This is a genomic window from Pseudomonas putida S13.1.2 (genome assembly GCF_000498395.2).
In the GTDB taxonomy this organism is placed as follows: domain Bacteria; phylum Pseudomonadota; class Gammaproteobacteria; order Pseudomonadales; family Pseudomonadaceae; genus Aquipseudomonas; species Aquipseudomonas putida_Q.
In genome coordinates, this window is record NZ_CP010979.1 from 5,920,001 (window position 1) to 6,032,119 (window position 112,119).

At 63.4% G+C, this 112,119-nt stretch carries 107 protein-coding genes, 2 rRNA genes and 1 pseudogene (2 of these 110 only partly in view); 59 read left to right on the forward strand and 51 right to left on the reverse strand.

What is annotated here, in order from left to right; translation table 11 throughout:
- The 8 genes from N805_RS26130 to N805_RS26165 all read left to right on the forward strand — a co-directional run.
- A 23S ribosomal RNA gene (locus N805_RS26130) occupies positions 1-1,791 on the forward strand (it extends 1,102 nt beyond the left edge of the window).
- Between the two features lie 134 nt (positions 1,792-1,925).
- Positions 1,926-2,041 (forward strand): 5S ribosomal RNA (gene rrf / locus N805_RS26135).
- A gap of 198 nt (positions 2,042-2,239) precedes the next feature.
- On the forward strand, positions 2,240-5,722 hold the full coding sequence (recC, locus tag N805_RS26140) for an exodeoxyribonuclease V subunit gamma (RefSeq protein ID WP_019473219.1): 3,483 nt from the start codon (positions 2,240-2,242) through the stop codon (positions 5,720-5,722).
- Positions 5,719-9,393, forward strand: a complete 3,675-nt coding sequence (gene recB / locus N805_RS26145; RefSeq protein WP_019473218.1) for an exodeoxyribonuclease V subunit beta — start codon at positions 5,719-5,721, stop codon at positions 9,391-9,393. Before recC ends, recB begins: the two co-directional genes overlap by 4 nt.
- A complete protein-coding gene (recD, locus tag N805_RS26150) occupies positions 9,390-11,465 on the forward strand; it encodes an exodeoxyribonuclease V subunit alpha (protein WP_019473217.1) in 2,076 nt (691 codons plus the stop codon). The genes recB and recD overlap by 4 nt, the downstream gene beginning before the upstream one ends.
- A gap of 234 nt (positions 11,466-11,699) precedes the next feature.
- A complete protein-coding gene (locus N805_RS26155; protein WP_019473216.1) occupies positions 11,700-12,266 on the forward strand; it encodes a YfiR family protein in 567 nt (188 codons plus the stop codon).
- A complete protein-coding gene (locus tag N805_RS26160) occupies positions 12,263-13,534 on the forward strand; it encodes a diguanylate cyclase domain-containing protein (protein ID WP_019473215.1) in 1,272 nt (423 codons plus the stop codon). Before N805_RS26155 ends, N805_RS26160 begins: the two co-directional genes overlap by 4 nt.
- Positions 13,535-13,538: 4 nt before the next feature.
- Positions 13,539-14,030, forward strand: a complete 492-nt coding sequence (locus N805_RS26165) for an OmpA family protein (protein WP_019473214.1) — start codon at positions 13,539-13,541, stop codon at positions 14,028-14,030.
- Between the two features lie 142 nt (positions 14,031-14,172).
- Here N805_RS26165 and N805_RS26170 read toward each other — a convergent pair whose 3' ends face one another.
- Positions 14,173-15,123 (reverse strand): LysR family transcriptional regulator, encoded by a 951-nt coding sequence (locus N805_RS26170; RefSeq protein ID WP_019473213.1) that lies wholly within the window; start codon positions 15,121-15,123, stop codon positions 14,173-14,175.
- 132 nt (positions 15,124-15,255) lie between these two features.
- Between N805_RS26170 and N805_RS26175 the strand changes: the two genes are divergently transcribed.
- On the forward strand, positions 15,256-16,782 hold the full coding sequence (locus tag N805_RS26175) for a CoA-acylating methylmalonate-semialdehyde dehydrogenase (RefSeq protein WP_019473212.1): 1,527 nt from the start codon (positions 15,256-15,258) through the stop codon (positions 16,780-16,782).
- 9 nt (positions 16,783-16,791) lie between these two features.
- A complete protein-coding gene (mmsB, locus tag N805_RS26180) occupies positions 16,792-17,679 on the forward strand; it encodes a 3-hydroxyisobutyrate dehydrogenase (protein WP_019473211.1) in 888 nt (295 codons plus the stop codon).
- A gap of 209 nt (positions 17,680-17,888) precedes the next feature.
- Here mmsB and N805_RS26185 read toward each other — a convergent pair whose 3' ends face one another.
- Complete coding sequence (locus N805_RS26185; RefSeq protein WP_003258412.1) at positions 17,889-18,233, reverse strand: cupin domain-containing protein; 345 nt, start codon at positions 18,231-18,233, stop codon at positions 17,889-17,891.
- Positions 18,234-18,585: 352 nt separating this feature from the next.
- Here N805_RS26185 and N805_RS26190 point away from each other — a divergent pair, with 352 nt between their 5' ends.
- Both N805_RS26190 and N805_RS26195 read left to right on the forward strand, forming a co-directional pair.
- Positions 18,586-18,813, forward strand: coding sequence for a type II toxin-antitoxin system HicA family toxin (locus tag N805_RS26190; RefSeq protein WP_019473103.1), 228 nt, complete (start codon positions 18,586-18,588; stop codon positions 18,811-18,813).
- Complete coding sequence (locus N805_RS26195; protein WP_016497905.1) at positions 18,810-19,217, forward strand: type II toxin-antitoxin system HicB family antitoxin; 408 nt, start codon at positions 18,810-18,812, stop codon at positions 19,215-19,217. Before N805_RS26190 ends, N805_RS26195 begins: the two co-directional genes overlap by 4 nt.
- A gap of 19 nt (positions 19,218-19,236) precedes the next feature.
- On the opposite strand, the gene N805_RS26200 is transcribed toward N805_RS26195, so the two are convergent.
- From N805_RS26200 to N805_RS26230, 7 genes are all read right to left on the reverse strand, one after another.
- Positions 19,237-20,169 (reverse strand): phosphatidate cytidylyltransferase, encoded by a 933-nt coding sequence (locus N805_RS26200; RefSeq protein WP_016489124.1) that lies wholly within the window; start codon positions 20,167-20,169, stop codon positions 19,237-19,239.
- A gap of 1 nt (position 20,170) precedes the next feature.
- Entirely contained in the window at positions 20,171-20,794 is a 624-nt protein-coding gene (locus tag N805_RS26205; RefSeq protein WP_019473102.1) for a lysophospholipid acyltransferase family protein, read from the reverse strand.
- Between the two features lie 10 nt (positions 20,795-20,804).
- On the reverse strand, positions 20,805-21,236 hold the full coding sequence (locus N805_RS26210; protein WP_019473101.1) for a hypothetical protein: 432 nt from the start codon (positions 21,234-21,236) through the stop codon (positions 20,805-20,807).
- Complete coding sequence (locus tag N805_RS26215; protein WP_019473100.1) at positions 21,233-22,681, reverse strand: phosphatase PAP2/dual specificity phosphatase family protein; 1,449 nt, start codon at positions 22,679-22,681, stop codon at positions 21,233-21,235. The genes N805_RS26210 and N805_RS26215 overlap by 4 nt, the downstream gene beginning before the upstream one ends.
- Positions 22,682-24,436, reverse strand: a complete 1,755-nt coding sequence (locus N805_RS26220) for a bifunctional alpha/beta hydrolase/class I SAM-dependent methyltransferase (RefSeq protein ID WP_019473099.1) — start codon at positions 24,434-24,436, stop codon at positions 22,682-22,684. It abuts the gene before it with no gap.
- A gap of 32 nt (positions 24,437-24,468) precedes the next feature.
- Positions 24,469-25,074: a CDP-alcohol phosphatidyltransferase family protein gene (locus tag N805_RS26225; protein ID WP_019473098.1), complete on the reverse strand. Its 606-nt coding sequence runs from the start codon at positions 25,072-25,074 to the stop codon at positions 24,469-24,471.
- Between the two features lie 160 nt (positions 25,075-25,234).
- Positions 25,235-26,119, reverse strand: coding sequence for a LysR family transcriptional regulator (locus N805_RS26230; RefSeq protein ID WP_019473097.1), 885 nt, complete (start codon positions 26,117-26,119; stop codon positions 25,235-25,237).
- A gap of 77 nt (positions 26,120-26,196) precedes the next feature.
- Here N805_RS26230 and N805_RS26235 point away from each other — a divergent pair, with 77 nt between their 5' ends.
- Positions 26,197-26,961 carry a sulfite exporter TauE/SafE family protein gene (locus N805_RS26235; RefSeq protein WP_019473096.1) on the forward strand — a complete coding sequence of 255 codons (765 nt, stop codon included), beginning with the start codon at positions 26,197-26,199 and terminating at the stop codon, positions 26,959-26,961.
- Here the strand turns inward: N805_RS26235 and N805_RS26240 are convergent.
- Entirely contained in the window at positions 26,951-27,265 is a 315-nt protein-coding gene (locus N805_RS26240) for a putative quinol monooxygenase (RefSeq protein ID WP_019473095.1), read from the reverse strand. The genes N805_RS26235 and N805_RS26240 overlap by 11 nt on opposite strands.
- A gap of 162 nt (positions 27,266-27,427) precedes the next feature.
- Between N805_RS26240 and N805_RS26245 the strand changes: the two genes are divergently transcribed.
- From N805_RS26245 to ggt, 3 genes are all read left to right on the forward strand, one after another.
- Positions 27,428-28,018: an NAD(P)H-dependent oxidoreductase gene (locus tag N805_RS26245; protein ID WP_019473094.1), complete on the forward strand. Its 591-nt coding sequence runs from the start codon at positions 27,428-27,430 to the stop codon at positions 28,016-28,018.
- A 184-nt stretch (positions 28,019-28,202) separates the two neighbouring features.
- Positions 28,203-29,099, forward strand: a complete 897-nt coding sequence (locus tag N805_RS26250; protein WP_019473093.1) for a LysR family transcriptional regulator — start codon at positions 28,203-28,205, stop codon at positions 29,097-29,099.
- Between the two features lie 117 nt (positions 29,100-29,216).
- Positions 29,217-30,884 carry a gamma-glutamyltransferase gene (gene ggt / locus N805_RS26255; protein WP_019473092.1) on the forward strand — a complete coding sequence of 556 codons (1,668 nt, stop codon included), beginning with the start codon at positions 29,217-29,219 and terminating at the stop codon, positions 30,882-30,884.
- 134 nt (positions 30,885-31,018) lie between these two features.
- On the opposite strand, the gene N805_RS31365 is transcribed toward ggt, so the two are convergent.
- The 3 genes and pseudogenes from N805_RS31365 to N805_RS26265 form a co-directional block, all read right to left on the reverse strand.
- A complete protein-coding gene (locus N805_RS31365) occupies positions 31,019-31,882 on the reverse strand; it encodes a methyl-accepting chemotaxis protein (RefSeq protein ID WP_371113239.1) in 864 nt (287 codons plus the stop codon).
- Between the two features lie 39 nt (positions 31,883-31,921).
- Positions 31,922-32,938, reverse strand: a pseudogene (locus N805_RS31370) (methyl-accepting chemotaxis protein); the annotation flags it as partial.
- A 173-nt stretch (positions 32,939-33,111) separates the two neighbouring features.
- Complete coding sequence (locus N805_RS26265; RefSeq protein WP_019473090.1) at positions 33,112-34,005, reverse strand: neutral zinc metallopeptidase; 894 nt, start codon at positions 34,003-34,005, stop codon at positions 33,112-33,114.
- A gap of 200 nt (positions 34,006-34,205) precedes the next feature.
- Between N805_RS26265 and pcaH the strand changes: the two genes are divergently transcribed.
- Both pcaH and pcaG read left to right on the forward strand, forming a co-directional pair.
- The gene (gene pcaH, locus N805_RS26270; protein ID WP_016489110.1) at positions 34,206-34,925 is read left to right on the forward strand and encodes a protocatechuate 3,4-dioxygenase subunit beta; all 720 of its coding nucleotides are present in this window, start codon (positions 34,206-34,208) and stop codon (positions 34,923-34,925) included.
- Positions 34,926-34,935: 10 nt separating this feature from the next.
- Positions 34,936-35,541: a protocatechuate 3,4-dioxygenase subunit alpha gene (gene pcaG, locus N805_RS26275; RefSeq protein WP_003251601.1), complete on the forward strand. Its 606-nt coding sequence runs from the start codon at positions 34,936-34,938 to the stop codon at positions 35,539-35,541.
- A gap of 34 nt (positions 35,542-35,575) precedes the next feature.
- On the opposite strand, the gene N805_RS26280 is transcribed toward pcaG, so the two are convergent.
- The 5 genes from N805_RS26280 to N805_RS26300 form a co-directional block, all read right to left on the reverse strand.
- A complete protein-coding gene (locus tag N805_RS26280) occupies positions 35,576-36,010 on the reverse strand; it encodes a cupin domain-containing protein (protein ID WP_019473089.1) in 435 nt (144 codons plus the stop codon).
- Positions 36,011-36,113: 103 nt separating this feature from the next.
- Complete coding sequence (locus N805_RS26285; protein WP_019473088.1) at positions 36,114-37,019, reverse strand: LysR family transcriptional regulator; 906 nt, start codon at positions 37,017-37,019, stop codon at positions 36,114-36,116.
- A 56-nt stretch (positions 37,020-37,075) separates the two neighbouring features.
- Positions 37,076-38,161 carry a tRNA (uridine(54)-C5)-methyltransferase TrmA gene (trmA, locus tag N805_RS26290; RefSeq protein ID WP_019473087.1) on the reverse strand — a complete coding sequence of 362 codons (1,086 nt, stop codon included), beginning with the start codon at positions 38,159-38,161 and terminating at the stop codon, positions 37,076-37,078.
- Positions 38,158-39,453, reverse strand: coding sequence for an NCS2 family permease (locus N805_RS26295; RefSeq protein WP_016497921.1), 1,296 nt, complete (start codon positions 39,451-39,453; stop codon positions 38,158-38,160). The genes trmA and N805_RS26295 overlap by 4 nt, the downstream gene beginning before the upstream one ends.
- A gap of 222 nt (positions 39,454-39,675) precedes the next feature.
- Positions 39,676-40,896, reverse strand: coding sequence for an MFS transporter (locus N805_RS26300; protein ID WP_019473086.1), 1,221 nt, complete (start codon positions 40,894-40,896; stop codon positions 39,676-39,678).
- 344 nt (positions 40,897-41,240) lie between these two features.
- Between N805_RS26300 and N805_RS26305 the strand changes: the two genes are divergently transcribed.
- From N805_RS26305 to N805_RS26315, 3 genes are read left to right on the forward strand one after another with little or no spacing between them, the layout of a single operon-like run.
- Positions 41,241-42,677, forward strand: a complete 1,437-nt coding sequence (locus N805_RS26305) for a cytochrome ubiquinol oxidase subunit I (RefSeq protein ID WP_019473085.1) — start codon at positions 41,241-41,243, stop codon at positions 42,675-42,677.
- Between the two features lie 3 nt (positions 42,678-42,680).
- Positions 42,681-43,688, forward strand: coding sequence for a cytochrome d ubiquinol oxidase subunit II (gene cydB / locus N805_RS26310; protein WP_019473084.1), 1,008 nt, complete (start codon positions 42,681-42,683; stop codon positions 43,686-43,688).
- Positions 43,689-43,697: 9 nt separating this feature from the next.
- Entirely contained in the window at positions 43,698-43,853 is a 156-nt protein-coding gene (locus N805_RS26315; protein ID WP_016489104.1) for a DUF2474 domain-containing protein, read from the forward strand.
- 114 nt (positions 43,854-43,967) lie between these two features.
- Here the strand turns inward: N805_RS26315 and N805_RS26320 are convergent, their stop codons facing one another.
- Both N805_RS26320 and N805_RS26325 read right to left on the reverse strand, forming a co-directional pair.
- Positions 43,968-45,092 (reverse strand): methyltransferase, encoded by a 1,125-nt coding sequence (locus N805_RS26320; protein ID WP_019472665.1) that lies wholly within the window; start codon positions 45,090-45,092, stop codon positions 43,968-43,970.
- 96 nt (positions 45,093-45,188) lie between these two features.
- The gene (locus tag N805_RS26325; protein ID WP_019472666.1) at positions 45,189-45,896 is read right to left on the reverse strand and encodes an autoinducer binding domain-containing protein; all 708 of its coding nucleotides are present in this window, start codon (positions 45,894-45,896) and stop codon (positions 45,189-45,191) included.
- Positions 45,897-46,107: 211 nt separating this feature from the next.
- On the opposite strand from N805_RS26325, the gene N805_RS26330 reads away from it, so the two are divergent.
- Complete coding sequence (locus N805_RS26330; protein WP_026034600.1) at positions 46,108-46,884, forward strand: ferredoxin--NADP reductase; 777 nt, start codon at positions 46,108-46,110, stop codon at positions 46,882-46,884.
- Between the two features lie 117 nt (positions 46,885-47,001).
- Here the strand turns inward: N805_RS26330 and mscL are convergent, their stop codons facing one another.
- A complete protein-coding gene (gene mscL, locus N805_RS26335) occupies positions 47,002-47,421 on the reverse strand; it encodes a large-conductance mechanosensitive channel protein MscL (protein ID WP_019472668.1) in 420 nt (139 codons plus the stop codon).
- 176 nt (positions 47,422-47,597) lie between these two features.
- Here mscL and radA point away from each other — a divergent pair, with 176 nt between their 5' ends.
- A complete protein-coding gene (gene radA / locus N805_RS26340) occupies positions 47,598-48,968 on the forward strand; it encodes a DNA repair protein RadA (protein WP_019472669.1) in 1,371 nt (456 codons plus the stop codon).
- A gap of 175 nt (positions 48,969-49,143) precedes the next feature.
- Here radA and N805_RS26345 read toward each other — a convergent pair whose 3' ends face one another.
- The gene (locus tag N805_RS26345; RefSeq protein WP_019472670.1) at positions 49,144-50,661 is read right to left on the reverse strand and encodes a nucleobase:cation symporter-2 family protein; all 1,518 of its coding nucleotides are present in this window, start codon (positions 50,659-50,661) and stop codon (positions 49,144-49,146) included.
- Between the two features lie 263 nt (positions 50,662-50,924).
- Positions 50,925-51,290, reverse strand: coding sequence for a PilZ domain-containing protein (locus N805_RS26350; protein ID WP_019472671.1), 366 nt, complete (start codon positions 51,288-51,290; stop codon positions 50,925-50,927).
- Positions 51,291-51,467: 177 nt separating this feature from the next.
- Here N805_RS26350 and N805_RS26355 point away from each other — a divergent pair, with 177 nt between their 5' ends.
- From N805_RS26355 to yjiA, 3 genes are all read left to right on the forward strand, one after another.
- Positions 51,468-53,534, forward strand: coding sequence for a carbon starvation CstA family protein (locus N805_RS26355; RefSeq protein WP_019472672.1), 2,067 nt, complete (start codon positions 51,468-51,470; stop codon positions 53,532-53,534).
- A 17-nt stretch (positions 53,535-53,551) separates the two neighbouring features.
- Positions 53,552-53,749: a YbdD/YjiX family protein gene (locus N805_RS26360; protein WP_003251633.1), complete on the forward strand. Its 198-nt coding sequence runs from the start codon at positions 53,552-53,554 to the stop codon at positions 53,747-53,749.
- Between the two features lie 145 nt (positions 53,750-53,894).
- Complete coding sequence (gene yjiA, locus N805_RS26365; protein ID WP_026034601.1) at positions 53,895-54,872, forward strand: GTPase; 978 nt, start codon at positions 53,895-53,897, stop codon at positions 54,870-54,872.
- Here the strand turns inward: yjiA and N805_RS26370 are convergent.
- On the reverse strand, positions 54,832-56,319 hold the full coding sequence (locus N805_RS26370; RefSeq protein ID WP_019472674.1) for a methylenetetrahydrofolate reductase C-terminal domain-containing protein: 1,488 nt from the start codon (positions 56,317-56,319) through the stop codon (positions 54,832-54,834). The two genes, yjiA and N805_RS26370, sit on opposite strands and share 41 nt — an antisense overlap.
- 208 nt (positions 56,320-56,527) lie before the next feature.
- Here N805_RS26370 and N805_RS26375 point away from each other — a divergent pair, with 208 nt between their 5' ends.
- Positions 56,528-57,328, forward strand: coding sequence for a 5-methyltetrahydropteroyltriglutamate--homocysteine methyltransferase (locus N805_RS26375; RefSeq protein WP_019472675.1), 801 nt, complete (start codon positions 56,528-56,530; stop codon positions 57,326-57,328).
- A 222-nt stretch (positions 57,329-57,550) separates the two neighbouring features.
- A complete protein-coding gene (locus tag N805_RS26380) occupies positions 57,551-58,270 on the forward strand; it encodes an SDR family NAD(P)-dependent oxidoreductase (RefSeq protein ID WP_019472676.1) in 720 nt (239 codons plus the stop codon).
- Between the two features lie 192 nt (positions 58,271-58,462).
- Here the strand turns inward: N805_RS26380 and N805_RS26385 are convergent, their stop codons facing one another.
- Entirely contained in the window at positions 58,463-59,641 is a 1,179-nt protein-coding gene (locus N805_RS26385; RefSeq protein ID WP_019472677.1) for an acetyl-CoA C-acetyltransferase, read from the reverse strand.
- A 175-nt stretch (positions 59,642-59,816) separates the two neighbouring features.
- Between N805_RS26385 and N805_RS26390 the strand changes: the two genes are divergently transcribed.
- Positions 59,817-60,083, forward strand: a complete 267-nt coding sequence (locus tag N805_RS26390; RefSeq protein WP_019472678.1) for a PepSY domain-containing protein — start codon at positions 59,817-59,819, stop codon at positions 60,081-60,083.
- Positions 60,080-60,613: a cytochrome b/b6 domain-containing protein gene (locus N805_RS26395; protein ID WP_019472679.1), complete on the forward strand. Its 534-nt coding sequence runs from the start codon at positions 60,080-60,082 to the stop codon at positions 60,611-60,613. Before N805_RS26390 ends, N805_RS26395 begins: the two co-directional genes overlap by 4 nt.
- A gap of 120 nt (positions 60,614-60,733) precedes the next feature.
- On the opposite strand, the gene N805_RS26400 is transcribed toward N805_RS26395, so the two are convergent.
- The 4 genes from N805_RS26400 to N805_RS26415 are packed head-to-tail and all read right to left on the reverse strand — an operon-like array spanning position 60,734 to position 64,868.
- Positions 60,734-61,843: an agmatine deiminase family protein gene (locus tag N805_RS26400; RefSeq protein WP_019472680.1), complete on the reverse strand. Its 1,110-nt coding sequence runs from the start codon at positions 61,841-61,843 to the stop codon at positions 60,734-60,736.
- A gap of 3 nt (positions 61,844-61,846) precedes the next feature.
- Positions 61,847-62,932: an extracellular solute-binding protein gene (locus N805_RS26405; protein WP_033692613.1), complete on the reverse strand. Its 1,086-nt coding sequence runs from the start codon at positions 62,930-62,932 to the stop codon at positions 61,847-61,849.
- Positions 62,933-62,934: 2 nt separating this feature from the next.
- Positions 62,935-63,831, reverse strand: coding sequence for an N-carbamoylputrescine amidase (gene aguB / locus N805_RS26410; RefSeq protein WP_019472682.1), 897 nt, complete (start codon positions 63,829-63,831; stop codon positions 62,935-62,937).
- Positions 63,828-64,868, reverse strand: a complete 1,041-nt coding sequence (locus N805_RS26415) for an agmatine deiminase family protein (protein WP_019472683.1) — start codon at positions 64,866-64,868, stop codon at positions 63,828-63,830. Before N805_RS26415 ends, aguB begins: the two co-directional genes overlap by 4 nt.
- A 135-nt stretch (positions 64,869-65,003) precedes the next feature.
- On the opposite strand from N805_RS26415, the gene N805_RS26420 reads away from it, so the two are divergent.
- The 3 genes from N805_RS26420 (at position 65,004) to N805_RS26430 (ending at position 68,384) form a co-directional block, all read left to right on the forward strand.
- On the forward strand, positions 65,004-65,858 hold the full coding sequence (locus N805_RS26420; RefSeq protein ID WP_019472684.1) for a LysR substrate-binding domain-containing protein: 855 nt from the start codon (positions 65,004-65,006) through the stop codon (positions 65,856-65,858).
- Positions 65,859-66,108: 250 nt separating this feature from the next.
- Positions 66,109-67,320 carry an enoyl-ACP reductase FabV gene (fabV, locus tag N805_RS26425; protein WP_019472685.1) on the forward strand — a complete coding sequence of 404 codons (1,212 nt, stop codon included), beginning with the start codon at positions 66,109-66,111 and terminating at the stop codon, positions 67,318-67,320.
- 161 nt (positions 67,321-67,481) lie between these two features.
- A complete protein-coding gene (locus N805_RS26430) occupies positions 67,482-68,384 on the forward strand; it encodes an alpha/beta fold hydrolase (RefSeq protein WP_019472686.1) in 903 nt (300 codons plus the stop codon).
- A 129-nt stretch (positions 68,385-68,513) separates the two neighbouring features.
- On the opposite strand, the gene N805_RS26435 is transcribed toward N805_RS26430, so the two are convergent.
- The 4 genes from N805_RS26435 to N805_RS26450 all read right to left on the reverse strand — a co-directional run bounded on the left by N805_RS26435 (position 68,514) and on the right by N805_RS26450 (position 70,484).
- Positions 68,514-68,855 (reverse strand): HopJ type III effector protein, encoded by a 342-nt coding sequence (locus N805_RS26435; protein ID WP_019472687.1) that lies wholly within the window; start codon positions 68,853-68,855, stop codon positions 68,514-68,516.
- Positions 68,848-69,144 (reverse strand): DUF1244 domain-containing protein, encoded by a 297-nt coding sequence (locus tag N805_RS26440; RefSeq protein WP_003260708.1) that lies wholly within the window; start codon positions 69,142-69,144, stop codon positions 68,848-68,850. The genes N805_RS26435 and N805_RS26440 overlap by 8 nt, the downstream gene beginning before the upstream one ends.
- Before the next feature lie 9 nt (positions 69,145-69,153).
- Positions 69,154-69,846, reverse strand: coding sequence for a dihydromonapterin reductase (folM, locus tag N805_RS26445; RefSeq protein WP_033692618.1), 693 nt, complete (start codon positions 69,844-69,846; stop codon positions 69,154-69,156).
- A 77-nt stretch (positions 69,847-69,923) separates the two neighbouring features.
- Positions 69,924-70,484: an antibiotic biosynthesis monooxygenase gene (locus N805_RS26450; protein ID WP_019472689.1), complete on the reverse strand. Its 561-nt coding sequence runs from the start codon at positions 70,482-70,484 to the stop codon at positions 69,924-69,926.
- A gap of 218 nt (positions 70,485-70,702) precedes the next feature.
- On the opposite strand from N805_RS26450, the gene N805_RS26455 reads away from it, so the two are divergent.
- Positions 70,703-71,638: a MerR family transcriptional regulator gene (locus N805_RS26455; protein ID WP_019472690.1), complete on the forward strand. Its 936-nt coding sequence runs from the start codon at positions 70,703-70,705 to the stop codon at positions 71,636-71,638.
- Here N805_RS26455 and N805_RS26460 read toward each other — a convergent pair.
- Positions 71,623-72,240: a PilZ domain-containing protein gene (locus tag N805_RS26460; RefSeq protein ID WP_019472691.1), complete on the reverse strand. Its 618-nt coding sequence runs from the start codon at positions 72,238-72,240 to the stop codon at positions 71,623-71,625. The genes N805_RS26455 and N805_RS26460 overlap by 16 nt on opposite strands.
- Positions 72,241-72,478: 238 nt before the next feature.
- On the opposite strand from N805_RS26460, the gene N805_RS26465 reads away from it, so the two are divergent.
- The gene (locus N805_RS26465) at positions 72,479-72,934 is read left to right on the forward strand and encodes a flavodoxin (RefSeq protein ID WP_019472692.1); all 456 of its coding nucleotides are present in this window, start codon (positions 72,479-72,481) and stop codon (positions 72,932-72,934) included.
- A gap of 131 nt (positions 72,935-73,065) precedes the next feature.
- Here the strand turns inward: N805_RS26465 and N805_RS26470 are convergent, their stop codons facing one another.
- Positions 73,066-73,959 (reverse strand): LysR family transcriptional regulator, encoded by an 894-nt coding sequence (locus tag N805_RS26470; RefSeq protein WP_019471692.1) that lies wholly within the window; start codon positions 73,957-73,959, stop codon positions 73,066-73,068.
- A gap of 98 nt (positions 73,960-74,057) precedes the next feature.
- Here N805_RS26470 and N805_RS26475 point away from each other — a divergent pair, with 98 nt between their 5' ends.
- From N805_RS26475 to N805_RS26490, 4 genes are all read left to right on the forward strand, one after another.
- Positions 74,058-74,444, forward strand: coding sequence for a CidA/LrgA family protein (locus N805_RS26475; protein WP_019471691.1), 387 nt, complete (start codon positions 74,058-74,060; stop codon positions 74,442-74,444).
- On the forward strand, positions 74,434-75,120 hold the full coding sequence (locus N805_RS26480; RefSeq protein WP_016497950.1) for an LrgB family protein: 687 nt from the start codon (positions 74,434-74,436) through the stop codon (positions 75,118-75,120). The genes N805_RS26475 and N805_RS26480 overlap by 11 nt, the downstream gene beginning before the upstream one ends.
- Before the next feature lie 176 nt (positions 75,121-75,296).
- Positions 75,297-76,202 carry an alpha/beta fold hydrolase gene (locus N805_RS26485; protein ID WP_019473969.1) on the forward strand — a complete coding sequence of 302 codons (906 nt, stop codon included), beginning with the start codon at positions 75,297-75,299 and terminating at the stop codon, positions 76,200-76,202.
- Positions 76,203-76,316: 114 nt separating this feature from the next.
- Positions 76,317-77,231, forward strand: coding sequence for an SDR family oxidoreductase (locus N805_RS26490; protein WP_019473970.1), 915 nt, complete (start codon positions 76,317-76,319; stop codon positions 77,229-77,231).
- A gap of 347 nt (positions 77,232-77,578) precedes the next feature.
- Here the strand turns inward: N805_RS26490 and N805_RS26495 are convergent, their stop codons facing one another.
- On the reverse strand, positions 77,579-78,361 hold the full coding sequence (locus tag N805_RS26495) for an IclR family transcriptional regulator (RefSeq protein WP_019474017.1): 783 nt from the start codon (positions 78,359-78,361) through the stop codon (positions 77,579-77,581).
- 174 nt (positions 78,362-78,535) lie between these two features.
- Between N805_RS26495 and hmgA the strand changes: the two genes are divergently transcribed.
- From hmgA to maiA, 3 genes are read left to right on the forward strand one after another with little or no spacing between them, the layout of a single operon-like run.
- Positions 78,536-79,837: a homogentisate 1,2-dioxygenase gene (gene hmgA, locus N805_RS26500; protein ID WP_028614120.1), complete on the forward strand. Its 1,302-nt coding sequence runs from the start codon at positions 78,536-78,538 to the stop codon at positions 79,835-79,837.
- Between the two features lie 3 nt (positions 79,838-79,840).
- The gene (gene fahA, locus N805_RS26505) at positions 79,841-81,133 is read left to right on the forward strand and encodes a fumarylacetoacetase (protein WP_019473932.1); all 1,293 of its coding nucleotides are present in this window, start codon (positions 79,841-79,843) and stop codon (positions 81,131-81,133) included.
- 12 nt (positions 81,134-81,145) lie between these two features.
- Positions 81,146-81,778: a maleylacetoacetate isomerase gene (maiA, locus tag N805_RS26510; RefSeq protein ID WP_019473933.1), complete on the forward strand. Its 633-nt coding sequence runs from the start codon at positions 81,146-81,148 to the stop codon at positions 81,776-81,778.
- Here maiA and N805_RS26515 read toward each other — a convergent pair.
- Positions 81,772-82,578, reverse strand: coding sequence for a SirB1 family protein (locus tag N805_RS26515; RefSeq protein ID WP_019473934.1), 807 nt, complete (start codon positions 82,576-82,578; stop codon positions 81,772-81,774). The two genes, maiA and N805_RS26515, sit on opposite strands and share 7 nt — an antisense overlap.
- 124 nt (positions 82,579-82,702) lie before the next feature.
- Between N805_RS26515 and N805_RS26520 the strand changes: the two genes are divergently transcribed.
- The gene (locus tag N805_RS26520) at positions 82,703-83,722 is read left to right on the forward strand and encodes a Leu/Phe/Val dehydrogenase (protein WP_019473935.1); all 1,020 of its coding nucleotides are present in this window, start codon (positions 82,703-82,705) and stop codon (positions 83,720-83,722) included.
- Positions 83,723-83,846: 124 nt separating this feature from the next.
- Here the strand turns inward: N805_RS26520 and N805_RS26525 are convergent, their stop codons facing one another.
- The 3 genes from N805_RS26525 to N805_RS30635 form a co-directional block, all read right to left on the reverse strand.
- A complete protein-coding gene (locus tag N805_RS26525) occupies positions 83,847-84,110 on the reverse strand; it encodes a YebG family protein (RefSeq protein ID WP_019473936.1) in 264 nt (87 codons plus the stop codon).
- Positions 84,111-84,308: 198 nt separating this feature from the next.
- Complete coding sequence (locus tag N805_RS26530) at positions 84,309-84,572, reverse strand: DUF3077 domain-containing protein (RefSeq protein WP_019473937.1); 264 nt, start codon at positions 84,570-84,572, stop codon at positions 84,309-84,311.
- Positions 84,569-84,805, reverse strand: a complete 237-nt coding sequence (locus N805_RS30635; RefSeq protein WP_155412711.1) for a hypothetical protein — start codon at positions 84,803-84,805, stop codon at positions 84,569-84,571. Before N805_RS30635 ends, N805_RS26530 begins: the two co-directional genes overlap by 4 nt.
- Positions 84,806-85,146: 341 nt before the next feature.
- Here N805_RS30635 and N805_RS26535 point away from each other — a divergent pair, with 341 nt between their 5' ends.
- Positions 85,147-85,617, forward strand: a complete 471-nt coding sequence (locus N805_RS26535; protein ID WP_019473939.1) for a phosphate-starvation-inducible protein PsiE — start codon at positions 85,147-85,149, stop codon at positions 85,615-85,617.
- 3 nt (positions 85,618-85,620) lie between these two features.
- On the opposite strand, the gene N805_RS26540 is transcribed toward N805_RS26535, so the two are convergent.
- The 5 genes from N805_RS26540 to N805_RS26560 form a co-directional block, all read right to left on the reverse strand.
- Entirely contained in the window at positions 85,621-85,911 is a 291-nt protein-coding gene (locus tag N805_RS26540) for a DUF3509 domain-containing protein (protein ID WP_019473940.1), read from the reverse strand.
- 121 nt (positions 85,912-86,032) lie between these two features.
- A complete protein-coding gene (locus N805_RS26545) occupies positions 86,033-86,380 on the reverse strand; it encodes an HPF/RaiA family ribosome-associated protein (protein WP_019473941.1) in 348 nt (115 codons plus the stop codon).
- Between the two features lie 272 nt (positions 86,381-86,652).
- The gene (fecA, locus tag N805_RS26550; protein ID WP_019473942.1) at positions 86,653-88,977 is read right to left on the reverse strand and encodes a TonB-dependent Fe(3+) dicitrate receptor FecA; all 2,325 of its coding nucleotides are present in this window, start codon (positions 88,975-88,977) and stop codon (positions 86,653-86,655) included.
- A 192-nt stretch (positions 88,978-89,169) separates the two neighbouring features.
- Positions 89,170-90,096, reverse strand: coding sequence for a FecR domain-containing protein (locus tag N805_RS26555; protein WP_019473943.1), 927 nt, complete (start codon positions 90,094-90,096; stop codon positions 89,170-89,172).
- Positions 90,093-90,638 carry a sigma-70 family RNA polymerase sigma factor gene (locus N805_RS26560; RefSeq protein ID WP_230685693.1) on the reverse strand — a complete coding sequence of 182 codons (546 nt, stop codon included), beginning with the start codon at positions 90,636-90,638 and terminating at the stop codon, positions 90,093-90,095. The genes N805_RS26555 and N805_RS26560 overlap by 4 nt, the downstream gene beginning before the upstream one ends.
- 213 nt (positions 90,639-90,851) lie before the next feature.
- Here N805_RS26560 and N805_RS26565 point away from each other — a divergent pair, with 213 nt between their 5' ends.
- The 6 genes from N805_RS26565 (at position 90,852) to N805_RS26590 (ending at position 97,219) form a co-directional block, all read left to right on the forward strand.
- The gene (locus N805_RS26565) at positions 90,852-91,157 is read left to right on the forward strand and encodes a DUF3649 domain-containing protein (RefSeq protein ID WP_019473289.1); all 306 of its coding nucleotides are present in this window, start codon (positions 90,852-90,854) and stop codon (positions 91,155-91,157) included.
- Positions 91,154-92,728 (forward strand): PepSY-associated TM helix domain-containing protein, encoded by a 1,575-nt coding sequence (locus N805_RS26570; protein ID WP_019473288.1) that lies wholly within the window; start codon positions 91,154-91,156, stop codon positions 92,726-92,728. Before N805_RS26565 ends, N805_RS26570 begins: the two co-directional genes overlap by 4 nt.
- Positions 92,728-93,054 (forward strand): DUF3325 domain-containing protein, encoded by a 327-nt coding sequence (locus N805_RS26575; RefSeq protein WP_019473287.1) that lies wholly within the window; start codon positions 92,728-92,730, stop codon positions 93,052-93,054. Before N805_RS26570 ends, N805_RS26575 begins: the two co-directional genes overlap by 1 nt.
- A 4-nt stretch (positions 93,055-93,058) precedes the next feature.
- Entirely contained in the window at positions 93,059-93,634 is a 576-nt protein-coding gene (locus N805_RS26580; protein WP_019473286.1) for an RNA polymerase sigma factor, read from the forward strand.
- On the forward strand, positions 93,631-94,611 hold the full coding sequence (locus N805_RS26585) for a FecR family protein (protein WP_019473285.1): 981 nt from the start codon (positions 93,631-93,633) through the stop codon (positions 94,609-94,611). The genes N805_RS26580 and N805_RS26585 overlap by 4 nt, the downstream gene beginning before the upstream one ends.
- Positions 94,612-94,828: 217 nt before the next feature.
- On the forward strand, positions 94,829-97,219 hold the full coding sequence (locus N805_RS26590; protein ID WP_019473284.1) for a TonB-dependent siderophore receptor: 2,391 nt from the start codon (positions 94,829-94,831) through the stop codon (positions 97,217-97,219).
- A 99-nt stretch (positions 97,220-97,318) separates the two neighbouring features.
- On the opposite strand, the gene N805_RS26595 is transcribed toward N805_RS26590, so the two are convergent.
- The gene (locus tag N805_RS26595; protein WP_019473283.1) at positions 97,319-98,194 is read right to left on the reverse strand and encodes a helix-turn-helix domain-containing protein; all 876 of its coding nucleotides are present in this window, start codon (positions 98,192-98,194) and stop codon (positions 97,319-97,321) included.
- Positions 98,195-98,467: 273 nt separating this feature from the next.
- Here N805_RS26595 and N805_RS26600 point away from each other — a divergent pair, with 273 nt between their 5' ends.
- Complete coding sequence (locus N805_RS26600; RefSeq protein WP_019473282.1) at positions 98,468-99,370, forward strand: DMT family transporter; 903 nt, start codon at positions 98,468-98,470, stop codon at positions 99,368-99,370.
- Positions 99,371-99,503: 133 nt separating this feature from the next.
- Here the strand turns inward: N805_RS26600 and N805_RS26605 are convergent, their stop codons facing one another.
- Together N805_RS26605 and N805_RS26610 are read right to left on the reverse strand one after the other, a co-directional pair.
- Positions 99,504-100,478: a 2-hydroxyacid dehydrogenase gene (locus tag N805_RS26605; RefSeq protein WP_019473281.1), complete on the reverse strand. Its 975-nt coding sequence runs from the start codon at positions 100,476-100,478 to the stop codon at positions 99,504-99,506.
- A 78-nt stretch (positions 100,479-100,556) separates the two neighbouring features.
- Positions 100,557-101,504: a LysR family transcriptional regulator gene (locus tag N805_RS26610; protein WP_019473280.1), complete on the reverse strand. Its 948-nt coding sequence runs from the start codon at positions 101,502-101,504 to the stop codon at positions 100,557-100,559.
- 192 nt (positions 101,505-101,696) lie between these two features.
- Between N805_RS26610 and N805_RS26615 the strand changes: the two genes are divergently transcribed.
- The 4 genes from N805_RS26615 to N805_RS26630 are packed head-to-tail and all read left to right on the forward strand — an operon-like array spanning position 101,697 to position 106,461.
- Positions 101,697-103,226 carry an efflux transporter outer membrane subunit gene (locus tag N805_RS26615; protein ID WP_019473279.1) on the forward strand — a complete coding sequence of 510 codons (1,530 nt, stop codon included), beginning with the start codon at positions 101,697-101,699 and terminating at the stop codon, positions 103,224-103,226.
- Positions 103,223-105,400: an FUSC family protein gene (locus N805_RS26620; protein WP_019473278.1), complete on the forward strand. Its 2,178-nt coding sequence runs from the start codon at positions 103,223-103,225 to the stop codon at positions 105,398-105,400. Before N805_RS26615 ends, N805_RS26620 begins: the two co-directional genes overlap by 4 nt.
- Positions 105,390-105,590 carry a DUF1656 domain-containing protein gene (locus tag N805_RS26625; RefSeq protein ID WP_009685040.1) on the forward strand — a complete coding sequence of 67 codons (201 nt, stop codon included), beginning with the start codon at positions 105,390-105,392 and terminating at the stop codon, positions 105,588-105,590. Before N805_RS26620 ends, N805_RS26625 begins: the two co-directional genes overlap by 11 nt.
- 10 nt (positions 105,591-105,600) lie before the next feature.
- On the forward strand, positions 105,601-106,461 hold the full coding sequence (locus tag N805_RS26630) for an HlyD family secretion protein (protein WP_019473277.1): 861 nt from the start codon (positions 105,601-105,603) through the stop codon (positions 106,459-106,461).
- A 72-nt stretch (positions 106,462-106,533) separates the two neighbouring features.
- Here the strand turns inward: N805_RS26630 and N805_RS26635 are convergent, their stop codons facing one another.
- The 3 genes from N805_RS26635 to N805_RS26645 form a co-directional block, all read right to left on the reverse strand.
- On the reverse strand, positions 106,534-107,001 hold the full coding sequence (locus tag N805_RS26635) for a type II toxin-antitoxin system YhaV family toxin (protein WP_019473276.1): 468 nt from the start codon (positions 106,999-107,001) through the stop codon (positions 106,534-106,536).
- Positions 106,998-107,324: a type II toxin-antitoxin system PrlF family antitoxin gene (locus tag N805_RS26640; protein ID WP_014859917.1), complete on the reverse strand. Its 327-nt coding sequence runs from the start codon at positions 107,322-107,324 to the stop codon at positions 106,998-107,000. Before N805_RS26640 ends, N805_RS26635 begins: the two co-directional genes overlap by 4 nt.
- A 92-nt stretch (positions 107,325-107,416) precedes the next feature.
- Positions 107,417-107,863, reverse strand: a complete 447-nt coding sequence (locus N805_RS26645) for a universal stress protein (protein WP_019473275.1) — start codon at positions 107,861-107,863, stop codon at positions 107,417-107,419.
- A gap of 270 nt (positions 107,864-108,133) precedes the next feature.
- Here N805_RS26645 and N805_RS26650 point away from each other — a divergent pair, with 270 nt between their 5' ends.
- The 4 genes from N805_RS26650 to N805_RS26665 all read left to right on the forward strand — a co-directional run.
- Complete coding sequence (locus tag N805_RS26650; protein WP_016497993.1) at positions 108,134-109,039, forward strand: LysR family transcriptional regulator; 906 nt, start codon at positions 108,134-108,136, stop codon at positions 109,037-109,039.
- Positions 109,040-109,155: 116 nt separating this feature from the next.
- A complete protein-coding gene (locus N805_RS26655; protein ID WP_019473274.1) occupies positions 109,156-110,697 on the forward strand; it encodes an MFS transporter in 1,542 nt (513 codons plus the stop codon).
- Between the two features lie 28 nt (positions 110,698-110,725).
- On the forward strand, positions 110,726-111,787 hold the full coding sequence (locus N805_RS26660) for an HlyD family secretion protein (RefSeq protein ID WP_019473273.1): 1,062 nt from the start codon (positions 110,726-110,728) through the stop codon (positions 111,785-111,787).
- Positions 111,784-112,119, forward strand: partial view of an efflux transporter outer membrane subunit gene (locus tag N805_RS26665; RefSeq protein ID WP_019473272.1) — the 5' portion only. 1,116 nt of this gene lie beyond the right edge of the window; 336 of the gene's 1,452 nt are visible here — the first part of the coding sequence; its start codon is at positions 111,784-111,786; the stop codon falls past the right edge of the window. Before N805_RS26660 ends, N805_RS26665 begins: the two co-directional genes overlap by 4 nt.

The following is a 112,119-nucleotide window of genomic DNA, read 5'->3' on the forward strand; positions in this document are numbered from 1 at the left end:
GTCGGCCTGCGCGGAAGATGTAACGGGGCTCAAACCATGCACCGAAGCTACGGGTATCACCTTTTGGTGATGCGGTAGAGGAGCGTTCTGTAAGCCTGTGAAGGTGAGTTGAGAAGCTTGCTGGAGGTATCAGAAGTGCGAATGCTGACATGAGTAACGACAATGCGAGTGAAAAACTCGCACGCCGAAAGACCAAGGTTTCCTGCGCAACGTTAATCGACGCAGGGTTAGTCGGTCCCTAAGGCGAGGCTGAAAAGCGTAGTCGATGGAAAACAGGTTAATATTCCTGTACTTCCAGTTATTGCGATGGAGGGACGGAGAAGGTTAGGCCAGCCTGGCGTTGGTTGTCCAGGTTTAAGGTGGTAGGCTGGAATCTTAGGCAAATCCGGGATTTCAAGGCCGAGAGCTGATGACGAGTTGCCTTTAGGCGACGAAGTGGTTGATACCATGCTTCCAAGAAAAGCTCCTAAGCTTCAGATAACTGGGAACCGTACCCCAAACCGACACAGGTGGTTAGGTAGAGAATACCAAGGCGCTTGAGAGAACTCGGGTGAAGGAACTAGGCAAAATGGCACCGTAACTTCGGGAGAAGGTGCGCCGGCGAGGGTCAAGGACTTGCTCCGTAAGCCCATGCCGGTCGAAGATACCAGGCCGCTGCGACTGTTTATTAAAAACACAGCACTCTGCAAACACGAAAGTGGACGTATAGGGTGTGACGCCTGCCCGGTGCCGGAAGGTTAATTGATGGGGTTAGCGCAAGCGAAGCTCTTGATCGAAGCCCCGGTAAACGGCGGCCGTAACTATAACGGTCCTAAGGTAGCGAAATTCCTTGTCGGGTAAGTTCCGACCTGCACGAATGGCGTAACGATGGCGGCGCTGTCTCCACCCGAGACTCAGTGAAATTGAAATCGCTGTGAAGATGCAGTGTATCCGCGGCTAGACGGAAAGACCCCGTGAACCTTTACTATAGCTTTGCACTGGACTTTGAATTTGCTTGTGTAGGATAGGTGGGAGGCTTTGAAGTGGGGACGCCAGTTCTCATGGAGCCATCCTTGAAATACCACCCTGGCAACTTTGAGGTTCTAACTCAGGTCCGTTATCCGGATCGAGGACAGTGTATGGTGGGTAGTTTGACTGGGGCGGTCTCCTCCCAAAGAGTAACGGAGGAGTACGAAGGTGCGCTCAGACCGGTCGGAAATCGGTCGTAGAGTATAAAGGCAAAAGCGCGCTTGACTGCGAGACACACACGTCGAGCAGGTACGAAAGTAGGTCTTAGTGATCCGGTGGTTCTGTATGGAAGGGCCATCGCTCAACGGATAAAAGGTACTCCGGGGATAACAGGCTGATACCGCCCAAGAGTTCATATCGACGGCGGTGTTTGGCACCTCGATGTCGGCTCATCACATCCTGGGGCTGAAGCCGGTCCCAAGGGTATGGCTGTTCGCCATTTAAAGTGGTACGCGAGCTGGGTTTAGAACGTCGTGAGACAGTTCGGTCCCTATCTGCCGTGGACGTTTGAGATTTGAGAGGGGCTGCTCCTAGTACGAGAGGACCGGAGTGGACGAACCTCTGGTGTTCCGGTTGTCACGCCAGTGGCATTGCCGGGTAGCTATGTTCGGAAGAGATAACCGCTGAAAGCATCTAAGCGGGAAACTTGCCTCAAGATGAGATCTCACTGGGATCTTGAATCCCCTAAAGGGCCGTCGAAGACTACGACGTTGATAGGTTGGGTGTGTAAGCGCTGTGAGGCGTTGAGCTAACCAATACTAATTGCCCGTGAGGCTTGACCATATAACACCCAAGCAATTTGCTGACGCAGATTGCGGTGGTGAAGATGACACGAACCGAAAGTTCGCAACAAACCACAAATATCGCATATCCGGATTCGCTGGGCTGTCCATCTGGACATTCTGGCTACAGAATTTCTTGACGACCATAGAGCATTGGAACCACCTGATCCCATCCCGAACTCAGCAGTGAAACGATGCATCGCCGATGGTAGTGTGGGGTTTCCCCATGTGAGAGTAGGTCATCGTCAAGATTCATTTCGCAAAACCCCTATCTGCGCATGCAGGTAGGGGTTTTGTCTTTGCGGCGCAAATATCCCCAGCCCTGCCTGAACCCCTGTAGGAGCAGGGTGCAATGCCAGCCAAGGGCGCTCAAAGGGTGGCATTCGGCCCTTTCATGTTCGCGTGATATCTTCCCCCCTCAGCCATCAGCGCCTGCCAGAGACCCTCCGATGCCCAACATCACCCACCTCCACCCCGGCTTCATGATCGTCCATGGCAACCGCCTCGACGACTTGCGCAGCCTGGTGGTGAGCTGGATGCGTCGCTACCCCTTGGCGCCGCTGGAAAACGAAATTGCCCTGGTGCAAAGCAATGGCATCGCCCAATGGCTCAAGTTGGCGCTGGCTGAAGACCCGCAGGAAGATGACCAGGGCGGCTGCGGCATCGCCGCCGCAATCGATGTGCAACTGCCTGGCAGCTTCATGTGGCAGTTGTACCGAAGCGTGTTGGGCCGCGACGAAATTCCCGAGGTTTCGCTGCTGGACAAAGCTCCGCTGACCTGGCGCCTGATGCGCCTGTTACCAGCTCTGGTCGAGCGCCCGCATTTCGAGCCGCTGCGGCGCTTTCTCACCGACGACAGTGACCTACGCAAGCGCTACCAGCTCGCCGAGCGCCTGGCCGACCTGTTCGACCAGTACCAGGTCTACCGCGCCGATTGGCTCAAGGACTGGGCTGCCGGCGAGCACATCGTCAGCACCGCCCGCGGTGAGCGCAAAGCGCTGCCCCCAGGCAACCGCTGGCAAGCCGAACTGTGGCGTGCATTGCTGGAGGATGTCGGCCAAGAGGGGATGGCACAGAGCCGCGCCGGGGTGCACCAACGCTTTGTCGAGCGTATCAACAGCTTGCAGCAGGCACCCGCAGGGCTCCCACCGCGGGTGATCGTGTTCGGCATCTCTTCGCTGCCAGCTCAGGCCCTGGAAGCATTGGCGGGCCTGGCGCGCTTCAGTCAGGTGCTGCTGTGTGTGCACAACCCCTGTCGCCACCACTGGGCCGATATCGTTGCCGACAAGGACCTGCTGCGCCATCAGTACAAGCGCCAGCAGCGCAAGCAGGGCATGCCCCTGCAACTGGACGACCAGTCGCTGCATCAACATGCCCACCCGTTGCTGGCGGCCTGGGGCAAACAAGGCCGCGACTATATCAACCTGCTCGACAGCTATGACGACCCGGGCAGCTACCAGGGGGTGTTCAGCGATGGCCGCATCGACCTCTTCAGTGACGGTTCGCCCACAACGCTGCTCAACCAACTGCAGGACGACATTCTCGAACTGCGCCCACTCGCCGAAACCCGCGAGCTGTGGCCGGCAGTCGACACGGCGAAAGACCGCTCGGTTCGGTTCCACATTGCCCACAGCCCGCAACGCGAAGTGGAGATCCTGCATGACCAGCTGCTGGCCCGCTTCAGCGCCGACCCGACGTTGCGCCCACGTGACGTGATCGTCATGCTGCCGGCCGTCGACACCTACGCCCCGCATGTCCGCGCAGTGTTCGGCCAGTTGCAACGCAATGACCCGCGCTACATTCCGTTCACCCTCACCGACCAGGGCCAGCGCGGTCGCGAGCCTTTACTGATCGCCCTCGAACACCTGCTCAAGTTGCCGGACAGCCGCTTCGCAGTCAGCGAAGTACTCGACCTGCTGGACGTACCGGCCGTCCGCGCCCGCTTTGGCATCCGCGAAAACGACCTGCCCACGCTGCACCGCTGGATCGAGGGTGCGGGCATCCGGTGGGGCATCAACGCCGAGCAGCGGGCCAGCCTGGGCTTGCCTGCCGGGCTTGAACAGAACAGTTGGCGCTTCGGCCTGCGGCGCATGCTGCTGGGCTATGCCGTGGGTGTGGGCGAGGCCTGTGACGGCATTGAACCCTACGATGAAATCGGTGGGCTGGACGCGGCACTGATCGGCCCGCTGGTAGCACTGCTCGATGCGCTCGAAGTTGCCTGCCAGGCCTTGGCCGAGCCTGCGACAGTCAGCCAGTGGGGTGAGCGCCTGCATGCCTTGCTGCAGGTGTTTTTCCTCGCCGAGGGCGAGCGGGACGAGCTCCTGCTGATGCAACTGCAGGAGCTGCGCGATGGCTGGCTTGAAGTGTGCGAGGCGGTCGGCCTGCAAGACCCGTTACCGCTGACCGTAGTGCGTGAAGCCTGGCTGTCGGGCCTCGACCAGGGCAAGCTGTCGCAACGCTTCCTCGCCGGCTCGGTGAACTTTTGTACCCTCATGCCCATGCGCGCCATCCCGTTCCGGGTGGTCTGCCTGCTGGGCATGAACGATGGTGACTACCCGCGCGCCCAGCAACCGCTGGACTTCGACCTGATGGCCAGCGACTACCGCCCCGGTGACCGCTCACGGCGCGAAGACGATCGTTACCTGCTGCTGGAAGCGCTACTGTCGGCGCGTGACCAGCTGTATGTCAGCTGGGTCGGGCGCAGCATTCGCGACAACAGCGAGCGACCTGCCTCGGTGCTGATCGGCCAATTGCGTGATCACATCGCAGCTGGCTGGCACTTGGCCGGCGCGCAGGAGGGGCCGGCAGCGCAGCCGGGCGAGCAACTGCTGCACGCACTGACCCAGGAGCATCCCCTGCAGCCTTTCAGCGCTCGTTACTTCCAGAAGGGCAGCCCGTTGTTCAGCTTTGCCCACGAATGGCAGCTGCTACACCAAAAGGGCGAGGAGGATGAGCAGGGTGACACCGGCCTGCCGCCTTACCTTGACGATGAAGCCCTGAGCCTGACCCAGCTCAACGACTTCTTGCGCCACCCGGTGCGGCATTTCTTCAGCCAGCGCTTGAAGGTGTACTTCGAGGCGCTGGAAACGCCTACCCCGGACGAAGAACCTTTTGTCCTGGATACCCTGCAACGCTACGGCGCCAGTGAAAGCCTGCTCGGCGCTGCGCTGGCCGAGCCGGGCAACGCCGAACAGGCGTTGCGGGCCCAGGCCCGGCGCCTTCAGGCTTGCGGTTTGCTGCCGCTGGCCGGTTTCGGCGAGCTGCTGCAAAGCGAGTTGATCGAACCGCTCCCCGACCTGCTGCAACGTCACCAGCAGTTGCTGCAACGCTGGCCGCAGCCGGTCGAAGGCGCTTTGCCGGTGCATTTCGAGCACGGCCCGCACCGTCTCGAAGGCTGGCTGGGACGGGTCTTCCAGGCGGATGACCAGAGCCTGCTGAGTATCACCACCGTACCTAACACAATCAGCGCAGGGCGCAACAACCTCAAGTGGCACCGTTTGATCGCCCCCTGGGTTACCCACCTGGCGGCCTGTGCGGCAGGCTACCCCTATAACAGTGCACTGGTAGCCAGCGACCTGACCCTGTTGCTTGCGCCGCTGCCGCAAGAGCAGGCTGCGCAACTGTTGGGCGACTTGCTGGTGGCCCGTCAGGCGGCGATGAATGCGCCGTTGCCCGTCGCGGCCAAAACCGCGTTTGCCTGGCTGGCCCAGGACGATGCTGATAAAGCCCTGGCCGCAGCGGCCCGCGCCTACGAAGGCGATGAACGCACCCGTTTTGGCGAGCGAAGTGAAAGCGTTGCCCTGGCCCGCCAGTTCCGCGACTTTGCCGCGCTTAGCGCCGACGAAACCTTCGAAGGCTGGTGCGAAACCTTGTACCGCCCATTGTTCACCGCCCCGTGGCAGACCCTGGGCAACCCGGAGAAAGGCGCATGACCCAGGACCGTCCCCTGGCACTGAGTTTCCCCCTGCACGGCAGCCAGCTGATCGAGGCCAGCGCCGGCACGGGCAAGACCTTTACCATTTCGGCGCTGTACCTGCGGCTGATCCTCGGTCACGGTGGTGAGCAGGGCTTCGAACGCGAACTGCTGCCACCGCAGATCCTCGTGGTCACCTTCACTGATGCTGCCACCAAAGAGCTGCGCGAACGCATCCGCGCCCGCCTGGCAGAGGCTGCACGGTTCTTCCGTGGCGAACTGGAAGGCGCCGATCCGCTGTTGCATCAGCTGCGTGACGATTACCCGCAAGAGGCTTGGCCGCGTTGTGCAGGCCGCCTGGAAATCGCCGTGCAGTGGATGGACGAGGCTGCGGTATCGACCATCCACGGCTGGTGCCAGCGCATGCTGCGCGAGCACGCCTTCGACAGCGGCAGCCTGTTCACCCAGACCCTGGAAACCGACCATAGCGAGTTGCTGGGCCAGGTCATGCGCGATTACTGGCGGCGCTTCTGCTATGGCATGCAAGGTGACGCACTGGCCTGGGTACGTGGCAACTGGGGCAGCCCTGACGCTTTGCTGCCACGCATTCGCCCACTGTTCGGCCGCGTACGCGCCCAGCAGGACGGGCCGGAGCCAGCCGCACTGATCCAGGCATCGCTGCAGCAACGTGGCGAACAGTTGGCCCGGCTGAAGGCACCGTGGGCGCAATGGGCGGAGGAACTGCGGCAGATCTGCCGCGATGCGCTGGCCGCCAAGCAGGTCGATGGCCGCAAGATGCAAGCCCGTTACTTCGAGCCCTGGTTCGACAAGCTCTGCGCCTGGGCCGGGGATGAGCAACTGGTGGAGCTCGACCTGGGCACGGGCTTTACCCGCCTGACCCCGGCCGGCATGGCCGAGGCCTGGAAGGGGGAGCCTCCCGAGCACCCGGGCCTGAACGCCATGCAGAGCTTGCAGCAACAATTGCAGGCCTTGGACAGCCCGGATGCCCCGCTGCTCGAGCATGCGGCCTATTGGGTATCCGCGCGTTTCGAAGTGGAGAAGCGCCGGCGTGCCGAAATGGGCTTCGACGACATGCTCGTGCGCTTGCAGCACGCGCTTGCCAGTGAGGCCGGCGAGCGCCTGGCCAGCCTGATCCGCGAGCAGTTTCCGGTAGCGCTGATCGACGAATTCCAGGACACCGACCCGGTTCAGTACGGTATTTTCGAGCGTATCTACCAGATCAGCGAAAACCGCGCAGAAACCGGCCTTTTCATGATCGGCGACCCCAAGCAGGCGATCTATGCCTTCCGGGGCGCCGACATCTACACCTACCTTGCCGCACGGCGCGCCACCAGCGGCCGCCTGCACAGCCTGGATACCAACTACCGGTCCAGCAAGGCCATGGTCGCGGCCGTCAACCAGGTGTTCCTGCAGGCCGAGGCGCGTGAAGCGGGGCGGGGCGCATTCCTGTTCCGCGAGGCCGATGACAACCCGCTGCCATTCATCGAGGTCCGCGCCAAGGGGCGTAGCGAACAGTTGCTGATTGACGGGGAACCCAGTGCAGCCCTGCAGTGCTGGCAGCTGGAGAGCGAGGAGCCAGTCTCCAGCAGTGTCTATCGCCAGCAGCTGGCAGCCAGTTGCGCCAGCCATATCGTTGCCCTGCTCAATGGCGGTCAGCAGGGCACGGCGGGGTTCCAGAACGCCGAAGGCGAATTGCGCCCCTGCCTGCCCTCCGACATCGCCATCCTGGTGCGTGATGGCCATGAAGCGCAGATGGTCCGCGCCGAGCTGGCCGCACGCGATGTGCGCAGTGTGTATTTGTCCGACAAGGACTCGGTGTTCGCCGCCCAAGAGGCCCACGACCTGCTGGCCTGGCTCAAGGCCTGCGCTGAGCCAGACTCGGAGCGCCTGCTCAAGGCCGCACTGGCCAGCCTTACACTGGGCCTGTCGCTGACCGCGCTGGACCGCTTGAACCAGGACGAACGGGTCTGGGAAGGTTGGGTCATGCGTTTTCGTCATTATCGCGATACCTGGCAACGCCAAGGCGTGCTGCCCATGCTGCGGCACCTGCTGCATGACTTCCAGCTGCCGCGCACGCTGGTGCGCCGCAGTGATGGCGAACGTGTACTGACCAACCTGCTGCACCTGGCCGAGCTGCTACAGCAGGCCGCGGGTGAGCTGGACGGTGAACAGGCGTTGATCCGTCACCTCGCCGAACAACTGGCCAGTTCCGGGCAGGCCGGTGAAGAGCAGATCCTGCGTCTGGAGAGCGACGAACAGTTGGTCAAAGTGGTGACCATCCACAAGTCCAAGGGCCTGGAGTATCCCCTGGTCTACCTGCCGTTCATCTGCACCAGCAAACCGGTGGATGGCAGCCGCCTGCCGCTGGCCTGGCATGACAGCGAAGGTAACGCTCACCTCACCCTCACTCCGGACCAGCAACAGATCGAGCGCGCCGACGACGAGCGCCTGGCCGAAGACCTGCGCCTGCTCTACGTAGCCCTCACCCGCGCCCAGCATGCTTGCTGGCTCGGTGTTGCCGACCTCAAGCGCGGCAACCAGAAGAGTTCGCAGCTGCACCGCTCAGCCTTTGGCTACCTGCTGGGTGGCGGCCTTGCCTTGGCGGGCTCGGAGCAGCTTGCAGGCTGGTTGCAGGCGTTGGCGTCAACCTGCCCGCACATCACTTGCCCGGGCCTGCCGCAGGCGGATGAACGCGTGTATCGCATGCCCCACGCCGAACGTGAGCTTTTGCCCGCACGCAAACCGCGCCGCGCGGCAGCCGAGCATTGGTGGATCGCCTCGTACAGCGCCCTGCGCATCGGCGATCAGACGCTCGTTGCCGACAGCTCACAGGCCCAGCAACTGCTGGATGATGAAGTGGCCGATGCCCAGCTGCTGCGCGAGGTCCCGGCCGACAGCGGCGATATCCACCGCTTTCCGCGGGGGCCGAACCCTGGCACTTTCCTGCATGGTTTGCTGGAGTGGGCGGGGCGCGAGGGCTTCAGCCAGGTCAGCGACAACCCTCAGCTGATCGAGCGTACCGTGGGCCAGCGCTGCAACCGCCGTGACTGGGCCGGCTGGATTCCCACCCTCAGCCAGTGGATGCAACGCCTGCTGGGCGAGGCGCTGCCATTGCCGGGCAGCGACCAGGGCGTGACGCTGGGGCAGTTGCGTCATTACCAGATCGAAATGGAGTTCTGGTTCGCCAGCCACCGGGTCGACGCCGAGCAACTCGATCGCCTTGTCGCACGCCACACCCACCCCGGCCTGGCGCGCCCGGCGGCGCAGCCGACCGTGCTCAACGGCATGTTCAAAGGCTTCATCGACCTGGCGTTCGAGCTGGACGGGCGTTACTACGTCACCGACTACAAGTCCAACTGGTTGGGCGTGGATATCCAGGCCTACGACGCCATGGCCATGGAAAAGGCCATTCTGGAGCACCGCTACGATCTGCAGTACGTGTTGTACCTTCTGGCGCTGCACCGCCAGTTGCGCGCTCGCCTGCCGGACTACGACTACGACCGCCATGTTGGCGGTGCCTTGTTCATCTTCCTGCGGGGTGCCAGCAGCAGCGGCCAAGGCGTGTACCACACCAAGCCACCGCGTGAGCTGATCGAACGCCTTGATGCGCTGTTCCGTGGCGAGCATGCGCCGGCACAGCAGGACCTGTTTGCCGGAGCCGTGCCATGAGCCGAAACCTAGTCGACCTGTTGCCCACCCCGTTGCACGCCGAGCACCTGCTGGCGCTGGCGCCACAGCATGACAGCGGCGACCTGCTGCAACTGCTCGATCGCTGGGTAGAGCGGGGCTGGCTGCGTGCCCTGGACCGCGCCTTCGTCTCGTTCCTCGAAGAGCGCGCCCCCGGTAGCGACCCCTTGCTATTGCTGGCGGCGGCGCTGGCCAGCCACCAATTGGGCCACGGGCATGTCTGCCTGGACCTGCAACAAACCCTGGCCGAGCCCGATTTCGCATTGTCGCTGCCGCCGGAAGGCGACGCCCTGATCGGGCCCTTGCTGCTGCCGTCGCAGTTGCTGGCCAACCTCGACTTGCAGGCCTGGCGCGACCGCATCGCCGCCAGCCCACTGGTGGCCGCAGGCGATACCCCAGGCCAACAAGCGAGGCCACTGGTGCTCAGCGCAGAGCGCCTGTACCTGCGCCGTTACTGGAGCTACGAGCGGCGTATCGACCATACCTTGCGCCAGCGCCTGACCCAGGCCGAAGCGCCGCTGGCCGACCTGTCAGGCCGCCTGGCGCAATTGTTCGAGGGCGGTGCGCCAGCGGGCCAGGTGGACTGGCAGAAGCTCGCCTGTGCGCTGGCTACCCGTGCCGGTTTCAGCATCATCACCGGTGGCCCCGGCACGGGTAAAACCACTACCGTGGTGCGCCTGCTGGCCTTGCTGCAGGGGCCGGCAGTGGAGCAGGGCAGGCCGCTGCGCATCCGCTTGGCCGCGCCGACCGGCAAGGCTGCTGCGCGCCTGACCGAATCGATTGGCCAGCAAGTCGAGCGCTTGCAGGTCAGCGCCGAAGTACGCGGGCAAATTCCTACCGAAGTCAGCACCGTGCACCGTCTGCTCGGCAGCCGGCCCGGCTCGCGGCACTTCCGCCATCATGCGGGCAACCCGCTGCCGCTGGATGTGCTGGTGGTCGACGAAGCGTCGATGATCGACCTGGAAATGATGGCCAACCTGCTCGACGCCCTGCCACCCCGCGCGCGCCTGGTGCTGCTGGGCGACAAGGACCAGCTGGCCTCGGTCGAGGCCGGTGCGGTACTGGGTGACCTGTGCCGGGATGCCGAGGAGGGTTATTACTCGCCGGCGACCTCAGCGTGGCTGGAACAGATCAGTGGCGAGTCGCTGGCCGCCAGCGGCCTCAAGGCCGGTGATGAGCAGCGCAACCCGCTGGCCCAGCAATTGGTGATGCTGCGCTTCTCACGGCGCTTCGGGGAAGGCAGCGGCATTGGTCAGCTGGCGCGGCTGGTCAACCGCCAGGACTCCCATGCAGCGCGTAACCTGCTGGCCGCGCCGCCGGCCGACGTGCACAGCCTTGCCCTCAAGCACGAGCAGGACCGGGCTTTCGACCGCCTGCTGCTCGACGGCCTTAACCGCGGTGCCGAAGGCCCGCAGGGCTACCGCAGCTACCTGCGCACCCTTGGCCGCTACCGGCCTGCACTCGACACCGCATTTGACGACCCCGCCTGGGAGCAATGGGCGGGCAGGGTGCTGCACAGCTTCGAGGACTTCCAGTTGCTGTGTGCGGTACGCCGTGGCGCCTGGGGTGTCGAAGGCCTCAACGAACGGGTGGCGCGGGTACTGCACAATGCCGGGCTGATCGACAGCCAGCAGCCCTGGTACGAAGGCCGCCCGGTGTTGGTAACCCGCAATGACTACGGCTTGGGCCTGATGAACGGTGATATCGGCATCGCTTTGCGCCTGCCGGATGAGCACGGTGAGCCGCTGCTGCGCGTAGCCTTCCCGCGTAACGACGGCAGTGGTGGTGTGCGTTTCGTTCTGCCGAGCCGGCTCAATGAAGTGGAAACGGTATTTGCCATGACCGTACACAAGTCCCAGGGCTCGGAGTTCAGCCACACGGCCCTGGTGCTGCCGGATGCGCTCAACCCGGTGCTGACCAAGGAACTGGTGTACACCGGCATCACCCGGGCCAAGCATTGCTTCAGCCTGGTCGAGCCACGTCAGGGTATTTTCGAAGAAGCGGTGGCGCGCAAGGTGCGGCGTATTTCCGGGTTGATGCTGGAACAGGTCTAGCCTTGGGGAATCGCGGTTTCACCAAAAACTCGATAATGCATGCGGATCTTGTGGGAGCGGGTTTACCCGCGAACACCGGCGTAGCCGGTGCCATCCACCGCGTCGTCTGCTTCGCGGGTGAACCCGCTCCCACAGGGACCGCATGCGCCTCTGAAATCAGCGTCTCTCATACAACGATGCGGCCATGTGCTATCGTTGCGCCGATATCGGAAGGGACTTTAAGAGATTTCCCACATGAAGGTGGCCGCAAGGCGAGTGACAAGCTGTGCGCTTTCGCTATTGCTGGCCGTCCTGTTCCTTTGCGCAGGCCCTGCCCAGGCAGACCCCGGCACAACCGCCGCCCAGGCGCAGCAACGTGCCAAGGCCGTCACCCAAGTGGTACTCGGCATCTTCAGTTACGCCCGCTGGCCCGTCGAACCTTCACCCTTGCGCTTGTGCCTGGTCGGCCCGACCGAATACGCCGATGACCTGATCAAAGGCCATGTGCAGGAGTCCGGCCGCCCGCTGCAGGTGCGGCGCCTGCTGGCAGAAGACACTCAGGTTGCCCAGGCCTGCGATGCCATTTACATCGGCAAACTTGACCAAGGCCAGCGTGATCGGCTGTTCGAGCGTGTCAGCGGCCATCCGGTACTGAGCATCAGCGAAGCGAACGACCCGTGCACGGTTGGCAGCCTGTTCTGCCTGCGGGTCAGCGACCAGCAGGTGGCCTTTGACGTCAACCTCGACTCGGTGGCGCGTTCCGGGGTACGCATCCACCCCAGTGTGCTGCAATTATCGCGGCGCCGGGCGGTGCAGCCATGAAGCCGACCCGCAAGCATGGTGTGCGCCCGACCCTGCGCTCGGTGCTTGGCCGTGGCCACCTCAGCGTTGCCTTGCTCGCCGTGGGCCTGGCCGGTATTTCACTCACCCTGTTGGGCGTGCTCGCCCTGCGCGTCTACGCCAACCACAACCTGCACCTGATCGCCCGTTCGATCAACTACACCGTGGAAGCGGCAGTGGTATTCGACGACAGTGCCGCAGCCAATGAATCGCTGGCACTGATCGCCAGTAAAGAGGAAGTGGCCGAGGCCAAGGTCTTCAACGGCGAAGGCGAGCTGCTGGCGCACTGGCAACGCGCCGATACTGGCATGCTCGCCAAGCTTGAAGTGCAGGTTGCCACTGCCTTGCTGGATGAGCCGATCAACCTGCCGATCCTGCACCAGCAACAGCAGGTCGGGCACATCGAGCTGGTCGGCCAGGGCCGTAGCCTGTTGCTGTTTTTGCTCAGCGGCCTGGCTGGCATCCTGTTCTGCACGATTCTCAGCGCCTTGGCGGCCCAGTATCTGTCACGGCGCCTGCTCAACGACATCACCCGCCCGCTACGTGGCCTGGCCAGTGTCGCCCACGCCGCTCGCCGCGAGCGCAGTTTCGACCGCCGTGTGCCGGAGGCGCCGATTGCCGAACTCAACGAACTGGGCAACGACTTCAACGCCCTGCTCGACGAACTCGAGGTATGGCACAGCCACCTGCAGAACGAAAACCAGACCCTGGCCCACCAGGCCAGCCACGACAGCCTGACCGGCCTGCCCAACCGCGCTTTCTTCGAAGGGCGCCTGAACCGCAGCGTGCGTAACGCTGCGCGGCAGCAGGACCACCTGGCGCTGCTGTTCCTCGACAGCGACCACTTCAAGCAGATCAACGACACCCTCGGCCATGCCGTGGGTGACGAAGTACTGATCAGCGTGGCCGACCGTGTGCGTGCCCAACTGCGCGAGCACGACCTGGTGGCACGCCTGGGCGGTGATGAGTTCGCGGTACTGCTCACACCTTTGCAGTCGCGCGAGGACGCCGAGCTCATCGCCGAGAAGATTGTTGCCAGCATGAAGCTGCCCGTGCAGCTGGACAGTGGCCGCAGTATCGCCACCTCACTGAGTGTCGGTATTGCCTATTACCCGGATGACGGCACTGACCCCGCCAGTCTTCTGAATGCCGCCGATGCGGCGATGTACCAGGCCAAGCGCAAACGCCGAGGCCATTGGCAAGTGGCGCAGACGGAACGGTCCGCCAATGAAATCAAGAACAGGAGTTGAACCCGTGATACACGCTATACGTTTTCCCCTTTGGGCCTTGTTGCTCGCCGTGCTGGCGCTGACCGGTTGCCAGAGCGCACCCCCAAAGGGCCTGACCCCCGAACAGATTGCCGTACTCAAGCGCGAAGGCTTTACCCCAACCGATGAAGGCTGGGCCTACGACTTGTCTGGCAAAGTGCTGTTCGGCAGCGACCTGGATGGCCTTAACGGCCCGAGCCAGGCGATTGTCGAGCGCATTGGCAAGGCGCTGCTTGGCGTTGGCATCCAGGGTGTACGGGTGGACGGGCATGCCGATTCGTCGGGCAAGGCGGCGTACAACCAGCAGCTGTCCGAACGCCGTGCGCAGAGCGTGACCAGGGCGCTGGTAGGGGTTGGCATGCAGGCGCAGAATATCCAGAGCCGTGGCCTGGGTAGCAGCCAGCCGGTGGCGGACAACCGCACCAGTGCCGGGCGTACCGAGAACCGTCGGGTGTCGATAGTGGTGGCGTCCTACTGACCGCTGTCCTCTGAGCTATCACATTTCTCTGTAGGAGCAGCCTTGTGCTGCCAAGAGGCCAGACCAGGCACAGCAGTTGTATTGCCATGACTGGCCCCTTCGCAGCACAAGGCTGCTCCTACAAAGGAGCTATGCAGCCCCATTATTCCTGGGCAAAGCGCATCTCGCGGGTTTCCCCCATCAACAACGGCGCATTCGCCTCGGTCACCCCACGGATGTAATCCCACAACAGGGTAATCCGCTTCAACTTGCGCAAATCCTCCCGGCAATACATCCAGAATTGCCGCGTCACCTCGATCTCCTCCGGCAGCACCGTCACCAGTCGCGGGTCTTGCGCCGCAAGGAAACACGGCAGTATCGCCAACCCACGCCCCTGCAGTGCGGCCGTGTACTGGGCAATGACGCTGGTACTGCGCAAGTGCGCGCTGGCGCCGGGAATCAGGTTGGCCAGGTACAAAAGCTCCGAACTGAACGCCAGGTCGTCCACGTAACTGATGAACGGGTGCCTGGCCAGGTCGGCCACCTGGCGGATCGGGGTGTGGCTGTCCAGGTAATCCTGGGTTGCGTACAGCCGCAAGCGGTAATCGCACAGCTTGCAGCACACATAAGGCCCATGCTCCGGCCGCTCCAATGCAATGACGATGTCCGCCTCGCGCTTGGACAGGCTGATGAAGTGCGGCAGCGGAAGGATATCCACAGAAATCGCCGGGTAGGCATCGACGAAGTGGCTTAGTTGCGGGGTCACGAAAAAGCTGCCGAAGCCCTCGGTGCAGCCCATGCGTACATGCCCCGACAACGCTACGCCCGACCCGGACACCTGCTCGCACGCCATGTGCAGCGTGCTTTCGATCGACTCGGCATAGCCGAGCAAGCGTTGGCCCTCGGCGGTGAGGACAAAGCCGTTGGTCCGCGATTTTTCGAACAGCAACGTGCCCAGCGCCCCTTCCAGCGAGCTGATGCGCCGCGACACCGTGGTGTAGTCCACGCTCAGGCGTTTGGCGGCGCTGCTGGCTTTGCGGGTGCGCGCCACTTCGAGGAAAAACTTCAGGTCGTCCCAGTTGAGCGCGCTCAGGGATGTGAGGTCTTTTTGCATGATGATCCGGTTTTTTTGTGCGTTCTTGTTGGATGTTTGCACATCTATACTCGAAACAAGCCTCAGGACGCCACCTCGCGTTTGCTTGGCGCTGGCGATCTCGTCCCGACAATAATTCCAAGGAGAACGCAGATGAACGCACCGCAGTCCCCTAACAGCACCAGGATCGAGCAGGTGAAGCTGCTGATCGACGGCCAGTGGGTCGAATCGAAAACTACCGAATGGCGCGACATCGTCAACCCGGCCACCCAAGAGGTGCTGGCGCGCGTGCCGTTCGCCACTGTCGAGGAAGTCGACGCTGCTGTGGCCGCTGCCCACCGCGCCTTCCAGACCTGGCGAAATACCCCGATCGGCGCGCGCATGCGCATCATGCTCAAGCTGCAGGCGCTGATCCGCGAACACACCAAACGCATTGCCCAGGTGCTCAGCGCCGAGCAGGGCAAAACCCTGGCCGATGCTGAAGGCGATATCTTCCGCGGCCTGGAAGTGGTCGAGCACGCCGCGTCCATTGGCACCCTGCAAATGGGCGAGTTCGCCGAGAACGTCGCGGGCGGTGTCGATACCTACACCCTGCGCCAGCCAATCGGCGTATGCGCCGGTATCACCCCGTTCAACTTCCCGGCAATGATCCCGCTGTGGATGTTCCCCATGGCCATCGTCTGCGGCAACACCTTCGTGCTCAAACCGTCCGAGCAGGATCCGCTGTCGACCATGCTGCTGGTCGAGCTGGCGCTGGAAGCCGGCGTACCGGCGGGCGTGCTCAACGTAGTGCACGGTGGCAAGCAAGTGGTGGACGCCATCTGCACGCACCAGGACATCAAGGCCATTTCCTTCGTCGGCTCTACTGAAGTCGGGACCCACGTGTACAACCTTGGCAGCCAGCACGGCAAGCGCGTGCAGTCGATGATGGGCGCCAAGAACCACGCGGTGGTGCTGCCCGATGCCAACCGCACGCAAACCGTCAACGCCCTGGTCGGCGCCGCCTTCGGCGCGGCGGGCCAGCGCTGCATGGCCACCTCGGTGGCGGTGCTGGTGGGCAAGGCCCGTGAGTGGCTGCCCGACATCAAGGACGCGGCGAGCAAGCTCAAGGTCAATGCCGGCTGCGAACCGGGCACCGACGTGGGCCCGGTGGTTTCCAAGCGCGCCAAGGAGCGTGTGCTGGGCCTGATCGAAAGCGGCATCAAGGAAGGCGCCAAGCTGGAACTCGACGGCCGCGAGGTCACTGTGCCGGGTTACGAGCAAGGCAACTTCGTTGGCCCAACCCTGTTCTCGGGCGTGAAGACCGACATGCAGGTGTATACCCAGGAAATCTTCGGCCCGGTGCTGGTAACCCTGGAGGTCGATACCCTCGATGAGGCCATCGCGCTGGTCAACGCCAACCCGTTCGGTAATGGCACCGGCCTGTTCACCCAGAGCGGCGCCGCGGCGCGCAAGTTCCAGAGCGAAATCGATATCGGCCAGGTCGGCATCAACATCCCGATCCCTGTACCGGTCCCGTTCTTCAGCTTCACCGGCTCCCGTGGCTCCAAGCTCGGCGACCTCGGCCCGTACGGCAAGCAAGTGGTGCAGTTCTACACTCAGACCAAGACCGTCACCGCCCGCTGGTTCGATGACGACAGCGTCAATGACGGTGTGAACACCACCATCAGCCTGCGCTAAGGAGAAGTCATGCGTATTGCATTCATCGGCTTGGGCAACATGGGCGCGCCCATGGCCCGCAACCTGATCAAGGCCGGGCACCAACTGAACCTGTTCGACCTCAACAAGGCCGTGCTGGCCGAGCTGGCAGAACTGGGTGGGCAGATCAGCCCGTCGCCCAAGGACGCGGCGGCCAACAGCGAGCTGGTGATCACCATGCTGCCGGCTGCGGCCCATGTGCGCAGCGTGTACCTGAACGAAGATGGCGTGCTGGCCGGTATTCGTGCCGGTACGCCTACCGTGGACTGCAGCACCATCGACCCACAGACCGCCCGCGATGTGTCCAGGGCGGCAGCGGCCAAGGGCGTGGACATGGGCGACGCGCCGGTGTCCGGTGGCACCGGCGGCGCGGCGGCGGGCACCCTGACCTTCATGGTCGGTGCCAGCGCCGAGCTGTTCGCCACGCTCAAGCCGGTACTGGAGCAGATGGGCCGCAACATCGTGCACTGCGGTGAGGTCGGCACCGGGCAGATCGCCAAAATCTGCAACAACCTGCTGTTGGGCATCTCGATGATCGGTGTGTCCGAGGCCATGGCCCTGGGCAACGCGCTGGGTATCGATACCAAGGTGCTGGCCGGCATCATCAACAGTTCGACCGGGCGTTGCTGGAGTTCGGATACCTACAACCCGTGGCCGGGCATTATCGAAACGGCGCCGGCATCCCGTGGCTATACCGGCGGCTTTGGCGCCGAACTGATGCTCAAGGATTTGGGGCTGGCCACCGAAGCGGCACGCCAGGCGCACCAACCTGTGATCCTCGGCGCCGTGGCCCAGCAGCTGTATCAGGCCATGAGCCTGCGTGGCGAGGGAGGCAAAGACTTCTCGGCCATCGTCGAGGGTTATCGCAAGAAAGATTGACGCAAGAGGTGGGCTTCATCGCGGGCCAGGCGGCCTTCCCTCTGTAACTGCGCACCAGAGGGAAGGGCACCTGCCCCGCGATTTTTTTTGCCTGTTCCGGCCCTATCGCCGGCAAGCCGGGCTCCCACAGGTACAGCGCTGGATTGGAGGCCAGTGCTGTACCTGTGGGAGCCCGGCTTGCCGGCGATAGGGCCGGTGAAGTTTACAAATCAGGCGAAGACGAAATACTTGCGCACGGTCTCGACCACTTCCCAGGTGCCTTTCATCCCGGGCTCGATCACGAACACGTCACCGGCTTTCAGGTGCTTCGGCTCTTCGCCTTCCGGCGTGATGATGCAGTAGCCATCGAGGAAGTGGCAGAACTCCCACTTCTCGTAGTTGACCTCGAACTTGCCCGGGGTGCAGATCCAGGTGCCCATGATCTTGCTGCCGTCGGCCGACAGGTAGGCATTGAGGTTGACGGTGTGCGGATCGCCGCCGATGCGCTTCCACTTGGTGGCGTCCACGACCGGCGTCGGGCAGGTTTCGCGCAGCACGGTGATGAAATCGGACATGGGACAACTCCTGGTGACTGGCTGAATGACGGGTCACCATAGGGCCATCGGCCGAGCCGCAGTTGCCTGGGCTCGACGTCCAGCTGTCTGGTCGCGCTATGCCAGACGTTTTAGCTCGACAGTGATGTGCGCAAGCCCAACGTGCACACTGTCGGCGCTTGCGGCGGCATGAGTCGGCAACGATTCCAAGGACATTGGTGGCAGGGTGATACTTCCTTCATGTCACTCCGCATGTCCCTACAGATTCATCCAGACTGTCCGCTAGTCTGAAGACGTATGCATAGTGTGTACTGCGCTTTGTTCTGGTTAATTCGGTGTGTATGATACACATCGACTGCCGAAGGAAGTGTGCATGCGCAGTCGTGAAGTCATCCAGCTAATCGAAGCTGACGGGTGGTATGAGGTCGAGGTGAAAGGCAGTCATCACCAATTTCGGCACCCCACAAAAAAGGGGCGAGTAACTGTTCCTCATCCCAAGACCGAGCTGCCCAAAGGCACGGTACGCAGCATTCTGAAACAGGCCGGTCTGATTCAAACCGGTAGCGTTGCCAGCACGAGCGTCAACGGAGGTAATCAATGAAGATTCCGGTTGTATTACACAAAGACACCGGCTCGGATTACGGCGTGACCGTTCCCGATGTGCCCGGTTGCTTCTCCGCCGGCGCTACAGTCGCACAGGCGCTGGAGAACGTTCAGGAGGCGCTGGCGCTTCATTTCGAAGGGTTGGTAGCAGATAACGAGCCGTTGCCGCAGGCACAGGAAGTCGATGTCCATGTGGCGAACCCCGACTATGAAGGCGGGGTGTGGGCCGTAGTGGATTTTGACGTCACCCCCTATCTGGGCAAAGCGGTTCGCTTCAATGCAACGCTGCCGGAAAACCTGCTTCAGCGGATAGACGAAAAAGTGAAGCGTGATCACCGTTATGCATCCCGCTCCGGTTTTCTGGCTTCGGCTGCGTTGCGAGAACTGGCGCTTTCACACTGATCGCGGACGCGTGCATTCGTTACGCCCACCAGTACCGCACAAAGTGGAAGAACACCGGCGCGGCAAAGCACACCGAGTCCATGCGGTCGAGCATGCCGCCGTGGCCTTCGATCATGTGCCCCCAGTCTTTCACCCCACGGTCGCGCTTGATCGCCGACATCACCAGCCCGCCGAAGAAGCCCATGGCGTTGACCGCCAACGCCATCAGCGCGGCCTGCCAGAAGGTGAACGGGGTGATCCAGCACAACAGGGCGCCGATCAGCGTGGCCAGTGCCACGCCGCCGGCCAACCCTTCCACGGTCTTGGACGGTGACAGGTTGGGGGCCACCTTGTGCTTGCCAAACAACTTGCCGCACACGTATTGCAGCACGTCGCTGATCTGCACCACCAGGATCAGCCAGGCGATCAGCAGCAGGTTGCGCCCCTCGTAGCCGGGGATGTCCAGGGTCATCAAGGCGGGTACCGACGACACGCAGTACACCGCGATCATCAGCCCCCACTGCACCTTTGACGCACGTTCGAGAAAGCGCGTGGTATCGCCGCCGAAGCTGGCCAAAATCGGCAGCAGCAGGAACAGGTACACCGGGATGAAGATGCTGAACAGGCCGTACCAGTCCATGGCAATCAGCACGTACTGCACCGGCAGTGCCACATAAAACGCTGCCACCAGCGCCGGGTAGTCGCTGCGGCGGGTCGGGGTGAGGGTCATGAACTCGCGCAGGGCGTAGAACGACACGCCATAGAACAGCACGATCACGCCGTATTTACCAAACAGGAAGGCGATGCCGATCACCAGCACCATCACCCACCAGGCGTTGATGCGGGCGTTGAGGTTGTCGATCACCGCGTGTGGCGCCGGGCCGGCGCGCCACTTGAGCAGGCGGCCGGTCACGCTGGCGAGCAGCAGCAGGGCGCCGATGCCGGCGAACAGGGAAAGGGTGTTGTCGTCCATGTCAGGCATCCTTCGGGGCCAGGTTCAGCAGGGCCTGGCTGGCCCGCTCGAGAAAGGCCTGCTTGCTTTCATCAGCGTGCAGGTGCAGGGGTTCGCCAAAGCTCAGTGTGCACAGCAACGGCAGGGGCAGGGCGCGGCCTTTGGGCATCACCCGGTTGAGGTTGGCGATCCATACCGGTACCAGCTCGACATCGGGGTTGGCCGCGGCCAGGTGGTACAACCCGCTCCTGAACGGCATCAATGGCTCGTCGCCCAGGTTACGCGTGCCTTCCGGGAAGAAGATCAGCGAGTCGCCTTGGGCCACGGCCTCAAGGATCGGCTGTAGCGGGCTGCCTTGGCCTTCGCTGCGTTGGCGGTCGATCAATACGCCGTTGAACACCTTGCGAATGAGAAAATCGCGCATGCCCGGCTTGGCCCAGTAGTCCGCGCCGGCCACCGGGCGGGTGCGTTTGCGCAAGGGTTGCGGCAGTGAAGCCCACAGCAGCACGAAGTCACCGTGGCTGCTGTGGTTGGCGAAGTACAAGCGCTGTACCGGCAGCGGCGTGCACCCCAGCCACAGCGCGCGGGCGCCCGTGATCAGGCGGGCGGCGGAGGTGATGAGGTAGGCGGTCAGATTGGCGAGCATGGATCGGTGGTCATCCCTTCAAAGGCAGTGTCAGCAGGGTAGCCAAGGCCAGCGACAGCTGCAGGCCCAGGCACACTGCCTGGCGGCGCAACAGGTTCAACGCGGCTTGGCTGCGTTCAGGCCAGGCGCGGGCGTCCGTGGCCTGCGGTTTCAGTTTCAGCTCGAACAGGGCGCGGTCCAGGGCCTGAGTGTCTGCTGCCAGGTGGTTGCTGCTGGCGAGGTGGGTGAACAGTTCGGCATCTATGGCCACGCGGATGGCCCAGTACTTGTGCATCACGCCAAGCACCAGCAGCACCCCGCACAGCAAGCTGGCCAGCGGCTGAAGTGGCGCACCCAGCAATGGCGCAAGGCCGTACGCCAGGCCCAGCAGGGTGAGCCCGTCGGACAAGCGTTCCAGCTGTTTGCCGCGGCCCAGCAGGCTAGCCACCACACGCAGGTTCATGGCTGTGCTCCAAGCTGTTGCAGGGCCCGCCGGTGTGCCGGGTGCAGGACGATGCCGGGGCGGGCTTTGCGGATCAGTGCTTCGGCCTGCTGGGCGTTGCTGCAGCGGCCGGAGAGCAGCAGCCAGGCGGCCACGGCGCTGGCGCTGCGCGAATAGCCCAGCGCGCAGCAGACCAGTACGGGGCCTTGGGCGCGCAGGCGCTCGATGGCCTCGGCGGCCTGCTGTAGCAGGACAACGTCCGGCGCTATCAGATCCAGGGTAGGGAAACACTGATACTCAAAGGCTGGCGCGGCCGTTGTAGGAGCGGCCTTGTGCCGCGAAAGGGGCGCGAAGGGGCCCCGGTTTTGCAGCTTCGCGGCAGACAATGCCGGGGCTGCTACGCAGCCCTTTCGCGACACAAGGCTGCTCCTACAAAGGTTGGCGCTGCCTTGAGCTTTGCACGGCAGCTCGGCGCACAAATCGACAAGCGCAGCGAACTGCGTGCTGCGCCCAGGGATCCTCCCCAGGTGCACGCCATCGCACACTTCATCGGCCTGTGGGTGGTGCCGGGTCCATAGCCGCGAATTGGCCCACGCGCCGACCAGATACGGTGCCAGCAGCCAGCTGGCCGCATTCGACAAGCGCCCATCGGCGCCTTTCTGAAACCCGCCTGCACCCAACACACCATAGTTCAGCGCAACCAGCGCCAGCGACACGGCCGGCCAGGCCAGCCACAACCAGGCACCGCCCGACACAACGGCAGGCACAGCGCACAAAATAGCGCCGACGGCATAGTAAAACGCCACCCGCCAGCGCTTGGCATCCTGTGCAAGGCGCGCCTGTTGCCAGGGCAGTCGCCCCTGATACGGCCACAGCCAGACGCAGGCAAACCCCGCCAATGCCCCCGTGGGTACATCGATGAAATGATGCTGCCAGGTGGTCAGCACCGACACCCCGATCAACGCCATCCAGCCATGCATCAGCCATCGCCAGGGCTGGCGCTGCACATGCCGGGCAAACATCGTCCAGATGATCACCAGCAGCGCAATGTGCAGCGATGGCGCCTGGTTGAACGGTTTGTCGAAGCCCATCAGCACATCGAACAGCCAGCCGAACAGCCCACCCAGCTCCGGCCGTTCGAAGGTGAACCGTAGCGGCCACAGCAGGAAGCAAGTGACGCTGATCACCTGTGCGCTGAGCAGTGCCAGCGCGTGCCGGTCCATTTCCTGGCGCGTGCGCGGCAGCAGGAAGGACAGCCCGTAGAGCAAGTCGATCGACCAGTACGGGATGATCGTCCAGGGCCACAGCGGCATGCCGCGCTCCCAGCCGAACACCAGGCTGCCGACATCACTGCGCCCGGCCGTATGGTTGTTCGCCAGCCCGTAGCTGAGGAAGAACAACGGCCCCAGCAGCAGAAGCCAGAACACGCCCCGGCGGACCAGCCCTGGCTCGCGTGGTGGGTTCATTCAGCGCACCCGCTGTGCCAGGCTGACGCTGAAAATACCCCATTCATCGATGCGCTGGGCCAGCTTGCGGAAGCCGGCTGCCTCTACCAACTGGTCCATTTCGGCCTGGCTGCGGCGTCGCATCACCCAGGCCTCGCCACCCCTGTGGCTGGTAAGGGCGCGGGCGATCATCTCCAGTTGCGGGTGCCACGGCTGGCCGGTGTAGACCAGATAACCGCCATCTTCCACGGCATCGGCCAGGCCGGCCAGTGAGTTGCCCACCAGTTGGTTGCTGGGAAACAGTTCGTAGAGCCCCGAGACCACCGCCAGGGTCGGCGGCTGCTCCAGCGTGGCCAGGCTCTGGCGGTCGAAGGCATCCCCTTGGACGAAGCGGGCGATGTCGGCCAGGCCCTTCTCAGTGATCAGCGCGCTGCCTTGCTGCACGTTCAGCTCGCTGTAGTCGCGCAGCAGGATCGAGTCCGGCAACTGCTCAAGGTCTTGCAGGGCTTCGAGGATGTAGCGGCCATGGCCGGCGGCGATATCGACAATGTGCACAGGCCGCTGTTGTTCGCGCAGTCGGGCGATGGCCAAGCGCAGCAGTTCCTCGACGTGCAGCTTGCGCTGGCGAATGCCACGCCAGCCGATGGCGTCGAGGTAGTTCTGGTCGACCAGGCGGCCCAGCTTGCCCTTGCCGGTGGGTTGGTTGCGGTACACGTAGTCGAGGGTGCTGCCCGAATCGAAGCCGGTGTCGAAGCCCAGTTTCACACCCGCAGACAGCCCCTTGCCCAGGCTTAGCCCCGCGCGGGTGGCGCGCCAGTAAAGGTCACGCGGCGAGTGGCGTGGCAACGGTGCAGCCAGGCTTTCGGCTTCGGCGCAACTGGCGCCGGTCTTGTCGGCATCGAGCAGTGACGGCAGGGCGGCGGGGCTGGCGAAGCAGTGTTCCACAAACCGCTCGATGCGCTTCAGGGCATGGGCCCGGTCACGCTCGCCAAGGGTGTCGTGGAAGAAGCCCGGCAGGATGTGCATTTCCTTGCGCGTGCTGCCAAGGCGTTCGAAAAAGCGTTCCTGCGGCTGGCGCTCGACCACGAAGTCGGCCCCGGATACCAGCAACTGGGTCGGGACCTGAATGGCCTGGGCATCCGCCACCACGCGGTCAGCGGCTTCGTACAGGCCCAGCAGCATGGTCACCGAAATCGGCCGGCTGATCAGCGGGTCGGCCACGTACGACATGACACGCTCGGGGTCGTGTGTGAGCAGGCGTGGCTTGACGTAGCTGTTGACGAAGAAGTTGCCGCGCAAGGCCTTGAGCAGCTTCAGGCCAGGGCGGGCGAATGGCACGTACAGCTTGACCTTGAACGCGGGCGAGGCCAGCACCAGGCAGCGCACCTTGGGCGCGTAGTCGTGGGCCCAGGTGGCAATCAGCACAGCGCCGACGCTTTGCGCCAGCACCACCAGGTCGTGCTCGACGATGCCGTGATGAGCCTGGATATGTTCGATGAAGGTTTGCACGTCGCGCACGCTGGTGGCGAACCCCGGGCTGTCGCCACGTGCGCCTGGCGACTGGCCATGGCCGCGGGCGTCCCAGGCGAAGAAGTCGTAACCCGGCATGTCCAGCTCATCAGCCAGGTGGGCCATGCGCCCGCCGTGTTCATGGCCGCGGTGGAACATCACCACGGCTCGGCGGGGCTGGTGCTCGTTACGGGTGGCAGGCCAATGACGGTAGTGCAACTCGACACCGTCATGGGTAGAGAAGTGCAGCGCTTGCGCTTGGCGCATGTTCAACATCCTTATTTGCGGCGACTTTGGGCTCAGCGGGTTTCGGCCAGCCCCTGGCGAACCCGGTTGTAGAGGGTATAGAGCGACAGCGCGAGGATGACCAGCAGCAAACCATTGATCCAGCTGCCGTTCAGCAGGCCAAAGGCGACGCCGGTACCCAGCACGCCGAAGGCAAAGGCCCGGTCGCTTTTGCCCATGGGGCCGTCATAACGCCGCGAGGCACCGGCCAGCGGGCCCATGACACCGGCGTATTCACTAAAGGTGGCGCACAGCACCACCAGCACCACCAACGTCGGTGAAACCCCGGCCAGCAGGGCGAAGGGCAGGTACAGGGCCGCGTCGGCGATCACGTCGCAGAGTTCGTTGAGGTAGGCGCCCAAGGTAGATTGCTGGCCGAACTCCCTGGCCAGCATGCCGTCGACGGCATTCAGCGCCATGCGCAGCAGCATCCACACCGGGATCAGGATGAACAGCCAGGTAATGTGGGGCAGGGTAGCCAGCAGCAGGCCCAGCAGGATCGATACCACGGCGGCGGCGACGGTGACCTGGTTGGCGGTGACACCGCGGTCGTATAGGCGCTGGACTGCTGGCCGCAACAGGGCCTGGAAGCGGGGTTTGAGCTGGTAGATCGATGCCACCGGAAAATCCTTTTTTCGTGGTGCGGTAGGGCGTTATTGTGTAACAGCATCCTTCGCGGGTAAACCCGTTCCCACATGTTTTGCGTCAACTTGGAAATACCGGTTCTTCTGTGGAAGCGGGTTTACCCGCGAATGCGCCGTGACAGGCGCTGACGTAACCTCAGGCTTCCATCAACCGTTCAAGCAGTGCTGCGGCATAGCCCGGCAACGCTGCAAAATCCCGCGCGCACACCAGCAACTTGCGATTGGCCCACGCCTCCTCCAACGCCACCCAGTGCAACGGCAGCACGCCCTGCCAGCGCTTCACTGCTGCCAGCGGCACCACCCCGACGCCGGCCCCGCCTGCAACCATGCGGATCACCCCATCGAAACCCTCGGCCCGCACCCGCACTTGCATACGGCGCCCCTCACGCAGCGCCTGTTCTTCCAGGTACAACGCCAACGCGCTACCGGCCCCCAGCCCGACATAGCCATGCACCAGGCTGTCGATGAAGCGGGGCGCCACCTCACTGGCCAGCGGGTGGCCCAAGGGTGTCACCAGTACCAGCGGGTCATCGCGAAAAGGGCGGGTCTGCAGGTGTTCGTTGGGCGCGGCGGTTGAAACGATGCCAAAATCCGCCATGCCCTGGGTAATCGCCAGCACAATGCGCAGGCTCGGCAGCTCTTGCACCTCCACGCTGACCCCGGGGTTTTCAGCCAGGTAGCCGGCCAGCAGTTCCGGCAGGTATTCCGTAAGTGCAGCTGTGTTGCATAAAAGGCGTACCTGGCCCTGCTGCCCTTGCGCGTACTGGCCCAGATCAAACTGCAGGCGCTCGACCTGCTGGCCTATCAGGCGTGCATGCTGCAGCAGTGCCTGACCAGCCGGTGTCGGCTGCACGCCCCGGCGGTTACGCTCCAGCAACGGGGTACCCAGCGATGCCTCCATGGCGCGGATGCGCGCGCTGGCTGCCGGCAGCGACAGGTGGCTGCGGCTGGCGCCGGCGGTGATGTTGCCGCACTCCAGGGTGTGCTGGAACAGCTTGAGGTCGATCAGGTCGAAATGCATGTGGCTCTGTCAGTGCAAGAGTCTGGCTAAGTGTATGGCAGATTTTCCCGCTGCCCGGAACCCGCCATCATCAGCCCATGACAACCTTGCTTGCTTTCTATCACAACATTGGCCCGGCACTGTCGCTGCTGGTGGTACTGACCTTCCTGCTGGCAGGCGCGGTCAAGGGGGTGATCGGCTTGGGCCTGCCGACCATCGCCATGGGCCTGCTGGGCCTGGCTATGCCGCCGGGGCAGGCTGCCGCGTTGCTGATCGTGCCTTCGACCCTCACCAACCTTTGGCAACTGGCCAGCGGCGGGCACCTGCGGCCGTTGCTGGTGCGGCTGGGGCCGATGCTGACGCTGATCGTCATTGGCACCTTGCTGGGCAGTGCCTGGCTGGGGATCGACAGTGGCCCATGGGCCGTGCACGCGCTGGGTGCGGCCTTGCTGGTGTATGCGTTGTACGGGCTGGTCGGCCCGGGCGTGCACCTGGCGCCGGCGCACGAGCGTTGGCTGGGGCCGGCCTGCGGGCTGGTGACGGGGATGGTCACGGCGGCAACCGGGGTTTTCGTGATACCTGCCGTGCCCTACCTGCAAAGCCTGGGCCTGAGCCGTGAACAGATGATCCAGGCCCTGGGCCTTTCGTTCACGGTGTCGACCCTTGCGCTGGCCGTTGGCCTGGCCGGGCAGGATGCCCTCGGTGGCCAGGCGTTGGGGGCTTCGCTGCTGATGCTGGCGCCCGCCTTGCTCGGCATGCTGGCCGGGCAGTGGTTGCGCCAGCGCATCAGCGCGCAGATGTTCAAGCGTTGCTTCTTCATCGGCTTGGCCGCACTCGGCGGCCACTTGCTGATCAACGGCTAGCGCATGATGCGCTGAGCATGTCGACCCGCTGGATATCGAAATCGCGCTCCAGGTAGTCCATGCGCTTTTCAAAAAACGCCTTCATGTGCGGCAAGGCCGAGTGCACGTCCAGCGCGGCCTGGTCGGCCCACACTTCAAAGAATACGAACAGGCTCGGGTCCTGCTGGTCGCGCAGCATGTGGTACTCGATGCAGCCCGGCTCCTGGCGGCTGGGCTCGACGAAGGGGCGGAACAGGGATTCGAACGCATCAGCCATTTCCGGGCGGGTCTTGGCTTTGAGGATGAAGGCGAACTGCTCACTCATGGGGCGCTACTCGGTGATGGGTTGTGAATCGATTCTACGGCAATAATGCTTTGCCCATTCGTGACTTCTGGTCAATTGTATTTTGCCCCGTCATCGCTGTATCCCTCCCCCGCGAGCCTCTAACCTGCCGGCATCAATTTTGACTCGGCCCGGGAGGCCAGCATGAAAAAGATCCTTCTGCTCAATGGTGGTAAACAGTTCGCTCACTCCGAAGGCCGCCTCAACGCGACCTTGCACGAAGCGGCCATCGCTCACCTGGACCGTGCCGGTTTCGACGTGCAGCAAACCTTCATCGACGGCGGCTACGACGTGCAGGCCGAGGTAGAGAAGTTCCTCTGGGCCGATGTCATCGTCTACCAGATGCCGGGCTGGTGGATGGGCGCACCCTGGACCGTGAAAAAGTACATCGACGAAGTCTTTACCGCTGGCCATGGCAGCCTTTACGCCAACGATGGCCGTACCCGTTCGGACCACACCCAGAAGTACGGCAGCGGTGGCCTGTTGCACGGCAAGCAGTACATGCTGTCGCTGACCTGGAATGCGCCGCAGCAGGCGTTCGATGACCCGAGTGATTTCTTCGAAGGCAAGGGTGTGGATGCCGTGTACTTCCCGTTCCACAAGGCCAACCAGTTCCTTGGCATGACCGGCCTGCCGACTTACCTGGCGGTGGACGTGATGAAGCGCCCGGATGTGCCGGCGGCGTTGACGGCTTATGAAGCACATCTGGACAAGGTGTTTGGCAAGGCAAAGTAATGTGTTGCCTGCTCTGGCCTCTTCGCGGGCTCGCCCGCTCCCACAGGTATTGCACAGGTCTGAAGGACTGCGGAGAACTTGTGGGAGCGGGCTTGCCCCGCGAAGAGGCCGGTACAGGCGCCTCTGGACTTGGCCTCGACAAGCGGCTATCTAATCCTTGCACAGTCCAACCACAGGCCCAGATGTGAAAACCCGATCCGAAGAACTCCAGGTATTCGTCGCCGTCATCGATTGCGGCTCGATTTCTGCCGCCGCCGAGCAGATGGGCCAGACCCCGTCCGCCGTCAGCCGCACCTTGTCGCGCCTGGAAGGCAAGCTGGGTACCACCCTGGTCAACCGCACCACCCGGCGCATGGACCTCACCGAAGAGGGTCGCTACTTCCTTGAGCGCTCACGGTTGATCCTGGAGCAGATGGACGAGATGGAAGAGCGCCTGTCGATGAACCACCAGACGCCCACCGGGCGCTTGCGCATCAACGCCGCTGCGCCGTTCATGCTGCATGCCATCCTGCCGTGGATCGGCGAGTTCCGTCGCGAGTACCCGGGCATCGAGCTGGAACTGAACACCGATGACCTGATCATCGACCTGCTGGAGCAAAGCACCGATGTGGCGATCCGCATCGGCGAACTGGCCGACTCCAGCCTGCACGCGCGCAACCTGGGGTGCAGCCCGGTGCAGGTGCTGGCCAGCCCGGCGTACCTTGAGCAGCACGGCACGCCGCAGCGGGTCGAAGACCTTGCCAACCACTGCCTGCTCGGTTTCAGCCAGCCCGAATCGCTCAACCATTGGCCGCTGCGCCACGCCCAGGGTGACCGCTTCAGCATCCGCCCGGCACTGATCGCCTCCAGCGGCGAGACCCTGCGCCAGCTGGCACTGGCCGGCGAGGGCATCGTCAGCCTGTCGCACTTCATGACCCACGAGGACATCCGCGCCGGGCGCCTGCAAGTGCTCCTGGCCGAGGCCAACAATGGCTACCGCCAGCCGATCCACGCGGTGTACTACCGCAATACCCAGCTGGCGCTGCGTATTCAGTGCTTCCTCGACTTTATCCAGCGCAAGCTGGCGATGTACGCCTGCTGAGTTGCCTGAACGCGACAGATCCTGTCCACAGGCGGCGAAATTTCCTACGGTTGATTGCACAGTCGAAACGCTTCGGCCTTACTGACTGCTCAACAAAAACAACACCAAGGAAGTGTCATGCGTATTGTCCCGTTCCAGTACCTGGCTCTCGCAGCCGCGATCCTGAGCTGTTCCTCGGTTTATGCCGCCACACTGGAGGGCGGCGCGGTGGCTGCACCCGATCAATATGGTGCACAGGTAGCCGCCGATATTCTGAAAAAGGGTGGCAACGCGGTAGACGCCGCAGTGGCCACGGCCTTCACTCTGGCGGTGACTTACCCGGAGGCCGGTAACATCGGCGGTGGTGGGTTCATGACATTATTCGTCGACGGCAAGCCCTACTTCCTCGACTACCGCGAAGTCGCGCCTAAGGCTGCTACACGCAACATGTACCTGGACGACAAGGGCGAGGTCATCGAAAACCTCAGCCTGGTCGGGGTTCGCGCCGCGGGTGTGCCTGGCACGGTGATGGGCCTTTGGGAGGCGCACCAGAAGTTCGGCAAGCTGCCCTGGAGCGAGCTGCTGACCCCGGCCATCGGCTATGCAAAAAACGGCTTCAAGGTGGCCGAGAAACAGTACCAATACCGCAACGATGCCCAGGGCCTGTTCAAGACGGCGACCAACTTCAATGACTACTTCGGCAACATGAAGGTCGGCGAGCTGTTCAAGCAGCCAGAAATGGCCCAGACCCTGGAACGCATCGCCGACAAGGGCGTGAGCGAGTTCTACCAGGGCAAGACCGCCGACCTGCTGGTGGCGCAGATGCAGGCTGACAAGGGCCTGATCACCAAGGATGACTTGAAGGATTACAAAGCCGTATGGCGTGAGCCGATGGCGGTGAGCTGGCGTGGCAACGTGGTCTACACCGCACCACCGCCAAGCTCTGGCGGCGTCGCCTTGGCCCAGCTGTTGGGCATCAAGGAAGACCGCGCGGCGGACTTCAAGGGGGTGGCGCACAACTCGGCGCAGTACATCCACCTGTTGGCCGAAATCGAGAAGCGCGTATTCGCCGACCGTGCCGACTACCTGGGCGACCCGGCCTTTACCAAGGTGCCGGTGGACCAACTGGTGGCCAAGGACTACCTGGCCAAGCGCGCCGCGCAGGTCAACCCGAAGGCCATTTCTGACACCGACAAGGTCAAGCCCGGCCTTGAGCCGCACCAGACCACGCATTTCTCGATCGTCGACAAGCAGGGCAACGCGGTCAGCAACACCTACACCCTCAACCTCGACTACGGCAGCGGCGTGGTGGTGAAGGGCGCAGGCTTCCTGCTCAATGACGAGATGGATGACTTCAGCGCCAAGCCAGGCGCTGCCAATGCCTTTGGCGTAGTCGGTGGCGATGCCAACGCAATCGAGCCGGGCAAGCGCATGCTGTCCTCGATGAGCCCCAGCCTGATGACTCGCGATGGCAAGGTCGAGCTGGTCATCGGTACCCCGGGGGGCTCGCGGATCTTCACCTCGATCTTCCAGGTGATGAACAACCTGTACGACTACGGTATGCCGCTGGACAAGGCGGTGGCGGCGCAGCGCGTGCACCATCAGTTGCTGCCCAAGGACACCATCTACTTTGACAGCTATGCACCTCTGACCGGGCCGGTGGCGGATGAGCTGAAGCAGATGGGCTATGTGCTGGAGGACCAGGGCTGGGAGATGGGCGATATCCAGGCAATCCGGGTGGATGGGGCGAAGCTTGAGACCGCTTCCGATCCGCGTGGGCGTGGGGTGGGGATGATCGTCAAGTAAGCGGACACCTGTACCGGCCCTATCGCCGGCAAGCCAGCTCCCACAGGGAGGCGATGCCCACGAGGCCTATGCAGTCCCTGTGGGAGCCTGGCTTGCCGGCGATAGGGCCGCAAAGCGGCCCCGGGTTACCCAGGTCAAACGCGGAACTGGCTGACCAGTGTCTGCAACTGCCCACCCAACCGCGCAAGCTCCACGCTCGACGCTGCCGTCTCGTCACTGGCCGCCGCCGTCTGCTCGGACACATCACGCACATTCAGGATGCTGCGGCTGATCTCTTCAGCCACCGCACTCTGTTGCTCCGCCGCCGCAGCAATCTGCTGGTTCATCGACTGGATGCTCGACACCGTGCTGGTGATGTTTTCCAGCGAGGCCCCGGCCTTACGTGCCAGTTCGACGCTGCTGTCGGTCAAGGTACGGCTGCCCTGCATGGCGTTCGCCACTTGCTGGGTCCCATCCTGCAGGCTGGCAATCAGCGCTTCGATTTCTTCGGTGGACTTCTGCGTGCGCTGGGCCAGGCCACGCACTTCGTCGGCGACCACGGCAAAACCACGACCGGCCTCGCCGGCACGCGCCGCCTCGATCGCCGCATTGAGCGCCAGCAGGTTGGTCTGTTCGGCCACCGACTTGATCACGTCCATCACGCTGCCGATCTTCTGGCTTTCCTGCTGCAGCAGGTTCATGGCCTCGGTGGAGCGGTGCATGTCCTCGGCCAGGCGTTCGATCTGGCCAATCGCCTCGCCTACCACGCGGTCGCCGGCGCGGGCCTCGTCGTCGGCACCGGTGGCGGCATGCGAGGCCTGCTCGGCATTGCGCGCCACTTCCTGAACGGTGGCGGCCATTTCGTGCATGGCGGTGGCCACCTGGTCGGTCTCGACCTTCTGGCTGTTGGCGCCGGCACTGGTCTGTTCGGTGACTGCCGACAGCTCTTCGGCGGCGCTGGCAATCTGGGTGACGCCGTCGCGGATGCCGGTGATCAGCTCGCGCAGGGTGGTGCCCATGCGCGCGATGCCTTGCTGCAGCACGCCCAGTTCGTCGCGGCGGGTGATGCGCGCATGCTGGGTGAGGTCGCCGCTGGCGATCTTTTCTACCGCTACCAGGGTTTCACGCAGTGGGCCGGTGATCTGGCGGGTGATCAGTACCGCTGCCAGGATGCCGACCAGCAGCGCCAGCAGGGTAGCGATGGCCTGCAGGGTGCGGGCCTGGGTGCTCTCGATGTCGCGGCGTTCCAGCTGGATCTGGTACAGCGCATCGCTGCGCTTGACGATATCGGCGCCCTGCACCGTCATTTCGGCGCGCGAGGTGGTGATGTTGGCCACCGCGTCGCGGAACTGGCGCACGGCGTCACGGTAGGCCAGTACCGAGCTTTCGAACTGTTGCAGGCGGGCGTCCTCGGCGGGCAGCTGGCGCTTGAGGTTGCCGATATCGGCTAGCGCTGCATCCAGCTGGCGCAGGGCGGCCTGCTCGTTGGCAGCACTGTTGTCGGCAATGTAGCCGCGCACGTCGATGCGCACCTGTAGCAGTTGCTGGCGGGCCTTGCTGATCAGCTGGTACTGGGCCAGGCGCACGCTGTCAGCCTCTGGGCGCGCCATCACTTGCTGGCTGAGGGCGTCCATGGCCTGGTCGGCGCGGGTGGCCGAACCGTCCATGGCAACGCGCGCAGCGCGGGTAGCGTCGTAGCCTTGGCGCATCTTGTTCAGCGAGACCTTGTAGGCGCTGATGGTTGCGCCCAGCTCATTGAGCAGCTTGACGTTGTCCGGGCTTGTGAACGTGCTGGCCAGGTAGGCCTGCTGCTTGCTGAAGGCATCCAGCTTGGTCTGGGTGTTGGCGGCGGCGGTATCGTCGCCGTTGGCGATCATGTACTGCAGGCGCGCAATGCGCAGGTCGGTCAGGTCTTTGTTGAGCTGGCCGATGTCACCCATCCAGTTGCTGCGGTCGATCAGGCTGCCCAGGCTGGTCCAGCCGGTCAGGGCCAGCAGGCCGGTGAGGATCAGCACCAGGCCGAAGCCCAGGCCAAGTTTGAGGTTGACGCTGATGTTGGCGAACCAGCTGTTCATGCACGCTCTCCAGAAGTAGTTTTCGCTCTCTTGATCTTCGATCGCAAGGCGTTGTTGTTCTGGCTGCCCGCTGATTCGTGCAGGGGTTATCGGCAATGATCAGGGAAGCTGAAACGCTTTTTCAGCAGATTTGTAACTGGATAACCAGGGGCTGCAAAGCAGCCCCGGCAGTTTCAGAGGCTGCGCGCGCTGAAGGTATCGCAGCTGTTCACCTCACCTTGGGCAAACCCGGCCTTGAACCAACGCACCCGCTGCGCCGAGGTGCCATGGGTGAAGGAGTCCGGTACCACGCGGCCGCGGCCTTGCTGTTGCAGGCGGTCATCGCCAATGGCGTTGGCCGCGTTCAGCGCTTCCTCGACGTCACCCGGCTCCAGCCAGTTCAGGCGTTTTTGCGCCTGGTAGGCCCACACCCCGGCCAGGCAGTCGGCTTGCAGCTCCTGGCGCACCAGCAGGCCGTTATCGCCCTCCATGCGCTGGCCGTTGCGGCGTGCGGCATCGACCTTGGCCGAAACGCCCAGCAGGGTCTGCACATGGTGGCCGATTTCGTGGGCAATCACGTAGGCCTGGGCGAAGTCGCCGGCCGCAGCGAAGCGGTTTTCCATTTCACGGAAGAACGACATGTCCAGGTACACCCGCTGGTCCGCCGGGCAGTAGAACGGCCCCACCGCTGCCGAGGCAAAGCCGCAGGCCGAATTGACCTGGCCGCTGAACAGCACCAGCTTGGGGTCACGGTATTGCTTGCCGGCTTCGGCAAACAGCGCTTTCCAGGTGTCCTCGGTGTCGCCCAGCACCGAGGCAACGAACTCGGCCTGCTGGTCGTTGGCCGGTGGCGCCTTGGCGCCCGTGCCACTGGGTGCCGTCTGCTGTTGCTGCTGTTCCATCTGGCCGGTGAGCTGGCCCAGAATCTGCAATGGGTCCTGCCCGGTGAGCCAGCCGATGCCGACGATCAGCAGAATCGCCCCAAGCCCCAGGCCTTTGCCGCCGCCGAAACGCATGCCGCCGCCACCGCCACCTTCACCCCGGGCATCGACCACGTTGTCGCTGCGTCGGCCTTTTCGCCATTCCATGAGTGCTCTCCCGAGCGTGAAACAAGAAGACAAAGATTAGTTCAGGAACTGCACCACTGTCAGGCCAAGGTGTTAATCCATAACCATTTGGTTATGTATGGAGTGGTCGATTTCAATATTAATCGCGCGCGACCTGCCGGAAACTGTAAGTCCGCCTGCCACGCCCAGGCGTTCACATAATTCCAAGAGAGGAAACCGGCATGCCCGCACAGGACAACAGCCGCTTCGTGATCCGTGATCGCAACTGGCACCCCAAAGCCCTTACGCCTGACTACAAAACGTCCATTGCCCGCTCGCCGCGCCAGGCACTGGTCAGTATTCCGCAGTCGATCAGCGAAACCACTGGTCCGAACTTTTCCCACCTGGGCTTCGGCGCCCACGACCATGACCTGTTGCTGAACTTCAACAACGGCGGCCTGCCAATCGGCGAGCGCATCATCGTGGCCGGCCGCGTGGTCGACCAGTACGGCAAGCCTGTGCCGAACACCCTGGTGGAGATGTGGCAAGCCAACGCCGGTGGCCGCTATCGGCACAAGAACGACCGTTACCTGGCACCGCTAGACCCGAACTTCGGTGGTGTCGGCCGTTGCCTGACCGACAGCGACGGCTATTACAGCTTCCGCACCATCAAGCCGGGCCCGTACCCATGGCGCAACGGCCCTAACGACTGGCGCCCGGCGCACATCCACTTCGGCATCAGCGGCCCGTCGATTGCCACCAAGCTGATCACCCAGCTGTATTTCGAGGGTGACCCGCTGATCCCGATGTGCCCGATCGTCAAGTCGATCGCCAACCCTGAAGCTGTACAGCAGTTGATCGCCAAGCTCGACATGAGCAACGCTAACCCGATGGACTGCCTGGCCTACCGCTTCGACATCGTGCTGCGCGGCCAGCGCAAGACCCACTTCGAAAACTGCTGAGGAACCCGCCATGCCAATCGAACTGCTGCCGGAAACCCCTTCGCAGACCGCCGGCCCCTACGTGCACATCGGCCTGGCCCTGGAAGCGGCCGGCAACCCGACCCGCGATCAGGAAATCTGGAACCGCCTGGCCAAGCCAGACGCGCCAGGCGAGCACATTCTGCTGCTTGGCCAGGTGTATGACGGTAACGGCCACCTGGTGCGCGACTCGTTCCTTGAAGTGTGGCAGGCCGACGCCAATGGCGAGTACCAGGATGCCTACAACCTGGAAAACGCCTTCAACAGCTTTGGCCGCACCGCTACCACCTTCGATGCCGGTGAGTGGACCCTGCACACGGTCAAGCCGGGTGTGGTGAACAATGCGGCTGGCGTGCCGATGGCGCCGCACATCAACATCAGCCTGTTTGCCCGTGGTATCAACATCCACCTGCACACGCGCCTGTACTTCGATGACGAAGCCCAGGCCAATGCCAAGTGCCCGGTGCTCAACCTGATCGAGCAGCCACAGCGGCGTGAAACCTTGATTGCCAAGCGTTGCGAAGTGGACGGGAAGACGGCGTATCGCTTTGATATCCGTATTCAGGGGGAAGGGGAGACGGTGTTCTTCGACTTCTGATGGGAGGCTGGGGCCGCAAGGCGGCCCCGGGCTGTCAGCCGTTCACAGGCTTCAGGTCGAAAGCATCGGCCTGGTACTGGAACAGCAGGCAATCGGCCGCCGCAGTGCACCCGCTTTCATGCACCAGGTCGGCCGGCAGCTTGTAGTAGGACCCGGCTGAAAACTCGGTGCGCTTGCCATCGATTACCGCGTAGAAAGTACCCTTCAGCACCACGGTCGGCAGTGCCTGGCTGTGCTGGTGCAAACCATTGTCGGTCCCTTTGCTGAATTTCACATAGGCCGAGTAAGGCCCCTTGCCGAAAATGTCCCCCTCAACGTTGGCGTAGCTGACTGCGCCGTTGGTGTTGGGTACGTCCTGCCACTTCAATGCTGCGCTATCGGGTACTGACACGGTTTTTTCTGCTGCGTTGATGCCAACGGCCAGGGTGGCGAGCGCCACGCCCGCGATGATTGCCTGCAATGCCTTCATGGTGGTGTTCCTTCGTTGAGTGACAGTGCAACGAAGCCTAACTAAACCGTTCCTGCACAAATACGCCTATCGACGCGCATGACTTGTTCATGTTTTGCACAGATCAGGCCTGCCATCTCGGCTGCGCGTAGTAGGTTTGCGCATAGTCCAGCAACGCCCGCACCTTGGGTGCCAGGTAGCGGCTTTGGGGGTACACCGCATACAGGTTGCGTGGTGGTAATTTCCAGTCCTTGAGCACCGGCACCAGGCGCCCGTCCAGCAAGGCGTCATGCACGATGAAACGATCAAAGCTGGCAATGCCCAGCCCGCCAATGGCAGCAGCGCGCAGGGCCATCGGCGAGTTGGCGCTGAGGCGCCGGGGCATCAGGATGTTGCGCTGTTCACCCTCTGGGTTGGTCAGAAACAGACGCTGTGGGTGAGGCAGATTGCTGTAGCCGAGCAGGGGATGGACGGCCAACGTGTCGAGGGAAGTGGGCGTGCCGTGGCGTTGCAGATAGCGCGGCGCTGCCACCAGCAGCACCTCGCTGTGCGCCAGCAGGCGAGCAACCAGGCTGGAGTCAGGCAGATGATCGGTGATCCGCAGGCAGACATCGATTTCTTCTTCCAGCAGGTCGACGAAACGGTCGCTGCAATTGAGCTCTACCTGCAAATGCGGGTGGCGTTCGACAAAGTCCGGCAACCAGCGCGCCAATTCAAGCTCGCCAAATGCGGTCGCCACGCCCAGGCGCAGGTTGCCCGTGGGTTGTTGCTGATGCTCGGACAGTTCCAGGGTCATCGCTTGCATCTGTTCCAGAATCTGCACGCAGTGGCGATAGAACAGTGTTCCGGCTTCGGTCAGGTGCAGGCGACGGGTAGTGCGGGTAAGCAGTTGCGTGCCCAGCTGGCGTTCCAGCTGTTTCACCTGGCGTGATAGCACGGTATGGGACTGGCCTGTCAGGCTGGCGGCGGCACTGAAGCTGCCGAGGTCGACGACCCGGCGGAAGGTCTGCATGGCGTTCAGCTGGTCCATCGGCATAACTCTCCTGAAGCGCCCGGTGGGCCGTACAGGCCCCACCGGGTGGCAGTTCAGCGCCGGACCAGCAACACGCCGCTTTCCATGTGATGGGTGTACGGGAACTGGTCGAACAGCGCACAGCGTTCGATACGGTGGGTATCTTGCAGCTGGGCGATGTTCTGCGCCAGGGTTTCGGGGTTGCAGGAGATGTACAGAATCCGCTCGAAACGCCGGGTCAGTTCGCAGGTGTCCGGGTCCATGCCGGCCCGTGGTGGGTCGACAAACACCGTGCCGAACTCATAGCTTTTCAGGTCTATGCCTTCCAGGCGACGGAACGGCCGCACCTCATTCAGCGCCTGGGTCAGCTCTTCGGCCGACAAGCGTACCAGGCGCACGTTATCCACAGCGTTCTCGTCGAGGTTGCTCAGCGCGGCATTGACCGAGGTCTTGCTGATTTCGGTCGCCAGCACCTGGCGCACGCGGGTGGCCAGCGGCAGGGTGAAGTTGCCGTTGCCGCAGTACAGCTCCAGCAAATCGTCCTGGCGCTCGCCAATGGCCTCGAAGGCCCAGCTCAGCATCTTCTGGTTCACCGCGCCGTTGGGCTGGGTGAAGGCGCCTTCCGGCTGGCGATAGCTGAACACACGGCCAGCCACGTCGAGTTTTTCCACCGCGTAGTCGCGGCCGATCACCAGGCGCTTGCCCTTGGAGCGGCCGATCACGCTCACGCCCAGCGCTTCAGCCAATTGCCGCGCTTCTGCTTCCCAGGCCTCGTCCAGCGGACGGTGGTAGCACATGGTGATCATCGCATCGCCGGCCAGGGTGGTGAGGAACTCCACCTGGAACAGGCGGTTGCCCAGTTCCTCGCTGGCCTGCCAGGCCGCCTTCAGGCGGGGCATCAGTGCATTGATGCGCTGGCTGGCGATGGGGAAATCCTCGATCAGGATCGCCTTGTGCTTATCGCCCGGGGCAAACATGGCGTAGTGGCGCTGGCCGTCCTCGCGCCACAGGCGGAACTCGGCGCGCAGGCGGTAGTGCTCGCGCGGCGAGTCGAAAACAGCCGGTTCCGGCGCGCCGAATGGCGCCAGCAGCTCGCGTAGCCGGGCAACCTTGGCGTCCAGCTGGGTGGCGTAGGAGGAGGGGTCGAAAGCAGCACTCATGCGTTGAACCAGCCCAGCTTGATGACGAACAGGATGGAAAGGATCACCAGGGCTGGGTTCAGGTCGCGGTGGCGGCCGGAGATCAGCTTGACGGCGGTCCAGGAGATGAAGCCGAAGGCGATACCGTTGGCGATCGAGTAGGTCAGCGGCATGGCCAGGGCGGTCACCACCACCGGTGCAGCTTCGGTGACGTCGTCCCAGTTTATTTCTGCCAGGCCCGAGGCCATCAGCACGGCGACGAACAGCAGCGCCGGCGCGGTGGCGAACGCCGGCACGCTACCGGCCAGGGGGGCGAAGAACAGCGCCAGCAGGAACAGCACGGCAACCACGATGGCAGTCAGGCCGGTGCGGCCACCGGCGCTCACGCCCGCAGCGGACTCGATGTAGCTGGTGGTGGTCGAGGTGCCCAGCAGGGAACCGGCCATGGCGGCGGTGCTGTCGGCGATCAGGGCGCGGCCCATCTTCGGCATGTGGCCGTCCTTGCCCATCAGGCCGGCGCGCTTGGCCACGGCGATCAGGGTGCCGGAGTTGTCGAACAGGTCGACGAACAGGAACGCGAAGATCACGCTGATCAGGCCCACATCGAGGGCACCGGCGATGTCCAGCTGCAGGAAGGTGGGTGCCAGCGAAGGTGGCATCGACACGATCCCGCCGAACGGCGTCACGCCCATTGCGATCGATGCGACGGTGACGGCCAGGATGCCGATCAACACCGCGCCACGCACCTTCAGCGACTCAAGGCCGACGATCAGGAAGAAGCCCAGCGTGGCGAGAATCACCGACGGCTGCTTGAGGTCGCCCATGCCCACCAAGGTGGCCGGGTTATCAACGACGATGCCGGCGTTATGCAGGGCGATCAATGCCAGGAACAGACCGATACCGGCGGCAATCGCCGAACGCAGCGGCAGCGGGATGCTGTTCACGATCCATTCGCGGATGCGGAAGATCGACAACAGGAAGAACATCACCGCCGACAGGAACACCGCGCCCAGCGCCACTTGCCAGGTGTGGCCCATGTGCAGCACCACGGTGTAGGTGAAGAACGCGTTCAGGCCCATGCCCGGCGCCAGGGCGATCGGGTAGTTGGCAATCAGGCCCATGGTCGCAGAGCCGATGGCCGCTGCCAGGCAGGTGGCGACGAAGATCGCGCCCTTGTCCATGCCGGTCTCGCCGAGGATGCTCGGGTTGACGAACAGGATGTAGGCCATGGCCAGGAAGGTGGTGACGCCCGCGAGAATCTCGGTGCGCACGTTGGTGTTGTGTGCTCTTAGTTGAAACAGCCTTTCCAGCATGCCCGCTCCCCAAGGCGCCCCCGGCGCCATGAATGTATCGACCCCATCAGCAAAGCACAGACCGTACCGGTTGCCGTGGTTTTGTGTGGGGAGGAAAAAAGCCGCGCATCATACCAGCATGCTTGGCGGGGGCCTATGGCCGTTGGGAATGGCATTGCCTATTGCCTGTACCGGCCTGTGGGAGCGGGCTTGTCCCGCGAAGACGCCGGCACAGACAACTGATCAACCATTATGCAACCGGTCCCGCTTGGCCAGTGTCGGAAACATTTTTATCCACACCCCCGTCACCACCAGCGTGCCTACCCCGCCCATCACCACCGCCGGCACTGTGCCAAACCAGTGCGCCGTGACGCCCGATTCGAATTCGCCGAGCTGGTTCGAGGCACCAATGAACAACCCGTTCACCGCGCTCACTCGCCCGCGCATTTCATCCGGTGTCTCCAATTGCACGAACGAACTGCGAATGACCATGCTGATCATGTCCGCCGCGCCCAGCACCACCAGCACCGCCAGCGAGAACCAGAACGAGGTCGACAGGCCGAAGGCGATGGTGGCCACGCCGAATACCCCGACTGCTGTGAACATGGTTCGCCCGACGTTGCGTTCGAACGGGAAGCGCGCCAGCCACAGCGACATGCACAATGCCCCCACCGCCGGCGCCGAACGCAGCAGGCCCAGGCCCAGCGGGCCGGTCAGCAGGATGTCCTTGGCGAACACCGGCAGCAGCGCGGTGGCCCCACCCAGCAGTACGGCGAACAGGTCCAGCGAAATGGCCCCGAGAATGTCGGGCCGGCTGCGGATGAAGCGGATGCCGGCCAGCAGCGATTCGATGCTGGCACGCCCGCGCTGCACCACCTGGCCGCGCGCCTGCAGGCTCAGGGTGAGCACGCAGGCGATGGCATACAGGGCCACGGTGGGGCCATACACCCAGAGGCTGCCAAAGGCATACAGGAAGCCGCCCACCGCCGGCGCCACGATGGTTGCCGACTGGGTAGCCGACGCCGAAGCCGCCACCGCCCGCGGGAACAGCCCGGGCGGCACCACATTAGGTAACAGCGCCTGGGTTGCCGGCATTTCGAACGAGCGCGTGGCGCCCAGCAGGAAGGCGAGGGCGAAGATCAGCTCGCGGGTGACGTTGTCGGTGGCGCTGCCCACCGCCAGCGCCAGGGCAATCAGCCCCTGCAGGCTCTGGCACAGGGCGGCGACCTTGCGCCGGTCATAGCGGTCGGCCACATGCCCGGTGTGCAGCATGAACAGCACTCGCGGGGCGAACTTGACCAGGCCGACCAGGCCCAGGTCCAGCACATTGCCGGTCAACTGGTAGAGGTGCCAGCCAATGGCCACGGTGAGCATCTGGAAGCCGCTGGCGGTGAATACACGGGCCAGCCAGAAGGCCAGGAAGGGGCGGTGGTGACGCAACAACTGCGGTGCGGAATCGGACATCGGAAACCAGGGGCCTCGGCGCAGTAGAGGGGCGCGCAGCGTATCATCTGTTTGTAACAAGTAGTTACTGTTTGCCCGAATCGGCACTTTTTCACGCTTTATGAAAGAGGGTGGGGCAACGGGTCACGCGGCAAACAACCACACGGCCCGCCGGCCTATTCGGGACTATGCTTCCTAGCATTCGTTGATCTGGGTCAATCGTTCCAGATTCAACGAATTGGCCCTCTGGGCCGGAATCCCTGCGATCGAACAGAACAATTCCAACGCGCCGTACTCGACCAAGTGGGGGCAGTGGGCGACTGGGCCACAAGCCCGGACGCCGGATTATCTGAAGAGGAAGCACCATGTTCGGAATAGAGGCCTTAGAGCTCGCCCGAATGCAGTTTGCCTTTACCGTGTCGTTCCACATCCTGTTCCCGGCCATCACCATTGGCCTGGCCAGCTACCTTGCAGTCCTCGAAGGCCTGTGGCTGCGGACCCACCAGCAGGTCTACCGTGACCTCTATCACTTCTGGTCGAAGATCTTTGCCGTCAACTTCGGCATGGGCGTGGTCTCAGGCCTGGTGATGGCCTACCAGTTTGGTACCAACTGGAGCCGCTTCTCCGAGTTCGCTGGCGCCGTGACCGGGCCGTTACTGACCTACGAGGTGCTGACCGCCTTCTTCCTCGAGGCAGGTTTCCTTGGCGTCATGCTGTTTGGCTGGAACCGTGTGGGCCGCGGCCTGCACTTTTTCTCCACGTGCATGGTGGCACTCGGCACGCTGGTCTCCACGTTCTGGATCCTCGCCTCCAACAGCTGGATGCAAACCCCCCAAGGCCACGAGATCATCGATGGCCGGGTGATACCGGTGGACTGGTTTGCGGTGGTGTTCAACCCATCGTTCCCCTACCGGCTGATGCACATGGCCACGGCCGCGTTCGTTTCCACTGCGTTTTTCGTCGGCGCCTCGGCGGCCTGGCACCTGCTGCGCGGGCGTGACAACCCGGCGGTGCGCAAGATGCTGTCGATGGCCATGTGGATGGCGTTGATCGTTGCCCCGGTCCAGGCGGTGATTGGCGACTTCCACGGCCTCAATACGCTCAAGCACCAGCCGGTGAAAATCGCGGCGATCGAAGGGCACTGGGAGAATGTGCCTGGCGAGCCGACCCCGCTGATCCTGTTCGGTATCCCCGACATGAAGGCCGAGACCACGCGCTTCAAGGTCGAGATCCCGGCGCTCGGCAGCCTGATCCTGACCCACAGCCTGGACAAGCAGGTGCCGGCGATGAAGGAATTTCCGCCCGAGGACCGGCCCAACTCGACCATCGTCTTCTGGTCGTTCCGGATCATGGTCGGGCTCGGCTTGCTGATGATCTTCGTTGGCCTGTGGAGCCTCTGGCTGCGCAAGCGCGGCACGCTCTACACCTCGCGCCCGTTCCTGTATATGGCGCTATGGATGGGGCCTTCCGGGCTGATCGCATTGCTGGCCGGCTGGTTCACCACCGAGATCGGTCGCCAACCCTGGGTGGTGTATGGCCTGATGCGCACCGCGGACGGTGTGTCCAACCACAGCTACGCCCAGCTTGGTTTCACGTTGGTTGCCTTCGTGGTGGTGTATTTCGCCCTGTTCGGCGCCGGCCTTGGCTACATGATGCGCCTGGTGCGCAAAGGCCCGCAGACGGGCGAAGGCGACGAGCACACACCGGGCGGCCCCGGCCAGAAACGCACGCCGGCGCGGCCGTTGTCTGCCGCCGATGACGGCCATGAGGCCAAGACTGCCAGCCTGAGCAAGGAGGACTGAGCCATGGGTATCGACCTTCCGCTGATTTGGGCCGTGATCATCATTTTCGGCGTCATGATGTACGTGGTGATGGACGGTTTCGACCTGGGCATCGGCATGCTGTTCCCGTTCGTCAAGGGCGAGCAGGACCGTGATGTGATGATGAATACCGTCGCCCCGGTGTGGGACGGCAACGAAACCTGGCTGGTCCTGGGCGGTGCAGGGCTGTTCGGGGCGTTCCCGATGGCCTATGCCGTGGTGCTCGAAGCCCTGTACCTGCCACTGATCCTGATGCTGATCGGCTTGATCTTCCGTGGCGTGGCCTTCGAGTTCCGCTTCAAGGCCACGGCCGACAAGCGGCATATCTGGGACAAGGCGTTCATCGGGGGCTCACTGGTCGCCACCTTCTTCCAGGGCGTGGCCCTGGGCGCCTTCCTCGAAGGCTTCAAGGTGGTCGACCGCCATTTTGCCGGTGGCACCCTCGACTGGCTCACCCCGTTCGCCCTGTTCTGTGGGGTGGGGTTGATCGTTGCGTACACCCTGTTGGGGTGCACCTGGCTGATCATGAAGACCGAAGGGCCGCTGCAACAGAAGATGCATGACCTGGCCCGGCCGCTGGCGCTGGTACTGCTGGTAGTCATCGGTATCGTCAGCCTGTGGACGCCGATCGCTTATCCACAGATCGCCGACCGCTGGTTCAGCATGCCTAACCTGATCTGGTTCATGCCGGTGCCGCTGCTGGTACTGGTGACGTTCTACGGGCTGCTCAAGGCGGTGGCACGCCATGCGCACTACACGCCGTTCCTGCTTACCCTGGTGCTGATCTTCCTCGGCTACAGCGGCCTGGGCATCAGCCTGTGGCCCAACATCATCCCGCCGTCGATTTCGATCTGGGATGCCGCAGCGCCACCGCAAAGCCAGGGCTTCATGCTGGTGGGCACACTGTTCATCCTGCCGTTCATTCTCATGTACACCTTCTGGAGCTACTACGTGTTCCGCGGCAAGGTGACCCATGAAGACGGCTATCACTAGGAGGGCCGCATGATGACCGGCAAACATGGCCTGGAAGAGAAGAAACCGCTGTGGCAGCGACTGGGTTGGCTGGTGCTGATCTGGGCAATGAGTGTTGCGGCCCTGGGTGTGGCAGCGTGGGTGATGCGGCTGTTCATGGGGGCTGCGGGCCTTACCACCCATTGAGTAAGCCTGCTCCGGCCCTATCGCCGGCAAGCCAGCTCCCACAGGTTAGCTACTGCCCTTGGGCAACGCTGCACCTGTGGGAGCTGGCTTGCCGGCGATAGGGCCGGTACAGGCTTATTTACGGGCTTTGAGGATGACAAACTTGGGCGTCGCCGCCACCTGCTCCACACCCCGGAACAACCGCGCCAGCTTGCTGTGATAGCCCAAGTGGCGGTTACCCACGATATACAACGCCCCACCCACCACCAGCGCTTCGCGCGCCTGCTGGAACATGCGCCAGGCAAGGAAATCGCCCACCACCTGCTGCTGGTGGAACGGCGGGTTGCACAGCACCACATCGAGCGACTGCTTCTCCACCCCGGCCAACCCATCGGCTGCGATGAAGGTCGCCGGGCGTCCGCCCAGCGCGGCTTGCCAGTTTTCCTGCGCCGACTGCACCGCCATGTACGATTCGTCGACCAGCGTGTACTGGGCATCCGGGTTGGCCAGAGCGCTGGCAATTGCCAGCACGCCATTGCCGCAGCCCAGGTCCGCAACCCGTGCGTTGCCCAGGTCGCGTGGCAGATGCGGCAGGAACGCCCGGGTGCCGATATCCAGGCCTTCACGGCAGAACACGTTGGCGTGGTTGACCAGTTCCAGCGCCGGCGCGTCGAGGCGATAGCGGCTAGGGTAGGGCGAGCTTGCGGCCGGCCGTTCGGCCAGCGTTGCGGTCAGCAGGCGGGCTTTTTTCTGCGCCAGCGAAGCCTGCACCGGGCCTATGTACTTTTCCATCAGGTCGCCGGCTGCGTGGGGCAAGTGCTTGATCATTGCCCCGGCAATCACCTGCGCGCCAGGCGCCAGGTGGCCCTGCAGGCGGATCAGCTGTTCTTCAAGCAGGGCCAGGGTCTTGGGCACGCGCACCAGCACCCGGTCGAACGGGCCTTGCCAATGTTCGCTGGCCGGCACGAAGGGCACGCTGTCGAACGGCAAGCCGTTGCGCGCCAGGTTCTTTTCCAGGGCCAGGTGCGCCAGGTGCGAATCGCCGCTGCTGACCACCTGCAGCCGGCCTGCCAGGCTGGCGGCCAAGGCACCGAAGCTGTCATTGAGCACCAGCACCCGGCAGCTGGCGTCGGGTGCCTGTGCATGCAACTGCGCAAGCAGGTACTCGTCGGCGGCATCGAAAGCCTGCAGTGGGTCGTTGGCCTGTTCCGGCTGGCGGATCAGGTCGAGTTCGGCGTAGGGGGTGGTCAACAGGGGCATGGCGTCTGGCTCGGGTATGAAACTGCCCGTTGCGGTTCGCCCCGGGCTTTGCCGGGCAATTCTACAGGGCTTTGCCCAAGGTCGCAGGTTTGAGGGTCAGATCCAGCCACGCAGGGCGGCGATGGCGATGGCGCCGGCCTTGTTGGCGGCGTTGGTCTTGGTAATCACGCTGCGGATATGGAAGTTCACCGTGCTCTGCGACAGTGAGAGGATGCAAGCCACATCGGCTGCGGTCTTGCCGGCGGCCGACCATTTCAGTACTTCCAGTTCTCGCTCGCTCATTTTAGGTTGCGGTGGGCACAGTGCGTTCAGGTGGTGTTCGCCCAGTACTGCATGCAGGGTATGGCACAGCCACTGAACGCTGCCAGCCTTGTCGTAAAGCTCGACGATGTCGATTTTTTCGGCTGGCCTGGCCACGCTGATCTGGCTTTCGTTGTGCTGCAGGTCGTGCAGTGATTGCGTCCAGCCATGGCGCAAGCCGTGCAGGCAGGCCGCTTCGCGAAATTGCGGGGCTTCACGATACAGTTCGTCGGTCCACAGCACCGGCATGGTCGAACTGTGGCTGACGTTGGCGGCCGGGTCCTGCTTGTAGAACTCATCGCGCTGGTAGCGCTCGATCCACTCATCCGGGTAGTTGCTGTAGAGGTACACCCTGGGTGTCTGCGTGGCGATCTGGATGCGCATGTTCAAGCCGAGGTAGTCCATGCCCAGGTCTTGCGCCAGATGTACCGCGATGTCGAACAGCTTCCGTGGGCTGCGTTCGTTGACGAACGCCTGAAGGTGTTCGGGATTCCAGTGAAGCATCTGAAGCTCCTCGGGGTGTCGGATCCAATCCATTTGGGTACCCGGATCATTGTAGGAAAAGTCCTACCATGGCGTTGGGATTTTTTTGTTATAGCGCTCACGGTTTTCTGCAACTTCGGCGCGGTCATCCATGATGAGGCCTTACAAAGCAGTGGTTTTTATCCGGGGCACTTTGCGCGACACTGTGCGCACGTCAAACCTGGAGCCCGATATGACCGCTAGCGCCGAAAAGTTCACCCGCCAGACCCTGCTCGATGTTCAGCCACTCACGCCGAACCTCTTCAGCCTGCGGGTTACGCGCGATGCGGGGTTCCGCTTCCGTTCCGGCCAGTTCGCCCGCCTTGGCGTGACCAAGGCCGATGGCAGCGTGGTGTGGCGCGCCTATTCCATGGTCAGCGCACCCCATGACGAACACCTCGACTTCTTTTCCATCGTGGTGCCAGGGGGGGAGTTCACCAGTGAGCTGAGCCGGCTGGGGGCGGGTGATACCTTGCTGATTGACCGCCAGGCCTTCGGTTTCCTTACCCTTGACCGCTTCGTCGGTGGGCGCGACCTGTGGCTGCTGGCAACCGGCACCGGTATTGCGCCATTCATGTCGATCCTGCAGGACTTCGAGGCTTGGGAGCGTTTTGACAGCATCAAGCTGGTGTATTCGGTGCGTGAAGCGAAAGAGCTGGCCTACGTGGATGAAATTGCCGGGCTGGAACAGCGTGATTACCTGGCCGAGTACGCGGGCAAGTTGCAGTTCATTCCGGTGGTGACCCGTGAGCAGCACCCGGGGGCACTGAATGAGCGCATTACCACGCTGATCGAGAATGGTGAGCTGGAGAAGGCAGCAGGGCTGGAGCTGTCGCCGGAGCATTCGCGGGTGATGCTGTGCGGTAACCCGGAGATGATCGACGAAACGCGCAAGGTGCTGAAGGCGCGTGACCTGCAACTGAGCCTGAGCAAGCGGCCGGGGCAGGTGGCTGTGGAAAACTACTGGTAATGCTATTGGGGCCGCTTTGCGGCCCATCGCCACACAAGGCCGCTCCTACAAGAGAATGCGATTCCCAGTAGGAGCGGCTTTGCGTCGCGAAAGGGGCGCATAGCGCCCCCAGCAACCTCAAGGCAGCCGATTCTGGTTCTGCGTCTTGAGCAAATCGCGAATCTCGGTCAGCAGGGTCTCTTCAGCCGAAGGCACAGGCGGCACAGTTGGCGCCACGGCTTCTTCACGCTTGAGCCTGTTGATCGCCTTCACGCCCATGAAGATGGCAAAGGCAACGATCAGGAAGTCGATCACGGTCTGGATGAACTTGCCATAGGCCAGCACCACTGCCGGGATGTCACCTTCGCCAGCCTTCAGGGTAATGGCCAGGTCGCTGAAGTCCACCCCCCCGATCAACAGGCCCAGTGGCGGCATGACCACGTCTCCGACGAAGGACGAGACGATCTTGCCGAAGGCCGCGCCGATGATGATACCGACCGCCATGTCGACGACATTGCCTTTGACCGCGAAGGCCTTGAACTCACTGATCATGCCCATGGTTGGTTCCTTGTAACAAAAGGTAAGGTTAACGCAGTGTAAGCCACTTAAACGCTTCATGCGTCGTGTTCAGGGTTAGTGACTGCGGTTAGAACGAATAGTTTTGTCGCATCCCGAGGCGTTCGAGACACGTCCTGCTCGGCTATCATGGCGGTTTTTTCCAGGAGACCTCACCCATGGCCAAGGCCAAGCGCTTGTATGGCTGCACCGAGTGTGGCGCGACCTTTCCCAAATGGGCCGGCCAGTGCGGCGAATGCGGGGCCTGGAACACGCTGGTCGAAACCATGATCGAGAGCGGCGGTGCCGCTGCGCCCAGTAGCGGCCGCGCCGGCTGGACCGGGCAGCAAGCGCAGATCAAGACCCTGGCCGAAGTCAGTGTCGAGGAAATCCCGCGCTTTACCACCAGCAGCACCGAACTGGACCGTGTGTTGGGCGGCGGCCTGGTGGATGGCTCGGTGGTGCTGATTGGTGGCGACCCTGGCATCGGCAAGTCGACCATCCTGCTGCAGACCTTGTGCAACATCGCCGTGGGCATGCCGGCGCTGTATGTCACCGGGGAGGAGTCGCAGCAGCAGGTGGCCATGCGCTCGCGGCGCCTGGGCTTGCCCCAGGACCAGCTGAAGGTGATGACCGAGACCTGCATCGAAACCATCATTGCCACGGCGCGGGTCGAGAAACCGCGGGTAATGGTGATCGACTCGATCCAGACCATCTTCACCGAGCAGTTGCAGTCGGCACCTGGCGGCGTGGCCCAGGTGCGCGAGAGCACGGCGCTGCTGGTGCGTTACGCCAAGCAGAGCGGCACGGCGATCTTCCTGGTCGGCCACGTGACCAAGGAGGGTTCGCTGGCCGGGCCACGGGTACTGGAGCACATGGTCGATACCGTGCTGTATTTCGAAGGTGAGTCCGACGGCCGCCTGCGGCTGTTGCGGGCGGTGAAGAACCGCTTTGGCGCGGTCAATGAACTGGGCGTGTTCGGCATGACCGACCGGGGCCTGAAAGAGGTATCCAACCCGTCGGCGATCTTCCTTAACCGCACCCAGGAAGAAGTGCCGGGCAGTGTGGTGATGGCCACCTGGGAGGGCACCCGGCCAATGCTGGTCGAGGTACAAGCACTGGTCGACGACAGCCACCTGGCCAACCCGCGCCGGGTAACCCTGGGCCTGGACCAGAACCGCTTGGCCATGTTGCTGGCGGTGCTGCACCGCCACGGCGGTATTCCTACCCACGATCAGGACGTGTTCCTCAACGTGGTGGGCGGGGTCAAGGTGCTGGAAACGGCTTCGGACCTGGCGTTGCTGGCGGCAGTGATGTCCAGCTTGCGTAACCGGCCACTGGCCCATGGGCTGCTGGTGTTTGGCGAGATCGGCCTGTCGGGCGAGGTGCGGCCCGTGCCTAGCGGGCAGGAGCGTTTGAAGGAGGCGGCCAAGCATGGCTTCAAGCGCGCCATCGTGCCCAAGGGCAATGCGCCGAAAGAGTCGCCGGCGGGGCTGCAGGTTATTGCCGTCACCCGCCTGGAACAGGCCCTGGATGCATTGTTCGAGTGATTCGTAGCCTGTACTGGCCCTTTCGCGGGCTTGCCCGCTCCCACAGGTTCAACGCCACATTCAGCGTTGGCGCTGTACCTGTGGGAGCGGGCAAGCCCGCGAAAGGGCCAGTACAGGCAAACGAAAAAGGGGCCGACGATGCGCGTCGGCCCCCCTCTCACCGCTCAGTCAGCGGTCAATGCTCGGCAACTGCCGCACGCCTGACCGTCTGGTTGCCATGCTCGTCCAGCTCCAGCAACGGCACTTCGTTCCCTTCGGCATCGAACAGCTTGCCATCCTTGAAGTAGTCGCCATCACGCAGCGCGGAAATGTCGGAGTACTGGATGGTGCGCTCGTAAGCTGCGGCGAACACGGACTGGTTTTCCGAGTTGCCGGTGGTGAAGTGGTTGAAGATCAGGTTCAGCAGGATGGCCATGATCGCCGCCGAACTGATGCCCGAGTGGAAGATGGTCTCGAACCAGTTGGGGAAGTGGTGGTAGAAGTTAGGCGCGGCGATCGGGATCATGCCGAAGCCCAGCGAAGCCGCGACGATGATCAGGTTGACGTTGTTCTTGTAGCTGACCTTGGACAGGGTGCGGATACCACTGGCCGCCACCGTGCCGAACAACACGATGCCCGCGCCGCCCAGTACCGGGGTTGGTACTGCGGCAATCACCCGGCCCATGACCGGCAGCAGGCCGAGCACCACCAGGATCACACCGCCCGTGGCCACCACGTAACGGCTCTTGACCCCGGTCACGGCCACCAGGCCGACGTTCTGGGCGAACGCGCTCTGGGTGAACGAGCCGAAGATCGGCGCCAGGATGCTCGATGCCATGTCGGCGCGCAGGCCGTTGCCCAGGCGCTTGGAATCGACCTTGGTATCGATGATCTCACCCACGGCAAGGATGTCGGCCGAGGTTTCAACCAGAGTTACCATGATCACGATGCACATCGACAGGATTGCGGCGATGTGAAATTCCGGCATGCCGAAGTGGAACGGCGTGGGGAAGGCGAACATCGGGCCTTCGGTGACCTTGCTGAAGTCGGTCATCCCCAGCGCCCAGGCAATCAGCGTGCCGAGCACCATGGCCAGCAGGATCGACAAGCGCGAGATGGTTGCGCTGCCCAGCTTGCTCAGCAGCAGCACGATGGCGAAGGTCAGCCCCGCCAGGCCGATGTTGGCCACGCTGCCGAACTCCGGCGAGGCGCTGTTGCCACCCATCACCCAACGGGCGGCCACCGGCATCAGGGTCAGGCCGATGGTGGTGATGACGATACCGGTCACCAGCGGCGGGAAGAACTTGGTGATGCGCGAGAACACCGGGGTGATCAGAAAACCGATCAGCGATGCTGCCATGACCGCGCCGAGCACGCCGGGCAGGCCACCGCCGCCCTCGCTGCTGAGGATTGCACCCATGGTCGCCACACCGGCGAACGACACGCCCTGCACCAGCGGCAACTGGCAGCCGAAAAACGGCAGGCCGAGGGTTTGCAGCAGGGTGGCCAGGCCACCGGCAAACAGCGAGGCGGCAATCAGCATGCCGATTTCGGCGCCGTTGAGGCCTGCGGCCTGCCCCAGGATCAGGGGTACCGCGACGATCCCTCCATACATGGTCAACACATGCTGCAGACCGTAAGCCAGGTTGGCACCAAGGCCGAGGTTTTCATCCTCGGGGCGCTTGGCGGGAGACGTGCTAGGGGACGTAGTCATGGAGCAGGCTCTCTGTTTATTTTTGTGTCGCTACTGTAGACAGTTCCTGCAAATGATTACCACAAGAATTGTATACAATATTTTGATCGGAGCGCGCACAGTGGCGGTCGCCGGATGTGCGAAAACCCAATGCAGAAGGCGTACCAACTCGGCAAAAGCTGTATTAGAGGGGTGTGTACAAAGCGTTGCTACCCAGGCCTAAAGCTGTCTGGGTAGACAGGAAACACAACGTGGGGAGGCTATTAGCTAGCTAAGAGATTTCATTATTCGATGAGTTCGCGCAGCTCACGCATCATTTCGGTGCTGTCGGCCACGTTCAATTCCACAAGACGGTGCAAATGGCTCATCGAATGGATGTCGATGTACAGGCAGATGAAGCCCAGTCGATCCGGTTCTTCGTGACGCAGTTCGACCTGCATCTGCACTTCGGTCACTTCGTCGTTGAGCAGGATGTAGGCTTCGAAATCCTGGCTCAGGTCGGGATCCCAGGGTTTAGGGCGTTCGACCAGCAGGCCTTTGAGGGACAGGTCGAGCAGTTTCACCTCCCAGCAACGTGCGCCCTGGCACAGCCTGGTCGGGGCATCGAACTGGATACGCTGGAAACGGCGGCGTTCGTCGTGATCGCTCATGGCATGGATCCTCGTTTACGTCCTAAAGTGACATCCTGACTATAGTTAGAATGTTATGTGCATCAGGTACCGCAATCTGGCTGCAGAGGCTCTAGACCAAAGCAAGTGTGGCAATGCGCGATGACTCGCCCTAGACTCGGTGGGCGGTCTTTCCAATCCACCAGCTGGAAGCTAACCATGAACAACAATAATAGCCTGCTACGCCACATTCCGTGGCTGGCGCTGGCAGTCATAGGGGCCTGTGCGCTGGGTGTGGTTGCCCTGCGTCGGGGTGAGGCAATCAACGCCTTGTGGATCGTGGTCGCGGCAGTGGCCATCTACCTGGTTGCCTACCGGTACTACAGCCTGTTCATCGCCACCAAGGTGATGCAACTGGACCCGCGCCGTGCTACCCCGGCGGTGCTCAACAACGACGGCCTGGACTACGTCCCGACCAACAAACACATCCTCTTCGGTCACCACTTCGCTGCCATCGCTGGCGCAGGCCCCTTGGTCGGCCCGGTGCTCGCCGCGCAAATGGGCTACTTGCCCGGCACGCTGTGGCTGATCGCCGGCGTGGTGCTGGCCGGTGCGGTACAAGACTTCATGGTCCTGTTCCTGTCTACCCGCCGCAACGGCCGCTCGCTGGGCGACATGGTGCGCGAGGAGATGGGCCGCATTCCGGGCACCATCGCCCTGTTCGGCTGCTTCCTGATCATGATCATCATCCTTGCGGTGCTGGCGCTGATCGTGGTCAAGGCCCTGGCCGAGAGCCCGTGGGGCATGTTCACGGTAATGGCGACCATCCCGATCGCGATGTTCATGGGCATCTACATGCGCTACATCCGCCCGGGCCGCATTGGCGAGATCTCGATTGTTGGCGTGGTATTGCTGCTGGCCTCGATCTGGCTGGGCGGCGTCATCGCTGCGGATCCGGTCTGGGGCCCGGCGTTCACCTTCACCGGCGTGCAGATTACCTGGATGCTGGTGGGCTACGGCTTCGTCGCCGCCGTGCTGCCGGTGTGGCTGGTGCTGGCGCCGCGTGACTACCTGTCGACCTTCCTCAAGATCGGCACCATCGTTGGCCTGGCCATCGGTATCCTGATCATCGCGCCCGAGCTGAAAATGCCGGCGCTGACCCAGTTCACAGACGGCACCGGGCCGGTGTGGAAGGGCACCCTGTTCCCGTTCCTGTTCATCACCATTGCCTGTGGTGCGGTGTCCGGCTTCCATGCGCTGATCTCTTCGGGGACCACGCCCAAGCTGCTGGACAACGAAACCAACGCCCGCTACATCGGCTACGGCGGCATGCTGATGGAGTCGTTCGTTGCCATCATGGCCATGGTCGCTGCTTCGGTGATCGAGCCGGGCGTGTACTTCGCCATGAACAGCCCGGCCGCCGTGGTGGGTGCAGACGTTGCGTCGGTGGCGCAGACGGTCAGCAGCTGGGGCTTCCTGATTACCCCCGAGCAGCTTGAAGCCGTGGCCCGTGACATTGGCGAGCACACCATCCTGGCCCGTGCCGGCGGTGCGCCAACCCTGGCGGTGGGTATCGCGCAGATCCTGCACCAGGTGTTGCCAGGTGAAAACACCATGGCCTTCTGGTACCACTTCGCGATCCTGTTCGAGGCGCTGTTCATCCTCACTGCGGTGGACGCCGGTACCCGTGCCGGGCGCTTCATGCTGCAGGACCTGCTGGGCAGCTTCGTGCCGGCGCTCAAACGCACCGAATCGTGGGGTGCCAACCTGCTCGCCACCGCTGGCTGCGTGGCAATGTGGGGTTATCTGCTGTACCAGGGCGTGATCGACCCGCTGGGTGGCATCAACACCTTGTGGCCGCTGTTTGGCATCTCCAACCAGATGCTGGCCGGTATCGCCTTGATGCTCGGTACTGTGGTGCTGATCAAGATGAAGCGTCAGCGCTACATCTGGGTCACCCTGGTGCCTGCCGTGTGGCTGCTGATCTGCACCACTGCTGCAGGCCTGATCAAGCTGTTCGACCCGAACCCGGCCGTTGGCTTCCTGGCCCTGGCCAAGAAGTACAGCACTGCGCTGGACGCCGGCCAGGTACTGGCCCCGGCCAAGGACATCGGGCAGATGCAGCACGTGATCTTCAACGCCTACACCAACGCGGGCCTGACGATTCTGTTCCTGCTGGTGGTCTTCAGCATCCTGTTCTTCGCCATCAAGGTCGGCTACGCCGCCTGGGGCCGCAAGGAGCGCAGCGACAAGGAAACCCCGTTCCAGGCCTTGCCTGACGCATAATCGAGAGGACTGCAATAATGTTCAACGACTTGGGTCGACTGGGGAAATACCTGGGGCAGGCAGCCCGCCTGATGGTCGGCATGCCCGACTACGACAACTATGTCGAACACATGCAGAAGACGCACCCGGACAAGCCGGTGATGAGCTACGAGGCGTTCTTCCGCGAACGCCAGGAAGCCCGTTACGGTGGCAAGTCCGGGCCCAAGTGCTGTTGAACCCTAAGCGTTGACCTGTCCGGCCTCATCGCCGGCAAGCCAGCTCCCACAGGTACTGCATAGGCCACAAAGTCTGTGCAGTTCCTGTGGGAGCTGGCTTGCCGGCGATGGGGCCACTGTTTTTTCCGCACAGGAGATGTTCTGCGTGCAGACGCCTATTCCCGTAACCGTACTCACAGGCTTCCTCGGTGCTGGCAAGACCACCTTGCTCAAGCACATGCTCAAGGCCGAGCACGGCCTGAAGATTGCCGTGATCGAAAACGAATTCAGCGAGGCCGGCATCGACAGCCAGCTGCTGGGCGACGAGCCGGTGCAGGTGATGACCCTGGCCAATGGCTGCGTGTGCTGCAGCATCCATGGTGACCTCACACGCGCCTTGTACCTGCTGCTCGAACGCCTGGACGCAGGCGAGATCGCCTTCGAGCGCCTGGTCATCGAATGCACCGGCCTGGCCGACCCGGCGCCGGTGGCTCAAACCTTTTTCATCGACGAGGAACTGCGTGAGCGCTACATCCTCGACGGCATCATCACCCTGGTCGATGCTGTTCATGCCGAACTGCACCTGACCCAGACCATCGCCCAGGCCCAGGTCGGCTTTGCCGATCGCCTGCTGCTGAGCAAGACCGACCTGGTCGAGCCGGCTGCGGTGCAGGCCCTGCGCGAGCGCCTGGAGCGCATCAATGGCCGGGCTGCAATCCGTGTGGTCGAGCACGGCCGTATCGACCTGGCGGAGCTACTGGATGTGCGTGGTTTCAATCTCAACCCCGACCTGGGCGCGAACCTGAAACCGATGCTTCGCCCGGTGCTCAAGCCCGCCACCCCCGACCGTATCTCCACCATGGTGCTGCGCACGGAAACCGCGCTGGACATCGACCGCCTCAGCGGCTTCATGAACGAGTTGCTGGAAACCCACGGCAAACAGCTGCTGCGCTACAAGGGCGTGCTGAACATTGCCGGTGAAGACCGCAAGCTGGTGTTCCAGGGCGTGCTCAAGCTTTACGGTTTCGACTGGGACGCAGAATGGGCCGAGGGTGAAGCCCGCGAGAGCGTAATGGTGTTCATCGCCGATGACCTGCCCGAGGCTACGATTCGGGCTGGCTTCGAGGCGCTGGCTGCGGGCTGAGCCGCCGCGGCGTTGCGGCCTGGAACCACAGCGGCCACGAGCTGCGGTGGCGGGTTTCGACATCGATGCACGGGATCAGGCGCTCGTTAAGCACAGCGGTTTGCCGCACTGCCTTGGCGGTGCGGTACTTGACGCTGTGGATGCACTCGCGGTCGCCGAATTCGCAGCGGTTCAGCGCGGTACCACCGCAGGGGCCGTTGGCCAGGCCTTTGGGGCAGGTTTCCGGGCAGACGTACAATGTGTCTTCCAGCCGGCAACGGCCGCACGTATCGCAACCCACTAGTGGTCGTTTCACCGCACGTTCCACTGTATGCAGCACCTGGGCACCAACGCGCGTAGCCCACAGCGGCCGGCGTACCGCCCAGCCAAATGCCTTGCTCAGCCCATTGCGGCGGCTGAACAGGAGCGAATGCATGCCGTGCAGCAGGTGATAGCGTGCTTTTTCTTTGAAGGAAGCATCGACCCGTAATTCGCCCTGGCGCCAGGCCGCTTGTGGCGGGTGGAAGATCACTGCCGGCAGGCCGGGCATCTGCCAACTGGCCTGCCAGGCGGGCGCCCACTGCTCCAGCGTGTGGATCTGGGTTTGCCAGTGCTCGATACGGGCTTCCAGGGCCAGCAGCTGTTTGATTTCGTGAACCCCCGACAGGTGCACACCGGCGTAACCCATCAGTTTTACACCGATGATCTGCAAGGCCAGGCGGTCGACGCTGCGCGCTTGGGCAAAGGCCTTGGACTGCGCGGTCTCCGCTTCGAGCATGTCACGCATGGACGGCGTTACGGTAACGCCGGCCACATGGTCAAGCATTGCCGCGCGCCCGTGGGTGAGGCTCATGAGGCAGGCCAGCATGGGCTTGGGTGTGGGCTGGCGGCCCATCCAGTGCATGGCCTCCTGATGCTTGGCGGCATCGAAACCCAGTTGCAGGGTGAGGAAGTCGGCGCCTGCTGTCAGCTTTTTCTCGGCCTTGAAATACTGGGCGCCGCCTTCTTCCTCACAGTACTTGAAAGGGTTCAATGCAGCGCCCAGCAGCCAGTGCGGGCAAGCCTGGCGGGCGATCTGCAGGGCAGCGACCGATTCCAGGTAGCGCACCGGGCGCTGGCCGGGCTCGTGGCCGGGCAGACGGTCGCCGGTCAGCAGCAACAGCTGGTCGAGGCCCGCGGCGTCCATGCGCTGCAGTTGGCCGAGCAGGTGGTGACGCTCGCGGTCCTTGCCGGAAAAATGCGGCAGGGCAGGCACCGGGTTGCTGAACGAGGCGAGGGCGTCCAGCGGCGACATGTCCAGCGGGCTGCCGACGCGATCGCCGATGGCCACGGTCATCGGCCAGCCGCACAGGTGCGCACGGGCCATGATCGCTTGCATGGCGGCGAAGCGTTCTGCGGAAGGTTTGGGGACGAACTCCATGACGCAGACGAAGTTCTGTTCGCGCAGTGCGGTTTTCAGCAGGCTCATGTTGCCGGGCACCTGGTGTGGTCAGGGTGGCATTGTGCGGCAGAAGGCGGGCGGGGTCATGTCCGGATGCGCAGGGTGGTGCTCTGAATGAGACATCACCATGATCATGAAAAAATCTTGGGTTCATCTCAAATTTAATGAGTTTGTCTCAAACCGGTGTCAACCGGACAATCCCCTCATTCATTTATGCATGCTGAAGGGACAAGACATGGCACTGGCACACAACCTGGGCTTTCCACGCATCGGCCGCGACCATGAGCTGCGCGCCCGCCACTGGCAGGTACAGAAAGACGCCGGTATCGAACTGCTGCCCGTTGGCGACTTTGCCTGGTTTGACCAACCGCTCGACCTGAGCTGGGCGCAACTATTCGACGAAGTGGCGCAAGCCACGGCCTTGGGCCATGCGGTCAAGCCAGTGGTGATCGGCCCATTGACCTACCTGTGGCAGGGCGAAACCAACGGCAGCGTCGACAAGCTGGAGCGCCTCGACGGCCTGCTGCCGCTGTATGACCAGCATCTCAACCGCCTGGCTGCCCAGGGTGTCGAGTGGGTGCAGATCGATGAGCCGGCCCTCGCCGAAGACCTGCCGCAGGACTGGAAAAACGCTTACGAGCGCGTCTATAACATCCTTCAGCGCGCGCCGTTGAAGAAGCTGATTGCCACCTACTCGGGTGGCCTTGGCGGCAACCTCGGCCTGGCTGCGAACCTGCCGGTCGATGGCCTGCACATCGATCTGGTGCAGGCGCCCGACCAGTACGTGACCATTCTCGACCGCCTGCCGGCCTACAAAGTGCTGTCGCTGGGCCTGGTCGACGGCGTCAACGCCGCGCCTTGCAACCTGGGCCACACCCTGGACCTGCTGCACGATGCCCATGAGCGCTTGGGAGAGCGGCTGTGGCTGGCGCCATCCTGCTCGTTGACGCGCAGCCCGGTGGAAGTGGCCGTGCAGAAGTGCCATGAAGTGGCGGTGCTGGCTGCTGCGCTGGAACAGAACCGGGCTGCGGCTTGATTATCGGCAGCCTGTGTCGGCCTCTTCGCGGGTGAACCCGCTCCCACAGGTACAGTGCAAGCCTTGAAAATTCATGTGGTCCCTGGCCCTCACAGGTACAGCATAAACCTTGAAACTTGTGCGGTCCCTGTGGGGGCGGGTTTATCCGCGAATAGGCCGGCACAGGCACTGCAAAACTCCCTAGAATGCCGACTCTGGTTCAAATCGACAGGGAGTGATGCGATGCGAGTTCTGGTAGTCGGCGCCAGCAAGGGCCTGGGCATGGCGTTCATGCAAGGGCTGGGCAAACCGGGCGACACGTTGATCGGGGTGTCGCGCACCCGGCCAGCGGCGGTAGACGTGGGCAAGGATATCCAGGCCCAGTGGATCGAAGCCGATCTCGGCCAGCCGGCCGCCGCCGTAGAGACAATTTTCCGGGCCCTGGCCGAGGGTGGTGTGGATACGCTGATCTATAACCTCGGCCTGTGGGAGGCCGAAGCCTTCGAGTCCCACTACAGCTTCCTTGATGACCATGATGTGCAGCTGCAGCGCATGGTCGACTGCAACATTACCGCGACCATCCTGCTGATCAAGCGCCTGCTGCCGTTGCTGCTCAAAAGCGAAAAACCACGGATCATTCTCACCGGTTCAACCTCGGGCCTGCCCCAGAGTGGGCGCCCGGAAGTAACCTTCGCCGCCTCGAAATTCGCCCTGCGCGGCATCGCCGAAGCGTTGCGCGAAGGCTATCGGGAACAGGGCCTTGGGGTGACGTGCCTGAACCTGGGGTACCTGAATACCGAAGACAACCTGGACGTGCCGTTGGCCGAGGCTGCGACGCGTGGGGAAGGGGGGTTGATACCGCTGCACGATGTGGTGCTTATGGTGCGCACGCTACTGGATCTGTCGGCGGCCAGTTATGTTCGGGAACTGACTTTGCCGGCTATTGCTGATGAGCGGTTCTAACGCCTGAGATTGTTGTGTAAGCAGGCCCGGCCTCTTCGCGGGTGAACCCGCTCCCACAGGTACAATGCAAGCCTTGAAAATTCATGTGGTCCTTGGCCCCCACAGGTACCGCATAAACCTTGAAACTTGTGCGGTCCCTGTGGGAGCGGGTTCACCCGCGAATAGGCCGGGCCTGCTGAAATCATTCGGTGATCAGCGCTCGATCGCCAGCGCCACCCCTTGCCCACCTCCAATGCACAAGGTAGCCAGCCCTTTCTTGGCGTCCCGCTTGATCATCTCGTGCAGCAAGGTCACCAGCACCCGGCACCCGGAAGCGCCAATCGGGTGGCCGAGGGCAATCGCCCCGCCATTCACGTTGACCCGCGCAGCATCCCATTCCAGCACCTTGCCCACTGCCAGCGCCTGTGCGGCAAAGGCTTCGTTGGCTTCGATCAGGTCCAGTTCGGCCAGTTGCCAACCGGCCTTGTCCAGGCAACGCTGAGTCGCTGAAACCGGGCCGATACCCATGATTGCCGGGTCTACCCCGGCACTGGCATAGGCGGCGATCTTCGCCAGCACTGGCAGGCCCAGGGCTTTGGCCTTGGCGGCACTCATCAGCAGCACAGCGGCGGCGCCGTCATTCAGGCTGGAGGCGTTGCCAGCGGTAACGCTGCCGTCCTTCTTGAAGGCAGGGCGCAGTTTGGCCAGGGAGTCAGCGGTGGTGTCCGGGCGTGGCTGCTCGTCCTGGGCGAACACTTTGGGCTCACCCTTTTTCTGTGGCAGCAGGATCGGGGTGATTTCATCAACGAAGCGCCCGGCCTCGATGGCCGCCACAGCCTTGCGCTGCGATTCGGCGGCAAAGGCGTCCTGCTGCTCACGGCTGAGGCCGTACTTATCCACAAGGTTCTCGGCGGTGATGCCCATGTGATAGTCGTTGAAGGCATCCCACAGGCCATCGGTGATCATGCTGTCGATCAGCTGGCCATGGCCCATGCGCTGCCCAGTGCGGGCCGAAGGCATCACGTAGGGGGCCAGGCTCATGTTCTCCTGGCCACCGGCAATCACCACCTCGGCATCACCGCAACGAATGGCCTGGGCGGCCAGGTGCAAGGCCTTGAGGCCCGAGCCGCAGACTTTGTTCAGGGTCAGCGCCGGTACGCTGTAGGGCAAGCCGGCCTTGATCGCGGCCTGGCGTGCCGGGTTCTGTCCGGCGCCGGCGGTGAGTACCTGGCCGAGGATCACTTCGTCGACCTGCGCCGGGTCCAGCCCGGTCTGCTCCAGCAGGCGTTTGATCACGGCGGCACCGAGGTCGACCGCGGGTACCGTGGCCAGGGCGCCCTGGAAGCTGCCGATGGCGGTACGGGTAGCGGCGACGATGACCACGTCGTTCATGTTGTTGTTCTCCGTGCGATGGGCGTAATGCCTCAAGCATCGGTGGCTTTGGCTCATTTGTTAAGTTTGTTTTTCTTTCGGATTGATGTGGAAAACAAATCAATGGGCGCTCGGCGTTCTATCCAACTAAGCTGAATTTCGTGCTGTTTCACTCAACTGAATGGAGCCCATACCCATGCGCATCCTGATCGCCCTGACGCTTCTGATTGGCAGCAGCACAGCATTCGCCGCCACCCAATGCACCACCGCAGACAAAAGCACCTGGCAAGACCAGGACAAGTTCCAGGCGCAGCTCAAGGAACAGGGCTACAAAATCAACAAGTTCAAGGTTACCAAGGGCAACTGCTACGAGATCTATGGTTTCGACAAGGATGGCCGCAAGGTCGAGATCTACCATGACCCGGTGACTGGCAAGGCGGTCAAGTCCGAGTACCACGATTGAGCAGTGACGGCACGGTGCAGCTGTGGGACCCGCTCCTGCGGCTGTGCCATCTCTCCATCGCCGGTGTGTTTTTCGCCGACTATTTTTTCAACGAAGAAGGTGACGACTGGCACCAGTGGCTGGGCTATTACGCGCTGGGTTGTGTCGTGGTGCGCGTAGTCTGGGGCTTTATAGGGCCACCCAGCGCGCGCTGGGCCGACTTCTGGCCGACCCCGGCGCGGCTGGCCGGGCATGCCCGCACGCTGCTGCGCGGCGAGCCTTGTCACCGCCTGGGGCATTCGCCGATTGGCGCGTTGGTGATGCTGTTGATGCTGACCGGTATCGCTGGCTTGGGCTTGACCGGGTGGGCGTCCCAGGAGGTGGATGCGCTGTGGGGCGCCGATTGGCCGACCGACCTGCACAGCTGGTTGGCCGATGCGGTGTTGGCGTTGGTGTGTGTGCATGTGCTGGCGGCCATCTACGAGAGTGTGCGCCTGCGCGAGAACCTGCCGTTGTCGATGATCACCGGGCGTCGCCGGCGTCGCGATTGAGGGGACCTGTATTGGCCTCTTCGCGGGCTTGCCCGCTCCCACAGGTACTGCACAGCCCTTGAGAGCGGCGCGGTCCTTGTGGGAGCGGCTTTAGCCGCGAAGAGGGTCAGGCAACACCATTCAAACAGCCGGACACTGATGGGTCACACAGTGAATCCCGCCACCCCCGGCCGCAATGGCATCAATATCCAGCTGCACGATGTCCCGCCCCGGGTACAACGCCGCCAGCAACGCCCGAGCCTTGTCATCCGCCTGCGCATCACCAAACTGCGGCGCGATGATCGCGCCATTGATCACGAGGTAATTGATGTACCCCGCCGCAAAGTCTTCATTGCCCTTGCTGAACCTGTTACGCCGCCCGCGCTGTGGCGGTGACACGACATGAATCTGCAACGTCCGGCCTTCTGCATCGGTGGCGCGCTTGAGAATCTCAAGATGCTTGCGCGTCACGGCGTGGTCATACGATTCCGGGTCGTTGTCCAGGTTGGCAATCACCACCCCCGGCCGCACGAAGCGGGCATAGAAATCCACATGCCCGTCAGTGATGTCCTCACCGGCGATGCCCGGCAGCCAGATAACCTTGCTCAACCCCAGGCGCCCCTTGAGCTCGGCCTCGACCTCGGCCTTGCTCCAGCCCTTGTTGCGGTTGGCATTGACCCAGCTGCTTTCGGTCATGATGCCGGTGCCATGGCCATCCACTTCGATGGCGCCACCTTCGCCTACCAGTTCGCTGCGCTGGTAGCGGGCGCCGGCGAGGGTGGCGACCCGTTTGGCCAGCTGTGCATCGTTGCGGTGACGCTGCTTGTTGCCCCAACCGTTGAAGTTGAAATCCACCGCGCCCAGCGCGCCGTCGTCATCGAGGACGAAATTGGCGCCAATGTCGCGCATCCAGATGTCGTCCAGTTCGCACTCGACAAAGCTTGTGCGCGGGCTGGCGCAGTGCTGCCCGGCCAGCTTGCGTTCGCTTGCCCGGCAGAACACGGTGACCGGCTGATAACGCGCGATGGCCTGGGCGATGCGGCCCAGGGCAGCTTGCACATCGGCGGTGAAGTCTTCCCAGATGGCATCCTGGGCGCCGAAGGCGATGAAGGCGCGCTGCTGCGGTTCGCCCTCGTCCGGCATGAACCAGCGCCCGGTCTCGTCGGCGCGAGCCAGGCCCAGGGGCAAGCCAAGGCCGGCGCCGAGGCCGGCGGCCAGTGACAGTTGCAGGAAGGTTCTACGGCTTGGCATGGCTCAGTCCTGTGCAGTCTTGAAGCGTGTCCACACGCGCATGCGTGCCCGCATGTCAGCCTGTGGAATATCGCGGCCCGGTATTAGTCGGGCATAGGTTGCTTCGTCGAGGTAGATATCGGGGTTGTCGCGCATGCGTGGGTCCACCGCCTGGCGCGCCTTGGCGCTGGCAGTGGGGTAACCGGTGAAGTTGCTGATGGCAGCCATGTTCGCCGGGCGCATGACGAAGTTGATGAAACGATAGGCGTATTCCGGGTGCCTGGCATCGGCCGGGATGGCCATGGTGTCCATCCACACCGTGGTGCCTTGGCGGGGCACGCGGTACTGGAAGTCCAAGTGCTTGCCTGCGGCCTCGGCCGTGCGCTGGGCCTGGATTACGTCGCCGCTGTAGCCCAGGGACACGCACAGGTTTTCGTTGACCAGTTCGGTCACCGGCTGCGACTGGAATTTGCGCACATATGGGCGTATGGCCTTGAGCAATTCGCTGGCGGCGGCCAGGTCTTCACGCTTGGCGCTGCGTGGCTCGCGGCCCAGGTAGTTGAGGACCACCGCCAACACTTCGTCGGGCGAGTCGATGACCGAGATACCGCAGTCGGCGAACTTGGCGGCCAGCTCCGGCTTGAACAGCAGGTCGAGGTTGTCCAGCGGCGCATCGGGCATGCGCTGGCGGACTTTCTCGGCATTCACCGTCAGGCCGATGGTGCCCCAGGTGTAGGGCACGGTCGCCTGGCTGGCCTGGGGGTACCGGGCATGCAGTTGGCGCAGGCCAGGCTCGATGTCGTCCAGTGCCTCAAGGCGGCTATGGTCCAGTGGCTGCAGGCTGCCGGCGCGCATCAGCCGCTCGGCAACGGTGTCACCCGGGAACACCAGGTCGTAGCCACTGCGCCCCGACATCAGCTTGGCTTCGAGTACTTCACTGCCGTCCATGACGTCGTAGATGACCTGGATGCCGGTTTCGGCCGTGAACTGCTTCAGGGTGTCCTCGGCAAAATAGTCGGCCCAGTTGTACAGGCGCAAAACGGGCTGTTCGGCCTGGGCCTGGCTGGCGCAAATGGCCAGCGCCAATGCGGCTAGAACGTGGTGTTTCATGCTCAGGCCCTCAGGGTATGTGGATGCTTGCCGTCCAGGGTCAGCAGTGGGGCGTACATTTCCGGGCGACGGTCGCGGTAGATGCCCCAGCTCAGGCGGTCATCGCGCATGCGTGCCAGGTCCAGTTCGTGCAGCCAGATGCCGCTGTTGTCACGGTCGGCCTCGGCGAGCATGGCGCCCTTGTGATCGCAGATGAACGACGAACCATAGAAGCGCATGCTCAGCGAAGCGTCGCTGGCGGCGATTTCATCGCCTACGCGATTGGCTGCCACCACCGGCAACAGGTTGGCAGCGGCGTGGCCGCGCATGGCCACCTGCCAATGGTCGCGTGAGTCCAGTTCGGCGCAGCCGGGCTCGGAGCCGATGGCGGTGGGGAACAACAGCACTTCGGCGCCCATCAGTGCCAGGCAGCGAGCGGTTTCGGGGAACCACTGATCCCAGCAGATACCGATGCCCAGGCGGCCAAAGGCGGTATCCCAGACCTTGAAGCCGGTGTCGCCAGGGCTGAAGTACTCCTTCTCCTGGTAGCCGATGGCGTTGGGGATGTGGGTTTTGCGGTACACCCCGAGCAGGCGGCCATCGGCATCGGCCACGGTCAGCGAGTTGAAGAAGGCATTGCCGGCGCGCTCGTACCAGCTCAGCGGCAGTACCACGCCCAGCTCGCCGGCCAGCGCAGCGAAGCGCTGCAGGATCGCGCTGTCGGGGTAGGGCTGGGCGAGGGCCTGGTGCTGGTGGTCCTGTTCGATGCAGAAGTACGGGGTAGCGAACAGCTCCTGCAGCAGGATTACCTGGGCGCCTTTGGCAGCGGCCTGGCGCACCAGCTGTTCGGCGCGGTCGAGGTTGTCGGGCAGGTTCCAGCTGCACGGCATCTGGGTGGTGGCAACCCGTAGCAGGCTCATGGCTGTACCTCCGGCTGCTGCTGGGTGATGCAGTGAATGCCGCCACCGCCGTGGGCGATGTGGTCGATGCGCACGGGCACGATCTGCCGGCCCGGGAAGGCGTGGGCCAGTTGCGCAGCGGCCTCCTGGTCGGCAGCTATACCGTAGGCCGGCATGATGATCGCGCCGTTGGCGATGTAGAAGTTGGTGTAGGACGCACAGAACACCTCAGCGTTATGGTCGACCGCGGCGGTGGCCTCGTACAGGTCCAGCAGTTCGAAGTGTCGGCCCTGGGCGTCGGTGGCCAGCTCCAGGGCGCGGCGGTTTTCCCGCACCACGTCGGCGTAAACCGAGCCTTGCTCATGGGTGGCGTCGACCAGCAGTACGCCTGGCCGGGCGAAGGCACACACGCCGTCGACGTGGCCGTCGGTCATGTCGCCGGTGACGTATTGCGGGTCACCCGGCAGCCAGATGGTCTTGCGGATGCCCAGATGGCGGGCAAAGCAGGCTTCGAACTCGGCCTTGCTCACGCCAGGGTTGCGGTTGGGGTTGAGCAGCACCGACTCGGTGGTGATCAACGTGCCTTCACCATCGACATGAATCGCGCCACCTTCGTTGCACAGCGAGGTGCTGAAACCGTCCAGGCCCAGCTGGTCGAGGATGCGCCGACCCAGGCTGCGGTCCAGGGTGTGTTGCGACTTGTCGCCCCAGGCATTGAAGCGCCAGCTCAGGCCGGCCAGGCCATGCTGCGGGTGGCAGACGAAACTCGGGCCGCTGTCACGGCACCAGCTGTCGTCCACTGCCAGTTCGATCAGCTCGATGTTGGCACCGCAGAGCGCGCGGGCGCTGGCAACGGCAGACGGGTCGATCACCATTTTCACCGGCTCGAAACGGGCGATGGCCGCTGCGACCCGGGCGTAGTCCTGCTGTACATCGGCCAGGCGTACGTTCCAGCCGCTTTCCCACAGGGCCTGATTGTGTGGCCAGACCATCCAGGTTGCCGCGTGGCGTGCCCATTCGGCGGGCATGCGCCAGCCGCTGTCGAGGGACAGGTGCATAGTGAACTCCGATCTATTAAGGATTTTTATCAACGAAGCCCGCCGTCGCGGGTGTTGGTGTCCATGCTATGGCTAGGCCTGGCCGGCGACAAACGATAGATTTAGCGCACATCTGATCAGCAGGGCTTATCAATCATGCTTAAACACTGGCCACCCCTTAATGCCCTGCGCGGCTTCGAGGCTGCGGCGCGGCTGGGGAGTTTCCACAAGGCAGCCGAGGCGCTGAACCTGACGCAGTCGGCCATCAGCCAGCAGATTCGCAGCCTGGAAACCTACCTGGAGCAGCCGCTATTTCACCGCAGCGGGCGTAGCGTGAGCCTGACCGACGCCGGGCATGACCTGCTCAGCACCACCCAATCACTGTTGCAGCACCTGGCCGTGGGCATTCGCCGGCTTGACCAGTACCGCAAGCCCAACCAGCTGGTGGTCAACACCACCCCGGCGTTTGCCAGGCACTGGCTGTTGCCGCGACTGGCCGACTTTCACCAGCGTTGCCCCGAAGTGGACCTGTGGCTGTTCACCAGCTTCGAAGTGCCGGACATGGCCACCGAGACCATCGACCTGGCCATCCGCGATGACCTCAGCGCCCAGGCCGAGTGCAGCTTCAGTGTGCTGCATCAGGACCAGCTGTACCCGGCCTGCCACCCTGCACTGGCGCCTTCGGCTGCACGGACGACCTTGCACGGCGAACGGGAAATGGACTGGAGCCATTGGCAGCTGGAAGGTGGCGAAGATGTCGGGCAGCAGGGCAAGGGGCTGAATTTTTCCGATCCCGGGCTGTTGCTGGATGCGGCGAGCGAGGGGCTGGGGGTGGCACTGGTCAGCCAGTTGCTGGCGCGGCGGGCGATGGAGGAGGGGCGCCTGCAGGCGTTGTCGGCGCGGCGGGTGCGGGGGCCGGCGTGGGCTTGCCTGGTGCATCGGGATAGTCAGGATGACCCGCTGGCCAAACGGTTTCTGGAATGGTTGAAAGGTGCTCTCCTGGTCAATTGATCCAGCCTGCACCGGCCCTTTCGCGGGCGAGCCCGCTCCCACAGAGATTGTGCAAATCTTGAGGGCTGCACAGTACCTGTGGGAGCGGGCTTGCCCGCGAAGAGGCCAGAACAGGCTATCCCCGGTTTTGCATCCCCATGATCACCCCGTAATATGTGTCGGATAACCTGCGGGGGTAGTCTCACCCTCTGATCAATCGGAATCGCCCCAAGCGGCGCTTCCCCGGCATAAACCTGACGAGGTACAGACATTGGCCATCATTCATCCTAAGGTTCGCGGTTTCATCTGCACCACGACTCACCCGAAGGGCTGCGAGCTCAACGTCCGTGACCAGATCGAAGCCACCCGCAAGCTGGGCGTGCGCGAGGATGGCCCGAAGAAGGTCCTGGTCATCGGTGCTTCCAGTGGCTACGGCCTGGCAGCGCGTATCACCGCAGCGTTCGGTTTCAAGGCCGACACCCTGGGCGTGTTCTTCGAAAAACCAGGCACCGAAACCAAGGCCGGCACTGCTGGCTGGTACAACTCCGCTGCCTTCGACAAGTTTGCCAAGGCCGAGGGCCTGTACAGCAAGTCGATCAACGGTGACGCCTTCTCCGACGAGGCCCGTGCCAAGGTCATCGAGCTGATCAAGAACGAGATGGGTGGCAAGGTCGACCTGGTCATCTACTCGCTGGCCTCGCCTGTGCGCAAACTGCCGCAGACCGGTGAAGTCATCCGCTCGGCACTGAAGCCGATCGGCGAGCCTTACAAGTCGACCGCCATCGACACCAACAAGGACACCATCATCGAGGCCAGCATCGAGCCGGCCACCGAGCAGGAAATTGCCGATACCGTCACCGTCATGGGCGGCCAGGACTGGCAGCTGTGGATCGACGCCCTGGCAGGCGCCGACGTATTGGCCGAAGGCGCTCGCACCGTGGCCTTCAGCTACATCGGCAGCGACATCACCTGGCCAATCTACTGGCACGGTGCGCTGGGCCAGGCCAAGCAGGACCTGGACGATACTGCTCTGCGCCTGAACGAGAAATTGGCCAGCGAAGTGAAAGGCGGCGCTAACGTGGCCGTGCTGAAGTCGGTGGTTACCCAGGCCAGCTCGGCCATTCCGGTGATGCCGCTGTACCTGTCGATGGTCTTCAAGATCATGGAAGAGAAAGGCGTTCACGAAGGCACCCAGAACCAACTGGACCGCATGTACCGCGACCGCCTGTATCGCGCCGATGGTGCGCCGGCCGAAGTCGACGAGAAGGGCCGCCTGCGCCTGGACGACTGGGAACTGCGCGACGACGTGCAGAAGGAGTGCAAGGCCCTGTGGCCACAAGTGACCACCGAGAACCTGTTCGAACTGACCGACTACGCCGGTTACAAGAAGCAGTTCCTCAACCTGTTCGGCTTCGAGCGCGCTGACGTCAACTATGACGAAGACGTGGCCACCGATGTGAAGTTCGACTGCATCGAGCTGTAAGCTGAACCGCGCTGGCCCTATCGCCAGCAAGCCAGCTCCCACAGGTACACCACCAGCCTCATGACCTGTGGAATCCTGTGGGAGCTGGCTTGCCGGCGATAAGGCCAGTACAGGCTCAAGATTTTTTGCTAGTTTTGGCGCACAACAACAGGGAATGCGCCATGAGCAGCCTCACCCAACCCGCCACCCACTTTCGCCAAGCCACAGCCGACGGCTACAGCCTCGGCGGCTTTATCTGGCGCCACGCCCAGCCTGACCCCCAGCGCCCGCTGGTGATCATCAACGCTGCCACTTCGGTACGTTGCCGCTACTACTCCCGCTTTGCCGACTACCTGTTTGCCCAAGGCTGCGATGTGCTGACCTACGACTACCGTGGCATCGGTGAATCCCGCCCGGCTTCGTTGCGTGGCTTCCAGGCATCGTGGAGCGACTGGGGCCGTCTGGATTTCGAAGCGATGTTGGCGCATGCGGCCGCGCATTTCCCCGGTCAGCCAATAGACGTGGTGGGGCACAGTTTCGGCGGTTGCGCAGTCGGCCTGGCACCGTCGGCGGGCCAGATACGCAGGGTAGTGATGGTAGGCGCACAGTTTGCCTACTGGCGCGATTACGCGGCTGATCAACGCTGGCGGCTGTTCGGCAAATGGCATGTGGTGATGCCTTTGCTTACCCGCGCTTTGGGCTACTTCCCCGGCAAGCGTCTGGGCTGGATGGAAGACACCCCGGCGGGGGTGGTGGATGACTGGACCACCCGTACGCCACGCTATGAGCACCGGCCAAGTGGGCGCCGGCTGGAGAGGGTACCGTTTGCACACGTCCAGGCAGCGACGCTGGCCATCAGCTTGACCGATGACCCGTTTGGCACTGTGGCGGCGACCGAGCGGTTGCTGAGTTATCTACAGGGTGCCCGGCACCTGCGCATCGCGCCTGTGGATATCTCGGTCGAGGAGATTGGCCATTTCGCGTTTTTCCATGACCGGTTTCGCGAAACCCTGTGGCCGGTGGCCTTGCAGTGGTTGATGCAGGGGGAGCTGGAAGAAGGTGGGCCTGGCACCCTCATGGATTGAGGATGGATTCGATGTTTTGGGGCTGCTTTGCAGCCCTATCGCGACGCAAGGCCGCTCCTATAAAGGTACGCGGTCTTCTGTAGGAGCGGCCTTGCGTCGCGAAAGGGCCGCAAAGCGGCCCCAGCTATCTCAAGCCTTGCGCGAAAGCGGCTGCCCGGCAAATTTCACACCGGCCAAACCATGCTCGATCAGCGCACGGATATTGCCATGGTCGCTGCCCTCAGGCGTGGCCAGCACATCACGGTAGTGCTCGCCAAAAGCCAGCAACGCTTCCTGGTCGCTCAGCCCTTCCAGCAAAGCCAGCCCCAGGGTCTTGCACGAACCTTCGTTCTGCCCGGCCGCATTCTCCACGCCGCCGTTGTTGAAGGCCTGCGGCTGGTAGCTGTAGTTGTCGGCAATGAACGCCAAGGTATCGGCAAATACATGTTGGCCGCTGGCCAGGCTGGCGCGCAGGGAGTTCAGATCAGTCACGAGGTTTTCCTTTTTCGAACGCCGCTTGTTGGTCGGCACTGGCTTCTTTCTGGTATTGGGCTTTCCACTCGGCGTAGGGCATGCCGTACACCGCTTCGCGGGCGTCGTCCAGGCTCAGGTCGAGCTGGCGCTCGTCAGCCGCGGCCTTGTACCACTTGGACAGGCAGTTGCGGCAGAAACCGGACAGGTTCATCAGGTCGATGTTCTGTACATCGGTGCGCTTTTGCAGGTGTTCGACCAGGCGCCGGAACGCGGCGGCTTCGAGTTCGAGCTGTTGCTGTGGGGTCATGGGCTTCTCTCAGGTCATGCGGTTCTTCAAGTGGCGGCCACCGTTGATGACCACCTGGCTGCCGGTGCTGTACTGGCTGGCGAGCAGGTATTTGACTGTCTCGATCAGCGGGCCGGCGCCGGGTTCGAACTCCAGCAGGGCCTTTTTCAGGGTTTGCTGGCGGTAGGCTTCGTCGCCCCCTTCCTTGAGGATCAGCAGCCCGGGCAGGATACCGTTCACATGCACCTTGGGCGCATATTTTTCTGCGAACGACAGCACCATGTTCTGCAGCGCAGCCTTGGTGGCGGCGTAGCCAATGTGGCTTTTGCTGCCGCGCGAAGAGGTCTCGTCGCAGATATGGATGATGTCGGCCTTGTCCACCTTGGCCAGCAGGTCGCCCAGGGCCAGGTTGAGGTGGTAGGGCGCTTCGACGTGCAGGCGGAACATGGTATCGAGGTTGTCGAGACCGTCATCGAGCCACAGCGAGGCGTTGTGGATGATGGCGCGCAGGCCGTCGTAATGGCTGTGCAGGTGATCGATCAGGGCTTGCCGGTCGGCCGCCAGGCACAGGTCTGCCTGAAACTGCACGATGTTCGGGTGGGCCGTATGGGGTTGGACGCTGCGGCTGGCACTGACCACCGTATGGCCGGCCTGTGCCAGTTCAAGGGCCAGGGCCAGCCCGACGCGCTGGCTGGCTCCGGTAACGAGAATGGGGCTGTTCATGTTCGGGGCGGTCAACTTGTCTGTCCTTTGGTTGCGCCCAGCATACCCGAACTGTTTCCCTGTTGTATGGCCTGGCCTCAGCGGCTACGCAAGGCGCCACTGGTGGCCGGGGAGGCATGCAGCCAACTGGCCAGCAGGCGGGTGGACAAGGGGATGAACAGGTACACCATGACCGGCGTCAGGGCCAGGGTGCTGAGCATTACCCGGGGCAGCAGGTCCAGCGGTGCCAGCCAGGGTCCAAACAGCAGGTTGAACGCCAGCGAGACCGGGAAGAACGCCAGCCAGATGGCCACGGCCTGCTTCCAACGGGGTGGTTTTTGCACCGTATTGGTGCCGAACCAGTCGTCGATGCCGCTGACGCGCGCCTCTTTGGGGCGCTCGAACAGCCCGTTGCCGCGTTGTAACCAAGCCCGGCGCGAGGCGGAATGCTCCCAGGCATGCAGGGTGGGTTCGTCGCTGAAGCGGAAGATGATCTGGAATTCGTCGCCATCGCGGGGCGGGGCGAGGATGCCTGAACCGAGGTAGCCGAGGAAGTCGGTGGCCAACTGCTCGCCTTCATGCAGCCAGGCCAGCAGGTCCTGGTAGCGGCCATGGGCGGCGCGGCGCGACACCATCAAGGTGACGGGTGGGGTAGACATCGTGTATCTCCTGGCAACGGGGCTGGCGGGTAGCTGGCCCCTTTGGCTGCGTGGCCCGGGGTGGTGGGCAACGCAGGTGTGCATGCAAGAATCGGGCGCGGATTATCGCGCATGTGTGATCTTCGGCAAATGTCAGCCGGCAAACGGTTGCACCCTGCGATCGGTGTTGACGTAGTAGAATGAGCGTTCAACTTCCGCACTCAGGGTACCCCGTGCAGATGAACGAACAGGGACGTAATCCGCTGATCGAAGTGGGTCTTGAGCTGCAGGAGCTTTTTCCGATCCGTGAAGTTTCCCGTCTGACAGGCGTCAATGCCGTGACCCTTCGTGCCTGGGAGCGCCGGTACGGGCTGATTCAGCCAACCCGCACCGACAGTGGTCACCGCCTGTACTCCCAGGCCGACATCGATGACATCCGCCGTATCGTCGGCTGGCTAGAGCGCGGTGTGGCCGTGAGCAAGGTGGCCAGCATCCTCGCTCGCGGCCATGCCCTAGCCGTACAGGGCAGCGGTGCAACGGACACCTGGTTGACCTGGCAGCGGCAGGCGCGGCAGGCCGTGCAGCGTTTTGACATGGCAGGCCTGGACCGCCTGTTCGATGAGGTGTTTGCCGCCAGCACCGTGGACCAGGTGTTCGCCGAAGTATTCATGCCGGTTTGGCACGACCTGGCGGCTGGCCAGCGCGGCTATGGGCAGACCAGCGAGTGGCTGTTCCTCGACCAGTTCCTGCGTGGCCGGGTATTTGCGCGTTTGCAGCTTGCCCACGTGCCGAGTGATCGCGCGGTGCTGCTGGCCGCGTTGCCGGGGCAATGCCACGAGCTGGAGTTGCTGGTGACCGGCCTGCACCTGGGCAGCGACGAGATTGGTGTGACGCCATTGGCGAGCGGGCAGCCGTTGCAGGAGCTGGCGCTGGTCTGCGAACGCCTGAAGCCGGATGCCCTGGTGCTGTTTTCCCACCAGCCACCCACGGCGGAACTCACCCGAAAACTGGTGCGCCTGGCTGCGGTGCTGGAATGCCCGTTGTTACTGGCCGGCGAAGCGGCGGAAGTGGCACAGGACCACCTGGCGGGCAGCCTGGTCGCCTGCCTGGGTGCGCAGGGGAGTGTGATGCGCCAGCGCTTGCGGCAGTTTCTGGCCGGTCAGCTCGATACCTGAGTGTGCAGTTCGGGGTGCGCCCGGCGATGGGCCTGGAGGATATAGTCGCGCAGGCGGTCGATCTCTTCGGCCGGGCTCTGGCCCAGGTCGTAGGCTGCCAGGTCCGGGCCGATGCGCCGGCCCAGTACACCATGCAATTCGATCGGGCTGATGTCGCCCGGGGCGAAGTGCAACTCGAAGCGGGTGGGCGCTGCTGGCAAGCCGCGGATCTCCACCAGTACGCCTTTGAACGAAATATCGCGTACCCACAGGCCGCTTTGCTGATCGTGGCTATCGAGCAGCGGGCTGGGCGTTTCCATCGACAGGCGCCAGGCGCGCAGCATGGGGCCGTCTTCGTAGATTTCCGGTGAACCCAGTTGCAGGTGCAGGGCGTGGAACTCGTCTTCCACCAGTTGCAGCGGGAAGCTGATCTGCTGATTGTTGAACTGGGCCTGCAAGGTCACCTGTTCGTTGGCCACCAGGCGGGTCAGCAAGCTCTGGATGCGACGGTCGCCATTGACCAGCAGGCTCGACATGGAGTCGGCCAGGTTCAACTGCGGCGAATGCTGCATGCTCTGGATGAAATCCAGCTCGTCCTGGGTCAGGAGCGCGTCTGCTTGCATGATCGAACTCGGTGGTGGCGATTTCTTCAACGGAATTGACCGTGCGTGGCGTACTTGGTTCAGGCACGTTCGTCGGTTTTCAGACCAACGCGCAGTTAGGCCAGTTCCCGCTCCGCGACCTGGCGGATGACGTCTTTTCTGAATACCTATGATAGGCCCGCTTTGGTAGAGGCGGCCTTTTGCCAGCGCTGAATGCTAGTATCCTACGTTTTCACTCAGTTTCGGAATCCTCTACCCGATGAAAGTCGCCATTATTTCCGGATCGGTCTATGGCACCGCCGAAGAAGTCGCCCGTCATGCTGAATCGCTGCTGAAGGCAGCAGGCCTGGAGGCCTGGCATGCGGCGCGTGCTACGTTGCAGGATCTTGAAGGTTTTGCCCCAGACGCGCTGCTGGCCGTGACCTCGACCACCGGCATGGGCGAGCTGCCGGACAACCTCATGCCCTTGTACTGCGCCATTCGTGACACCCTGCCTGCGGCCTGGCGCGGCCTGCCGGGTGCAGTGATTGCGCTGGGCGACGCCAGCTACGGTGACACCTACTGTGGTGGTGGCGAGCAAATGCGCGAGCTGTTTGCCGAGTTGGGCGTTCGCGAAGTGCTGCCGATGCTGCGCCTGGATGCCAGCGAGACCGTGACCCCGGAAGCCGATGCAGAGCCGTGGTTGGCTGAGCTGCTTCAAGCGTTGAAAGCCTGACGGGGCATTTTCGCTTGTCCTGGCCTCTTCGCGGGTAAACCCGCTCCCACATGTAGGGCGCAGTTTTCCCAAACTGTGGTGTCCCTGTGGGAGCGGGTTCACCCGCGAAAGGGCCGGCACTGGCTCAATCATTAGCTACTGCGCGGCACCGGCCACTCGCGCAGCAACGCCAACCACGCCTGCGCTGCCCGTGACAGGTACGCCCCGCGCCGCCAGATAAAGGCAATATCCCAACGCAAATCCTGCGGCGAACGCAGCGGCAAACGCACCACCCCGGGGCGCTCCAGCGCTTTTGCCACCACCCGGGGCAGCAACACTACGCCCTGGCCCGCCGCCACCAGCGCTGCCAAAAAATCCGCCTGGCCACTGCGCCCGCCTTCCTTCGGGGTAAACCCTTGCTGCTGGCACGCCTTCAGCAGCCGGTCATTAAGCACGAAGCTGCGCTGATACAGCAGGAACGGCGTATCGGCCAGTTGCCCCAGGTCCACCCCGTCCAGGCCCGCCAAGGCATGGCCAGCCGGCAGCAGGGCATCCAGCGGTTCGTTGCAGAACGGCTGGTAGTCGAACGCTTCGTCGCTGGGCGTCAGGCTGCCACCCAGTTCCAGCTCGCCACTCCTGACCGCCTGCTCGACGCTGCGGCTGCCGCCTTCGAGCAACTGGATCGCAATGTTCGGGTGACGCCGCCGGTACTCGGCGAACAAGCCGGCGAACAAGGCGTCACTGCCCAGCATCGGCAAGCCCAGGCGCAGCTCGCCACGTTCCATCTGGCTGAGGTCGTCCAGCTCGTTCAGCAGTGCCTGGCGCTGACGCAGCAGGGCCTCGCCACGCTCCAGCACAATGCGCCCCGCAGCCGTCAGGTGCAGTTGCGAGGCCTGGCGCTCCAGCAATGGCTGGCCCACATCTTGCTCCAGCTGGGCCACCTGCTTGCTCACAGCCGACTGGCTGATGTGCAGGGTTTGCGCCGCCTGGGTAAAACCACCGCGGTGGATCACTTCGATGAAGCTGCGCAGCTGTTTGAATTCCATGCTCTGAATTCCATTCTGGAATGGCGATAAGTCTAACAATTCGCTTCTGGCCTAGGCAGCCGAATCTTAAAATGAGGGCCTGTCGAGGAACCCGCATCATGAAACCCGCGTTATTGAAAAAAGCCCTGCGCCTGCTTGTCGAGCTGGCAATTCTTTGTGCCCTGTTCCTGCTTGGTGGCCAGCTTGCCACCTGGCTGGGCTGGCCGATCCCCGGCGGCGTGATGGGCCTGGCCCTGTTGCTGATACTGTTCGCTTCGGGTGTGCTCAAGCCGGCCATGCTGCAATTGGGCGCCGGTTGGCTGATGGCCGAGATGCTGCTGTTTTTCATCCCGGCGCTGATGAGCCTGCTGGATTACGGCTCGCTCATCCGTGAAGAGGGCTGGCGCATCTTGCTGGTGATCGCCGTGAGCACGCTGATGGTGATGGTGGTCACTGCCATGACCGTGGAGCTGGTGTGCCGCTGGAGTGTGCGCCATGAGCCTTGAACCCATGCCGCTGTTCTGGCTGGCCCTGACCTTGCTGGCATACCTGGGCAGCCGCTGGCTGTACCGGCGCAGCAAGCGCTACCTGCTGTCGCCGTTGATATTGGTACCCGTGTTGCTGCTGGCGGTGGCGGTGCCGCTGCATACCGCCTATGCCGAGTATGCCCGCAACACCCACTGGTTGATGAGCGTGCTTGGCCCGGTGACCGTGGCCTTTGCGGTGCCGATCTGGCAGCAGCGGGCCATGCTGGCGCGCCATTGGCCGGCCTTGATGGTGGGCATGGTGGCTGGCAGCAGTGCCTCGATCGCCAGCTCCTGGGGCCTTGCGCACTTGCTGGCGCTGGACAGTGCAACCAGCCTGTCGCTGGTGCCGCGTTCGATCACCACGCCGTTTGCCATGCCCTTGGCCCATGACCTGGGTGGCGTGCCGGAGCTGACGGCGGTGTTCGTGATGTTCACCGGGGTGCTCGGCGCCATGTTCGGTGGCGTGCTGCTGCGCTGGTTGCCGCTGCGCACGCCCCTGGCACGGGGTGCGCTGTTTGGCGTTGGGGCGCACGGTGCCGGGGTCAGCCGGGCACAGGAGGTGGGCCGCGAGGAAGGCTCGGTGGCCGGCCTGGTCATGGTCCTGACCGGGTTGTTGAACCTGTTCGCGGCACCGTTGCTGGCCATGCTGCTCTGACCGTTCGTGCCACTGACTCGCTCAGTCATCAAGCTGGCTGGCAACGCAAGTTCCAGCCCTTGGCCTGCTGGCTAGACTCTGCCTCGACATAGAGAGCACATGTATGTGCCGAGGTGACATGCAATGACCGCAGCCTTGCCCTATTCCGCCAACACCACTTCACCGGGACCGTTCTGATGCCTATGGCCGAAATTCCATTGTGCGTCTGGCGTACCCGGGGACAGAGTTTCACTTTCCGGGGCCAGAGCATCCGCTACTGGACCGCAGGGCAAGGAGAGCCCCTGCTTCTGTTACACGGTTTCCCCACCGCCAGTTGGGACTGGCACTACCTGTGGGGGCCTTTGAGCCAACGCTTCAGGGTGATCGCTTGCGACATGCTCGGCTTTGGCGATTCGGCCAAGCCGGTCGATCACGCCTACAGCCTGATGGAGCAGGCGGACTTGCAGCAGGCTTTGCTTGGCCACCTGCAGGTCGACCAGCCGGTGCACCTGCTGGCCCACGACTACGGCGGCAGCGTTGCCCAGGAATTGCTGGCGCGCCACCATGAACAGCGTGCCGACATTGCCAGCTGCGTATTCCTCAACAGCGGGCTGTTCCCCGAAAGTTGCCGCATGCTGCTGATCCAGAAGCTGCTGCTTAGCCGGTTCGGCTGGCTGGTCGGGCGTTCGTTCGGGCGTGACGACCTGGTGCGCAGCGTGACCCAGGTCTACGGCCCTTGCACCCACCCCAGCGAAAGTGCCCTGGATGATTTCTGGAGCCTGATCACCGCTAACCGGGGCACGCGCATCCTGCACAAGCTGGCGAGCTACATGCCCGAGCGCAGATTGCACCGCGAACGCTGGGTCGGGGCAATGCAGCGCACAGGCGTGCCACTGCGCTTGATCAATGGTGTGGTCGACCCGCTTTCCGGCGCGCACATGCTCGAGCGCTACCGGCAACTGGTGCCGGAGCCGGACACCGTGCAGCTACCCGGCATCGGCCATTACCCGCACACTGAAGCGCCAGTGCAGGTGCTGCGTCACTACCTGGCCTTTCGTGAGCAGCTTGTGAGCTTCTACCCGCAGAAAATGGCGTGGTCCTGACCGGGCCTCATCGCCCTGCGTTATTGCCAGGCATTCAGCCTGCGTGAGCTTGATTGTCCGCCCGTTGCTGGCGGCGGACACTCGGCTGACCTGAACCTGCGTGGAGCCATGAGCATGAGCGAGCCTGTCCGTCTGCAAGATCGCGTGGTGATTGTCACCGGAGCCGGCGGTGGCCTGGGCCGTGCCCATGCGTTGCTGTTCGCCGCACGTGGCGCCAGGGTAGTGGTGAACGACCTCGGCGGCACTGCCCACGGAGAAGGTGCCAGCGCCTCGGCCGCCGACCGGGTGGTGGAGCAGATCCGCGCCGCCGGTGGCATCGCCATCGCCAACCACGACTCGGTCAGCCAGGGTGCACGCATCGTCGAGCAGGCCCTGGACAGCTTCGGCCGGGTCGATGTGGTGGTGAACAATGCAGGTATCCTGCGTGACAAGACATTCCACAAGATGGACGACAGCGATTGGGAGCAGGTCTACCAGGTGCATGTCGAAGGGGCCTACAAAGTCACCCGGGCTGCTTGGCCACACCTGCGCGAGCAGAACTGGGGGCGGGTGATCTTCACCGCTTCTACCTCTGGCATCTACGGCAACTTCGGCCAGGCCAACTACGGCATGGCCAAGCTGGGCTTGTACGGGCTGACCCGCACCCTGGCGATCGAAGGGCGCAAGCACGGCATATTGGTCAACGCCATCGCCCCAACAGGCGGCACCCGCATGACCGAAGGGCTGATCCCGCCCCAGGTATTCGAGCGGCTCAAGCCCGAACTGGTCAGCCCGCTGGTGGTGTACCTGGGCAGCGACCAGTGCCAGGGCACGGGTGAGTTGTTCGAGGTCGGCGGCGGCTGGGTGGGCAAGGTGCGTTGGGAGCGCAGCCTGGGGGTGGGCTTTGATCCGCGCGAAGGCTTTACCCCGGAACAGGTGGCCGAGAACTGGGCACGGATCGGCGATTTTGAGGGGGCAGTGCATCCGCAGGACAGTTTGCAGGCATTGCAGCAGATGATGGCGAACCTGCAAAACTACCCGCTGAGCTGAACTTTTATTGCCTGTGCTGGCCTCTTCGCGGGCTTGCCCGCTCCCACAGGGATATCACTGCCCTCAGGTCTGGTGATATCCCTGTGGGAGCGGGCAAGCCCGTGAAGAGGCCAGCACAGGCGGAAGATTTTTCAGGCAAAAAAAAGGCCGCTGCAAGCCGCAGCGGCCAATCGAGACGTCAGATCAAGGAGCTTCAAAATCTACGTCGGTGAACCTCGCAGGCATGAAAAGCGGGGGGAGAGCCCTTCATGCCGGCCAGTGAGTAAAGAATAAGCGCTTGATCCCATGGGAAAAATAGCGGCTTATGACATTCACCTTTACGTATCGGGCAATAGTGCTGCGGCCACTCAGGGAGCGGGCGAATAGCCCATGCGCCAGCTGGTTTCCCGCGCAGCCGCCAGCAGCCGTTGCGCCGCAGGGCCATGTTCGTCGGCGTGGAAGATCGACGTCGGCCCGACCACGGTCATCACCGCCGCAACCTGCCCCATGGCATTGAACACGGGCGCCGACAGCGCATCCACGCCCGGCATCAGCAGGCCGTGCACGTGGTGCAGGCCACGTTCGCGAATGCCCGCCAGTACCGCCTGGTAGTCATCAGCATTGTGCTGCAGCGCGGCCAGCTCGCGGTCACGCAGCTCCACGGTCTCGCGCTCCGGCAGGTAGGCGGCGAACACCAGGCCGGTGGACGAGGTGAGCAGCGGCAGCACCGAGCCCATCTGCGTGACCACGGTAACTGCACGCACCGCAGGTTCAATGCTGACCACGGTTGCGCCCTGGTTGCCCCACACCGCAATGAAGCAGCTCTCGTTCAGTTCGTCGCGCAGCTGCGACAGCGGTAGTGCCGCAATCTTCAGCACATCGATGCTGCCCAGCGCCGCCAGCCCCACCCGCAATGCCTCACGGCCCAGGCCGTAATGGTTGGTGGCCGCATCCTGCTCGGCAAAGCCGCTGGCAATCAGCGCCTGCAGGTAGCGGTGCACCTTGCTCGCCGGCATCTGCACATGTTCCGACAGGCGTGACAGCGAGGTGGAGGGGGAGAGTTCGGCAAGGGCTTTGAGGATGTCTGTGCCAACCTCCGCCGAGCGGACTTTCTGCTTGCCGTTGTCGGCGGAGGAGCTGGCTTTGGTCATGGACATCTGCTTCCGGATTCTTCGAGTCGCGCCTTTATAGCTTGACGCCATGCCCGTAGCAAATTACGTTATTCGTAATCTGATTACGATAAAAACAATGCAGAAGCGCTGTCACCCCGCATCGGGCCAGCAGCCAGCTGCCAGCAACGGCTCGGTCAGAGCCCGGAGGCATCGATGACTCGCGACACATCACCCGACCTTCACTACCTCAGCGGCTTCGGCAACGAGTTTGCCAGCGAAGCGCTGCCAGGGGCCTTGCCGGTCGGGCAGAACTCGCCGCAGAAGGCGCCTTATGGGCTGTACGCCGAATTGCTCTCGGGCACGGCGTTCACCATGGCCCGCAGCGAGCTGCGCCGTACCTGGCTGTATCGCATTCGCCCGTCTGCATTGCACCCGCGTTTCGAGCGGCTGGCGCGCCAGCCGCTGACTGCGCCGCTGGGGGCCATCAACCCCAACCGCCTGCGCTGGAGCCCCCAGCCGATACCTGCCGAGCCCACAGATTTCATCGAAGGCTGGCTACCCATGGTGGCCAATGCCCCGGCGCAGAAACCGGCCGGCGTGAGCATCTACATCTACTGCGCCAATCGTTCCATGGAGCGGGTGTTCTTCAACGCCGACGGTGAACTGCTGCTGGTACCGGAACAGGGCCGCCTGCGCATTGCCACCGAACTGGGTGTAATGGAAGTCGGCCCTCTGGAAATCGCGGTGATTCCGCGCGGCATGAAGTTCCGTGTCGAACTGCTCGACGGCCCGGCCCGTGGCTACATCGCCGAAAACCACGGTGCACCGCTGCGTATTCCGGAACTGGGCCCGATTGGCAGCAACGGCCTGGCCAACCCGCGCGACTTCCTCACCCCGGTGGCGCACTACGAAGAGGCCGAAGGGCCGGTGCAACTGGTGCAGAAGTTCCTCGGCGAGCACTGGGCCTGCGAACTGCAGCACTCACCGCTGGATGTGGTCGCCTGGCACGGCAGCAACGTGCCCTACAAATACGACCTGCGCCGTTTCAACACCATCGGTACCGTCAGCTTCGACCACCCGGACCCGTCGATCTTCACCGTGCTGACTTCGCCGACCAGCGTGCATGGCCTGGTCAACATGGACTTCGTGATCTTCCCGCCGCGCTGGATGGTGGCCGAGAACACCTTCCGTCCGCCATGGTTCCACCGCAACCTCATGAACGAGTTCATGGGCTTGATCAGCGGTGCCTACGATGCCAAGGCCGAGGGCTTCCTGCCCGGTGGTGCCTCGCTGCACGGGGTGATGAGCGCCCACGGCCCCGACGCCGAAACCTGCGAAAAAGCCATTGCCGCCGACCTGGCGCCGCACAAGATCGATAACACCATGGCCTTCATGTTCGAAACCAGCCAAGTGCTGCGCCCGAGCCAGCAGGCCCTTGAATGCCCGCAATTGCAGGCCGACTACGATAGTTGCTGGGCCACCTTGCCGAGCACCTTCAACCCGAACCGGAGATAACCGATGAACCACACTGCCAATGCCCGTAGCTGGGTCGAGCACGCCAACGGGCACAGCGACTTCCCGCTGCAGAATCTGCCATTGGGTATCTTCAGCCGGCCGGGTGAAGCCAGGCGCTGTGGCGTGGCCATCGGCGACGCGATCCTTGACCTGGAGGCGGTGCTGGCCGCCGGCCTGTTCGACGGCGCCGCCAAGGCCGCCGTCGAAGCCACCCGCGGTGGTGCACTGAACGCATTCTTCGCGCTGGGCCGCAGCGCCCGTGTCGCCCTGCGCGAGCGCTTGCAGGTGCTGCTTGGCGAACACAGCGAACACCAGGCGGCGCTGCAAGCCGCGCTGTACCCGGCCAGTGCCTGCCAGTTGCATGTACCTGCGCAAATCGGTGACTACACCGACTTCTACGTGGGCATCGAGCACGCCAAGAACGTGGGCAAGCTGTTCCGCCCCGACAACCCGCTGCTGCCCAACTACAAGTACGTGCCGATCGGTTATCACGGCCGCGCCTCGACCATCCGCCCGTCCGGCACCGATGTGCGCCGGCCAAAGGGCCAGACCTTGCCGGCCGGGCACAGCGAGCCGAGCTTCGGCCCTTGCGCGCGGCTGGACTACGAACTGGAACTGGGCATCTGGATTGGCCAGGGCAATGACATGGGCCAGGCGATCCCGATTGGCGATGCTGCCGAGCACGTAGTCGGCCTGTGCCTGCTCAACGACTGGTCGGCGCGTGATATCCAGGCTTGGGAATACCAGCCATTGGGTCCGTTCCTGTCCAAAAGCTTCATTACCACGATCTCGCCCTGGGTGGTCACTGCCGAAGCGCTGGAACCCTTCCGCTGCGCCCAGCCGGCACGCCCGGAAGGCGACCCGCAGCCGCTGTCGTACCTGCTGGACAAACGCGACCAGGCCGCCGGTGCATTCGATATCGAACTCGAAGTGCTGCTGCTGACCGAGCGCATGCGCGAGCAGGGCGCTGCCCCGCACCGCCTGACCCTGAGCAACACCCGCAGCATGTACTGGACCGTGGCGCAGCTGGTGGCGCACCACAGCGTCAACGGTTGCCAACTGCAGCCGGGCGACCTGTTCGGTTCGGGCACATTGTCGGGCGCCACGCCGGGTTCGTACGGCAGCCTGCTGGAGATCACCGAAGGCGGCAAGCTGCCGGTTGAACTGGCCAGCGGCGAGGTGCGCAAGTTCCTCGAAGACGGCGACGAGATCATCCTGCGTGCCCGCTGCACGCGTGATGGCGTGGCCAGCATCGGCTTCGGCGAATGCCGTGGCACGGTCATCGCGGCCAATTGAGGAGGCAGGGGCATGGAGCTGTACACCTATTACCGTTCCACCTCGTCCTACCGGGTGCGCATTGCCCTGGCACTGAAGGGGCTGGCCTACCAGTCCCTGCCGGTCAACCTGCTACAGGGCGAGCAGCGCGGTGCGGACTATGTCGCCATCAACCCGCAGGGCCGCGTGCCGGCCTTGCGCACCGACGGCGGGGAATTGCTGGTGCAGTCGCCAGCGATCATCGAGTACCTGGAAGAGGTTTATCCACAGCCTGCACTGCTACCGGCCACGGCCGAAGCACGTGCCAAGGTACGTGGCGTGGCGGCAATCATCGGCTGCGACATTCATCCGCTGCACAACGTCAGCGTGCTCAACCGGTTGCGCGGGGCCGGTCAGGACGAAGGCCAGGTCAACCAGTGGATCGGCCACTGGATCAGCCAGGGGTTGGCGGCGGTGGAGCAACTGATTGGTGATGAGGGCTTTTGTTTCGGTGACCAACCGGGGCTGGCGGATGTGTACCTGATCCCGCAGCTGTATGCCGCCGAGCGCTTCAACATCGACCTCGACAGCTACCCGCGCATCCTTCGGGTTGCCGCACTGGCGGCCGGGCACCCGGCATTCGCCAAGGCCCACCCTGCCCAGCAGCCGGACAGCCCGGCTCAGTGAAGCGAACGGTTCGCCGTCGGAAGCTTGCCGATCCGCTCGGACAGCTTCAGGCGCTGGATCGGGTCTTCCGTGAGCAGTAACGCATGCTCCAGGTCGAAGCGCTCGGCCTGTGGGCAGTCCAGGTGTTGGTACAGCGAAGCGCGGGTCACGTAGTCGCTGACTTGAACCGGGCCCAGCTGCATGATTCGCTCGGCATCGATCAAGGCCGCCAGGTGGTTGTCGTTGCTGATGTGCAACTGGCGCAGGTTGCGGGACAGGCGTTGCAGCATCTGCAGCGGGCTGGCACTGCGCAGGTGCTCTGCCGTCAGGGCAACGTGCGGGCCGAACTGGCGCGCCAGCAGCTCACGGCAATCATTGGGGTACAGGCGCCGGCCACCACAGGGGTCGAGCAGGTGGTCGGCACCCGGCACCCGCAGCAGGAAATGGCCAGGGAAGCCCACGCCCTCCAGCGGGATGGACAGGCGCCGGGCCAGCTCCAGGGCAAGGATGGCCAAGGTCAACGGTTGGCCACGGCGGCGTTGCAGCACCTTGTCCATCATTGCAGCCTGTGGGCGCAGGGGGTGGTATTCATCCTGCTGAAAGCCCAGGGCGTTGAGTTGGCGCAACAGTGGCTGGGCCAGTTCGCACACCGGCAGCATCGGCAGGTTGGCGCTGATCTCACGCTGCAGGTCATGCAGCATGGCAAGGCTGGCCGCGGGCTCGACGCTGCGGTCGTGCTCGGCGGCAATCCATAATGCGGCTTCCAGCAGGGCGACAGGCTCGCGTTCCAGGCAGGCCAGGCAGGCTTGACGTGGCTTCATGGGGTATCTCCACACACGCTTGAGTATTAGCCGTGGCGGGCGGTTTCGTCCAGTGGTCCGGCGACCACGCCAGCTTTGGGGCGGTGCCTATACTGGAAGGAGCACCTCGTGGGGGAGCCTGTCGATGTTCGCACTGATGCAAAGCACCCGTACCCAGTCACTGCACCTGTTCAACGACCCGACCACGGGCCTGAAAGCGGTTGTGGCGATCCACAGCGAGCAACTGGGCCCAGCCATGGGCGGCTGCCGCTACCTGCCTTACGCCGATGACGAAAGCGCCATGACCGACGCCATTCGTTTGGCCCAAGGCATGAGTTACAAGGCGGCGCTGGCGGGCTTGCCGCTGGGTGGGGGCAAGGCGGTGATCATGCGCAACCCGCATGTAGAGAACCGCGCCGCGCTGTTCGAGGCGTTTGGCCGCTTCATCGATACCTTGCATGGGCGCTTCATCATCGCCGTGGACAGCGGCACCTCGACCCTGGACATGGACTGCATCGCCCAGAGTACCCCCCATGTGACCAGCACCACGGCCTCCGGTGACCCCTCGCCGCATGCGGCGATGGGGGTGTTCGCCGGCATTCGCGCTACCACCTCGTTCCGGCTGGGCAGCGATGACCTCAGAGGCCTGCGGGTGGCGGTACAGGGGCTGGGCAATGTTGGTTATGCGCTGGCCGAGCAACTGCATGCGGTGGGCGCGGAGCTGCTGGTCAGCGACCTGGACCCTGGGCGCGTGCGCTTGGCGATGGAGCAGTTCGATGCAAAACCTGTGACCAACGATGCGTTGATCAGCACCCCTTGCGACATCTTCGCACCCTGCGGCGTGGGGCCGGTACTGAACGGGCAGAGCGTGATGCAGCTGCGCTGTGCGGCAGTGGCGGGGGCGGCCAACAACCAGCTGACTACCTTGCAGGTGGCAGACCAGTTGGAGTCCCGCGGGATACTGTATGCGCCAGACTACGTGATCAATGCCGGTGGGCTTATCTACGTGGCGCTGACCCACCGTGGCGAGGACCTGGGCACCATTACCGCGCACCTGGCGCGCATTCCTTCACGGCTGACCGAAGTGTTTGGCCATGCGCAGGCGGAAAAGCGTTCGCCGGCGCGGGTGGCGCAGATGCTGGCGGAGCGGTTGCTGTACGGCTGAAGGTTGATATTGGCTTTGCTGGCCTCTTCGCGGGTGAACCCGCTCCCACAGGTACGGCGCTAATCTTGAAGGCAGCGAAGATCCTGTGGGAGCGGGTTTACCCGCGAAGCAGGCGGCGCCGATGTTACTCGGTTGCGCCACCTTCCAGCAGTTCGGCCAACGCATCCGGCTGGCTCTTGAACGCCCGAGCGAACACATCGCGGTTCTTGGCCATGTAGATACCGGCTTCCTCGACCTGCTGCTCGGTCAGCGACGGCACCGCCTTGTGCAGCACTTCAGCCAGGCGCTCGGCCAGTTCGAGCATCTTGTCGTGACGGTCTGCTTCGGCCTTATCCATAAACAAGTGCTCCGGGTCGCGGCTGCTGCGGTACACCACTTCGACGGCCATTCATCACCTCTATGCCTTTTTGCTGGTTGCGTTGCGGCTTACTGTATCTATATACAGTAATGGCAATGTTGGTTGGTTCGCAAGCAGAAATTGTAGCGTGGCATACATCGAGCGCCGCCCGCGCGGCGCTCGATCTCACAGGCGCTGAAATTGCTGCGGCGAACACCGGCGGCCATCATGCAACGTGAAGGCAAACCTTCACTGCTTCATACCCAACTCGGCATCATCCATCAGCGCCTTGGCCATCGCACTCAGATAATGGGCGGCCCAGATCATCATGGGTTTTTCGTCCATCAGGCCGGTGATCGTCAGTTCTCGGACATAGCCCATCAGCTCTGATGACTGCTCACGAGCATCCCTGCAAGGGATACCCGGCTCGATGCGGAACAGTGGATGGGTGCCGTTTTCGCCTTGATAGAATGTGGTCTTGCCGACGGTGAATTGGGTGTCTTCGGTTGTCATGGTTCGATCCCCTGAAAATTCTCTTGCACCACGGTGCCTGCGCATAACGCGTAGTCGGTGGCCTGGATCAGGGTGTCTTCGAGGGAATGGGGATTGTGGGGTGGATCGGGAACTATTTTCAGCATGGTGAAGGCCTGTTCAAAGTTGAGGCCACCACCTCCTGCTGTCAAACAGTAAGGCGGCAGCTGTACATGGGTTGACAGACCGGTGAACAGAACCAAAAGCCGGCGCACACGAGGTGCCCCATGACAGCTGCCATAAAGGCAAAGCCATGTGGTTCGTTCAGGGCGGCCTGTCAAAGCCAGTCGCTGATTGGCAACGACGACCCGAGACTAGTGCGCATTCCCAAACGCCACAATGTCAGGGAGTATCTTTGGGAAATGCCCTACAAGGAAGGGGTTAAATCTGATTTTTCCCAAAGCACGGCCGTGCATTTTTGCAACGTGCCATGCCCCAAGGTGCCTTGCGGCAATCGGTCGCCTTCCAAGACAGGGGCCTGGCCCTTTAACTGCATGGCACAAGCGTCACACCGGTGACGCATCATCCTTCAAGACGTATCGGGGAATGGAACATCGTGAACATCAAATGGGCAGAAAAACTGCGCAAGGGCCTGCACGGCTCTGCCGACTCGCTGGGCAACCTGTGCGTCGAGGCGTTCCATTACCTGGCGTTGTTCGGCATTGGCGCGATCACTGCCTACGCGGCGGTGGCGACGTTCCTGGAAATGCTGGGCAAGGGCGGGATCAGCGTCGATGACATCCTGCTGCTGTTCATCTACCTGGAGCTGGGGGCGATGGTCGGCATCTACTTCAAGACCAACCACATGCCGATCCGCTTCCTGCTGTATGTGGCCATCACCGCGCTGACGCGCCTGCTGATCGGCGATGTCTCGCACCACAAGGCACCGGACGAGGGGCTGCTGTACCTGTGCGGGGGCATCCTGTTGCTGGCGTTCTCGATCCTGGTGGTGCGCTACGCCTCGTACCGCTACCCCTCGACCAAGGTGCTGGATGCCAACGGCAAGCAAGTGGAGGAGGGCAAGTAGCCCTCAGTTGGCAACGAAATGGCGCGGCTCGTGACGGGCGTCACGGGTGAGCGCGGCCAGCACCTGCATGGGGTTCTGGCTAAGTTCGATCGCAAGGCCCAGGCGGATGCTGTCGATCACCCGCTGCAAGCGCACCGGGTCGTTGCGCTGGGCCTGGGTGATGAGGCGCTTGGCGACCACGCCGGCGTCGTCCGACAGGGTCAGCATGATGCTGCCGTCGAGGTTGGCGATGCTCAGGTTGACCCGGTATTCGGGGGCGAATGCAGCACTGATTCGTTCGAATGGGTTGTTCATGGTGTTGCTTCTGCGGTGAATGAGTGCAGGAGTTGACCGGGAAGCTGGCACGTTGGTTCACCGCCATTGATCGGCACAAACGAAAACGCCCGGCTCAAGGCCGGGCGTTTTGCTAAGCCAATCAGGCTTCTGGATCGCTCAGTTCCAGGGCGCCGCGCTTGCTGCGCAGCTTGCCATAGAAGTGTTCCAGCGCGTGGTTGAGCTTGGTGGCGGCACCGTCGACTGCCTGGTCCACCGACGTGGCGGTGTGGGTCACGGAAATCGGTTGGTGGCCTTTGGGGCGAGCCTCCATCTGGCAGCGTTTGTCATGCGGTCCGGGCTTGGCGCCGTTCTCGTCGCGCAGGTGAACCTCGATGCGGGTGAGGTCTTCTTCGTAACGTTCCAGGGAGCTCTGCAGTGTACTGCGGACCCACTGGTCGAGACGGGCGTTGCTTTCGAAATGGTTGCTGCTGTTGACCTGGATTTGCATGATTCAATCCTTATTCAGCTTGCTCGCATGGAGACGCGCTCAGGTCCTTGAGACCCTTGGAATTTCTGCGCCTCTTGACTCTAAGGTCAGGCAACCGTCGAATGAATTCAAGCCCTATTTGAAAATAAATGTCTTGTTGCAACTCGGGGCTGCTGTGCAGCCCTTCGCGGGCACGCCCGCTCCCACAGGATTTTCACAGGCTTTGAGCTGGCGCGGTTTCTGTGGGAGCGGGCATGCCCGCGAAGGGCCGCATAGCGGCCCCTTACAATTGGTCAGAACTCCACTGACGTCTGCACATACAGCGTTCGCGGCTCACCCACGTACTTGCCCTTGTTGTTGTCATCGTAGGAGCGCGTGTAGTACTCGCGGTTGAACAGGTTCTTCACGCCCACCGCCACCTTCAGGTTCGACAGCTGCGGGCCAAAATCGTAGCCGGCACGGGTGCTGACCAGCATGTAGCCCGGAATGCGCCCGGTGCTGCCATCGGCGCTTTCGGTGCCGGTGTTGGCGTTGTCGGCGTACTGGCTGCTCTGGAAGCTGCCGTCCAGGTTCAGCTGCCAGGGGCCATCGGTGTAGCCCACGCCCAGGTTGCCCTTGTGCCGCGACGAGAACGGTACCTGGTTACCTTTGTTCGGCCCGTCCTCGCGGATGGTGGCGTCAACGAACGCATAGCTGGCGTGCACATCGAAGCCGGCCAGGACCGGGCTCAGGCCGTCCAGCGCATAGCGGATGCTGGTCTCGATACCCTGGTGTCGGGTTTCGCCGCGGGCAATTACCGAGTCGTTGGTCTGGTTGCTTTCGTACTGGTTGTCGAAGTTGATCAGGAACGCGCCAATCTCCGCCTGCAGGTCGCCGTTGTCGTAGCGCGTGCCCACTTCCCAGGTGCGGGCTTTCTCCGGTTTGACCTCGCCGCTGCTCACGCGGTTGGGCATCTGGCTGTACTGCACGCTGCCGAACGAGCCTTCGGTGTTGGCGTACAGGTTCCAGCTGTCGGTCAGGTGGTACATCACGTTCAACGCCGGCAGCGCGGTGTTGTAGCTGCCTTGGTAGCGCTGGCCGTTGAGCTTGTTGCTTTGCTCGGAGTCGATCATCTCGTAGCGCACGCCCGGGGTGATGGTCCAGCGGCCGATGTCGATGCGGTCATCCAGGTAGAGGGCGTGGGCTTCGGTGCTGCCACGGGTGTCGCGGTCGTTGCGGCTGGCTGTGGTCGGCAGGCTGCCGGTCACCGGCTCGCGGAAACGCAGTTCGTGGCCGGCTTCGTTGACGTAGCGGTAGCCGATGCCCAGTTCGTGCCAGCTATCGCCCAGCGCCAGGCCCTGCGAGAAGCGGGTTTCGATACCGCGCACCCAGTACTCGCGTGGCGACAGCGAAACGAAGCTGCCCTGGTCCAGGTAGCCGCTGCGCAGGGTCTTGGTGAAGAAGCTGTTGACGCTGAACTGGCGGTCGTCCTGCTTGTAGTCGTAGCCGAAGTTGAACAGCGTGCGGCGGCCCCAGAACTTGTCCTTCAGGCGCGTGGACTGGTACGGGTCGGCAGCGAAGTCGGCGGTGCTCAGGCCGCCAGGCATGTCGGCCTCGCCCTCGTAGTACTGGGCCATGGCGTGCAGGCTGTTGGCTTCGTCCAGCTGCAGCTTGCCCTTGAGGATCAGGTCGTCGATCTGCGTGTCGCTGTGTTCGCGCCAGTCGCCACCACGGGTGCCGGAGTACAGCAGTGCGCCGCCCAGGCCGTTGTCGTTGGTGCCGCCGACCAGCAGGTTGGCGCTGTTCTTGACGCCGTCGTGGCTGGAGGACGGGCTGATCTGGTTTTGCATGGCGGCCTTGAAGGTGGCCTGTTCGGGGATCGCCCGGGTGACGAAGTTGACGATACCGCCGACGTTCTGCGGGCCGTAGCGCACTGCGCCGCCGCCACGCACCACATCCACGGCGTCCATGTTGCCCATGCTCAGCGGGGCCAGCGACAGCTGCGGCTGGCCATACGGGGCGAACGGCACCGGGATGCCATCCATCAGCACGGTCGAGCGCGATGCCAGGCGCGGGTTGAGGCCGCGAATGCCGAAGTTGAGCGCCAGGTCGTGGCTGCCGGTGCCGTTGTTGTCGGGGGCGTTGACCCCGGGGATGCGGTTGAGCACTTCGCGGGCGGTGGTAGCGCCGCTGCGCTCGAATTGTTCACGGCGTACCACGTCGCGGGCGCCTGGGTGCTCGAACACATTGTCCTGCTGCGCTTCTGCCAGCCAGTCGCCGACCACGGTGGACGCGCTGAGCTCGACCGGGGCGCCAGCAGCAGGGCTGGCGATTGGCTGCAGGCTGAAGGCATTGTCGGTTTCCTGCCGCACCTGCAGACCGCTGCCGCGCAGCAACGCGTCGAGGCCCTGGCGCACATCGTACTGGCCGTCCAGCCCCTGGGTGCTGATGCCTTGGGTCAGTTGCGAGCCGAACGAAATCAACGCACCGCTTTCGCGGCCGAACTGGTTGAGTGCGTCTTCAAGCGAGCCGGCGGCGATGTGGTAGCTGCGGGTTTCGGCATGGGCGACGGGCATGGCCAGGCCGAGCGTGGTGGTGAGCAGCAGGGCGTGGAGGAGGGGGCTGGGGCGCAGCGGCATGGGTCGGGTCCTGAAAGAGGGGGTTTGCCATGTCTGTCACGCGAGGTTGGGAAAATGGCTCACTTGATTAAAAATAATTTGCCTGTACCGGCCTCATCGCCGGCAAGCCAGCTCCCACCTTGACCGCGTTTGCCTTCAGTCATGTGCATTCCCTGTGGGAGCTGGCTTGCCGGCGATGAGGCCAGGCCTGCTTTAACTGATGGTTGGCTCCACTGTCACCCAGTACCGGGTGAACCGTCGCACCCTCACTGGCAGTGCTACCTCCAGCATTTGCAGGATGCGCTCACTGTCATCCAGTGGATACGACCCGGAGATACGCAAGTCGGCGACCCGCTCGCTGCACCCCAGCTGCCCGTGGCGATAGCGCCCAAGCTCTGCCAGGAAATCCGCCAGGCGCATCTGCGAGGCCACTAGCATGCCGTCGACCCAGGCGCCCACATTGCGGTCGAGCGCCGAGACTGACTGCCAGCCGCCCGTAAAGCGTGCCTGCTGCCCAGCCAGTAACGGTTGCCCCGCAGTGCTGGCCACACCCTCGAATACAGACACCAGGCTGTAGCCATCGAACTGGCGCACGTTGAAGCGCCCGCTGTCCAGGCGCAGCGCCCCTTCGCCGGTACGCAGCAGCAGCGGCCGTGCATCATTGGCCACCTGCAGCGCCAGTTCGCCTTCAAACAGCTGCACCCGGCGCTGTTGCCCGTCGAAGCGCACGTTGGCGGCACTGCGGGTGTTGAGTTGCAGCACGCTGCCATCTTCCAGGCCCATGCGCCGGCGCTGCCCCACCGGGCTGCGGTAGTCGGCCATCAGGCCGGGCATCGGGTTGTGCTGTTGCAGCCCCAGGCCGGTGGCACTGGCCACTCCCACCAGCAGCAATGCCTTGAGCGCGCGCCGCCGGGCGGGCGAGTGGGGGGCTTGCAGTGTCGCGTGCACCACCGGCGAGGACACCCCACGCAGGCGCTGGTTTACCTGCTGGATATGGGCCCAGGCGCGCTGGTGCTCCTGGTCGGCCCGCAGCCAGTGTTCCAGCGCCAACTGCTGCGCCTGGCCAAAATCATCGCCTTGGGACTCGATCAACCAGTGCACGGCTTGCTCCGCCACTTGTGGAGAAAACGAGGCGTTCACAGGGCGAAGTAGCAGCGCATGGCCGCCTTGTTCAGGTAGCGTTTGACCGTGGCCAGCGAGATGCCCAGTTCGCGAGCGATTTCACCTTGGCCAATGCCATCGACCTGGGCCAGCAGGAAGGCGCGTTTGACCAGAGGCGGCAAACCGTCCAGCAGGCGGTCAAGCTCCAGCAGGGTCTCAAAGATGATCGCTTTTTGCTCCTCGCACGGTGCTGTTTCTTCAGGCACCTGCGCCAGTGCTTGCAGGTAGGCACGCTCCAGCTCCTGGCGGCGAAAGTGATTGCACAGCACGCGCTTGGCTACCGTTGCAAGAAACGCACGCGGCTCGACCAATTGTGGCGCCTCGCGGGCTTGCAGCAGGCGCAGGTAGGTGTCCTGGGCCAGGTCGGCGGCACTCTGCGGGCAGCCCAGGCGGCGGCGCAACCAGCCGGTGAGCCAGTTGTGATGGGCGTGGTACAGGCCTTCGACCGTGGATGTGAGCGCGCTGGGCACCGTGATACTCCGGCGCCGTGCAGCGCAACTGGTATTAAGAATTGTTCGCATTGTATTGCAGGGCAGTATGCTCGGCAATCTCCACCGGCCCTATCGCCGGCAAGCCAGCTCCCACAGAGCATCGCTGTGTTCAAGCCCTGTGCAATACCTGTGGGAGCTGGCTTGCCGGCGATAGGGCCAGAACAGGCAACACATCGCTAACTCTTTGCCTATGAGAATTGAAATCATTATTATTGCAACCCCCAAAAACACCCGGACCTTGCCATGACGCGCAAAACCGCCGGCCTCTCGCTCAGCTATCGGCTGGCCGTTGCCTCACGCAGTCTGGCCGCGCTGTTGGGCGGCTACCTGCTGGCGTCCATGGCCAGCGTCTGCATTGCCCTGGTGGCGCCACTGCCTAAGGTCGATGCCACGCTGACCGGCCTGCTGATGTCGTTCGTCTTCTACCTGCTGGCATTCATCTGGTGCTTCGCCTGTCGCAGCGCCTGGCGTGCCTGGCTGGGTGTATTGGTGCCAACCCTGCTGTTGGGCATGATCAGCGGTGTTGCCTACTGGATGAAAAACCCATGAAAGAAGGCTTCCGCCAGGCGATGGCCTGGCTGCACACCTGGACCGGCCTGATCTTTGGCTGGCTGTTGTTTGCCATCTTCCTCACCGGCACGCTGTCGTACTTCAAGGATGAAATCACCCACTGGGCGCAGCCGGAGGTGCGCAGTCATACCCTGGACCCGGCCCTCAGCCTGGACAAGGCCCAGCAATACCTGCAGGACAATGCCGGGCATTCCGCCTCCTGGTTCATCGACATGCCCAACGAGCGTGAGGCGGCCCTGAGCGTGGGCTATCGCGACCCCAACGGCGGGCCGCGTGGCTTCGTCAACAAAACCCTCGACACGCAGACCGGGCAGCCGGTGGAAGCTCGCGACAGCCGGGGTGGCGAGTTCTTCTACCGTTTCCACTTCCAGCTGCAGATGCCGTACCCGTTTGGCCGCTGGCTGTCGACGTTCTGCGCCTTCATCATGCTGTTGGGGCTGGTTACCGGCATCATCACCCACAAAAAGATCTTCAAGGAGTTCTTCACCTTCCGTCCCGGCAAGGGTCAGCGCTCCTGGCTGGACGGGCACAACGCCATCGGCGTGCTGGTGCTGCCCTTCCACCTGATGATCAGTTACAGCAGCCTGGTGCTGTTCATGTACATGGTGATGCCGGCCGGCATCATGGCCAGCTATGGCAATGATACCGGCAAGTACTTCAACGACCTGTTCGGCCGCGACGATGCGCCCAAAGCGGCCCAGGTGGCCACGCCGCTGGTTGCGCTGCCAACCCTGTACGCCAAGGTCCAGGAACTGCAACCGGGCGCGCGTATCGGCTTCGTCCAGGTGCAGAACCCGGGCGACAGCAATGCCCGCGTCACCTTCACCCAGTCGGCTGCCGACCACGTGGCTTATCGGCGCAGTGCCAACTGGACGTTCGACGGCGCCAGTGGTGCGCTGTTGAGCCAGGGCAAGCCAGAGAGCGGGGCGATGATGACTGCCTTCAGCTTTGCCGGGCTGCACATGGGCAATTTTGCCGGGCCCTGGCTGCGCTGGCTGTATTTCTTCTTTGGCGTCGCCGGCACTGCGGTGATCGGCACCGGGCTGGTGATGTGGCTGGGCAAGCGCCAGCTCAAGCATGCCAAGAGCGCGCACATGCCGGGTGAATTGCGCCTGGTCGAGGTGCTCAATATCGCCAGCATGAGCGGCCTGCTGCTGGCGGTGGCGGGCTTCTTCTGGGCCAACCGCCTGATCCCGGTGGGCATCGAGGGCCGCGCCGACTGGGAGGTCAATGCCTTCTTCATCGCCTGGGGCTTGTCACTGGTGCATGCCGTGCTGCGCAGCGGGCGCCGGGCGTGGAGCGAGCAACTGGCGCTGGGGGCGCTGGCCTTTGCCCTGTTGCCGCTGCTCAATGGCTTGAGCACCGACCGTGGTTTGAACCATTCGTTGCAGGCGGGTGACTGGGCCATGGCCGGCTTCGACCTCACGGCCCTGGGTACTGGCCTGTTCCTGGCGTGGCTGGCCGGCAAGATGTTGCGCAGCCCCAAACCGGTAGCCAAGCGACAACGCGCGGCAAAAAAAACCAGCACTGAAACGGCGCAGGTGAACTGATGCTGGGTAACGCACTGATCGCATTCGCAGGGTTTGTCGCCCTGTGCCTGGCCATGGAAAAGCACTTCAGCGATTTGCTTGGGCGCAAGCCGCGCCCCGGGCAGTTGCGGCTGTTGCGTGTCGCTGGTTGGCTGCTGCTGATGCTATCGCTGGTGCTTAGCGTGCACCTGCGTGGCTGGGCCCACGGCCTGGTGGAGTGGACCGCCGTGATGATGGCCGGGGTAACCGTGTGGGTGTTTGGCCTGCCCTACCAACCGCGCCTGCTGCTGGGCCTGGCCGCCGCCAGCGTGGTGCTGGGGCCGTTACTGGCCGTGTTTGCCGTGTGACCCGGTGAGCGAGCAGGGGGATATCAGCCAGCCCGACGCCGACAGCGTTGGCGGTCGTGCACGTTTCGTCCAGGTGTTCCTGGCCCAACGGGCGCGCATGGAGGCGCTGGTCAGCCGGCGCGTTGGCTGCCGCGCCACGGCTTCAGACCTGGTGCAGGAACTGTTTTTGCGTTTCTGGCGCCGCCCCGAGGTCAAGGTCGAGGCGCTGGACACCTACCTGTTGCGTTGTGCCGGCAACCTGGCTATCGACCACCTGCGCAGTGAAGGCAGCCGCGAACGCGTGGCAGAAGCCGCTTTGCCAATGGACGAAGCGGCCATGGCTCAGGCGCCGGAGCAGGCGCTGGAGGTCGAGCACGACCTGCAGCGTATCGAAGCCGCCTTGCGCGCCTTGCCCGAGCGCACCCGGCAGATCTTTCTGCTCAACCGCATCCACGGCTGCAAGTACGGCGAAATTGCCAAGGCCATGCAGCTGTCCCAGAGCGCCGTGGAAAAGCATATGATGCGCGCCCTTGAAGCGTGCAAGGCGAGTGTTGCCGAGCCCGCGTCCACCCCACGCCGGCCAGGGAGTGCCCGTCGATGAGCCGTTTGCCCCCGATCACCGAGGCGCAGTCCCAGGCCGCCCTGCAATGGCTCAGCCGCATCAATGAGCAGCCCGCGCAAGCCGAAGGGGCTGCGTTCAAGCGCTGGTTGCTGGCCGACCCCAGGCACCGTGAGGCCTACCAACAGGCCCAGGCGCTGTGGCAGAAAAGCGCCACCCCGGCGGCGCGGCTGGCGGACGAAGAACAGGATGCCCTGCAACGCTACCTCGATGCCATGGCCAAGCCGCCGACCCGTGGCCCGTGGCGGCGGATGGCGGCAATGGCGATGGCGGCCTGCCTGGTGCTGGCCGTGGGCGTTGCCGGGGGCTGGCACCCGGGGTACTGGTTGCAGGACCTGCAGGCTGACTACAGCAGTGCCGGGCAGATTCGCCAGGTGACCTTGGCCGACCAGTCGCAGGTGACGCTTGATGCCGGCAGCGCCATTGCGGTCGATTTTGCCCAGGGAGAGCGCCGTGTGCGGTTGCTGCATGGCGCAGCGTTCTTCGAGGTCACGCATACCGGCGAGCCGTTCCTGGTCGAAGCGGGCGGTGGCGAAGTGCGGGTGCTCGGCACCCAGTTCGAGGTGCGTGAGCAAGGCGACGGCGCCCAGGTGACGGTGCGCAGCGGGCGTGTGGGCGTGAGCCCTGCGCAAGGCACTCTGGCGCGTGAGCTGACGGCCAACCAGCAGTTGGCCTACAGCGCAGGCAGGGTAGGGGACACCCTGCCGGTGGACAGTGACACCCGCCTGGCCTGGCGCCAGGGATGGCTGAACTATTACCAGGTGCCGCTGGCGCAGGTGGTCGAAGACCTTGGGCGCTATTACCCGGGGCGCATCCTGTTGCTGGATGGCGAACTGGGGCAGCGCAAGGTCAGTGGCAGTTTCCCGGTGGCCGAGCCGCTGCTGGCGCTGGATTCGCTGGGCAAGGTGATGGGCTTTTCGCGGCAGACCGTGTTGGGGCGTTTGACCTTGATCCGGTAGTTGCCTGTGCCGGCCTCTTCGCGGGCATGCCCGCTCCCACAGGTACTGCACCGAATATTGAACTTGTGCCATCCCTGTGGGAGCGGGCGTGCCCGCGAAGAGGCCGGTACAGGAAAAATATTTTCAGGTAGCGGGTGAGGTAACAGGACGTGGCATCCGTGTAATGAGTGAAAGTGCGATTCATTCGCAATCGTCACCCTCTCACAGGTCAGCGTCCATGAAGTTCTCCCCGCGTTGCGTCCCTCTCTGGCTCGGCCTTGCTGTGCTGCCGGCCTTCGCTCTCGCCCCCCTGGCAAGCGCCGCCGAGCAGCTGCAGGCCTATGCCTTCGCCCAACCGGCCCAACCCCTGGCCCAGGCCCTCAACGCCTTCAGCCGCACCACTGGCCAGAGCGTGGTCTACACCCTCGAACTGCCAGGTGTGCAGGCCCCGGCGTTGAATGGCCGGTTCAGCGCCGAGCAGGCGCTGCAACAGCTGCTGGGCAACGCTGGCCTGGCCTGGCGCCGTGTCGACGCACGCACCCTGACCCTCGAAACCGCCGACACCTCAGGCGCCCTCAACCTGCAGGCCACCAACGTGACCTCGCAACTGGACGACTACAGCTACCAGCCCCCGGCCAGTGCTTCGATCATGCGCGGGCAGGGCCCGAACCAGGACATCCCCCAGGCCATCAACGTGGTACCGGCCCAGGTCATCCGCGACCAGGCCCCGCGCAACCTCGACGATGCCCTGGCCAACGTCAGCGGCATTACCCAGGGCAACAACTTTGGCGGCACGTCCGACACGGTGATGAAGCGCGGCTTTGGCGACAACCGCGACGGCTCGATCATGCGCGATGGCATGCCCATCGTGCAGGGGCGTAGCCTCAACGCCAGCACCGAGCGGGTCGAAGTGCTCAAGGGCCCGGCCTCGCTGCTGTACGGCATCCAGGACCCGGGCGGGGTGATCAACGTGGTCAGCAAGCGCCCGCAACTGCAGCAGTACAATGCACTGACCGTGCGCGGCTCGACCTATGGCAGCGGCAAGAATGGCAGTGGCGGCGGGCTCGACAGTACCGGTGCGCTGGGCGACAGCAAGTTCGCCTACCGCTTGATCGTCGACCATGAAGACGAAGACTACTGGCGCAATTACGGCGTGCACCGCGAATCGCTGGTGGCGCCGTCGCTGGCCTGGCTGGGCGAAGACACCCAGGTGGTACTGGCCTACGAGCACCGCGAGTTTCTCTACCCCTTCGACCGGGGCACCGCGTTCGGCAGCAATGGCCACCCGCTGAACATCCCCGCCACGCGCCGCCTGGACGAGCCGTTCAACGACATGGAAGGGCGCTCCGACCTGTATCGCCTTGAGGTCGACCATCAGCTGGCCGATGACTGGAAACTGCACTTCGGCTACAGCTTCAATCGCGAGACCTATGATGCCAGCCAGGTACGGGTGACCGGCGTCAATGAAGCCAAAGGCACGCTGACACGCAGCATCGACGGCACCCACAACGCCATGAGCCGTGACCAGTTCGCCACCCTGAGCCTGGCTGGTAATGTGGAATTGGCTGGCATGCAGAATGATCTGTTGTTCGGCGTCGACCATGAAGACCGCAAGGTGTATCGCGGCGACCTGATTCGCCAGACTGCCAGGTCCACTTTCAGCTATGTGGACCCGGTCTACGGCCAGGAAGTGGAAGGCAGCACGGTGCGTGCCAGCGACAGCGACCAGACCGACAAGCTGCGCACCGATGCACTGTTCGTGCAGGACGCGTTGCACCTGGATGACCACTGGATCCTGGTGGCCGGCGCACGTTTCCAGCAGTTCGACCAGTACGCCGGCCGCGGCCGCCCGTTCACGGCCAATACCGATAACAGCGGCCAGGCCTGGGTGCCGCATGCGGGCATCGTCTACAAGGTCGATGAGCAGCTGTCGTTCTATGGCAGTTACAGCGAGTCGTTCAAGCCCAACTCCAGCATTGCGCCGCTGACTGGGGGCGTGGTGCTGGATGCTTCCGTGGCGCCCGAGGAAGGCAAGTCGTGGGAGTTGGGCGCCAAGCTGGACGTGCCTGGTCGCCTGACCGGTACCCTGGCGCTGTTCGATATCACCAAGCGTAATGTGCTGGTCGCCAATTTCGACAGCGGGACTGGCGAGACGGTCTACAGCAACGCCGGTGAGGTCAATGCAAGAGGTGTGGAGCTTGACCTGACCGGCCAGCTCAGCGACCACTGGAGCTTGATCGGCAGCTATGCCTTTACCGATGCCAAGGTTACAAAAGACCCGGACCTTGAGGGCAACCGCTTGCAGAACGTTGCCAAACACAGTGGTTCGCTGTCGGCTGTTTACGACTTCGGCAGCCTGTTCGGTGGCGACAAGCTGCGTGTAGGGGCAGGCGCGCGTTATGTGGGTGAACGGGCGGGCAATTCGACCAACACCTTCGACCTGCCGTCGTACACCGTGGCCGATGCGTTCGCCAGCTATGAGACCAAGCTGGATGAGCACAACGTGCGTTTGCAGCTGAACGTGAAGAACCTGTTCGACAAGGTTTACTACAGCTCGGCGGTGAACCAGTACTTTGTGGCGATTGGTGATGCCCGGCAGGTGAGTTTGTCCAGCACCTTCGAATTCTAGGTATTTGGGGCTGCTTTGCAGCCCTTCGCGGCACAAGGAAACCATGGATCCCTGTAGGAGCGGCCTTGTGCCGCGAAAGGGCCGCAAAGCGGCCCCATTTCACGCGTTGAATGCCGAGCGATATTCCCCAGGTGTTGCACCAAGCGCCTGCCTGAACCGGTTACTGAAATGGCTGGCACTGGCAAACCCGCACAAAAGGGCGATCTCCCCCAGCGGCATCACGCCCAGCTGCAGCAACTGGCAGGCCCGGTGCAGTCGCCGGGCCAGCAGGTACTGGTGCGGCGGCAAGCCGAAACTGGTGCGGAACATGCGCGCAAAGTGGTACTCGGAAAGGTTGCAGCGCATGGCCAGTTCACCCAGGGTAATCGGCTGGTCCAGGTGCGCCTCGATGTAGTCGACCAGCTGCCGGCGCAGGTTTGGCGCCAGCCCGCCTTTCAAGCGCAGGCCTTGGCGTAGCCCCACCTGGCTGAGCAGCGCATGGTCGACGATCTCGTGGGCCAGGCTGCTGGCCAGCAAGCGCTCGCCGGGCTCGTCCCAGTCCAGGGTGATCAGTTGGCGAAAGCGCACGGCCTGTTGCGGGTCGTCCAGAAAGGTCGCTTCCTGCAACTGCAGTTCACGCGGTTCCCGGTCGAGCAGGCGCACACAACCCAGGGCGAACTGCGCCTCGCTGACATACAGGTGCGCCAGGCGGATTGCACCATTGACCACCCAGTTCGATTCCTGCCCGGCCGGCATCACGCACAGCTTGCCGGGCGCGCCCTTGTCGGCCGGGCGCTGGCGGCGAAAGGTGCCGGTGCCGTCGGCGATGTAGCACGACAGGGTGTGGTGGGTCGGGGCCTGGTAGTCGCGGGCATCGTCGCGGTTGCTCCACAGCGCCGCCGCCAGCCCATCGCCCAGGTGCGCGCTCAGCTCCAGCCTGGCGTGGGGCGAGGCGTGCATGGCGTTGAACACTTGCAGTTGGGTGAGTGGCGTCATGGGCGGGTCCTCTTGCCAGCCATCCTACTGCGCCTTGCATCGAGTGGCATCTACCGGCAAAGGAAAAGCGCAAGTTTGTGCAAGCGCCAGGCGCCGCACCGGGCAAACACTGGTGGCACTGGCGAGGGCTGCGCCCTCGATCGCCGGCAAGCCCGCTCCCACAGGTACAGCATCTGCCTCAACCCGGCACTGTATCTGTGGGAGCTGGCTTGCCGGCGATGGGTCGCGAAGCGGCCCCGGTGTGAATGGACGACCGCTTGAGGAGCCCCACCCATGAACCTGTCACTCTACCTGCTTACCGTCCTGATCTGGGGCACCACCTGGATCGCCTTGAAGCTCCAGCTGGGCGTTGTCGCCATCCCGGTCTCGATCGTTTATCGCTTTGCCCTGGCGGGCCTCATCCTGTTCGCCATCCTGCTGCTCACCCGTCGCCTGCAACCCATGAACCGCCGCGGCCACCAGATCTGCCTGGCCCAGGGCCTGTGCCTGTTCTGCGTCAATTTCATGTGTTTCCTTACTGCCAGCCAGTGGATTGCCAGTGGCCTGATCGCCGTGGTGTTCTCCACTGCAACCCTGTGGAACGCACTTAACGCGCGGGTGTTCTTCGGCCAGAAGATCGCCGCCAATGTGCTGGGCGGCGGTGCCCTGGGCCTGCTCGGCCTGGGTCTGCTGTTCTGGCCAGAGCTGTCCCACCATGCCGCCAGCCGCGAGACCCTGTTCGGGCTCGGCCTGGCCCTGCTCGGCACGTTGTGCTTCTCGGCGGGCAACATGCTGTCGAGCATGCAGCAGAAGGCCGGGCTCAAGCCCATGACCACCAATGCCTGGGGCATGGTCTACGGGGCTGCCATGCTGATGGTTTACTGCCTGTTCAGCGGTATTCCTTTCACCATGGAATGGAACACCCGCTACATCGCTTCGCTGATGTACCTGGTGATTCCGGGTTCGGTGATCGGCTTCACTGCCTACCTGACCCTGGTCGGGCGCATGGGGCCGGAGCGGGCAGCCTACTGCACAGTGCTGTTCCCGTTGGTGGCGTTGAATGTGTCGGCGGTGGCCGAGGGGTATCAGTGGACGGCGCCGGCCTTGTTGGGGCTGGTGGCGGTGATGGCGGGGAATGTGCTGGTGTTTCGCAAGCCTCGGGCCAAAGTGGCTGAGGGTATTTTGGTGGCTAAATAGATATCTGTTGCCTGCACCGGCCTCTTCGCGGGCTTGCCCGCTCCCACAGGTACTGCACAGGTATTGAGGGCTGTGATTTACCTGTGGGAGCGGGCAAGCCCGCGAAGAGGCCGGTACAGGCAAAGTAAGGCTATCAGCCCTTCCACACCTGCGGGTTCACCAGGTCCCGCGGCCGTTCACCCAGCAGCGCCGCACGCAGGTTTTCCATCGCGCGGTTGGCCATGGCCTCACGGGTTTCGGCAGTGGCCGAACCAATGTGCGGCAAGGTCAGCGCGTTGGGCAGCTTGAACAGCGGCGAATCGCTCAGTGGCTCTTTCTCGTACACATCCAGGCCTGCCCCACGAATGGTGCCGTTCTGCAGCGCTTCGATCAGCGCGGCTTCGTCCACCACCGGCCCGCGGGCGATGTTGATCAGGAACGCGCTTGGCTTCATCAGCTTCAGTTCACGCGCACTGATCAGCTTGCGGGTGGCGTCGGACAATGGCACCACAATGACCACGAAGTCCGCTTCGGCCAGCAACTGCTCCAGGCTGCGGAACTGCGCGCCCAGCTCTTGCTCCAGCGCGGTCTTGCGGCTGTTGCCCGCGTAGATGACCGGCATGTTGAAGCCGAACCGGCCGCGACGGGCAATGGCGGCACCGATGTTGCCCATGCCGACGATACCCAGGGTCTTGCCATGTACATCGCTGCCGAAGTGGGCCGGGCCCACGGTGGCCTGCCAGTTGCCGGCCTTGGTCCAGGCATCCAGTTCGGCAGTGCGGCGGGCGCAGCCCATGACCAGCGAGAAGCCCAGGTCGGCGGTGCTTTCGGTAAGTACGTCGGGGGTGTTGGTCAGGGCGATGCCGCGTTCGTTGAAGTAGTCCAAGTCATAGTTGTCGTAGCCGACCGACACGCTGGACACCACCTCCAGCCTGGCCGCGCCTTCAAGCTGCGCACGGCCCAGCTTGCGGCCGACACCGATCAGGCCGTGGGCCTCAGGCAGGGCTTCGTTGAACTGGGCATTGATGTCGCCCAGCTTGGGGTTGGGCAAAATCACGTTGAAGTCTTGCTGCAGGCGCTCGGCCATGGCCGGGGTGATACGGCTGAAGGCCAGGACGGTCTTTTTCATCGGGCAACTTCTCTGCAAGGCGGTGGTGGATAATGGTTAGCAACCTACCATTGTCCACCCCCGCAATGCAGCAGCTTTTTAGTTGGCGATCAGCACCTGATGGGTTTTCAGGTCCGCCTCATGGGCCGCGAGAATCTCCGGCAGCGAGTTGCGCAGGTACTCGACCCAGGTCTTGATCTTGGCATCCAGGTACTGCCGGGACGGGTAGATGGCGTACAGGTTCAGCTCTTGCAGGCGGTATTCGGGCAGTACCCGCACCAGGCTGCCATCACGCAGGCCATCGATGGCCGAATAGATCGGCAGCACACCTACGCCCATGCCGCTGCGGATTGCAGTCTTCATGGCATCGGCGGTATTGACCATGAACGGCGAGCTGGTGATGTTGACCATCTCCTGGCCTTCCGGCCCGTCGAACAGCCATTTTTCCAGCGGTATCACTGGGCTGACCATGCGCAGGCAGGCGTGCTTGAGCAGGTCGACGGGCTTGTGCGCCACCCCGTGGCGGGCGATGTAGTCGGGCGAGGCGCAGACGATGCTGTAGGTGATGCCCAGGCGCTGGGACACGAACCCCGAGTCGGGCAGTTCGGTGGCCAGCACGATGGACACGTCATAGCCCTCGTCGAGCAGGTCAGGCACGCGGTTGGCCATGGTCAGGTCGAAGGTCACGTCCGGGTGCGATTCACGGTAGCGGGCGATTGCATCGACCACGAAATGCTGGCCGACCCCGGTCATCGAGTGCACCTTCAACTGCCCGGCGGGGCGGGCATGGGCATCGCTGGCTTCGGCTTCCGCTTCTTCCACATAGGTAAGAATCTGCTCGCAGCGCATCAGGTAGCGCTTGCCGGCCTCGGTCAGCGCAATGCGGCGGGTGGTACGGTTGAGCAGCCTTGTTTGCAGATGGGCTTCCAGGTTGGAGACCGCCCGCGACACGTTCGCGGTGGTCGTATCCAGTTGCGCGGCAGCAGCGGTAAAGCTGCCAAGCTGGGCTACGCAACTGAAAGCACGCATGTTTTGCAGGGTGTCCATGGGTCACTCTCGATGTAGAGGACAAAATTGTGTCACGAAGTAACGCAGAAAAGCTGAAAAGTTGCCTTCGACCAAAGGCGGATTATCGCTGTTTTGGTAACAAAGATTCGCAGGAATCTGCGCTTATCGCCAGTGCTGCCGCCCCCTAGAATTGCCCAGCCCCCTTCACCTCTTCCTCGGGAAATCGCAGCTGTGCCGCGTCGCATCATCAGAACGCTCAATGCGTTCAGTGCCTGTGCCCTTGCCCTCACCTTGAGTGGCTGTATCGGAACCTGGGGCATCGCCCCGCAAAGCAAGACGCTGCAAGCCAATACCCTGACCACCGACGCGGCCATACGCGAAGCCGCGACTGACGCCCATTGGCCCGACCAGCAGTGGTGGCACGCCTATGGCGACCCGCAGCTGGATCGCTGGATTACCCTGGCCGTGGCCGGCAGCCCGAGCCTGGCCATGGCCGCAGCGCGGGTACGTGAGGCCAAGGCCATGGCTGGCGTGGTCGAGTCGGCGGAAAAGCTCCAGGGCAACGGCCAGGTCACGCTCAAACGCCACAACTGGCCTGAAGACCAGTTCTACGGCCCGGGCGCGCTGTCGGGCGCCAACACCTGGGACAACAACGCCGCCATCGGCTTCAGCTACGCCCTCGACCTGTGGGGGCGCGAGCGCAATGCCAGCGAGCAGGCTGTGGACCAGGCGCACATGAGCGTGGCCGAAGCCCGCCAGGCGCAGCTGGAGCTGCAGAACAACGTGGTGCGCGCCTATATCCAGCTGAGCCTGCATTTTGCCCAGCGCGATATCGTCGAGGCCGAACTGCAACAGCAGGAACAGATCCTGGTCCTGGCCAAGCGCCGCCTGGATGCCGGCATCGGCACTCATTTCGAAGTCAGCCAGGCCGAAGCGCCGCTGCCGGAAACCCACCGCCAGCTCGACAGCTTGAACGAAGAAATTGCCCTGACCCGCAACCAGCTGGCCGCACTGGCCGGCAAGGGCCCGGGGGAAGGTGCGCAGTTGCAGCGCCCGGCCCTGGCCTTGGCCGCGCCGCTGAAGCTGCCATCGAACCTGCCTGCCGAGCTGGTTGGCCAGCGCCCCGATGTGGTCGCCAGCCGCTGGCAGGTGGCTGCCCAGGCGCGTGGCATCGACGTCGCCCACGCCGGCTTCTTCCCCAACGTCGACCTGGTCGGCAGCCTGGGCTTCATGGCCACCGGCGGTGGCCCGCTGGAATTCCTGACCGGGCGCAAATTCAACTACAACGTCGGCCCGGCCATCAGCTTGCCGATCTTTGACGGTGGTCGCCTGCGCTCAGAACTGGGCGTGGCCGCGGCGGGGTATGACGTGGCTGTGGCCCGTTACAACCAGACCGTGGTGGGGGCACTGAAGAACATCTCCGACCAGTTGATACGCCGCGAGTCGATGAAAGAGCAGTCGCACTTCGCTGCCGAGTCGGTTGCTGCCGCGCAGAAAACCTATGACATCGCCATGGTTGCCTTTCAGCGCGGCCTTACCGATTACCTGAACGTGCTCAACGCGCAGACCTTGCTGTTCCGCCAGCAGCAGGTGCAGCAACAGGTGCAGGCCGCCCGGCTGACTGCCCACGCCGAGCTGGTCACCGCCCTGGGTGGTGGCCTGCAGGCCGGCCAGGATGCGCCGAAAGAGGAACGCCAGGCAGCACCAAAAACCCCGGCCACCCTGGCCATTTTCGACAAGAAGCCGGATAACGCCGAATGAGCCATTCCAGTCTGCCCGTGCGCTGGCTGCAAAGCCTGGAATGGCGCCGGGGCTTCTTTGCCTGGGCGCGCACCGACGGCGTGACCTGGGTGTACATCTTCAAGGTGCTGGCCGCCGCGTTCATCACCCTGTGGCTGGCCATGCGCCTGGAGCTGCCGCAACCGCGCACGGCGATGATCACCGTGTTCATCGTCATGCAGCCGCAAAGCGGGCATGTGTTCGCCAAGAGCTTCTACCGGGTGCTCGGCACCCTGGCCGGTTCGGCGATGATGGTGGCGCTGATCGCCATCTTCCCGCAGAACACCGAACTGTTCCTGCCCAGCCTGGCCCTGTGGGTGGGCCTGTGCTCGGCCGGCGCCATGCGCTACCGCACCTTCCGCGCCTATGGCTTCGTGCTGGCCGGTTATACCGCTGCGATGATCGGCCTGCCGGTGCTGCAGCACCCCGACCAGGCATTCATGGCGGCGGTATGGCGGGTGCTGGAGATTGCCCTGGGGATTCTGGTGTCGACCTTCGTCAGTGCCGCAATCCTGCCGCAGTCGGCCAGTGCCGCCATGCGCAACGCGCTGTACCAGCGCTTTGGCGTGTTTGCCGGGGTGGTGGTGGAGGCGCTGCGTGGCGATAGCCAGAAGGACCGGTTCGAGAGCAGCAACGTGCGCTTCGTTGCCGAGGCCGTGGGCCTTGAAAGCCTGCGCAACGTCACGGCCTTCGAAGACCCGCACATGCGCCGTCGCAGTGGCCGGCTGGTACGGATGAACAGCGAGTTCATGGCCATCACCACACGCTTCAATGCCCTGCATCGCCTGCTCGAACGCCTGCGCGCCCGCGGCCCGCTGCAGATCGTCAGTGCCATCGAACCGGGCCTGAACACCCTGGTGGAGCTGCTGCAGCCTTACGTGGGCCGGGCGTTGACCGACGCCGATGCACTGCGCCTGACCCTGGAGCTGGCGGCCTACAAGGAAGGCCTGCAAGCCCAGGTGCGCGGCCTGCGCGCCGAGTACCTGGCAACCGACCCCAGCGAATCCGACCTGCTCGACTTCCACACCGCGTTCGAGCTGCTGTACCGCTTCGTCGACGAGATGTACAGCTACGCCGAAACCCACGCCTCGCTGGCTGCGCACAAGCACGAGCGCGAGCAGTGGGACGAGCCCTACGTGGCGCAGACCAGCTGGCTGGTGTCGCTGGCTGCGGGTATCCGCGCCTCGGCGGTGCTGTTGCTGCTGGGCAGCTACTGGCTGCTCAGTGACTGGCCCAGTGGCGCCATGATGACCCTGATCGCCACCGTCACCGTGGGCCTCTCGGCGGCCTCGCCGAACCCCAAGCGCATGTCGTTCCAGATGGCCTGCGGCACCGCCATCGGCGCTTTTATCGGCTTTTTCGAAACCTTCTTCGTGTTCCCCTGGATCGACGGCTTCCCGCTGCTGTGCATGGTGCTGGCGCCGGTGTTCGTGCTGGGTGCGTTTCTCTCGTCACGCCCGGCCTACGCCGGCTACGGCATCGGCCTGCTGGTGTTCTTCGCGATTGGCTCGGTGCCGAACAACCTCACCGTGTATGACCCGTACACCTTCATCAATGACTACATCGGCATGGTCATCGGCATGTTTGTCTGCGCCGCCGCCGGGGCGATCATCCTGCCGCCCAACAGCCGCTGGTTGTGGAGCCGCCTGGAGCAAGAGCTGCGCGAGCAGGTGCTGTTTGCCATCAGCGGGCGCCTGCGGGGCATCGGCACGGCGTTCGAAAGCCGCACCCGCGACCTGTTGCACCAGGCCTATGGCCTGGCGGCCGGCAAGCCGCAGGTGCAGAGCCAGCTGATGGGCTGGATGTTCACCGTGCTGGAAATCGGCCACGCCGTGATCGAGCTGCGCAAGGAACAAGCCCGCGCACCGGTGCACCCGGCCTACGCCGAGTCGCAGCCGTGGCGCCAGGCCATCCGCGTCATGGGCCGTGCCCTGACGCGGTTGTTCTTGCAGCCCAGTGCCAGCAACCACGAACGCGCCCTGGTCGCCGTGGACCATGCCATTGCCCGCGTGCAGGCCACCGACGAGCCGTTCGCCCGGCACTTCGACACCTCGGTACTGCGCCGCGCGCAAAGCTACCTGCACTTCATCCGTTCCTCCTTGCTCGACCCACAGTCGCCGTTGGCACCGGCGAAAGGATTGCACCATGCCCCGTGAGATCGCCTTCCATGGCGTGTACATGCCCACCATGACCTTGATGTTCCTGTTCGCCCTGGGCCTGGCCTGGGGCCTGGACCGGTTCATTGCCAGCCATGATGGCTACCGCTTCTTCTGGCACCCGGCGCTGTTGCGCCTGAGCCTGTTCGTCTGCCTGTTCGGCGCCATGGCGCTGACTGTCTACTGGTGAGAATCCTTCGATGAAAAAGTTCTTCAGCCTGATCGCCACCCTGCTGGTGCTGGTCGCTGCCGTGGCCATCGGTCGCCAGCTGTGGCTGCACTACATGACCACGCCATGGACCCGCGACGGCCGCGTGCGCGCCGACATCATCAACGTCGCCGCCGACGTGCCCGGCTACGTGGTGGACGTACCGGTCAAGGACAACCAGCGGGTGAAGAAGGGTGACCTGCTGATCCAGATCGACCCTGAGCACTACCAGTTGGCGGTCGACCAGGCCAAGGCCATGGTGGCCTCGCGCAAGGCCACCTGGGAAATGCGCAAGGTCAACGCCAAGCGCCGTGCCGACATGGACAACCTGGTGATCTCCAAGGAAAACCGCGACGACGCCAGCAACATCGCCAACTCCGCCCAGGCCGATTACCAGCAAGCCCTTGCTGAACTGGCGGCAGCCGAGCTGAACCTCAAGCGCACGCATATCGTCGCCACGGTGGATGGCTACGTGACCAACCTGAATATCCACAAGGGCGACTACGCGCGTACGGGTGAGGCGGTGATGGCGGTGGTCGACGAAAATTCGTTCTGGGTCTACGGGTTCTTCGAGGAAACCAAGCTGCCCCACGTGAAGGTGGGTGACCAGGCTGAGTTGCAGATGATGAGCGGCGAGCGCATCAAAGGGCATGTGGAGAGCATCGCCCGCGGCATCTACGACCGCGACAACCCACAAAGCCGCGAGCTGATTGCCGATGTGAACCCGACGTTCAACTGGGTGCGGTTGGCGCAGCGGGTGCCGGTGCGGATTCACATCGATGAAGTGCCGGAAGGGTTTTTGTTGGCGGCGGGGACGACGTGTACGGTGGTAGTCAAGCCTGGCGAAGGTTGACCTTCGCAACCATCCCGGCCTCCCGCATCATCTGTGGGAGCCCTGCAGAGGCATGCGTATTAGCCAGTCGGCTCAATCTGCGGCAGCCTCTTGCAGCAACTGGTCCCAATCGTCCGGTGGGTGGCCGCTATGCAACATCTTTTGAAAGACCTTGTAAGCATCGTCGCTACTTTCGTAGGCCCGCTTGCTCGACTCGTCATTGACCCAGGCCAGCACGATGATCCTGCTGGGGGTGTGGTAGCGGAAGAATAACCGGTACTGCTGGAAGAACTTTGCTCTGAACCAGTGCTTGTGGTCACCGCCAAGTGTTGCCCCTTGCCGGTATTCGGGTTTGGTCGGGTCTTGAGGGATTACATCGAACGCCAACCGCCGGATGGCGGCCAGCCTTTTAAAGGCATTTCTTTTCGTATAACCCGTTGGGTCTTTGTGCCGTTGAGCCTCGACTTGAGCGCTTAGCGCGTCCAGTTTGGCCAGGAACAGCGGGTGGGCAATTACAGTCCATCCATGAATAACCAGAGGCTTCCTGCTCGTATCACTCATTCATCGTCCGCCGACAGAGGTTGATCCAGGTCGACCTCCGCGTCGCCGACAAGCTTGTCGAGGCGCGCGATGAGGCCAGCATCGACAACCTGCAGCCGTTGAGGGTTGGTAGCGATATCGTGTGCCAGGAAATCCAGAAATTTGCCCAGTACCGGATCGTCCTCGGTTGCCTCTGCGCGGGTGAGTATCACCCCGCCGTCGGGGCGAATCGAGTAATGGATCTTGTCACGTTTTTTCAAGCCCAAGGCGCGCCGCACCGTTTCGGGAACAGTGGTTTGATAGCGATCGGTCAGCGTGGACTCGACGTCGAAGGTGGCAGCCATGGGTAATGTCCTGTGGGTGACAGCGATACAGCGCAAGGTAATGCGATTGCATTGCCTCGTCAATGCAGGTGCATTACCAGGGTGATGAGCGGTCAGGCAGAGCCCACCAACACTGGCATGTCTACCCGGTCAATTACCTTCGCGCTGATTGACGGGTCCAGCAACCGCCCCAACCGCGACAGGTGGCGGTGGCCCATGACGATCAGTTCGCAGTTCAATGCCTGCGCTTTGGCCACAATCGCTTCAACCGGCTGGCCGGCCACCATGCAGCCCTGGCTGGTGAAGCCGGCTTGCTGCAGCTCGCGCACGGCCTCGGCTACGGCGTGGTCGGCATGCTGCTGTTCCTCGCACGCGGCGGGGTATTCTTCCAGTTCCTCGGCGGTGTAGGGCGCAGGTTGCTCATGCACGGCGAAGGTGGAGTCGATGGCCAGCAGCACGTGCAGTTCGTGTTCGCCGGGGCGGCAGTAGCGGCGGGCGAGGGTGAGCAGGGTGCTGGAAGCGGGGGAGGCGTCGATGGCGATCAGGATGGGGCTGGGCATTGGAGATCCTTGTACAAGGCTGGCTGAATGGGTGCCTGTTCTAGCCTCTTCGCGGGTAAACCCGCTCCCACAGGTACTCCACAGTATTTCAAACCTGCGCAGTCCATGTGGGAGCGGGTTTACCCGCCAAGAGGGCGAACCTGCCATGCCACATTCTTGGCTCAGTCCACTCAGTGAATAAATGCCCCACCACGCAAGAGCGCATTGCGTCTGATGCAATCCACCAACCTGCTACCATCGCGTTTCCCACAGCTGTAACGGAAAACGGCCATGCAACTCCCGGACATGAACCTGCTCGTCGCCCTCGATGCCCTGCTCGACGAGGGCAGCGTGGTGGGCGCTGCGCAGCGCATGAACCTGAGCCCGGCGGCCATGAGCCGGACCTTGGGGCGTATCCGCGATGCCTTGGGCGACCCGATCCTGGTGCGCGCCGGCCGTGGCCTGGTGCCGACGCCGCGCGCGTTGGCCCTGCGCGAGCAGGTGCATGGCCTGGTAGAGCAGGCCGGGCAGGTGTTTCGCAGCCGTGACGATGTCGACCTGGTCAACCTGGACCGTGCCTTCAACATCCGCACCAATGATTTGTTCATTGCCCTCTACGGCGCCCAGCTGTTGCGCATGATGCTGGCCCAGGCGCCGCGTACGGTGTTGCGGTTTGTGCCGGAGGGCAGTGGTGACGATGATGCAGTGCTGCGCAACGGGCATATCGACCTGATCATCAGCTCGGCCATTGAGCTGGGCCCGGAAATCAAGGTGCAGAGCCTGTTCAACACCTACTTCGTGGGCCTGGCGCGTGTTGGGCACCCGATCTTCGACGCCCCGATCACCCCTGAGCGTTTTGCCGCCTACCCGCAGATCAGTGTATCGCGGCGCGGCCGTGCCAACGGGCCGATCGATGTGGCGTTGGCCAACCACAAGGTGGAGCGGCGTGTGGCCTTGATCACCACCAGCTTCCACTCGGCGATGTTCTCGCTGCCGGATTCGGACCTGATCCTGCCGATACCCGCCAATATCCTCAACAGTGTGCAGCGGTTGAAGTTGCCATTGCGCTCGTTCGAGATCCCGGTGCCGTTGGAGAAGGTCAATGTGATGCAGGCGTGGCACCCGCGCTTCGACAACGACCCCGCGCACCGTTGGTTGCGCCAGACGTTGAAAGCGTGTGGCCGCATAGATCCGTGATTCAGGCATGGATTGCGTCTGACGCAATATAAAACTACCGACAAGTCAGTTTTCGTCAGCATTCGACCTTCTTAAACTTGCCCCAGCCCTGAAATTGTTGCTGGAGATGTATTCCCATGAGTTCCCTGACCGCGCCCTCCGCGGCGCTGGCCGCCGCCCCCGCGCCGGCCGCACCTGCGCAGACCGCGTTTGGCCTGCAGGTGGTGGTCGGGCTGTTCGGTGTGTTGCTGGCCGTGCTGTGTGCAGGCCTCAACGAGTCGGTCACCAAGATTTCCCTTGCCGATATCCGCGGTGCCATGGGCATCGGTGCCGACGAGGGTGCCTGGCTGCTGGCCGTGTACAGCGCCGCGTCGGTCTCGGCCATGGCCTTTGCGCCGTGGCTGGCCACCACCTTCTCGCTGCGGCGCTTCACCATGAGCGCCATCGCCCTGTTCGCCGTGCTCGGCCTGTTGCAACCGTTCGCCCCCAACCTGCACAGCCTGATGTTGCTGCGTGTGCTGCAAGGCTTTGCCTCGGGTGCCCTGCCGCCGATGCTGATGAGCGTGGCCCTGCGCTTTTTGCCGCCCGGTATCAAGGTCTATGGTCTGGCCTGCTACGCCCTGACTGCCACTTTCGGCCCCAACCTCGGCACGCCACTGGCGGGGCTGTGGACCGAATACGTCGGCTGGCAATGGGCGTTCTGGCAGATCGTCCTGCCTTCGGCGCTGGCCATGCTCTGCGTCGGTTGGGGCCTGCCCCAGGACCCGCTGCGCCTGGAGCGCTTCAAACAGTTCGACTGGCGTGGCGTGCTGCTCGGCCTGCCGGCCATCAGCTGCATTGTGCTGGGCCTGTCGCTGGGCGACCGCTGGGGCTGGTTCGACTCGCCGCTGATCTGCTGGCTGCTGGGTGGTGGCCTGCTGTTGCTGGCGCTGTTCATGTACAACGAGTGGTCCGAGCCGTTGCCGTTCTTCCAGTTGCGCATGCTGCAGCGGCGCAACCTGAGTTTTGCCTTGGTGACCCTGGCCGGTGTGCTGATCGTGCTGTCGGGTGTGGGCAGCATCCCCTCGGCCTACCTGGCACAGATCCAGGGTTACCGCCCGGCGCAGACCAGCCCGCTGATGATGCTGGTGGCCATGCCGCAGTTGATCGCCCTGCCGCTGACCGCGGCGCTGTGCAACATCCGCGCGGTGGACTGTCGCTGGGTGCTGGGCATTGGCCTGGCGATGCTGGCGGTGTCCTGTGTCGGCAGCAGCCTGCTGACCAGCGAGTGGATCCGTGGCGACTTCTACCCGTTCTACCTGCTGCAGGTGTTCGGCCAGCCGATGGCGGTGCTGCCGTTGCTGATGCTGTCCACCAACGGCATGACCCCGCAGGAAGGCCCGTTCGCCTCCAGCTGGTTCAACACCGTGAAAGGCCTGGCTGCAGTGATCGCCGGTGGCCTGCTGGACGCCCTTGGCACCCTGCGCCGGCACTTCCATTCCAACCACCTGGTGGACAGCCTGGGCAACGCCCCGCTGGTCGACGACAGCGCTGCGGGCCTGGCCAAGCGCATCCACGACCAGGCGCTGGTACTGACCTCGGCCGACCTCTACCTGGTCATGGCCTGCATCGCCGTGGCCCTGATCTGCCTGATTCCTTTCGTGCCTACCCGGGTCTATCCGCCGCGTGCGGTGGCCTGAACCCTGGATGAATTCGAGAACACCTGAAATGACCAACAACCGCAAAACCCTGTTCATTGGCTCGGTGCTGGCCGTGGCCGTGCTGGCTGGCATCGTCGGCCCCTGGATGTTTGGCAGCGACCATCGCCAGAGCACCAACGACGCCTATGTGATCGCCGACTACACCGTGGTCGCGCCCAAGGTGGCTGGCTTTATCAAGGAAGTGCTGGTGGAGGACAACCAGCAGGTTACGGCCGGCCAGTTGCTGGCGACCATCGACCCCCGCGATTACCAGGCCGCCCTGGACGCCGCACAGGCGCAGTTGCTGGTGGCTCAGGCGCAAAGCGCCGATGCCCGCGCCACCCTTGAGCGCCAGGCATCGTTGATTGCCCAGGCCGAGGCTGCTGTCAAAGCCGCCCAGGCCGAAGCGGCGTTCGCCGACCACGAGGTCAACCGCTACAGCCGCCTGGCCGAGCAGGGCGCCGGTACCGTGCAGAACGCCCAGCAGGCGCGCAGTGGTGTAGACCAGGCACGCGCACGCCTGGCCAATGCTCAGGCGGCGTTAGTGGCCACGCGCAAGCAGGTGGATATTCTGACCGCCCAGGTGGCCAGTGCCGATGGCCAGCTGAAACGGGCCGAAGCGGGCGTGGAAAAGGCCCAGCTCGACCTGTCCTACACACGCATTACTGCGCCGGTGGACGGCATGGTCGGCGAGCGCGCACTGCGCATAGGTGCCTACGTCAACCCGGGTGCCCGCCTGCTGTCGGTGGTGCCGTTGCAACAGGCCTATGTGGTCGGCAACTTCCAGGAAACCCAGCTGACCCACGTGCAGCCTGGCCAGCCCGTCAGTATCAGCGTCGACACCTTCTCCGGCGAGAAGCTGCAAGGCCATGTGGAAAGCATCGCCCCGGCCACCGGCGTCACCTTCGCCGCCGTCAAACCGGACAACGCCACTGGCAACTTCACCAAGGTGGTGCAGCGCATTCCGGTGAAGATTGTCTTCGATGACGGCCAGCCGCTGCTCACCCGCCTGCGTGTGGGCATGTCGGTAGAAGCGACCATCGATACCCGTGGCGACAAGCTGGACGGCAAAGAGGTAAGCGCACGATGAAACCGGCATTACGCTTGAGCCCGTTGCTGCTGGCCGCGTTGCTGGCCGGCTGCACCATGGGCCCGGACTTCTTGCGCCCCGACAGCCAGGCACCGCAGCAGTGGGCGCCGCTGCAAGGCGAGGCGGCGGCCAGCCAGCCGCAGGCCGAACCGCTGGAACTGCGCTGGTGGGAAACCTTCCATGACGCACAGCTCAGTGCCTTGATCCAGCGCGTTGCCGAGCGCAACCTCGACCTGCAGATGGCCAGCGCCCGCTTGCTGCAAAGCCGCGCCCTGCGCAGCACCGTGGCCGCCGATGAAGTGCCGTCGGTGGATGCAAACGCCGGCTACAGC

What these genes read in the sequence shown, in the direction of transcription:
- recC (WP_019473219.1), top strand. Translation starts at nt 2,240, where the DNA reads ATGCCCAACATCACCCACCTCCACCCCGGCTTCATGATCGTCCATGGC.
- recB (WP_019473218.1), top strand. Translation starts at nt 5,719, where the DNA reads ATGACCCAGGACCGTCCCCTGGCACTGAGTTTCCCCCTGCACGGCAGC.
- recD (WP_019473217.1), top strand. Translation starts at nt 9,390, where the DNA reads ATGAGCCGAAACCTAGTCGACCTGTTGCCCACCCCGTTGCACGCCGAG.
- N805_RS26155 (WP_019473216.1), top strand. Translation starts at nt 11,700, where the DNA reads ATGAAGGTGGCCGCAAGGCGAGTGACAAGCTGTGCGCTTTCGCTATTG.
- N805_RS26160 (WP_019473215.1), top strand. Translation starts at nt 12,263, where the DNA reads ATGAAGCCGACCCGCAAGCATGGTGTGCGCCCGACCCTGCGCTCGGTG.
- N805_RS26170 (WP_019473213.1), bottom strand. Translation starts at nt 15,123, where the DNA reads ATGCAAAAAGACCTCACATCCCTGAGCGCGCTCAACTGGGACGACCTG.
- N805_RS26175 (WP_019473212.1), top strand. Translation starts at nt 15,256, where the DNA reads ATGAACGCACCGCAGTCCCCTAACAGCACCAGGATCGAGCAGGTGAAG.
- mmsB (WP_019473211.1), top strand. Translation starts at nt 16,792, where the DNA reads ATGCGTATTGCATTCATCGGCTTGGGCAACATGGGCGCGCCCATGGCC.
- N805_RS26185 (WP_003258412.1), bottom strand. Translation starts at nt 18,233, where the DNA reads ATGTCCGATTTCATCACCGTGCTGCGCGAAACCTGCCCGACGCCGGTC.
- N805_RS26190 (WP_019473103.1), top strand. Translation starts at nt 18,586, where the DNA reads ATGCGCAGTCGTGAAGTCATCCAGCTAATCGAAGCTGACGGGTGGTAT.
- N805_RS26195 (WP_016497905.1), top strand. Translation starts at nt 18,810, where the DNA reads ATGAAGATTCCGGTTGTATTACACAAAGACACCGGCTCGGATTACGGC.
- N805_RS26200 (WP_016489124.1), bottom strand. Translation starts at nt 20,169, where the DNA reads ATGGACGACAACACCCTTTCCCTGTTCGCCGGCATCGGCGCCCTGCTG.
- N805_RS26205 (WP_019473102.1), bottom strand. Translation starts at nt 20,794, where the DNA reads ATGCTCGCCAATCTGACCGCCTACCTCATCACCTCCGCCGCCCGCCTG.
- N805_RS26210 (WP_019473101.1), bottom strand. Translation starts at nt 21,236, where the DNA reads ATGAACCTGCGTGTGGTGGCTAGCCTGCTGGGCCGCGGCAAACAGCTG.
- N805_RS26215 (WP_019473100.1), bottom strand. Translation starts at nt 22,681, where the DNA reads ATGAACCCACCACGCGAGCCAGGGCTGGTCCGCCGGGGCGTGTTCTGG.
- N805_RS26220 (WP_019473099.1), bottom strand. Translation starts at nt 24,436, where the DNA reads ATGCGCCAAGCGCAAGCGCTGCACTTCTCTACCCATGACGGTGTCGAG.
- N805_RS26230 (WP_019473097.1), bottom strand. Translation starts at nt 26,119, where the DNA reads ATGCATTTCGACCTGATCGACCTCAAGCTGTTCCAGCACACCCTGGAG.
- N805_RS26235 (WP_019473096.1), top strand. Translation starts at nt 26,197, where the DNA reads ATGACAACCTTGCTTGCTTTCTATCACAACATTGGCCCGGCACTGTCG.
- N805_RS26240 (WP_019473095.1), bottom strand. Translation starts at nt 27,265, where the DNA reads ATGAGTGAGCAGTTCGCCTTCATCCTCAAAGCCAAGACCCGCCCGGAA.
- N805_RS26245 (WP_019473094.1), top strand. Translation starts at nt 27,428, where the DNA reads ATGAAAAAGATCCTTCTGCTCAATGGTGGTAAACAGTTCGCTCACTCC.
- ggt (WP_019473092.1), top strand. Translation starts at nt 29,217, where the DNA reads ATGCGTATTGTCCCGTTCCAGTACCTGGCTCTCGCAGCCGCGATCCTG.
- N805_RS31365 (WP_371113239.1), bottom strand. Translation starts at nt 31,882, where the DNA reads ATGGGCACCACCCTGCGCGAGCTGATCACCGGCATCCGCGACGGCGTC.
- N805_RS26265 (WP_019473090.1), bottom strand. Translation starts at nt 34,005, where the DNA reads ATGGAATGGCGAAAAGGCCGACGCAGCGACAACGTGGTCGATGCCCGG.
- pcaH (WP_016489110.1), top strand. Translation starts at nt 34,206, where the DNA reads ATGCCCGCACAGGACAACAGCCGCTTCGTGATCCGTGATCGCAACTGG.
- pcaG (WP_003251601.1), top strand. Translation starts at nt 34,936, where the DNA reads ATGCCAATCGAACTGCTGCCGGAAACCCCTTCGCAGACCGCCGGCCCC.
- N805_RS26280 (WP_019473089.1), bottom strand. Translation starts at nt 36,010, where the DNA reads ATGAAGGCATTGCAGGCAATCATCGCGGGCGTGGCGCTCGCCACCCTG.
- N805_RS26285 (WP_019473088.1), bottom strand. Translation starts at nt 37,019, where the DNA reads ATGGACCAGCTGAACGCCATGCAGACCTTCCGCCGGGTCGTCGACCTC.
- trmA (WP_019473087.1), bottom strand. Translation starts at nt 38,161, where the DNA reads ATGAGTGCTGCTTTCGACCCCTCCTCCTACGCCACCCAGCTGGACGCC.
- N805_RS26295 (WP_016497921.1), bottom strand. Translation starts at nt 39,453, where the DNA reads ATGCTGGAAAGGCTGTTTCAACTAAGAGCACACAACACCAACGTGCGC.
- N805_RS26300 (WP_019473086.1), bottom strand. Translation starts at nt 40,896, where the DNA reads ATGTCCGATTCCGCACCGCAGTTGTTGCGTCACCACCGCCCCTTCCTG.
- N805_RS26305 (WP_019473085.1), top strand. Translation starts at nt 41,241, where the DNA reads ATGTTCGGAATAGAGGCCTTAGAGCTCGCCCGAATGCAGTTTGCCTTT.
- cydB (WP_019473084.1), top strand. Translation starts at nt 42,681, where the DNA reads ATGGGTATCGACCTTCCGCTGATTTGGGCCGTGATCATCATTTTCGGC.
- N805_RS26315 (WP_016489104.1), top strand. Translation starts at nt 43,698, where the DNA reads ATGATGACCGGCAAACATGGCCTGGAAGAGAAGAAACCGCTGTGGCAG.
- N805_RS26320 (WP_019472665.1), bottom strand. Translation starts at nt 45,092, where the DNA reads ATGCCCCTGTTGACCACCCCCTACGCCGAACTCGACCTGATCCGCCAG.
- N805_RS26325 (WP_019472666.1), bottom strand. Translation starts at nt 45,896, where the DNA reads ATGCTTCACTGGAATCCCGAACACCTTCAGGCGTTCGTCAACGAACGC.
- N805_RS26330 (WP_026034600.1), top strand. Translation starts at nt 46,108, where the DNA reads ATGACCGCTAGCGCCGAAAAGTTCACCCGCCAGACCCTGCTCGATGTT.
- mscL (WP_019472668.1), bottom strand. Translation starts at nt 47,421, where the DNA reads ATGGGCATGATCAGTGAGTTCAAGGCCTTCGCGGTCAAAGGCAATGTC.
- radA (WP_019472669.1), top strand. Translation starts at nt 47,598, where the DNA reads ATGGCCAAGGCCAAGCGCTTGTATGGCTGCACCGAGTGTGGCGCGACC.
- N805_RS26345 (WP_019472670.1), bottom strand. Translation starts at nt 50,661, where the DNA reads ATGACTACGTCCCCTAGCACGTCTCCCGCCAAGCGCCCCGAGGATGAA.
- N805_RS26350 (WP_019472671.1), bottom strand. Translation starts at nt 51,290, where the DNA reads ATGAGCGATCACGACGAACGCCGCCGTTTCCAGCGTATCCAGTTCGAT.
- N805_RS26355 (WP_019472672.1), top strand. Translation starts at nt 51,468, where the DNA reads ATGAACAACAATAATAGCCTGCTACGCCACATTCCGTGGCTGGCGCTG.
- N805_RS26360 (WP_003251633.1), top strand. Translation starts at nt 53,552, where the DNA reads ATGTTCAACGACTTGGGTCGACTGGGGAAATACCTGGGGCAGGCAGCC.
- N805_RS26370 (WP_019472674.1), bottom strand. Translation starts at nt 56,319, where the DNA reads ATGAGCCTGCTGAAAACCGCACTGCGCGAACAGAACTTCGTCTGCGTC.
- N805_RS26375 (WP_019472675.1), top strand. Translation starts at nt 56,528, where the DNA reads ATGGCACTGGCACACAACCTGGGCTTTCCACGCATCGGCCGCGACCAT.
- N805_RS26380 (WP_019472676.1), top strand. Translation starts at nt 57,551, where the DNA reads ATGCGAGTTCTGGTAGTCGGCGCCAGCAAGGGCCTGGGCATGGCGTTC.
- N805_RS26385 (WP_019472677.1), bottom strand. Translation starts at nt 59,641, where the DNA reads ATGAACGACGTGGTCATCGTCGCCGCTACCCGTACCGCCATCGGCAGC.
- N805_RS26390 (WP_019472678.1), top strand. Translation starts at nt 59,817, where the DNA reads ATGCGCATCCTGATCGCCCTGACGCTTCTGATTGGCAGCAGCACAGCA.
- N805_RS26400 (WP_019472680.1), bottom strand. Translation starts at nt 61,843, where the DNA reads ATGCCAAGCCGTAGAACCTTCCTGCAACTGTCACTGGCCGCCGGCCTC.
- N805_RS26405 (WP_033692613.1), bottom strand. Translation starts at nt 62,932, where the DNA reads ATGAAACACCACGTTCTAGCCGCATTGGCGCTGGCCATTTGCGCCAGC.
- aguB (WP_019472682.1), bottom strand. Translation starts at nt 63,831, where the DNA reads ATGAGCCTGCTACGGGTTGCCACCACCCAGATGCCGTGCAGCTGGAAC.
- N805_RS26415 (WP_019472683.1), bottom strand. Translation starts at nt 64,868, where the DNA reads ATGCACCTGTCCCTCGACAGCGGCTGGCGCATGCCCGCCGAATGGGCA.
- N805_RS26420 (WP_019472684.1), top strand. Translation starts at nt 65,004, where the DNA reads ATGCTTAAACACTGGCCACCCCTTAATGCCCTGCGCGGCTTCGAGGCT.
- N805_RS26430 (WP_019472686.1), top strand. Translation starts at nt 67,482, where the DNA reads ATGAGCAGCCTCACCCAACCCGCCACCCACTTTCGCCAAGCCACAGCC.
- N805_RS26440 (WP_003260708.1), bottom strand. Translation starts at nt 69,144, where the DNA reads ATGACCCCACAGCAACAGCTCGAACTCGAAGCCGCCGCGTTCCGGCGC.
- folM (WP_033692618.1), bottom strand. Translation starts at nt 69,846, where the DNA reads ATGAACAGCCCCATTCTCGTTACCGGAGCCAGCCAGCGCGTCGGGCTG.
- N805_RS26450 (WP_019472689.1), bottom strand. Translation starts at nt 70,484, where the DNA reads ATGTCTACCCCACCCGTCACCTTGATGGTGTCGCGCCGCGCCGCCCAT.
- N805_RS26455 (WP_019472690.1), top strand. Translation starts at nt 70,703, where the DNA reads ATGAACGAACAGGGACGTAATCCGCTGATCGAAGTGGGTCTTGAGCTG.
- N805_RS26460 (WP_019472691.1), bottom strand. Translation starts at nt 72,240, where the DNA reads ATGCAAGCAGACGCGCTCCTGACCCAGGACGAGCTGGATTTCATCCAG.
- N805_RS26465 (WP_019472692.1), top strand. Translation starts at nt 72,479, where the DNA reads ATGAAAGTCGCCATTATTTCCGGATCGGTCTATGGCACCGCCGAAGAA.
- N805_RS26470 (WP_019471692.1), bottom strand. Translation starts at nt 73,959, where the DNA reads ATGGAATTCAAACAGCTGCGCAGCTTCATCGAAGTGATCCACCGCGGT.
- N805_RS26475 (WP_019471691.1), top strand. Translation starts at nt 74,058, where the DNA reads ATGAAACCCGCGTTATTGAAAAAAGCCCTGCGCCTGCTTGTCGAGCTG.
- N805_RS26480 (WP_016497950.1), top strand. Translation starts at nt 74,434, where the DNA reads ATGAGCCTTGAACCCATGCCGCTGTTCTGGCTGGCCCTGACCTTGCTG.
- N805_RS26485 (WP_019473969.1), top strand. Translation starts at nt 75,297, where the DNA reads ATGCCTATGGCCGAAATTCCATTGTGCGTCTGGCGTACCCGGGGACAG.
- N805_RS26490 (WP_019473970.1), top strand. Translation starts at nt 76,317, where the DNA reads ATGAGCGAGCCTGTCCGTCTGCAAGATCGCGTGGTGATTGTCACCGGA.
- N805_RS26495 (WP_019474017.1), bottom strand. Translation starts at nt 78,361, where the DNA reads ATGACCAAAGCCAGCTCCTCCGCCGACAACGGCAAGCAGAAAGTCCGC.
- hmgA (WP_028614120.1), top strand. Translation starts at nt 78,536, where the DNA reads ATGACTCGCGACACATCACCCGACCTTCACTACCTCAGCGGCTTCGGC.
- fahA (WP_019473932.1), top strand. Translation starts at nt 79,841, where the DNA reads ATGAACCACACTGCCAATGCCCGTAGCTGGGTCGAGCACGCCAACGGG.
- maiA (WP_019473933.1), top strand. Translation starts at nt 81,146, where the DNA reads ATGGAGCTGTACACCTATTACCGTTCCACCTCGTCCTACCGGGTGCGC.
- N805_RS26515 (WP_019473934.1), bottom strand. Translation starts at nt 82,578, where the DNA reads ATGAAGCCACGTCAAGCCTGCCTGGCCTGCCTGGAACGCGAGCCTGTC.
- N805_RS26520 (WP_019473935.1), top strand. Translation starts at nt 82,703, where the DNA reads ATGTTCGCACTGATGCAAAGCACCCGTACCCAGTCACTGCACCTGTTC.
- N805_RS26525 (WP_019473936.1), bottom strand. Translation starts at nt 84,110, where the DNA reads ATGGCCGTCGAAGTGGTGTACCGCAGCAGCCGCGACCCGGAGCACTTG.
- N805_RS26530 (WP_019473937.1), bottom strand. Translation starts at nt 84,572, where the DNA reads ATGACAACCGAAGACACCCAATTCACCGTCGGCAAGACCACATTCTAT.
- N805_RS26540 (WP_019473940.1), bottom strand. Translation starts at nt 85,911, where the DNA reads ATGAACAACCCATTCGAACGAATCAGTGCTGCATTCGCCCCCGAATAC.
- N805_RS26545 (WP_019473941.1), bottom strand. Translation starts at nt 86,380, where the DNA reads ATGCAAATCCAGGTCAACAGCAGCAACCATTTCGAAAGCAACGCCCGT.
- fecA (WP_019473942.1), bottom strand. Translation starts at nt 88,977, where the DNA reads ATGCCGCTGCGCCCCAGCCCCCTCCTCCACGCCCTGCTGCTCACCACC.
- N805_RS26560 (WP_230685693.1), bottom strand. Translation starts at nt 90,638, where the DNA reads ATGCGAACAATTCTTAATACCAGTTGCGCTGCACGGCGCCGGAGTATC.
- N805_RS26565 (WP_019473289.1), top strand. Translation starts at nt 90,852, where the DNA reads ATGACGCGCAAAACCGCCGGCCTCTCGCTCAGCTATCGGCTGGCCGTT.
- N805_RS26570 (WP_019473288.1), top strand. Translation starts at nt 91,154, where the DNA reads ATGAAAGAAGGCTTCCGCCAGGCGATGGCCTGGCTGCACACCTGGACC.
- N805_RS26575 (WP_019473287.1), top strand. Translation starts at nt 92,728, where the DNA reads ATGCTGGGTAACGCACTGATCGCATTCGCAGGGTTTGTCGCCCTGTGC.
- N805_RS26585 (WP_019473285.1), top strand. Translation starts at nt 93,631, where the DNA reads ATGAGCCGTTTGCCCCCGATCACCGAGGCGCAGTCCCAGGCCGCCCTG.
- N805_RS26590 (WP_019473284.1), top strand. Translation starts at nt 94,829, where the DNA reads ATGAAGTTCTCCCCGCGTTGCGTCCCTCTCTGGCTCGGCCTTGCTGTG.
- N805_RS26595 (WP_019473283.1), bottom strand. Translation starts at nt 98,194, where the DNA reads ATGACGCCACTCACCCAACTGCAAGTGTTCAACGCCATGCACGCCTCG.
- N805_RS26600 (WP_019473282.1), top strand. Translation starts at nt 98,468, where the DNA reads ATGAACCTGTCACTCTACCTGCTTACCGTCCTGATCTGGGGCACCACC.
- N805_RS26605 (WP_019473281.1), bottom strand. Translation starts at nt 100,478, where the DNA reads ATGAAAAAGACCGTCCTGGCCTTCAGCCGTATCACCCCGGCCATGGCC.
- N805_RS26610 (WP_019473280.1), bottom strand. Translation starts at nt 101,504, where the DNA reads ATGGACACCCTGCAAAACATGCGTGCTTTCAGTTGCGTAGCCCAGCTT.
- N805_RS26620 (WP_019473278.1), top strand. Translation starts at nt 103,223, where the DNA reads ATGAGCCATTCCAGTCTGCCCGTGCGCTGGCTGCAAAGCCTGGAATGG.
- N805_RS26625 (WP_009685040.1), top strand. Translation starts at nt 105,390, where the DNA reads ATGCCCCGTGAGATCGCCTTCCATGGCGTGTACATGCCCACCATGACC.
- N805_RS26630 (WP_019473277.1), top strand. Translation starts at nt 105,601, where the DNA reads ATGAAAAAGTTCTTCAGCCTGATCGCCACCCTGCTGGTGCTGGTCGCT.
- N805_RS26635 (WP_019473276.1), bottom strand. Translation starts at nt 107,001, where the DNA reads ATGAGTGATACGAGCAGGAAGCCTCTGGTTATTCATGGATGGACTGTA.
- N805_RS26640 (WP_014859917.1), bottom strand. Translation starts at nt 107,324, where the DNA reads ATGGCTGCCACCTTCGACGTCGAGTCCACGCTGACCGATCGCTATCAA.
- N805_RS26645 (WP_019473275.1), bottom strand. Translation starts at nt 107,863, where the DNA reads ATGCCCAGCCCCATCCTGATCGCCATCGACGCCTCCCCCGCTTCCAGC.
- N805_RS26650 (WP_016497993.1), top strand. Translation starts at nt 108,134, where the DNA reads ATGCAACTCCCGGACATGAACCTGCTCGTCGCCCTCGATGCCCTGCTC.
- N805_RS26655 (WP_019473274.1), top strand. Translation starts at nt 109,156, where the DNA reads ATGAGTTCCCTGACCGCGCCCTCCGCGGCGCTGGCCGCCGCCCCCGCG.
- N805_RS26660 (WP_019473273.1), top strand. Translation starts at nt 110,726, where the DNA reads ATGACCAACAACCGCAAAACCCTGTTCATTGGCTCGGTGCTGGCCGTG.